Origin of the sequence: Bacillus sp. THAF10, from assembly GCF_009363695.1 — a bacterium.
GTDB lineage: Bacteria > Bacillota > Bacilli > Bacillales > Bacillaceae_I > Sutcliffiella_A.
Genome location: NZ_CP045403.1, coordinates 3,691,544 through 3,806,886, shown reverse-complemented (window position 1 = coordinate 3,806,886; position 115,343 = coordinate 3,691,544). Strand labels below are relative to the sequence as shown.

General features: G+C 40.9%; 120 protein-coding genes, 1 pseudogene and 1 other annotated feature (1 of these 122 cut by a window edge). Of the genes and pseudogenes, 90 read left to right on the top strand and 31 right to left on the bottom strand.

Annotated elements, in window-relative coordinates:
• The 32 genes from upp to pcp all read left to right on the top strand — a co-directional run.
• Window positions 1-447: the 3' portion of a uracil phosphoribosyltransferase gene (gene upp / locus FIU87_RS19450; RefSeq protein ID WP_152446113.1), read on the top strand. Its footprint begins 183 nt before the window's first position; the window shows 447 of its 630 coding nt (coding positions 184-630); its start codon lies off the left edge, out of view; the stop codon is at window positions 445-447.
• 441 nt (window positions 448-888) lie between these two features.
• A complete protein-coding gene (locus FIU87_RS19445; RefSeq protein ID WP_301538642.1) occupies window positions 889-3,174 on the top strand; it encodes a S8 family serine peptidase in 2,286 nt (761 codons plus the stop codon).
• 642 nt (window positions 3,175-3,816) lie between these two features.
• A complete protein-coding gene (locus FIU87_RS19440) occupies window positions 3,817-4,038 on the top strand; it encodes an AtpZ/AtpI family protein (RefSeq protein ID WP_152446111.1) in 222 nt (73 codons plus the stop codon).
• Window positions 4,039-4,040: 2 nt separating this feature from the next.
• Window positions 4,041-4,427, top strand: coding sequence for an ATP synthase subunit I (locus FIU87_RS19435; RefSeq protein ID WP_152446110.1), 387 nt, complete (start codon window positions 4,041-4,043; stop codon window positions 4,425-4,427).
• Window positions 4,428-4,429: 2 nt separating this feature from the next.
• On the top strand, window positions 4,430-5,182 hold the full coding sequence (gene atpB, locus FIU87_RS19430; RefSeq protein WP_152446667.1) for a F0F1 ATP synthase subunit A: 753 nt from the start codon (window positions 4,430-4,432) through the stop codon (window positions 5,180-5,182).
• 57 nt (window positions 5,183-5,239) lie between these two features.
• Window positions 5,240-5,452, top strand: a complete 213-nt coding sequence (atpE, locus tag FIU87_RS19425) for a F0F1 ATP synthase subunit C (protein WP_152446109.1) — start codon at window positions 5,240-5,242, stop codon at window positions 5,450-5,452.
• A gap of 165 nt (window positions 5,453-5,617) precedes the next feature.
• Complete coding sequence (gene atpF / locus FIU87_RS19420; RefSeq protein WP_152446666.1) at window positions 5,618-6,163, top strand: F0F1 ATP synthase subunit B; 546 nt, start codon at window positions 5,618-5,620, stop codon at window positions 6,161-6,163.
• Window positions 6,160-6,702, top strand: coding sequence for a F0F1 ATP synthase subunit delta (locus tag FIU87_RS19415; RefSeq protein ID WP_152446108.1), 543 nt, complete (start codon window positions 6,160-6,162; stop codon window positions 6,700-6,702). The genes atpF and FIU87_RS19415 overlap by 4 nt, the downstream gene beginning before the upstream one ends.
• An 18-nt stretch (window positions 6,703-6,720) precedes the next feature.
• Complete coding sequence (gene atpA / locus FIU87_RS19410; RefSeq protein ID WP_152446107.1) at window positions 6,721-8,232, top strand: F0F1 ATP synthase subunit alpha; 1,512 nt, start codon at window positions 6,721-6,723, stop codon at window positions 8,230-8,232.
• A gap of 113 nt (window positions 8,233-8,345) precedes the next feature.
• Window positions 8,346-9,206, top strand: a complete 861-nt coding sequence (locus FIU87_RS19405; RefSeq protein ID WP_152446106.1) for a F0F1 ATP synthase subunit gamma — start codon at window positions 8,346-8,348, stop codon at window positions 9,204-9,206.
• 48 nt (window positions 9,207-9,254) lie between these two features.
• Window positions 9,255-10,673 (top strand): F0F1 ATP synthase subunit beta, encoded by a 1,419-nt coding sequence (gene atpD, locus FIU87_RS19400; RefSeq protein WP_152446105.1) that lies wholly within the window; start codon window positions 9,255-9,257, stop codon window positions 10,671-10,673.
• A 25-nt stretch (window positions 10,674-10,698) separates the two neighbouring features.
• The gene (locus tag FIU87_RS19395; RefSeq protein ID WP_152446104.1) at window positions 10,699-11,100 is read left to right on the top strand and encodes a F0F1 ATP synthase subunit epsilon; all 402 of its coding nucleotides are present in this window, start codon (window positions 10,699-10,701) and stop codon (window positions 11,098-11,100) included.
• Window positions 11,101-11,734: 634 nt separating this feature from the next.
• The gene (locus FIU87_RS19390; protein WP_152446665.1) at window positions 11,735-12,109 is read left to right on the top strand and encodes an NADH-quinone oxidoreductase subunit A; all 375 of its coding nucleotides are present in this window, start codon (window positions 11,735-11,737) and stop codon (window positions 12,107-12,109) included.
• Entirely contained in the window at window positions 12,100-12,612 is a 513-nt protein-coding gene (locus FIU87_RS19385) for a NuoB/complex I 20 kDa subunit family protein (protein WP_010200368.1), read from the top strand. Before FIU87_RS19390 ends, FIU87_RS19385 begins: the two co-directional genes overlap by 10 nt.
• A 2-nt stretch (window positions 12,613-12,614) precedes the next feature.
• Window positions 12,615-13,853, top strand: a complete 1,239-nt coding sequence (locus FIU87_RS19380; protein ID WP_152446103.1) for an NADH-quinone oxidoreductase subunit C — start codon at window positions 12,615-12,617, stop codon at window positions 13,851-13,853.
• A 3-nt stretch (window positions 13,854-13,856) separates the two neighbouring features.
• A complete protein-coding gene (locus FIU87_RS19375; protein ID WP_152446102.1) occupies window positions 13,857-14,957 on the top strand; it encodes an NADH-quinone oxidoreductase subunit D in 1,101 nt (366 codons plus the stop codon).
• Entirely contained in the window at window positions 14,957-15,967 is a 1,011-nt protein-coding gene (gene nuoH / locus FIU87_RS19370; protein WP_152446101.1) for an NADH-quinone oxidoreductase subunit NuoH, read from the top strand. Before FIU87_RS19375 ends, nuoH begins: the two co-directional genes overlap by 1 nt.
• A 249-nt stretch (window positions 15,968-16,216) precedes the next feature.
• Entirely contained in the window at window positions 16,217-16,636 is a 420-nt protein-coding gene (nuoI, locus tag FIU87_RS19365; protein ID WP_152446100.1) for an NADH-quinone oxidoreductase subunit NuoI, read from the top strand.
• Window positions 16,633-17,166: an NADH-quinone oxidoreductase subunit J gene (locus tag FIU87_RS19360; RefSeq protein WP_152446099.1), complete on the top strand. Its 534-nt coding sequence runs from the start codon at window positions 16,633-16,635 to the stop codon at window positions 17,164-17,166. The genes nuoI and FIU87_RS19360 overlap by 4 nt, the downstream gene beginning before the upstream one ends.
• Entirely contained in the window at window positions 17,163-17,477 is a 315-nt protein-coding gene (nuoK, locus tag FIU87_RS19355; RefSeq protein WP_152446098.1) for an NADH-quinone oxidoreductase subunit NuoK, read from the top strand. The genes FIU87_RS19360 and nuoK overlap by 4 nt, the downstream gene beginning before the upstream one ends.
• Before the next feature lie 284 nt (window positions 17,478-17,761).
• Window positions 17,762-19,630, top strand: a complete 1,869-nt coding sequence (nuoL, locus tag FIU87_RS19350) for an NADH-quinone oxidoreductase subunit L (protein WP_152446097.1) — start codon at window positions 17,762-17,764, stop codon at window positions 19,628-19,630.
• Entirely contained in the window at window positions 19,627-21,165 is a 1,539-nt protein-coding gene (locus tag FIU87_RS19345; protein WP_152446096.1) for an NADH-quinone oxidoreductase subunit M, read from the top strand. Before nuoL ends, FIU87_RS19345 begins: the two co-directional genes overlap by 4 nt.
• A 7-nt stretch (window positions 21,166-21,172) precedes the next feature.
• Window positions 21,173-22,711 carry an NADH-quinone oxidoreductase subunit NuoN gene (gene nuoN, locus FIU87_RS19340; protein ID WP_152446095.1) on the top strand — a complete coding sequence of 513 codons (1,539 nt, stop codon included), beginning with the start codon at window positions 21,173-21,175 and terminating at the stop codon, window positions 22,709-22,711.
• Between the two features lie 163 nt (window positions 22,712-22,874).
• Window positions 22,875-23,114, top strand: coding sequence for a DUF1146 family protein (locus tag FIU87_RS19335; RefSeq protein ID WP_152446094.1), 240 nt, complete (start codon window positions 22,875-22,877; stop codon window positions 23,112-23,114).
• 469 nt (window positions 23,115-23,583) lie between these two features.
• A complete protein-coding gene (locus FIU87_RS19330; protein WP_172971127.1) occupies window positions 23,584-24,372 on the top strand; it encodes a YwmB family TATA-box binding protein in 789 nt (262 codons plus the stop codon).
• 32 nt (window positions 24,373-24,404) lie between these two features.
• Complete coding sequence (gene murA, locus FIU87_RS19325; RefSeq protein WP_152446092.1) at window positions 24,405-25,709, top strand: UDP-N-acetylglucosamine 1-carboxyvinyltransferase; 1,305 nt, start codon at window positions 24,405-24,407, stop codon at window positions 25,707-25,709.
• An 837-nt stretch (window positions 25,710-26,546) separates the two neighbouring features.
• Window positions 26,547-27,572, top strand: a complete 1,026-nt coding sequence (spoIID, locus tag FIU87_RS19320) for a stage II sporulation protein D (RefSeq protein ID WP_152446091.1) — start codon at window positions 26,547-26,549, stop codon at window positions 27,570-27,572.
• A gap of 303 nt (window positions 27,573-27,875) precedes the next feature.
• Window positions 27,876-28,718 carry a stage II sporulation protein SpoIIQ gene (locus tag FIU87_RS19315; protein WP_152446090.1) on the top strand — a complete coding sequence of 281 codons (843 nt, stop codon included), beginning with the start codon at window positions 27,876-27,878 and terminating at the stop codon, window positions 28,716-28,718.
• Window positions 28,719-29,881: 1,163 nt separating this feature from the next.
• Window positions 29,882-31,498 (top strand): gamma-glutamyltransferase family protein, encoded by a 1,617-nt coding sequence (locus FIU87_RS19310; protein ID WP_152446089.1) that lies wholly within the window; start codon window positions 29,882-29,884, stop codon window positions 31,496-31,498.
• Window positions 31,499-31,559: 61 nt separating this feature from the next.
• Window positions 31,560-32,117, top strand: a complete 558-nt coding sequence (locus tag FIU87_RS19305) for a chromate transporter (RefSeq protein ID WP_152446088.1) — start codon at window positions 31,560-31,562, stop codon at window positions 32,115-32,117.
• Window positions 32,114-32,641, top strand: coding sequence for a chromate transporter (locus tag FIU87_RS19300; RefSeq protein WP_152446087.1), 528 nt, complete (start codon window positions 32,114-32,116; stop codon window positions 32,639-32,641). Before FIU87_RS19305 ends, FIU87_RS19300 begins: the two co-directional genes overlap by 4 nt.
• Before the next feature lie 90 nt (window positions 32,642-32,731).
• On the top strand, window positions 32,732-33,340 hold the full coding sequence (gene pcp, locus FIU87_RS19295) for a pyroglutamyl-peptidase I (protein WP_152446086.1): 609 nt from the start codon (window positions 32,732-32,734) through the stop codon (window positions 33,338-33,340).
• Between the two features lie 50 nt (window positions 33,341-33,390).
• On the opposite strand, the gene FIU87_RS19290 is transcribed toward pcp, so the two are convergent.
• Both FIU87_RS19290 and FIU87_RS19285 read right to left on the bottom strand, forming a co-directional pair.
• On the bottom strand, window positions 33,391-33,999 hold the full coding sequence (locus tag FIU87_RS19290; protein WP_152446085.1) for an ATP-binding cassette domain-containing protein: 609 nt from the start codon (window positions 33,997-33,999) through the stop codon (window positions 33,391-33,393).
• Entirely contained in the window at window positions 34,000-35,979 is a 1,980-nt protein-coding gene (locus tag FIU87_RS19285) for a hypothetical protein (RefSeq protein ID WP_152446084.1), read from the bottom strand. It abuts the gene before it with no gap.
• A gap of 209 nt (window positions 35,980-36,188) precedes the next feature.
• On the opposite strand from FIU87_RS19285, the gene FIU87_RS19280 reads away from it, so the two are divergent.
• On the top strand, window positions 36,189-36,689 hold the full coding sequence (locus FIU87_RS19280; RefSeq protein ID WP_152446083.1) for a hypothetical protein: 501 nt from the start codon (window positions 36,189-36,191) through the stop codon (window positions 36,687-36,689).
• Window positions 36,690-36,834: 145 nt separating this feature from the next.
• Here FIU87_RS19280 and FIU87_RS19275 read toward each other — a convergent pair whose 3' ends face one another.
• Complete coding sequence (locus FIU87_RS19275; RefSeq protein WP_152446082.1) at window positions 36,835-37,203, bottom strand: DUF3221 domain-containing protein; 369 nt, start codon at window positions 37,201-37,203, stop codon at window positions 36,835-36,837.
• 533 nt (window positions 37,204-37,736) lie between these two features.
• Between FIU87_RS19275 and FIU87_RS19265 the strand changes: the two genes are divergently transcribed.
• From FIU87_RS19265 to FIU87_RS19245, 5 genes are all read left to right on the top strand, one after another.
• Window positions 37,737-38,039: a DUF4212 domain-containing protein gene (locus FIU87_RS19265; RefSeq protein WP_152446080.1), complete on the top strand. Its 303-nt coding sequence runs from the start codon at window positions 37,737-37,739 to the stop codon at window positions 38,037-38,039.
• 57 nt (window positions 38,040-38,096) lie between these two features.
• Entirely contained in the window at window positions 38,097-39,749 is a 1,653-nt protein-coding gene (locus FIU87_RS19260; protein WP_152446079.1) for a sodium:solute symporter family protein, read from the top strand.
• Window positions 39,750-39,986: 237 nt separating this feature from the next.
• A complete protein-coding gene (locus FIU87_RS19255; protein WP_152446078.1) occupies window positions 39,987-41,861 on the top strand; it encodes a DUF294 nucleotidyltransferase-like domain-containing protein in 1,875 nt (624 codons plus the stop codon).
• Between the two features lie 16 nt (window positions 41,862-41,877).
• On the top strand, window positions 41,878-42,522 hold the full coding sequence (locus tag FIU87_RS19250; protein ID WP_152446077.1) for a 3'-5' exonuclease: 645 nt from the start codon (window positions 41,878-41,880) through the stop codon (window positions 42,520-42,522).
• A gap of 32 nt (window positions 42,523-42,554) precedes the next feature.
• The gene (locus FIU87_RS19245; protein ID WP_253905470.1) at window positions 42,555-43,010 is read left to right on the top strand and encodes an NUDIX hydrolase; all 456 of its coding nucleotides are present in this window, start codon (window positions 42,555-42,557) and stop codon (window positions 43,008-43,010) included.
• Between the two features lie 37 nt (window positions 43,011-43,047).
• Window positions 43,048-43,338: a binding site (T-box leader), on the top strand.
• An 82-nt stretch (window positions 43,339-43,420) separates the two neighbouring features.
• Here the strand turns inward: FIU87_RS19245 and FIU87_RS19240 are convergent.
• The gene (locus FIU87_RS19240) at window positions 43,421-43,813 is read right to left on the bottom strand and encodes a hypothetical protein (protein ID WP_253905469.1); all 393 of its coding nucleotides are present in this window, start codon (window positions 43,811-43,813) and stop codon (window positions 43,421-43,423) included.
• A 149-nt stretch (window positions 43,814-43,962) separates the two neighbouring features.
• On the opposite strand from FIU87_RS19240, the gene tyrS reads away from it, so the two are divergent.
• Window positions 43,963-45,174 (top strand): tyrosine--tRNA ligase, encoded by a 1,212-nt coding sequence (gene tyrS, locus FIU87_RS19235; RefSeq protein WP_152446076.1) that lies wholly within the window; start codon window positions 43,963-43,965, stop codon window positions 45,172-45,174.
• Between the two features lie 45 nt (window positions 45,175-45,219).
• On the opposite strand, the gene FIU87_RS19230 is transcribed toward tyrS, so the two are convergent.
• A complete protein-coding gene (locus FIU87_RS19230) occupies window positions 45,220-45,699 on the bottom strand; it encodes a GNAT family N-acetyltransferase (protein WP_152446075.1) in 480 nt (159 codons plus the stop codon).
• Window positions 45,700-45,770: 71 nt separating this feature from the next.
• Here FIU87_RS19230 and FIU87_RS19225 point away from each other — a divergent pair, with 71 nt between their 5' ends.
• Window positions 45,771-46,304, top strand: coding sequence for a DUF4269 domain-containing protein (locus FIU87_RS19225; protein WP_253905468.1), 534 nt, complete (start codon window positions 45,771-45,773; stop codon window positions 46,302-46,304).
• 330 nt (window positions 46,305-46,634) lie between these two features.
• On the opposite strand, the gene FIU87_RS19220 is transcribed toward FIU87_RS19225, so the two are convergent.
• The 7 genes from FIU87_RS19220 to FIU87_RS19190 all read right to left on the bottom strand — a co-directional run bounded on the left by FIU87_RS19220 (window position 46,635) and on the right by FIU87_RS19190 (window position 53,299).
• Window positions 46,635-47,741, bottom strand: a complete 1,107-nt coding sequence (locus FIU87_RS19220; protein ID WP_152446074.1) for a hypothetical protein — start codon at window positions 47,739-47,741, stop codon at window positions 46,635-46,637.
• Window positions 47,738-48,613: an ABC transporter ATP-binding protein gene (locus FIU87_RS19215; protein WP_152446073.1), complete on the bottom strand. Its 876-nt coding sequence runs from the start codon at window positions 48,611-48,613 to the stop codon at window positions 47,738-47,740. The genes FIU87_RS19220 and FIU87_RS19215 overlap by 4 nt, the downstream gene beginning before the upstream one ends.
• On the bottom strand, window positions 48,597-49,409 hold the full coding sequence (locus FIU87_RS19210) for a hypothetical protein (protein ID WP_152446072.1): 813 nt from the start codon (window positions 49,407-49,409) through the stop codon (window positions 48,597-48,599). Before FIU87_RS19210 ends, FIU87_RS19215 begins: the two co-directional genes overlap by 17 nt.
• Window positions 49,381-49,956: an RNA polymerase sigma factor gene (locus FIU87_RS19205; protein ID WP_152446661.1), complete on the bottom strand. Its 576-nt coding sequence runs from the start codon at window positions 49,954-49,956 to the stop codon at window positions 49,381-49,383. The genes FIU87_RS19210 and FIU87_RS19205 overlap by 29 nt, the downstream gene beginning before the upstream one ends.
• A 740-nt stretch (window positions 49,957-50,696) precedes the next feature.
• The gene (locus tag FIU87_RS19200; RefSeq protein ID WP_152446071.1) at window positions 50,697-51,167 is read right to left on the bottom strand and encodes a hypothetical protein; all 471 of its coding nucleotides are present in this window, start codon (window positions 51,165-51,167) and stop codon (window positions 50,697-50,699) included.
• A gap of 208 nt (window positions 51,168-51,375) precedes the next feature.
• Entirely contained in the window at window positions 51,376-52,782 is a 1,407-nt protein-coding gene (locus FIU87_RS19195; protein WP_152446070.1) for a TolB-like translocation protein, read from the bottom strand.
• Window positions 52,757-53,299, bottom strand: coding sequence for an RNA polymerase sigma factor (locus FIU87_RS19190; protein ID WP_152446069.1), 543 nt, complete (start codon window positions 53,297-53,299; stop codon window positions 52,757-52,759). The genes FIU87_RS19195 and FIU87_RS19190 overlap by 26 nt, the downstream gene beginning before the upstream one ends.
• A 467-nt stretch (window positions 53,300-53,766) precedes the next feature.
• Between FIU87_RS19190 and FIU87_RS19185 the strand changes: the two genes are divergently transcribed.
• Entirely contained in the window at window positions 53,767-54,822 is a 1,056-nt protein-coding gene (locus tag FIU87_RS19185; protein WP_172971126.1) for an acyltransferase family protein, read from the top strand.
• A 173-nt stretch (window positions 54,823-54,995) separates the two neighbouring features.
• Here the strand turns inward: FIU87_RS19185 and FIU87_RS19180 are convergent, their stop codons facing one another.
• Together FIU87_RS19180 and FIU87_RS19175 are read right to left on the bottom strand one after the other, a co-directional pair.
• A complete protein-coding gene (locus tag FIU87_RS19180) occupies window positions 54,996-55,334 on the bottom strand; it encodes a BsuPI-related putative proteinase inhibitor (protein ID WP_152446067.1) in 339 nt (112 codons plus the stop codon).
• Window positions 55,335-55,482: 148 nt separating this feature from the next.
• Window positions 55,483-56,430 (bottom strand): hypothetical protein, encoded by a 948-nt coding sequence (locus FIU87_RS19175; RefSeq protein ID WP_152446066.1) that lies wholly within the window; start codon window positions 56,428-56,430, stop codon window positions 55,483-55,485.
• 442 nt (window positions 56,431-56,872) lie between these two features.
• Here FIU87_RS19175 and FIU87_RS19170 point away from each other — a divergent pair, with 442 nt between their 5' ends.
• The 4 genes from FIU87_RS19170 (at window position 56,873) to FIU87_RS19160 (ending at window position 59,628) form a co-directional block, all read left to right on the top strand.
• The gene (locus tag FIU87_RS19170; protein ID WP_152446065.1) at window positions 56,873-57,388 is read left to right on the top strand and encodes a DUF6241 domain-containing protein; all 516 of its coding nucleotides are present in this window, start codon (window positions 56,873-56,875) and stop codon (window positions 57,386-57,388) included.
• A 191-nt stretch (window positions 57,389-57,579) separates the two neighbouring features.
• Window positions 57,580-57,726 carry a hypothetical protein gene (locus FIU87_RS21155; protein WP_172971125.1) on the top strand — a complete coding sequence of 49 codons (147 nt, stop codon included), beginning with the start codon at window positions 57,580-57,582 and terminating at the stop codon, window positions 57,724-57,726.
• Between the two features lie 391 nt (window positions 57,727-58,117).
• Window positions 58,118-58,381 (top strand): sporulation transcriptional regulator SpoIIID, encoded by a 264-nt coding sequence (gene spoIIID, locus FIU87_RS19165; RefSeq protein WP_010200304.1) that lies wholly within the window; start codon window positions 58,118-58,120, stop codon window positions 58,379-58,381.
• Window positions 58,382-58,626: 245 nt separating this feature from the next.
• Window positions 58,627-59,628: a rod shape-determining protein gene (locus tag FIU87_RS19160; protein WP_152446064.1), complete on the top strand. Its 1,002-nt coding sequence runs from the start codon at window positions 58,627-58,629 to the stop codon at window positions 59,626-59,628.
• Between the two features lie 72 nt (window positions 59,629-59,700).
• Here the strand turns inward: FIU87_RS19160 and FIU87_RS21150 are convergent, their stop codons facing one another.
• Together FIU87_RS21150 and FIU87_RS21620 are read right to left on the bottom strand one after the other, a co-directional pair.
• Window positions 59,701-59,877 (bottom strand): hypothetical protein, encoded by a 177-nt coding sequence (locus FIU87_RS21150; RefSeq protein WP_216647512.1) that lies wholly within the window; start codon window positions 59,875-59,877, stop codon window positions 59,701-59,703.
• Window positions 59,864-59,989 (bottom strand): hypothetical protein, encoded by a 126-nt coding sequence (locus FIU87_RS21620; protein ID WP_301538641.1) that lies wholly within the window; start codon window positions 59,987-59,989, stop codon window positions 59,864-59,866. The genes FIU87_RS21150 and FIU87_RS21620 overlap by 14 nt, the downstream gene beginning before the upstream one ends.
• 58 nt (window positions 59,990-60,047) lie before the next feature.
• Here FIU87_RS21620 and FIU87_RS19155 point away from each other — a divergent pair, with 58 nt between their 5' ends.
• The 8 genes from FIU87_RS19155 (at window position 60,048) to FIU87_RS19125 (ending at window position 66,095) form a co-directional block, all read left to right on the top strand.
• Window positions 60,048-62,051, top strand: a complete 2,004-nt coding sequence (locus tag FIU87_RS19155; RefSeq protein WP_152446063.1) for an acyltransferase family protein — start codon at window positions 60,048-60,050, stop codon at window positions 62,049-62,051.
• A gap of 122 nt (window positions 62,052-62,173) precedes the next feature.
• A complete protein-coding gene (locus FIU87_RS21145) occupies window positions 62,174-62,332 on the top strand; it encodes a hypothetical protein (protein ID WP_172971123.1) in 159 nt (52 codons plus the stop codon).
• Between the two features lie 149 nt (window positions 62,333-62,481).
• Window positions 62,482-63,303 carry a flagellar hook-basal body protein gene (locus tag FIU87_RS19150; protein WP_152446062.1) on the top strand — a complete coding sequence of 274 codons (822 nt, stop codon included), beginning with the start codon at window positions 62,482-62,484 and terminating at the stop codon, window positions 63,301-63,303.
• 61 nt (window positions 63,304-63,364) lie between these two features.
• Entirely contained in the window at window positions 63,365-64,201 is an 837-nt protein-coding gene (locus FIU87_RS19145) for a flagellar hook-basal body protein (RefSeq protein ID WP_152446061.1), read from the top strand.
• A 34-nt stretch (window positions 64,202-64,235) separates the two neighbouring features.
• On the top strand, window positions 64,236-64,538 hold the full coding sequence (locus FIU87_RS19140; protein WP_152446060.1) for a DNA-directed RNA polymerase subunit beta: 303 nt from the start codon (window positions 64,236-64,238) through the stop codon (window positions 64,536-64,538).
• Between the two features lie 133 nt (window positions 64,539-64,671).
• Window positions 64,672-65,190, top strand: coding sequence for a hypothetical protein (locus FIU87_RS19135; protein ID WP_152446059.1), 519 nt, complete (start codon window positions 64,672-64,674; stop codon window positions 65,188-65,190).
• Window positions 65,191-65,294: 104 nt separating this feature from the next.
• Window positions 65,295-65,723: a 3-hydroxyacyl-ACP dehydratase FabZ gene (gene fabZ, locus FIU87_RS19130; RefSeq protein WP_152446058.1), complete on the top strand. Its 429-nt coding sequence runs from the start codon at window positions 65,295-65,297 to the stop codon at window positions 65,721-65,723.
• A 153-nt stretch (window positions 65,724-65,876) separates the two neighbouring features.
• Complete coding sequence (locus FIU87_RS19125; protein WP_152446057.1) at window positions 65,877-66,095, top strand: hypothetical protein; 219 nt, start codon at window positions 65,877-65,879, stop codon at window positions 66,093-66,095.
• A gap of 257 nt (window positions 66,096-66,352) precedes the next feature.
• Here FIU87_RS19125 and FIU87_RS19120 read toward each other — a convergent pair whose 3' ends face one another.
• A complete protein-coding gene (locus FIU87_RS19120) occupies window positions 66,353-66,847 on the bottom strand; it encodes a hypothetical protein (RefSeq protein ID WP_152446056.1) in 495 nt (164 codons plus the stop codon).
• A 300-nt stretch (window positions 66,848-67,147) separates the two neighbouring features.
• On the opposite strand from FIU87_RS19120, the gene FIU87_RS19115 reads away from it, so the two are divergent.
• The 21 genes from FIU87_RS19115 to FIU87_RS19020 all read left to right on the top strand — a co-directional run bounded on the left by FIU87_RS19115 (window position 67,148) and on the right by FIU87_RS19020 (window position 90,051).
• Window positions 67,148-67,897, top strand: coding sequence for a YveK family protein (locus FIU87_RS19115; protein WP_152446055.1), 750 nt, complete (start codon window positions 67,148-67,150; stop codon window positions 67,895-67,897).
• On the top strand, window positions 67,887-68,594 hold the full coding sequence (locus tag FIU87_RS19110; protein WP_152446054.1) for a CpsD/CapB family tyrosine-protein kinase: 708 nt from the start codon (window positions 67,887-67,889) through the stop codon (window positions 68,592-68,594). Before FIU87_RS19115 ends, FIU87_RS19110 begins: the two co-directional genes overlap by 11 nt.
• A gap of 83 nt (window positions 68,595-68,677) precedes the next feature.
• Window positions 68,678-70,513 (top strand): polysaccharide biosynthesis protein, encoded by a 1,836-nt coding sequence (locus FIU87_RS19105; protein WP_152446053.1) that lies wholly within the window; start codon window positions 68,678-68,680, stop codon window positions 70,511-70,513.
• A 15-nt stretch (window positions 70,514-70,528) separates the two neighbouring features.
• Complete coding sequence (gene galU, locus FIU87_RS19100; RefSeq protein WP_152446052.1) at window positions 70,529-71,422, top strand: UTP--glucose-1-phosphate uridylyltransferase GalU; 894 nt, start codon at window positions 70,529-70,531, stop codon at window positions 71,420-71,422.
• A gap of 224 nt (window positions 71,423-71,646) precedes the next feature.
• Entirely contained in the window at window positions 71,647-71,781 is a 135-nt protein-coding gene (locus tag FIU87_RS21615) for a hypothetical protein (RefSeq protein WP_301538640.1), read from the top strand.
• A 470-nt stretch (window positions 71,782-72,251) separates the two neighbouring features.
• Complete coding sequence (locus FIU87_RS19095; protein ID WP_152446660.1) at window positions 72,252-73,364, top strand: DegT/DnrJ/EryC1/StrS family aminotransferase; 1,113 nt, start codon at window positions 72,252-72,254, stop codon at window positions 73,362-73,364.
• A 23-nt stretch (window positions 73,365-73,387) separates the two neighbouring features.
• Entirely contained in the window at window positions 73,388-74,035 is a 648-nt protein-coding gene (locus FIU87_RS19090) for a sugar transferase (RefSeq protein ID WP_152446659.1), read from the top strand.
• Between the two features lie 3 nt (window positions 74,036-74,038).
• Entirely contained in the window at window positions 74,039-74,944 is a 906-nt protein-coding gene (locus FIU87_RS19085) for a methionyl-tRNA formyltransferase (RefSeq protein WP_152446051.1), read from the top strand.
• A 12-nt stretch (window positions 74,945-74,956) separates the two neighbouring features.
• On the top strand, window positions 74,957-75,622 hold the full coding sequence (locus tag FIU87_RS19080) for a PIG-L deacetylase family protein (RefSeq protein ID WP_152446050.1): 666 nt from the start codon (window positions 74,957-74,959) through the stop codon (window positions 75,620-75,622).
• Between the two features lie 17 nt (window positions 75,623-75,639).
• Window positions 75,640-76,257 carry an acetyltransferase gene (locus FIU87_RS19075; RefSeq protein ID WP_152446049.1) on the top strand — a complete coding sequence of 206 codons (618 nt, stop codon included), beginning with the start codon at window positions 75,640-75,642 and terminating at the stop codon, window positions 76,255-76,257.
• 3 nt (window positions 76,258-76,260) lie between these two features.
• Entirely contained in the window at window positions 76,261-77,553 is a 1,293-nt protein-coding gene (locus tag FIU87_RS19070) for a glycosyltransferase family 4 protein (protein ID WP_152446048.1), read from the top strand.
• Window positions 77,528-78,847: a nucleotide sugar dehydrogenase gene (locus FIU87_RS19065; RefSeq protein ID WP_152446047.1), complete on the top strand. Its 1,320-nt coding sequence runs from the start codon at window positions 77,528-77,530 to the stop codon at window positions 78,845-78,847. The genes FIU87_RS19070 and FIU87_RS19065 overlap by 26 nt, the downstream gene beginning before the upstream one ends.
• 61 nt (window positions 78,848-78,908) lie before the next feature.
• A complete protein-coding gene (locus FIU87_RS19060; RefSeq protein ID WP_152446046.1) occupies window positions 78,909-80,015 on the top strand; it encodes a glycosyltransferase in 1,107 nt (368 codons plus the stop codon).
• Window positions 80,016-80,046: 31 nt separating this feature from the next.
• Window positions 80,047-81,216 carry a glycosyltransferase family 4 protein gene (locus FIU87_RS19055; RefSeq protein WP_152446045.1) on the top strand — a complete coding sequence of 390 codons (1,170 nt, stop codon included), beginning with the start codon at window positions 80,047-80,049 and terminating at the stop codon, window positions 81,214-81,216.
• 70 nt (window positions 81,217-81,286) lie between these two features.
• Window positions 81,287-82,693: an O-antigen polymerase gene (locus tag FIU87_RS19050; RefSeq protein WP_152446044.1), complete on the top strand. Its 1,407-nt coding sequence runs from the start codon at window positions 81,287-81,289 to the stop codon at window positions 82,691-82,693.
• 28 nt (window positions 82,694-82,721) lie between these two features.
• Window positions 82,722-83,786: a glycosyltransferase family 2 protein gene (locus tag FIU87_RS19045; protein WP_152446043.1), complete on the top strand. Its 1,065-nt coding sequence runs from the start codon at window positions 82,722-82,724 to the stop codon at window positions 83,784-83,786.
• Window positions 83,787-83,887: 101 nt separating this feature from the next.
• Window positions 83,888-85,027, top strand: coding sequence for a polysaccharide pyruvyl transferase family protein (locus FIU87_RS19040; RefSeq protein ID WP_152446042.1), 1,140 nt, complete (start codon window positions 83,888-83,890; stop codon window positions 85,025-85,027).
• 24 nt (window positions 85,028-85,051) lie between these two features.
• Window positions 85,052-86,416: an oligosaccharide flippase family protein gene (locus FIU87_RS19035; RefSeq protein ID WP_152446041.1), complete on the top strand. Its 1,365-nt coding sequence runs from the start codon at window positions 85,052-85,054 to the stop codon at window positions 86,414-86,416.
• A gap of 285 nt (window positions 86,417-86,701) precedes the next feature.
• Window positions 86,702-87,562 (top strand): FAD-binding protein, encoded by an 861-nt coding sequence (locus FIU87_RS19030; protein WP_152446040.1) that lies wholly within the window; start codon window positions 86,702-86,704, stop codon window positions 87,560-87,562.
• A gap of 112 nt (window positions 87,563-87,674) precedes the next feature.
• The gene (locus tag FIU87_RS19025) at window positions 87,675-89,036 is read left to right on the top strand and encodes a UDP-glucose dehydrogenase family protein (RefSeq protein WP_152446039.1); all 1,362 of its coding nucleotides are present in this window, start codon (window positions 87,675-87,677) and stop codon (window positions 89,034-89,036) included.
• Window positions 89,026-90,051 carry a GDP-mannose 4,6-dehydratase gene (locus FIU87_RS19020; protein WP_152446038.1) on the top strand — a complete coding sequence of 342 codons (1,026 nt, stop codon included), beginning with the start codon at window positions 89,026-89,028 and terminating at the stop codon, window positions 90,049-90,051. The genes FIU87_RS19025 and FIU87_RS19020 overlap by 11 nt, the downstream gene beginning before the upstream one ends.
• 111 nt (window positions 90,052-90,162) lie before the next feature.
• Here FIU87_RS19020 and FIU87_RS19015 read toward each other — a convergent pair whose 3' ends face one another.
• Together FIU87_RS19015 and FIU87_RS19010 are read right to left on the bottom strand one after the other, a co-directional pair.
• The gene (locus tag FIU87_RS19015; protein ID WP_152446037.1) at window positions 90,163-90,375 is read right to left on the bottom strand and encodes a hypothetical protein; all 213 of its coding nucleotides are present in this window, start codon (window positions 90,373-90,375) and stop codon (window positions 90,163-90,165) included.
• Complete coding sequence (locus tag FIU87_RS19010; RefSeq protein WP_152446036.1) at window positions 90,362-90,847, bottom strand: hypothetical protein; 486 nt, start codon at window positions 90,845-90,847, stop codon at window positions 90,362-90,364. Before FIU87_RS19010 ends, FIU87_RS19015 begins: the two co-directional genes overlap by 14 nt.
• Window positions 90,848-91,258: 411 nt before the next feature.
• On the opposite strand from FIU87_RS19010, the pseudogene FIU87_RS19005 reads away from it, so the two are divergent.
• From FIU87_RS19005 to FIU87_RS18995, 3 genes and pseudogenes are all read left to right on the top strand, one after another.
• Window positions 91,259-91,429 (top strand): annotated as a pseudogene (locus FIU87_RS19005) (ATP-binding protein); the annotation flags it as partial.
• Window positions 91,430-92,109: 680 nt separating this feature from the next.
• Window positions 92,110-92,463 carry a DUF7686 domain-containing protein gene (locus FIU87_RS19000; protein ID WP_152446035.1) on the top strand — a complete coding sequence of 118 codons (354 nt, stop codon included), beginning with the start codon at window positions 92,110-92,112 and terminating at the stop codon, window positions 92,461-92,463.
• On the top strand, window positions 92,464-92,679 hold the full coding sequence (locus tag FIU87_RS18995) for a DUF7713 domain-containing protein (protein WP_152446034.1): 216 nt from the start codon (window positions 92,464-92,466) through the stop codon (window positions 92,677-92,679).
• A 182-nt stretch (window positions 92,680-92,861) separates the two neighbouring features.
• On the opposite strand, the gene FIU87_RS18990 is transcribed toward FIU87_RS18995, so the two are convergent.
• Window positions 92,862-93,377 (bottom strand): competence protein ComK, encoded by a 516-nt coding sequence (locus FIU87_RS18990; RefSeq protein ID WP_152446033.1) that lies wholly within the window; start codon window positions 93,375-93,377, stop codon window positions 92,862-92,864.
• Window positions 93,378-93,477: 100 nt separating this feature from the next.
• Window positions 93,478-93,729, bottom strand: coding sequence for a helix-turn-helix domain-containing protein (locus FIU87_RS18985; RefSeq protein WP_152446032.1), 252 nt, complete (start codon window positions 93,727-93,729; stop codon window positions 93,478-93,480).
• Window positions 93,730-94,086: 357 nt separating this feature from the next.
• Between FIU87_RS18985 and FIU87_RS21490 the strand changes: the two genes are divergently transcribed.
• The 3 genes from FIU87_RS21490 to FIU87_RS18970 all read left to right on the top strand — a co-directional run bounded on the left by FIU87_RS21490 (window position 94,087) and on the right by FIU87_RS18970 (window position 96,315).
• Window positions 94,087-94,419, top strand: a complete 333-nt coding sequence (locus FIU87_RS21490; RefSeq protein ID WP_253905467.1) for a DUF7685 domain-containing protein — start codon at window positions 94,087-94,089, stop codon at window positions 94,417-94,419.
• An 80-nt stretch (window positions 94,420-94,499) separates the two neighbouring features.
• Entirely contained in the window at window positions 94,500-95,645 is a 1,146-nt protein-coding gene (locus tag FIU87_RS18975; RefSeq protein WP_152446031.1) for an HNH endonuclease, read from the top strand.
• Window positions 95,646-95,766: 121 nt separating this feature from the next.
• Window positions 95,767-96,315: a hypothetical protein gene (locus tag FIU87_RS18970; RefSeq protein WP_152446030.1), complete on the top strand. Its 549-nt coding sequence runs from the start codon at window positions 95,767-95,769 to the stop codon at window positions 96,313-96,315.
• 73 nt (window positions 96,316-96,388) lie between these two features.
• On the opposite strand, the gene FIU87_RS21310 is transcribed toward FIU87_RS18970, so the two are convergent.
• Window positions 96,389-96,619, bottom strand: coding sequence for a hypothetical protein (locus FIU87_RS21310; protein ID WP_152446029.1), 231 nt, complete (start codon window positions 96,617-96,619; stop codon window positions 96,389-96,391).
• A 10-nt stretch (window positions 96,620-96,629) separates the two neighbouring features.
• Window positions 96,630-97,754, bottom strand: a complete 1,125-nt coding sequence (locus FIU87_RS18960) for a P63C domain-containing protein (RefSeq protein ID WP_152446028.1) — start codon at window positions 97,752-97,754, stop codon at window positions 96,630-96,632.
• A 241-nt stretch (window positions 97,755-97,995) separates the two neighbouring features.
• On the opposite strand from FIU87_RS18960, the gene FIU87_RS18955 reads away from it, so the two are divergent.
• On the top strand, window positions 97,996-98,457 hold the full coding sequence (locus FIU87_RS18955; RefSeq protein ID WP_152446027.1) for a hypothetical protein: 462 nt from the start codon (window positions 97,996-97,998) through the stop codon (window positions 98,455-98,457).
• 661 nt (window positions 98,458-99,118) lie between these two features.
• On the opposite strand, the gene FIU87_RS18950 is transcribed toward FIU87_RS18955, so the two are convergent.
• Entirely contained in the window at window positions 99,119-99,316 is a 198-nt protein-coding gene (locus FIU87_RS18950; RefSeq protein ID WP_152446026.1) for a hypothetical protein, read from the bottom strand.
• A gap of 454 nt (window positions 99,317-99,770) precedes the next feature.
• Window positions 99,771-100,133 carry a DUF948 domain-containing protein gene (locus FIU87_RS18945; protein WP_152446025.1) on the bottom strand — a complete coding sequence of 121 codons (363 nt, stop codon included), beginning with the start codon at window positions 100,131-100,133 and terminating at the stop codon, window positions 99,771-99,773.
• 184 nt (window positions 100,134-100,317) lie between these two features.
• Between FIU87_RS18945 and FIU87_RS18940 the strand changes: the two genes are divergently transcribed.
• From FIU87_RS18940 to FIU87_RS18930, 3 genes are read left to right on the top strand one after another with little or no spacing between them, the layout of a single operon-like run.
• Window positions 100,318-100,641 (top strand): ArsR/SmtB family transcription factor, encoded by a 324-nt coding sequence (locus tag FIU87_RS18940; protein WP_152446024.1) that lies wholly within the window; start codon window positions 100,318-100,320, stop codon window positions 100,639-100,641.
• Complete coding sequence (locus FIU87_RS18935; protein WP_152446023.1) at window positions 100,625-101,071, top strand: SRPBCC family protein; 447 nt, start codon at window positions 100,625-100,627, stop codon at window positions 101,069-101,071. Before FIU87_RS18940 ends, FIU87_RS18935 begins: the two co-directional genes overlap by 17 nt.
• A 19-nt stretch (window positions 101,072-101,090) precedes the next feature.
• Window positions 101,091-101,480, top strand: a complete 390-nt coding sequence (locus FIU87_RS18930) for an SRPBCC family protein (protein WP_152446022.1) — start codon at window positions 101,091-101,093, stop codon at window positions 101,478-101,480.
• 91 nt (window positions 101,481-101,571) lie between these two features.
• On the opposite strand, the gene FIU87_RS18925 is transcribed toward FIU87_RS18930, so the two are convergent.
• The 3 genes from FIU87_RS18925 to FIU87_RS18915 form a co-directional block, all read right to left on the bottom strand.
• Window positions 101,572-102,021, bottom strand: coding sequence for a DUF3888 domain-containing protein (locus tag FIU87_RS18925; protein WP_152446021.1), 450 nt, complete (start codon window positions 102,019-102,021; stop codon window positions 101,572-101,574).
• 1,075 nt (window positions 102,022-103,096) lie between these two features.
• Complete coding sequence (locus FIU87_RS18920) at window positions 103,097-104,170, bottom strand: DUF418 domain-containing protein (RefSeq protein ID WP_152446020.1); 1,074 nt, start codon at window positions 104,168-104,170, stop codon at window positions 103,097-103,099.
• Window positions 104,171-104,180: 10 nt separating this feature from the next.
• Window positions 104,181-104,747 carry a TetR/AcrR family transcriptional regulator gene (locus FIU87_RS18915; RefSeq protein WP_152446019.1) on the bottom strand — a complete coding sequence of 189 codons (567 nt, stop codon included), beginning with the start codon at window positions 104,745-104,747 and terminating at the stop codon, window positions 104,181-104,183.
• A gap of 614 nt (window positions 104,748-105,361) precedes the next feature.
• Between FIU87_RS18915 and FIU87_RS18910 the strand changes: the two genes are divergently transcribed.
• A complete protein-coding gene (locus FIU87_RS18910; RefSeq protein ID WP_152446018.1) occupies window positions 105,362-106,339 on the top strand; it encodes a phosphotransferase enzyme family protein in 978 nt (325 codons plus the stop codon).
• A 151-nt stretch (window positions 106,340-106,490) separates the two neighbouring features.
• On the opposite strand, the gene FIU87_RS18905 is transcribed toward FIU87_RS18910, so the two are convergent.
• Complete coding sequence (locus FIU87_RS18905; RefSeq protein ID WP_152446017.1) at window positions 106,491-106,934, bottom strand: DUF4304 domain-containing protein; 444 nt, start codon at window positions 106,932-106,934, stop codon at window positions 106,491-106,493.
• 769 nt (window positions 106,935-107,703) lie between these two features.
• Between FIU87_RS18905 and FIU87_RS18900 the strand changes: the two genes are divergently transcribed.
• Window positions 107,704-107,979, top strand: coding sequence for a hypothetical protein (locus tag FIU87_RS18900; protein ID WP_152446016.1), 276 nt, complete (start codon window positions 107,704-107,706; stop codon window positions 107,977-107,979).
• Window positions 107,980-108,120: 141 nt separating this feature from the next.
• On the opposite strand, the gene FIU87_RS18895 is transcribed toward FIU87_RS18900, so the two are convergent.
• Together FIU87_RS18895 and FIU87_RS18890 are read right to left on the bottom strand one after the other, a co-directional pair.
• Complete coding sequence (locus tag FIU87_RS18895) at window positions 108,121-109,026, bottom strand: thermonuclease family protein (RefSeq protein ID WP_152446015.1); 906 nt, start codon at window positions 109,024-109,026, stop codon at window positions 108,121-108,123.
• Between the two features lie 833 nt (window positions 109,027-109,859).
• A complete protein-coding gene (locus FIU87_RS18890; protein WP_152446014.1) occupies window positions 109,860-110,282 on the bottom strand; it encodes a competence protein ComK in 423 nt (140 codons plus the stop codon).
• Window positions 110,283-110,605: 323 nt separating this feature from the next.
• On the opposite strand from FIU87_RS18890, the gene FIU87_RS18885 reads away from it, so the two are divergent.
• The 4 genes from FIU87_RS18885 (at window position 110,606) to FIU87_RS18870 (ending at window position 115,322) form a co-directional block, all read left to right on the top strand.
• Entirely contained in the window at window positions 110,606-111,190 is a 585-nt protein-coding gene (locus FIU87_RS18885) for a zinc ribbon domain-containing protein (protein ID WP_172971121.1), read from the top strand.
• 548 nt (window positions 111,191-111,738) lie between these two features.
• A complete protein-coding gene (locus tag FIU87_RS18880) occupies window positions 111,739-112,812 on the top strand; it encodes a serine hydrolase domain-containing protein (protein ID WP_152446012.1) in 1,074 nt (357 codons plus the stop codon).
• Between the two features lie 122 nt (window positions 112,813-112,934).
• Window positions 112,935-114,008, top strand: coding sequence for a serine hydrolase domain-containing protein (locus tag FIU87_RS18875; protein ID WP_152446011.1), 1,074 nt, complete (start codon window positions 112,935-112,937; stop codon window positions 114,006-114,008).
• Between the two features lie 243 nt (window positions 114,009-114,251).
• Window positions 114,252-115,322, top strand: a complete 1,071-nt coding sequence (locus tag FIU87_RS18870; protein WP_172971120.1) for a serine hydrolase domain-containing protein — start codon at window positions 114,252-114,254, stop codon at window positions 115,320-115,322.
• Window positions 115,323-115,343 lie beyond the last annotated feature (21 nt).

The following is a 115,343-nucleotide window of genomic DNA, read 5'->3' as shown; positions in this document are numbered from 1 at the left end:
TCCAAATCAAACGTACTAGCAGGGAAAAAACTTGGAATTGTCCCAATTCTTCGTGCTGGACTTGGCATGGTAGAAGGGATGCTCAAGCTAATCCCAGCTGCAAAGGTTGGACACGTCGGCCTTTACCGTGACCCAGAAACGCTTCAACCGGTTGAATACTACGTAAAATTACCGTCTGATGTGGAAGAAAGAGACTTCATCGTGGTCGACCCAATGCTTGCAACGGGCGGCTCTGCAATCGAAGCCATCAACTCCCTGAAAAAGCGCGGCGCAAAAAACATCAAATTCATGTGCTTAATCGCAGCACCTGAAGGCGTGGAACTGTTAAAAGAAGCACATCAAGATGTGGACATCTACATCGCAGCCCTTGACGAAAAGCTGAACGAAAAAGGCTACATCGTCCCAGGACTAGGCGACGCTGGCGACCGACTTTACGGAACAAAATAATGAGATTAGACACTTTCCTTGCTGAGGGAAGTGTTTTTTTTATGAAATAGGTAATTTGCACTTGCGGTGTGGGCAATTTGATTAGTGCCTCGCGCATACCCCAACAGGTATAAAACAGGGCATTCAGCGGGTAAATTGCCTTTACTGGCGAAAATTTAGATTTATCAGCGAAAATCTTCACTTTTCTGGCGGAAAATAAATTATTCTGGCGAAAATATAAAAATACAAGCGAAAATCAAGATAAATAAGCGATTCACCCAAAATATACCCTCCACCACTGACCGAGCTTCCACCCACCCAGCTCCATCACCACCAACTCTACAAGTGCAATCCACCTCATCCATGACACTGCCCCAAGCTCCTTAAGCTCTCCACAAAACTCCTCCTCATCCATGCATAATCCAACCACCATAGCGAATGCTAAACCAAGAGGTGAAGGACGTGAAAAATAGCAAGAAATTTTTGGTATTCTTATTAGCTTTCGCGCTGCTTTTCAGCACACAGCAGCTAGAAGCACTAGCAACCATCAATAAACCGAGCACAAATGAAACGTTACATAAATCAAGGACAACCTATCCAAATCGGCCGCCAATTCCAGTCAATAGTGACAAGGAAGAGCAGACCGTTATTTTAATTGTGGAAGAAAATATGCAAGAGACCATCAAGCAAAAAATCGCTACTTCCTACCCTAGCCTAAAGATTAAACGGACCTACACCGCGGTTTTTTCTGGCTTTGCCATTCATGGACCACTCAAGGATTTAGAGGCGCTCCAGCAAGAACCAGGAATTTTGGAGGTCTCTCCAGTGACGAATTACTCACCAACCATTGATGAAAGTGTCCCCTTTATTGGCGGTGCGAAAATGCGTGGCTTTTATGACGAGAGTGGCAATCGACTCACTGGAAAAGGGGTGAAGGTTGGAATAATTGATACAGGAATCGACTACACCCATCCCGATCTGAAAAAAAACTACCGTGGTGGCTATGACTTCGTAGATGAGGACGACGACCCGATGGAAACAAAGCGCTCGCAAGGCATGCCGACGCTCCACGGTACCCATGTTGCCGGTATAATCGCAGCGAACGGACATCTTCACGGGGTAGCCCCTGAGGCAGAGCTGATTGCCTATCGCGTTCTTGGACCAGGGGGACATGGGTCAAGTGAGCATGTGATTGCGGCGATTGAGATGGCCATTCATGATAAGGTGGATGTCCTCAATCTTTCACTTGGGAACACCATCAATGGTCCAGACTGGCCAACAAGCTTGGCGCTAAATAAAGCAGTAGAAAAAGGGGTGGTGGCGGTAACCTCGAGCGGTAACTCTGGCCCTAATCTTTGGACAGTTGGCTCACCAGGGACCTCCACAAAAGCCATTTCAGTGGGAGCTTCCACCCCACCTTTGCATATTCCGCATCTTTCCCCCATTTTTTCAAAAAGAGAAATTGAAATGCTGCCACTGCAAGGTTCGACAAAATGGGATTTTTCCAACAAGCCGATAGGAGTGGTGTATGCGGGACTAGGGGAGGATGATGATTGGAAAAACAAAAAGGTCGAAGGGAAAATAGCCCTCATTGAGCGAGGAAAAATACCTTTTTCAGAAAAAGCCCGCAATGCAAAAAAACACGGTGCAGTAGGAGTCATCATTTTTAATAACCTAGAGGGGAATTTCACGGGAACGCTAGAGGCGGAAATGGAACTTCCTGTCGTATCGGTCTCGCGTGAGGACGGTGTCTATCTCCAAAAGCACTTAAAGCGTAGTTTTTCAATGGTGAGAACCACCTTTAAGTGGCATAAGGACGACATTGCTAGCTTTAGCTCGCGCGGTCCTGTCACACACACATGGGAAATCAAACCTGATGTCGTCGCACCCGGTGTCGCCATTGACAGCACGATTCCAAATGGTTATCTCGCTCTCCAAGGCACAAGCATGGCTGCTCCACACGTGGCAGGAGCGAGCGCAATCATCAAACAAGCGCACCCTGATTGGACTCCTGAACAAGTGAAGGCAGCACTTATGAACACGACCAAGTCATTGAAAAAAGACGATGGAGACCGCTACTCCGTACTGGAACAGGGAACAGGAAGAATTCAACTTGAGGAAGCCGTTCAAACCAACAGCCTCATCTACCCAGGAACCTTGAATTTTGGGATGTTTGAGCGGAAAGAAACAAGGCGACAGCTTAAGATTCCCGTAATGGTCGAAAACGTCTCAAACCGTGATGTCACCTACTCTTTTGATCAACCTGCACACGCAAAAGGAATCCAGTGGAAAACACCACTCAGCTTTACGTTAGGACCAAAAGAAAAGCGTGAAGTCAACGTCACGCTAGACATCACACCAAAACAGCAAAAAGCAGGCAATCATGAAGGAGAAGTGATCGTGCATGCTAACAGCCAAAAGATTAGGCTGTCCTTCCTCTATATAATAGAAGAACCTGATTACCCACGAATCATGGGCTTTCAGTTTGGCTACGGCGACCGAGAAGGCGAATACCAGTATGAGGTCTATCTGCCAGAAGGAGCGGAGGAGCTCGGCATCGCACTGTACGAAGCGGAGTCCCTACACTTCATCAAGTACCTGGACTGGGAACGTGACCTTCCGCGCGGACTTTATAAAAAACAAATCTCTGCTGACAAAATTCAAGTGAAGGGACTTGTGAAGGCAGTTGTGTTTGCAAAAAAGCGCGATAAAGAAGACTCTGTGGAAGCGGATTTGTATTTTGATTGAAGATAGAATTTGGAGTGGAGCACCTCTTTGGCAGAAGGGGTGTTTTTTGATTTTCGTGAATCCAGGAGTTGCGTGAAAACCCCGTCCCAAGATCACCCAAGTGTTGTCGACAATCCTGAATCCTTCAACAACACTCCAACGGTCCCCCTATAGTTGTTGCGGTTACTTAACCGCGGAATCTTCCAAACACACCATGCCTCCCACTCTGCCCCCTCACAGCCCATGTCAAGCAACACGCTTTGAAATAAATGAATAGTCACATAATGTTCACAATCGACAAACTTAATGGTCCTGTTATATATGATAAAATAATGTTAGACAACAGCCGAATGAGGAAGAGATGTTCATCATTTGGCTGTTTTTTTCTGGGAAAAATTTGCTGGAAAGACAGTGGGGAATCGCCCTAAAAAGATGCCCGAAAACGATAATAAAAACATTGTCGTAGAGAGAAATCTTACCAGCGAAAACTTTGTCGATTTTTCCTTGTAACACATTGACATTGACAAAGTGCTATTGTATGCTTACAAAGGGTATAAAATGATAGGGTTTTCATAGGTTTTCAGAATCCAGTTTTATACATATTTAACAGCGATTTATCAGTAAGACCTCAATCTTTTACCGCATGAAAATGGGGTGTTTTCTATGGAAGATAAACGCCGCCCATTCCAAGCAATGGCTTTAATGTCCGGAATCCTTTCTTACTTAGTTGGTCCCACCTTAGTTGGATTATTTGCAGGGAGATGGCTGGATGGCAAGGTTGGCACGGAACCATTGTTTCTAATCATTGGACTTCTTTTAGGACTAGCCACTGGGGTAGTTGGTGTATTATACCTGGTCCAAAAATTCTTCTCAGGAGAGTCATAAATATGCCCGAATCAACAGAACAGTTTATGAGGCATATGAAGTATTTCTTATTTTTTCTTGCCTTTTTTGTACTAGGATGGGGGTTTACCTCACATCAAGAATGGTTCGCAGGGTTGATCCTGGGGACGGTGATAAGCGGATACAATCATTGGTTACTGCATAAGAAAGTGAAAAGATTCACGGACGCAGTGGCGGGTGGAGGAAAAGCTGTCACACTAGGCTCACTATCAAGAATGGCCGCAGCAGTACTAGGTGTGGTCATCGCTACGAGATTTCCAGAACATCTAAATCTCTACGGCGTCATCATTGGGATTATGACATCCTATATTGTCATTATCATAGATTCATTTGTAACACTCTTTAAAGCAGTGGGGAAGAGAGGTGAGTAGTGTTGGGTCACAGTGCTCCAATAAAGACGCTTGATTTGTTTGGTTTTGACCTACATTTCAATTTGTCCAATATTTTAATGACTGTTATTACTTGCGTGATTGTGTTTCTAATTGCATTTTTGTGCACAAGAACGTTGGCATTAAGACCTACCGGTGCCCAGAACTTTTTGGAATGGTTGGTCGACTTTGTAAAAGGTATCATCAACAGTACCATGGATTGGCAAACAGGAGGCAGATTCCTTGCATTAGGTCTTACGATCATGATGTATGTGTTTGTTGCCAATATGCTAGGGTTGCCATTTGCAATCATCCTAGGTGACGATCACACATTGTGGTGGAAATCGCCAACAGCAGATCCTGTAATTACGCTTAGTCTTGCGGCAATGGTGGTTGTTTTAACTCACTATTACGGGATTAAGATGAAAGGCTTTAAGGAATATGGGAAGGACTTCTTCAAACCGATGGCGTTCCTTTTCCCGCTTAAGATTATTGAGGAATTTGCTAACACTTTAACGCTTGGTCTACGTTTGTACGGGAACATCTTTGCAGGGGAAATTCTGCTCGGATTACTCGCAGGACTAGCCATTAATGGATATGAAATGGGACTCTTCTCAGGAATTGTCGGTACATTGATTGCCATCATACCAATGTTAGTTTGGCAAGCATTTAGTATTTTCATTGGAAGTATCCAAGCATTTATCTTTACCATGTTAACGATGGTTTATATGGCACACAAAGTGAGTCATGACCATTAATTTATAAATTTTTACTATCCTAAAAAACTTTTTTTAAACATAAGGAGGAAATTATCAATGGGTCTTATAGCAGCAGCAGTTGCAATTGGTTTAGCAGCACTTGGAGCAGGTATTGGTAACGGTCTTATCGTAAGTCGTACAGTAGAAGGGATTGCTCGTCAACCTGAGCTTAAAGCTACTCTTCAAACAACAATGTTCATCGGGGTTGCACTAGTTGAGGCGATTCCTATCATCGCGGTTGTTATCGCGTTCATGGTAATCGGTGGCTAATATCCTTTAGGTTCCATACTGGCGAAGTCCGTCTCACCAAGAGAACCTTCGCCTTTCCTTTATATGAACTTTTTGAAGAAAAATACTTGGGTTACACCAAGTATTTCGCCTTGTAAGTAAACAAAACGTCAGCCCCAGAGAAATGGGTGCTTGAACTTTTCTTATATGTATTCCTCGAAGGGAGTGAAAGCATTGTATAGCTTAGATTTCTTAGTACTAGGTGCAGGAAAATTAACGCTTGGAGACGCAGTTTTCCAGTTAATTTGTTTCGGTATTTTATTATACGCTCTTAGAAAAGTTGCTTGGGATAAGCTTGTTGGCATGATGAAGCAACGTGAAGATCATATCTCAAACGAAATCTCCTCAGCAGAACGCAGCAACGAAGAAGCGAAATCGCTTGTTGAACAGCAAAAATCGCTTTTAAAGGAAGCTCGTACGGAAGCACAAACTCTTGTAGAGAGCGCGAAGAAAGTTGCAGAAGATCAAAAAGCAGACATCATCCGTGCTGCGCAAGAAGAATCTGCACGCCTGAAAGAAGCGGCAAGAAAAGAAATCGTACAAGAGAAGGAGCAAGCTGTTGTTGCATTGCGCGAGCAAGTGGCTTCCTTATCTGTATTGATTGCTTCTAAAGTAATCGAAAAAGAACTAAACGAAAAAGATCAGCAAAAGCTTATCGATGACTATGTGAAACAGGTAGGCGAAGTGCGATGAGCAAAAACGGAGTAGCAAAGCGTTATGCCCTCGCTCTTTTCGAACTAGCTAAAGAGCATAATTTATACGAGCAATTTGATGCAGAGCTAGCGGAAGTGAAAAAGGTATTCTTAAATAACACCGAGCTTGAAGTTATTCTAAGCAACCCGAAAATCCGCAAAGACTCCAAAAAGCAAATCGTTCGTGAAGCATTTGCTTCTGCATCACCATTTATCGTGAACACGTTACAGCTTTTAATCGATCGTCATCGTCAAGGAATCGTAATCGATATGATTGACGAGTATAAAACTCTTTCCAACGACGCATTAAATGTAGCAGATGCGAAAGTGTACTCTGTTCGACCTCTTTCTGCGGAAGAACAAGCAACACTGTCTGCTGTGTTTGCAGCGAAGGTTGGTAAAGCTTCTTTAAACATTAGTAATATTGTCGACTCCTCTTTAATCGGCGGTGTGAAGATTCGCATCGGCAACCGTATTTTTGATGGAAGTGTTAGTGGAAAATTAGAGCGTCTTGGACGTCAACTTACAACGAATAGATAGTAGATAGGGGTGAAATTCATGAGCATCAAAGCTGAAGAAATTAGCGCACTGATAAAAAAGCAAATCGAAAATTATCAGTCTGAAATCGAAGTTAGCGATGTTGGTACTGTTATCCAAGTTGGGGATGGTATCGCTCGTGCTCATGGTCTCGACAACGTCATGGCTGGAGAGCTTGTTGAATTTTCTAACGGTGTTATGGGTCTTGCCCAAAACCTTGAGGAAAACAACGTCGGTATCGTAATCTTAGGACCGTATACTGAAATCCGCGAAGGCGATGCAGTTCGTCGTACAGGCCGTATCATGGAGGTTCCGGTAGGTGAAGCACTTATCGGCCGTGTAGTAAACGCATTAGGACAACCAGTTGATGGTTTAGGTCCAATCGAAACAGCAAAAACTCGTCCAATCGAAGCACAAGCTCCTGGAGTTATGGATCGTAAATCTGTTCATGAGCCACTTCAAACAGGTATCAAAGCTATTGACGCACTTGTACCAATCGGACGTGGTCAGCGTGAGTTAATCATCGGTGACCGTCAAACAGGTAAAACATCTGTTGCAATTGACACGATTCTTAACCAAAAAGACCAAGACATGGTATGTATTTACGTAGCGATTGGTCAAAAAGAATCTACAGTACGTGGAGTAGTAGAAACTCTTCGTAAGCACGGTGCACTTGATTACACAATCGTTGTAACAGCATCTGCATCTGCACCAGCTCCAATGCTATTCTTAGCACCTTACACAGGAGTTACAATGGGTGAGGAATTCATGTATGATGGCAAGCACGTATTGGTTATCTATGATGACCTTACAAAGCAAGCTGCAGCATACCGTGAACTTTCCCTACTATTAAAGCGTCCTCCAGGTCGTGAAGCATACCCTGGTGACGTATTCTACCTACACTCTCGTCTACTTGAGCGTGCAGCAAAACTTAGTGATGCAAAAGGCGCAGGATCCCTAACAGCTTTACCGTTCATCGAAACGCAAGCTGGTGACGTATCTGCCTACATCCCAACAAACGTTATTTCCATCACAGATGGACAAATTTTCTTACAATCAGACCTATTCTTCTCCGGTGTACGTCCTGCGATCAACGCTGGTCTTTCCGTATCCCGTGTAGGTGGATCTGCGCAAATCAAAGCGATGAAGAAGGTATCAGGTACATTACGTCTTGACCTAGCTTCTTACCGTGAGCTTGAAGCATTCGCACAGTTCGGTTCTGACCTAGATAAAGCAACACAAGCGAAACTTAACCGTGGAGCTCGTACAGTTGAAGTACTTAAGCAAGGCTTAAACAAGCCACTTAAAGTAGAAAAGCAAGTAGCAATTCTTTATGCCCTAACAAAAGGCTTCATCGACGACGTTCCTGTCCAAGATGTTACTCGTTTCGAAGACGAAATGCTTACTTGGTTAGAGCACAACCGCAAAGAGCTACTTGAAGAAATCCGTACAACAAAAGGCTTACCAAGCGACGAAGCAATGGCTGAAGCGATCAACGCATTCAAAAAGACTTTCGTAGCTACTGAAAAGTAATAGATCGACAAAGTGAGTTATCCCATGAAATGGAGGAAGCCGAACTACCCTTCGATTCCTCCTTTCCATGTGTATAATCGCTCTGATTAGGCTTAAAAAGGTGGTGAAAACCTTTGGCATCATTACGCGACATTAAAACGAGAATTACCTCGACAAAAAAGACAAGTCAAATCACAAAAGCCATGCAAATGGTTTCCGCATCCAAGCTAAACCGCGCGGAACAAAATGCTAAAGCTTTTAATCCTTATATGGATAAAATCCAAGAGGTTGTGGCAAGTATCGCCCTAGGAAGTAACGATGTATCGCATCCAATGCTAGAGAGCCGTCCGGTTAAACGTACAGGCTACATCGTCATCTCCTCAGACCGTGGTCTTGCAGGTGCCTATAACAGTAACATCTTACGTACGGTTCATCAGACAGTGAAAAAACGTCACAAATCTGATGATGAATACGCAGTAATTGCCATCGGTCGAATCGGCCGCGACTATTTCAGAAAGCGTAATGTTCCTGTTTTTTCTGAAATTACTGGTCTTGGCGATCAAGTATCCTTCCAGGACATCAAGGACATTGCAAACCGTGCAGTCAGCATGTACGCGGACGGAACGTTTGATGAGTTATACGTATATTACAACCACTTCGTAAGTGCAATTTCTCAAGAGGTAACAGAAAAGAAGCTGCTTCCTCTAACAGATATCGCACCAACAACAAATAAAATCACTTCCTATGAGTTCGAGCCTTCCCAGGAAGGAATCTTGGAAGTATTGCTACCACAGTACGCGGAAAGTCTTATCTACGGCGCATTACTAGACGCAAAAGCAAGTGAGCACGCTGCCCGTATGACAGCAATGCAAAGTGCAACAGACAACGCAAAAGAGCTTATCCGTTCACTTACACTTTCTTACAACCGTGCACGTCAAGCAGCAATCACACAAGAAATCACCGAGATTACAGCTGGAGCATCCGCACTTGAATAGATTGGAACGTGAAACACAATTCGCAAAAGTAAGTTAGGAGGGAATACGATGAACGGTCGCGTTACTCAAATCATGGGTCCTGTTGTTGACGTAAAATTCGACAATGGACATCTTCCTGAAATCTATAACGCTCTTCATATTAACCATAAAGCACGTAGCGCTAACGAAGTTGATGTTACACTTACGCTTGAAGTTGCTCTTCACTTAGGTGACAACACAGTTCGTACTATCGCTATGGCGTCTACTGACGGTGTCGTTCGTGGCATGGAAGTAGCAGATGCTGGTAAACCAATCTCTGTACCAGTAGGTGACATCACACTTGGTCGTGTATTCAACGTACTAGGAGAAAACATTGACCTTGATGCACCAATCGAAGCAGGCGCTCGTCGTGATCCAATTCACCGACAAGCTCCAACATTCGAACAGCTTTCAACAGACGTTGAAATTCTTGAAACAGGTATCAAAGTAGTAGACTTACTTGCTCCCTACATCAAGGGTGGTAAGATCGGTCTATTCGGTGGTGCCGGTGTAGGTAAAACGGTACTTATCCAAGAGCTTATCAACAACATCGCACAAGAGCACGGTGGTATCTCCGTATTCGCAGGTGTTGGTGAGCGTACTCGTGAAGGAAATGACCTTTACCACGAGATGACAGACTCTGGCGTTATCAAGAAAACTGCCATGGTATTCGGACAAATGAACGAGCCACCTGGAGCACGTATGCGTGTTGCGCTTACTGGACTTACAATGGCTGAATTCTTCCGTGATGACCAAGGTCAGGACGTTCTGTTCTTCATGGACAACATCTTCCGTTTCACACAAGCAGGTTCTGAGGTATCCGCACTTCTAGGTCGTATGCCATCTGCCGTTGGTTACCAACCAACACTTGCTACTGAGATGGGTCAACTTCAAGAGCGTATCACGTCTACATCTGTAGGTTCTGTAACATCGATCCAAGCGATCTATGTACCTGCCGATGACTACACGGATCCAGCTCCTGCAACAACATTCGCTCACTTGGATGCAACAACAAACCTTGAGCGTAAGCTTTCTGAGATGGGTATCTACCCTGCGGTGGATCCACTAGCTTCCACTTCCCGTGCACTTGCACCTGAAGTAGTTGGTGATGATCACTACGCAGTAGCTCGTGAAGTACAGTCTACTTTACAACGCTACAAAGAACTACAAGATATCATTGCTATCTTAGGTATGGATGAGTTAACGGATGAGGACAAGTTAACAGTTCACCGTGCTCGTCGTATCCAGTTCTTCTTATCTCAAAACTTCCACGTTGCCGAGCAGTTCACTGGACAAAAAGGTTCTTACGTTCCTGTTCAAGAAACTGTTAAAGGATTCCGTGAAATCCTTGACGGCAAATACGACCACCTTCCTGAGGATGCATTCCGTCTAGTTGGACGCATCGAAGAAGTAGTCGAAAAAGCGAAGCAAATGGGTGTAGAAGTTTAATTAAAGGGACCTAGGAGGGAATGAAATGAAGACATTAAAAGTCAGCGTAGTTACTCCTGATGGCCCGGTTTACGAATCAGACGTAGATATGGTAGTTGCCAAAGCTCAAAGCGGTGAGCTTGGGGTCCTACCTGGACATATTCCTATGGTTGCTCCACTTCAAATCGGCGCAGTTCGCATGAAAAAAGGCGACAAAACCGACCGCGTGGCAGTAAACGGAGGCTTCCTCGAAGTGCGTCCTGATAAAGTAACGATCCTTGCCCAAACTGCAGAAGCAGCGGACGACATCGATCTTACTCGTGCAGAAGAAGCAAAAAAACGCGCGGAACAACGTCTTCAGTCCAAACAGGACGACATCGACTACCGCCGTGCCGAGTTTGCCCTTCAACGCGCAATCAACCGCATCAACGTAGCCAAAAGAGGGTAACATTACCCTGAATAGATGAAAAACCCCCACTTTTGTGGGGGTTTTTTTTAGGTTTGCGGGCGACGGAGGTGATGGCGTGAAGGGTGGCGGTGTTTAGCGGACGGAGCAATGGGCTGGCGGACGTCGGCGGGGATGGGTTGGAGGCAACCGGAGGGGCGGCGAAATTTGCCGAACACTGTCGACTGGCTGATAAGACACTCATTTTGGCTGATAAATTCTAAAACTGGCTGATAAACCACACATTTCGGCTGATAAAACGGCAAATCGGCTGATAAATCCACATCTCGACGGATACCACACCCCCGCATCCATCCGAGCCCCCTAAAATCAGCCCACCCCCCCCTCCAAAACAAACAAATTAGCACTTTCCCCGCAACCAATCTTCCAAACCGCCCCCATAATTTCACCCCGCCCGCTTTTTTAAGAGCCAATTACCCCTTTTTAATAAACCCCACCAACTAAAATTGCACACACCAACGTTCCTCGCCATTCCTTTCGCCCCCCTAAAAACATCCACCATAATAAGGATATCTCCTGTCGACACAGATATTGGTATTTGATATAATTGTTATCGGTTACAATTTTAAATATTGAGAGCAATCTGAAAATAAAGAGACTTCAGAGGGGGGCGGACATCATTCTACATAACTTATATCAAAATAACTATCTAATTGTAGTGGTGTTTTTGGCGTTAGGGGTATTGCTGCCTGTTGTCGCTCTTGGAATTGGGCGGTTTTTGCGACCGAACAAACCAACAGCTGCCAAGCAGACAACTTATGAAAGTGGAATTGATCCTTTTCATGATTCGCGAGTTCAGTTTAATGTTCGTTATTACATATTTGCTCTATTATTTGTCATTTTCGATGTGGAAACCGTGTTCCTCTATCCATGGGCAGTGGCATACGAGAAGCTTGGTATTTTCGCATTAATTGAGATGTTGATATTCGTAGTATTATTACTTATCGGTCTAATTTACGCATGGAAGAAGAAGGTGTTGAAATGGATCTAAATTTGGAGAGTATCTCACCAGAAGAAATGGAAGAGTTAAAGCAAACAGTCTTCCTCACCACATTGGAGGAACTAAAGGCTTGGGCACGCAGCAATTCCATGTGGCCAATGACGTTTGGTCTTGCTTGCTGTGCAATCGAAATGATGGGTGTGGGCTCCTCACATTACGACCTGGATCGTTTTGGGTCTTTTTTCCGTACCTCCCCACGCCAATCTGACTGTATGATCGTGTCTGGTACCGTTACAAAGAAAATGGCACCAGTCCTAAAGCGTTTGTATGATCAAATGCCTGAGCCGAAATGGGTCATTGCAATGGGATCCTGTGCAACTGCAGGTGGTCCGTACATCAAATCCTATGCCGTTGTAAAGGGAGTGGACCAGATTGTACCTGTAGATGTTTACATACCAGGGTGCCCACCTAACCCAGCGGCTCTTATTTATGGAATCAACAAGCTTCGTGAAAAAATTCGTTACGAGGCGAAGACAGGGAAGCAGGTGATCTAGCAGTGAGCGATGAGAAAAGCCTGGAAGAACAAAAGAAGGAAGCAGCCGCCAAAGCAAAAGCGGCAGCCCTTGCAAAACTAGAAGCAAAAAAGAAGCTAGAGGCCAAAGCCGAGGCTGACAATAAAGAGCAAAACGCAACAGATGATGACGCAAAAGAGCTAGCAAAAAAGAAAGCCGCCGCAGCAGCGAAAGCAAAGGCCGCCGCACTCGCCAAGCAAAAAGCGAAAGAGCAAGGGGCAGTAGAGCAGGAAGCGACAGACACTGATGACGCAAACGAGCTAGCAAAAAAGAAAGCCGCCGCAGCAGCGAAAGCAAAGGCCGCTGCACTCGCCAAGCAAAAAGCGAAAGAGCAAGGTGTAGCAGAGTCAGAAGCGACAGACACTGATGACGCGAAAGAGCTAGCAAAAAAGAAAGCTGCCGCCGCCGCAAAAGCAAAGGCCGCCGCGCTTGCTAAGCAAAAACGTGAAGCAGGAGAAGCCGTGGACGAAACAGCTGGAGACGATGCCAAAGCAAAAGCCGTCGCAGCTGCAAAAGCGAAAGCTGCAGCTGCCGCCAAAGCAAAAGCTGCCGCACTCGCCAAACAGCAGCGAGAAGGCACAGCAGAGGATGCCCCAGCAGGAGACGAAGCGGACGAGAAAGCCAAAGCAATCGCAGCAGCCAAAGCAAAGGCAAAAGCCGCTGCCGCCGCGAAAGCGAAAGCTGCAGCAGCTGCAAAAAGCGCTGGTGGAACCGACGCAGCAGAAGACACGCCTGCTAAACCGTCACCAAATCAACCGTACCTCGATAAGTACGTGAAGGTCATCAACGACAACTTAGGTGAAGGGGTCTTGGAGGATGCCTACATCAACGCATTATCCAAAGATGTCCCAACCCTTGTCGCGAAGCCCGATACTTATTTTAAAATAGCATCCTTCCTACGCTACAATGAACAGCTAACGTTTGAATTTTTATCCGAAATGCACGGAACGGATTTTGAAACACATATGGAGATTTACAATCATCTGTATTCCTATAAAAACAAGCAAACTGTTGCTTTAAAGGTGAAAATAGACCGGGAGAATCCTGTTATTCCTTCTATCCAGCCAGTATGGGAAGGCGCAAACTGGCCGGAGCGGGAAACCTATGACTTGCTTGGAATCCAGTTTACAGGTCACCCAAATTTAACGCGAATCATGATGCCGGATGATTGGGTAGGATATCCGTTGCGTAAAGATTATGAGCCGTACGATGTGGAGGTGTAGCAGATGATTCGTACAGAAGAAATGCTACTGAACGTCGGACCGCAGCATCCGAGTACCCACGGAGTGTTCCGACTGGTTATCAAAATAGACGGAGAAATTATTAAAGAGGCGACACCTGTTATCGGTTATCTGCACCGCGGTACCGAAAAACTGGCGGAAAACCTGCAGTACACACAGATTATCCCATACACCGACCGGATGGATTACCTATCTGCGATGACGAACAACTATGTGCTTTGTCACGCAGTGGAAACGATGATGGGTCTTGAAATCCCAGACAGAGCCGAATACTTACGCGTGTTGGCGATGGAGCTTGGCCGTGTTGCCAGTCACCTTGTTTGGTATGGTACATATTTACTTGATATTGGAGCGGTCAGTCCGTTTCTATATGCGTTCCGTGAGCGCGAGATGATTATCAATCTACTGAATGAGCTTTCTGGTGCTCGCCTGACCTTCAACTACATGCGTGTGGGCGGCGTCAAATGGGATGCCCCAGAAGGCTGGATTGAAAAAGTAAGAGATTTTGTTCCTTATATGAGAGAACAGCTGAAAGGCTACCATGACCTTGTCACTGGAAACGAAATTTTTATGAGTCGTGTGAAAGGAGTTGGCCGTTACACGAAAGAGGATGCATTTGCTTATTCTCTTAGTGGCGCAAACCTTCGATGTACTGGCGTGAAATGGGACCTCAGAAAAGATGAGCCGTACAGCATTTATGATCGTTTTGATTTTGACGTTCCGACCCGTGATGGGGGAGACGCATGGGCAAGATATCATTGCCGCATGGAAGAAATTGAAGAATCACTGAAAATCATCGAGCAAGCAGTGGAGCAGTTTCCACAGGATGGCGAGATTATGGCAAAAGTGCCAAGAATCATTAAAGCGCCAAAAGGGGAGGCGTATGTACGCATCGAATCCCCGCGTGGAGAAATCGGCTGTTATATTGCTAGTGATGGAAAAAAAGAGCCATATCGACTAAAGTTTCGCCGACCATCCTTCTACAACCTTCAGATTCTACCAAAGCTGCTTGAAGGCGAAAACATGGCGAACCTAATCGCAATTTTAGGTGCAATTGATATTGTCCTAGGGGAGGTGGATGGCTAATGATGGAGAGCTTATTGCAATCCTCACCATCCTGGACGAACTTTTTTATATTCTTCGGTCTGGCAACGGCGCTCTTACTCGCTGTCCTTGGCTTCGTAACCTATGGCATCCTGGCCGAGCGTAAAGTTATGGGCTTTATGCAGGGGCGGATAGGGCCAAACCAAGTCGGGGGTTCCTGGGGCTTACTCCAAACCGTAGCCGACGTTCTAAAACTATTAATTAAAGAGGACACGATTCCAAAGCTAGCGGATCGTCCCCTTTATATCATCGCACCAGTCATTGCCTTTACACCAGCATTTATGGTGCTTGCAACTATCCCGTTCACGGACAAATTCCAATTTGCCGACATCGGAGTGGGGTTGCTGTACTACATCGCCATTTCTGGTATCACCACAGTGGGAGTCGTAGCGGCAGGCTGGGCCTCTAACAACAAGTACTCCTTACTTGGAGGGATGCGTGCAGCCGCACAAATGATTTCCTATGAGGTACCACTTGTGATGAGCGTTATCGGTGTTGTGTTACTAGCAGGAAGCTTGAACCTGAACGAAATCGTTGCTGCACAAGCAGAAACATTTTGGTTTATCATCCTGCAGCCAGTTGGCTTTATCATTTTCCTGATCGCCTCTGTCGCAGAGCTCAACCGTACACCGTTTGACCTGCCAGAAGCAGAATCAGAGCTAGTCGCTGGTTACCATGTCGAATACTCCGGCTTCCGCTGGGCCTTCTTCATGCTTGCCGAATACGTCTACTTATTTGCGATGGCATCCTTAACAACCGTTCTATTCCTAGGTGGTTGGCTGCCACCATTTGAGTTCCTAGGCTTTATCCCGGGAGCAGTCTGGTTTGCACTAAAATTCAGCGTGGTCGTATTTGTCCTTATCTGGATACGCGTAACCTTCCCACGTCTGCGTGCCGACCAACTCATGGAATTCGGCTGGAAAGTCCTACTGCCGATTGCACTTGCCAACATCTTTTTCTCAGCAATCATGAAAGAATTATTTTTCAAATAAAGAAGAGATGGTTTTGGTTTATTAAAAATTTCTATCAGTTTCCAGCTGTTAATTGGAGCAAATGGCGGAGACTCCCGCGGGATATAGCGCGTCTCGTGAGACCCCGCAGGGCAAAGCCCGAGGAGGCTCACGGACCGCCACGCAGGAAGCGGAGCCATTTGCGGAAATTAACAGCGTTGTCCATCGGATTTTTTCAAAACAATCATTCCTTACTAAAGGGGTAACGGAAGAAAACAGGGGTGAAGCGAAATGCGCGGTCTTGCAAAAGGTTTGAAATATACCCTACAAAACTTAACCAAGAAAAAAGTAACCTATGACTACCCGAACGAACCGCTGCCACTACCGGACAGGTTCCGTGGCATCCAAAAATTCTACCCGGAAAAATGCATCGTCTGTAACCAATGTGCCAACATCTGTCCAACAGACTGTATTCAGCTTACCGGGAAGAAGCATCCGGATCCCACCAAAAAAGGGAAAATCATTGATACGTACGACATCAACTTTGAAATCTGTATTTTGTGTGACCTCTGTACGGAGGTTTGCCCAACAGAAGCCATCATCATGAGCAATAATTTTGAGCTTGCCGAATACAGCCGTGATCGACTTTTTAAAGACCTGCAGTGGTTGGATGAAAACGATACGAACCTCAGAAAGGAGAATAAAGCATGACGATTTCTGGTGAATTTATTGCGTTTTTAGGCTTAGCAATCGCAGCGATCGCCGGTGGAGTCCTCATGCTTAATCTGACAAAGGTGGTACACATGGTCGTGTCACTTGTGTTCACCTTCATCAGCTTAGCGGGCATTTATGTGATGCTTTCTGCTGAATTCGTAGCGGCTGTTCAAATTCTTATCTATTCTGGTGCGATTACCATCATTATGCTGTTTGGAATCATGCTCACCCGTCACAACGATCACTCCGAAACATCCGGTCTTGGCAGGAAGCTGCTTGTTGGGGCAGGGGTTATCGGGTTTGCCGCTGTCATGTACATGGGGCTTTATAACCTCGACTTCGGGACAGAGCCAGCAGCAGATCTACACGTCGACAACACCGAGCAAATAGGGGTCGCTATTTACGCAAAATATGTGATTCCGTTTGAGTTAACGTCTGTCGTTTTGCTTGTGGCACTTGTGGGAGCCATTATCCTAGCAAAACGTGATGACGAGGACGCTGTAAAAGAGGAGGCGACGAAGGAATGAGTAGTGTTCCATTATCCGCTTACCTTGTTCTAGCACTGATTCTTTTTTGTATTGGCCTATACGGAGCACTTACGAAACGAAACACAGTCATCGTGCTTATCTGTATCGAACTGATGCTGAATGCCGTGAACATAAACCTTGTGGCATTCAGTAAATACGGCATTAACCCAGGCATTACCGGACAAGTATTTTCCTTGTTCACCATTACCGTTGCCGCAGCAGAAGCCGCAGTCGGACTCGCAATCCTGATTGCGCTATACAGAAACCGCAAAACGGTAAATATTGATGAAATGAATGTTTTGAAAAATTAAGAAGGCTGGATAAAAGCCTTTGAAAAAAGCGCTGTTAATAGTCAGAAGTATTCAGCTGTTGATTGGAGCAAAGGCGGAGACTCCCGCGGGAATGAAGCGATTGACTGGAGACCCGCAGGCGCAAAGCCTGAGGAGGCTCTCAACTCGCCCCGCAGGACGCGGAGCCATTTGCGGAAATCAACAGCGTCATGTTGACAGTGTTTAAAAATTAATCACCCGCAACTAGCTTGCACAAAAGCGCAGAGTCAAACTATGCCCTGCGTAAAAGAAGGGGACTTGATACGATGATGGAGAATGCTTGGATCATCCCGCTTTTTCCGCTGATCTCCTTTATCCTATTATTGCTTTTTGGTAAAAGATTAAGAGAGTCGAGTGCACATGTAGGTATCATTCTGGTCGCAGCATCACTCATCTTTTCCATCCTGGCACTATGGGAGCGGTTTTCAGCACCAACTTTTAAAGCCACATTTGACTGGCTCCAAATAGGGGACGTCGTGTTGACGGCGGGATATGAAGTCAATCAATTAAATGCCTTGATGCTTGTCGTAGTATCACTTGTCAGCTTATTAGTACATATTTACACCAAAGGATATATGCACGGCGATGACCGTTTTCATGTATTCTATGCTTATTTAGGCCTATTCACCTTTGCTATGCTGGCCTTAGTGATGTCACCGAATCTTCTGCAGCTCTATATATTCTGGGAGCTTGTCGGAGTCGGGTCGTTCTTGCTCATCGGGTTCTATTTTTACAAACATGAAGCAAAAGCCGCTGCCAAAAAAGCGTTTATCATGACGCGGATTGGGGATGTTGGCTTATTCATCGGGATCATCCTGCTATTCTGGCAGGTTGGTAGCTTTGAATATGACGTCATTTTTGACGCGGTCAACGCTGGCAGTATTTCTGCCGGCATGCTCACCCTCATTGCCATCCTTATTTTTATTGGAGCAATGGGGAAATCCGGTCAATTTCCGCTTCACTCGTGGCTACCGGACGCGATGGAAGGTCCAACGCCTGTTTCCGCACTTATTCACGCCGCAACGATGGTTGCAGCCGGAGTTTACCTAGTCGCAACGTTGTTTCCACTCTACAACGCCAGTGAAACAGCCTTAATGACCGTGGCGATTGTTGGAGCATTCACAGCAATTTTCGCAGCTTCGATTGGCCTTGTTCAAAAGGATATTAAGCGCGTATTAGCCTATTCCACCGTGAGTCAGCTCGGATTCATGATGCTGGCACTTGGCTCTGCAGGCTACGTGGCAGGAGTATTCCACCTGACCACCCACGCATTCTTTAAAGCCCTGCTGTTTCTTGCAGCCGGAAGTGTCATCCATGCCGTTCATACGCAGAATATTGACGAGATGGGCGGGGTTTGGAAAAAAATGCGCACAACGGGCATTCTGTTTCTAATTGGAACACTTGCCATCACAGGTGTGCCGTTGTTTTCTGGCTTTTTCAGTAAGGAAGAAATTCTGATTGCCGCCTGGGTAAACGGAAATCCATTCTTATTTTTCGTCGCACTGATTGCAGCATTCTTCACGGCCTTCTATATGTTCCGCCTGTTCTTCCTTGTTTTCACGGGAGATGCGCGAGGGGATCAGAAAAAGGTGCATGAATCCCCTGCAGTGATGACGATGCCAATGATCGTCCTTGGAGTGCTGGCGGTGGTTGCTGGTTACATGAACACGCCGTGGTTTGGTCATTTTCTTGGCGACTGGCTGACAGAAGGAACGACCCTTTACGGGGAATCTCATATCTCTGGGCCAAAATGGATTATGGCAGCCGCCATACTAGCAACAGTTGCTGGAATTGGCTTTGCCTACCTGATTTACTTCCGTCGTTCCATTTCACGTGACACCTTCAGTGAAGGCGCACCACACTTGTATGGAATTCTGCGCAACAAGTATTTTGTAGATGAATTTTATGGCATGACCGTTGTGTACGGAACGCGCGTCATCAGCCTGTTTCTAAAATACATCGACGAATTCTTGGTACAAGGAACGATGAAGGGTATTGCCGTTCTTTCTCAACAGCTTGGCAAACTTGGTGCGAAAGTGCAGAACGGCCAAACACAAACCTATGGCGCTGTGGCCTTTGTGGGGCTTGCCATTCTTATTATTATTTTCATCTTCACAGGGGGGTACATCGGATGAATATCTTTTTAACTGCTTTAATCTTTGCCCCTCTTTTAGGAATATTCCTTTTACTCTTTATGGAAAAAACAAGTGAGCAAGCGATCAAAACGGTCGGTGTGCTCGCAACACTGCCATCCTTGCTTCTCGCGCTATTCGCGTTTTGGCAATACAAAGCGGGGGAGGGGTTAAGCCAGTTCGCCGTCAAAATCGACTGGATCCAATTTGGAAACCAAGGCTTAACGAAAGAAGTCTATGGAACCGCTGCGTACCAGCCGATTTCCTATGAACTTGGGCTCGACGGATTCTCTCTTGTTATGATTCTCTTAACTGCGGTGCTATCAACGCTTGCAGCGATCGCATCGATTCATGTAAAAAAAGAATGGAAGGGCTATTTCATCCTTTTCTTCCTTTTACAAATTGGGATGCTCGGTGTCTTTGCAGCAGAGAATCTTCTATTATTCTTCTTTTTCTTTGAACTCACCCTCATTCCGATGTTCTTCTTAATCGGAAAATGGGGCTATTTTGAAAAAGAAAATGCCGCCTACCGTTTTTTAATTTACAACGGACTCGGCTCTGCCATTCTATTAATTGTCTTTGTGGTCCTTTTTACAAAAACAGGGACGATGAACATTGCCGACATTACCGCGATGTTTACCGGCGAGAGTGACGCGATGTTCCTTGGCGAAGTAACAGATGATTTGAGGATGGGCTTACTTCTTGGACTGCTTGTTGCCTTTGGCGTGAAGCTGCCAATCGTGCCCCTTCATAGCTGGATGCTCAAGGTGCACGTTCAGGCGCCACCATCGATTGTCATGCTGCATGCTGGGGTTTTGCTGAAAATAGGGGCATTTGGTCTCATTCGATTTGGTGTCGGTATTTTCCCAGAGCAATTTCAGCAGCTAGCTTTCATTCTCGCAATCTTAGGCGTGGTGAATCTCCTATACGGAGCATTCCTAGCGCTCATTCAAACAGATTTCAAAATGGTGCTGGCCTACTCCAGTATCTCGCATATGGGAATTGTCCTCATTGGACTTGCATCCCTTAATGAAGCAGGTGTTCAGGGCGCAATCTTCCAGGTCGTGTCCCACGGCTTCATCGCAGCACTCCTATTCTTCTTGATAGGTGTAATGTACGAACGTACGGGCACAACCGACATCAACAAGCTCGGTGGCCTTGCCAAGGTGATGCCACTTACCGCTGGGTTCTTTCTTGTCGGAGCGATGGCCTCTCTTGGCTTACCGGGAATGTCCGGATTTGTCAGTGAATTCCTTGCCTTTATGGGACTGTTCCGTGAAATGCCGGTCGTTGCCGCAGTCGGAACACTCGGCATCATTTTAACGGCAGCTTATCTGTTGCGCGCTGTACTTGGCATGACATTCGGGCCAACAACAGAACCCTACAGCAGCGGAAACTTAGTAGACCTTCGTCGGGTCGAGTTCATTCCGGTGCTTGCGATGCTGTTCTTCATCGTCCTGATTGGTGTGTACCCAAGCATTCTCGCACAGCCGCTGCAAGACACCATCAACAACATCATACTAGGGATAGGAGGGTGATGAGGAGATGGATTTAGAAACCTTACTCAGCTTTGAATGGAGTGTCATGGCACCAGAATTCATCATCCTTGGTGTTGCCACCCTTCTCACATTACTGGACTTATTTTTACCGAAAAAAATAGACCGGAGACTGCTCGGTTGGCTTGGATTCGCCGGCATTCTCGTGGCCCTTGGCTTTTTGGTGGGCATGTACGATAAAGACCCTCGTGAAGTGATCACGATCCTTTATGAAACCTACCGCCTCGACAGCTTTGCCCTGGCATTTAAAACGTTAATTCTCTTAGGATCTGCCTTCATTATGCTAATGGCCATCAGCTATGAGCCAAAAGAAGGCTTAACAGAATACCGCGGGGAGTTTTTCTACCTGTTGTTAGCAGGGGTGCTAGGTGCCATGATCATGGCATCAAGCGGCGACTTGATCACCTTGTTTGTCGGTTTGGAGCTTCTGTCCTTGTCCTCTTACGTTCTGGCAGGCTTACGCAAAAAGAACCTCCAGTCCAACGAGGCCGCGATGAAATATGTCATTAACGGTGGAATCGCCACAGCTATCACTCTTTTTGGGATGAGCTATGTGTACGGTCTCACGGGCACCACCAACCTAACGGAAATGTACATGCAGCTAGGTCAAATCAATGCTCGCGACATGCAATTTCTACTGGTCATCGCCTTTATGATGATGTTTGTAGGACTTAGCTTTAAGCTTGCTACCGCACCATTCCATATGTGGGCACCGGACGTCTACCAAGGCGCACCAACTCCAGTGACGGCATTTTTGGCGGTAGTATCAAAAACTGCTGGCTTTATCATTGTTTTACGGTTGTTTGTCACGCTGTTCTTTGCAACCAAAGCGGCAGACGGTGCATCTATGCTCTTCTCAATGAAGGAGTTTATCGCTGTCCTAGCGGTTACATCGATGATTATCGGTAACTTCGTCGCTCTACGTCAGCACAACGTCAAGCGGATGCTCGCATACTCAGGAGTCGCGCATGCTGGCTATCTGTTAGTGCCACTTGCGACACTGAACTTCATCTTCATTTTTGAAGCTATGTGGTTCTACCTACTTGCCTATCTATTCATGAACATTGGTGCACTCGCTATCATTCAAGTCTTGTCCGCGCGCGACGATTCGGAAGAAGTGAGCCGTTTTGCCGGCTTGTATCAGCGCTCACCATTGTTGGCGGTGTTGATGTCCTTGTTCCTGCTCTCACTAGCGGGAATCCCGGGGACAGCAGGCTTTATCGGAAAACTGAACATTTTTATCGGTGCGATCTCAGAACCAAACAACGCCTATGTGCTTGCCTCGATTCTGATTTTGACTACCGTTGTTTCCTACTTTTATTATTTTGGTATTATGACTCAAATGTTCTTCCGCCCAGCAGCCTCACAGGAAAAAATCCATGTTCCGGTTGGAATTGGGATTACGATAGTGGCATGTGCAATCGGAACAATCGTGCTTGGTATTTTGCCTGGTCTTGCGATGGATATGTTCGGAAGCCAGTTTGACATTTTAATTGACTTCTTTGAGGTCGATCGGAATCATCAGTAAGTTTTAAGGGGTATATGTTTTTCTCATAGAAAGGAAGGAGTTGGGGAGCTCCTTCCTTTTATATTGTTCCAATACGTATCAAAAAGTTAAAACAATAAATTTTAAGAATAGAAGTTTGTTGTATTATTATAGAAGGAAAATATCTTTTAGTTTTAAAGGAAGGATGAAACACATGATAGATTTCGGCGTGCAAGCACTCGTTAGTATTCTCTCGCACCTCATGTTCATCACAATTACCTGGTGGGCTCTGCAAGGCGTGCAATACGAACAATGGATGAAAAAAAACAGAGTCGTACAAGTTCGACTCCTGCTAATCCTCGTGACAATTGCGATCGGCTCGGCAGTAAGCAACTTCTTCTTAGACTACCTGTTCTTGTCGCAACGATTGCCGATGATGTGGTAGGGGGCGGGGCAATGGAAGGTTGAGAAATCCATATTTAGGCATTTCGCTCTCAAAATTTGATTTTCGCTCGTAAACTATATTTTTCGCTCGTAAATTCCAATTATCGCTCGTAAATTCAGTTTTTCGCTCGTAAATTCCAATTATCGCTCACAAATTCAGTTTTTCGCTCGCAAATTTAAAAAATCGCTCTTAAACAAATTTTTAGCTCTTCCATCGACCATCGCTATCCACGAGTACCCCGCATATGCAGGGTATTTTTTTTGTTCCACACAATCCCCGTATCTAAAATCTTCTCAAAAACCCACTAATTACCCAACCCCTTCTAAAAAAAGCAACAACCCCCGCCAGCTCACACCACATCCCGAAATTTCGTAAGCAATTCCTAAGAATTTTGACGAACCTTTTTATGTATTTCTACAGTCGCAGCTGTCAACAATGGGTAGTAACAAGAACGGGGAGCGTGGGGGAAATGATGAGCAAGATTAAATGGACGGATAGAACTAATAGATTGCTAGGAATTGGATTTATTTTAATTATATGTTTTACGGGGGTAATTCTTGGGAATGAAAAAAGCAGAGCTCAAGATACAAACGAATTCAGTACTGAGATACTTGATATTGTTGAGGTTTTTCAAAAAGAAAAAATAAGTGTGCAAGAGTGGAAACTTTATGGGCGAATAAACGTCTATAAAATTAGGGATTTAGACGCTTTTCAAAAAGAGGTAAATCATTTAAAACAGAAGATGGGCCATCTGAATTGGACCGTGATGGAGGAAGACAACCAATGGAAGGCAGTCGGAACGTTTTATAATGATCTGCTTAAACAAGAGGAAACTCTTCAGCTTATCACCACCCACACAAAGTCGTCCCCAAGCTCGTACTTATTATATGAGGTCACTGGGTATGACTGGGAAGATGCCTCAGCAACAGGAATGATCAAGGATTTTTATTTGAATCTTACCAAAATTTCTCAAGAGGACTTTGAAATATTTAGTTGTGTGATTGGAGAAGTCAATGATAAAATTGAAGATGGTTTGCAAAATACGACAAATATTTTACTAGACTCTTTTTCGGCAGAGAAAGTGGAAGAGATCAGAGAAGATACCTTTGTTTCCGTTTCAGCATATACTGAATTGTGGAATAATGTTCTTCCGGCACAGCATGGAAAAATGAACTTGCAAATTGGATTAAGAACACAAGGAATGGGCGATAAGACTACCGTGATTGTAGGCACGCCAATTATTACTGTTGAATACTAATATATAGAATAAAAGACGCGGAGGGGAACGTTTTGGAAAAAATCATCGTCCGTGGCGGTCAGAGGTTAAAAGGTACTGTTAAGGTAGAAGGTGCCAAGAATGCAGTACTACCTGTCATCGCTGCAACTTTATTAGCTAGCAAAGGCAAATGCGAAATCTTAGATGTACCTGAGCTCTCCGACGTTTATACGATTAACGAGGTTTTGCGTTACATGAATGCCGATGTTGAATTTGAAAATAATCGTATAATTGTCGACGCTACGAGAGAGCTTCACACAGAAGCGCCGTTTGAATATGTAAGGAAAATGCGTGCATCCGTACTAGTGATGGGTTCATTACTAGCTCGTAACGGAAAAGCACAAATTGCATTGCCAGGTGGCTGTGCAATCGGATCTAGACCAATTGACCAGCATCTAAAAGGCTTTGAAGCGATGGGTGCAAAAGTGAAGGTTGGAAATGGTTATATCGATGCCGAAGTAGAAGGTAGATTACAAGGCGCGAAAATATATCTGGACTTCCCAAGTGTGGGAGCGACAGAAAACATCATGATGGCTGCAACGCTTGCTGAAGGGACAACAATCCTAGAAAACGTCGCAAAAGAGCCAGAAATCGTGGACTTGGCGAACTTCTTAAACTCCATGGGAGCTAAGGTTCGCGGAGCAGGTACTGGAACCATTAAAATCGAAGGTGTATCCGAATTACACGGCTGCACACACAACATCATCCCTGACCGCATTGAAGCAGGCACATTCATGGTTGCCGCAGCAATCACAGGTGGAGACGTTATTGTCGAAGGTGCTGTACCAGAACACTCCAGCTCACTTATTGCCAAAATGGAAGAAATGGGCGTTAAGTTTGAAGAAGTAGAAAACGGACTTCGTGTCATTGGTCCAGAAAAACTAAAGCCAATCGACATCAAAACCATGCCACACCCTGGTTTCCCAACTGACATGCAATCACAAATGATGTCACTGCTTCTAGCAGCAGAAGGAACCAGCATGATCACAGAAACAGTATTTGAAAACCGCTTCATGCACGTGGAAGAATTCCGTCGTATGAATGGCGACATCAAGATCGAGGGACGCTCCGTTGTCATCAATGGACCATCCAAGCTGCAAGGTGCCGAAGTAGCAGCAACCGATCTACGTGCAGCCGCAGCGCTAACACTTGCTGGCCTAGTTGCAGACGGATACACACGCGTGACGGAACTAAAACACTTAGACCGTGGCTATGTGAACTTCCACAACAAACTAGCAGCACTTGGCGCAGACATCGAACGCGTAAGCTCCATGGAACAAGAGCAAACCGTCATCATCGAGCAAATGAAAGAAGCATAAACTTGCTACTGATCTAATTCATATATTCTACAAAAAAAGGCAAACTCCTTTTCGGGGTTTGTTTTTTTGTCTCTTTTCTAAAAATTTGTCGCAATTCGAAAGTGAAAGTCGATAATTAGACTATTCACAGCTTATTAAAATTGGGATCTCGAGCAAAGGAGTGAGGTTGCTCAGCCTATTTTGAGGTCATGCTTGAAATTTAGGTTCGTGCAGAAGGATTGCTCGACGCATCATGGGTTCATGTTTGTAATTTTAGGTCGAGCAGAAGGGTTGCTCGACGCATCATGAGTTCCTGTTTGCAATTTTAGGTCGAGCAGAGGGGTTGCTCGACCTATCTTGGGTTCATGTTTGTAATTTTAGGTCAAGCAGAAGAGTTGCTCGACCTATTTTGGGTTCATGTTTGTAATTTTAGGTCAAGCAGAAGGGTTGCTCGACCTATTTTGAGTTCATGTTTGAAATTTTAGGTCGAGCAGAAGGAATGCTCGACGCATCATGGGTTCATGTTTGTAATTTTAGGTCGAGCAGATGGATTGCTCGACGCATCATGAGTTCATGTTTGCAATTTTAGGTCAAGCAGAAGGGTTGCTCGACGCATCATGAGTTCGTGTTTGTAATTTTAGGTCGAGCAGAAGGAATGCTCGACGCATCATGAGTTCATGTTTGCAATTTTAGGTCAAGCAGAAGGGTTGCTCGACGCACTTTGCGGAAAACACCAGCGTATTTTAAACATAAAAGGTTTTCCTATTTATAGTCATAATACCTTGTCCACTCCCATAAGAATGAAATGTACAGGAAAACAAACAACCTACACTTTATTGTTATCGGAGGCTCGGCGCTATGAGGAACTTGAAACCAATCATCGTACTATCTTCTCTTCTATTTGTCATGGTATTAATGGTACCAACACTGCTCGTTATTCCATTCGCCGAAAAGGAAGGCGGAGAGCTCACAGAGGAACTCCAACCAAAAGAAATCAAAACCAGCACAGAACCAATTGAATCACCCATTGATGTAGCGGTCTACCGCAACAAGCAGGAAATGATTGAGAACATCCCGCTAGAAGACTACATCGTTGGCGTGGTGGCATCTGAAATGCCAGCAGACTTTGAACTCGAAGCCCTAAAGGCACAAGCCCTTGCAGCGAGAACCTACATCTTAAGGCAGCTTATGGCAGAAGAAAAGCTCGGCACCCCATCAGGAGCGGACGTAACAGACTCCGAGCAGCACCAGGTCTATAAGAGCCCAGAAGAACTCAAAGCAATTTGGGAGCCAAAGGACTACGATTGGAAAATGGCAAGAATAAAGCAGGCGGTCGCCGAAACAGCAGGCACTGTTCTTACCTATAATAATGTACCGATTGATGCGAGTTATTTTTCCACCAGCAACGGCTACACGGAAAACTCAGAAGAATACTGGCCAAATGAAATCCCATACTTGCGCAGTGTCGAAAGCCCGTGGGACGTTAACTCGGAAAAATACTTAAGCCAAACAACCCTGACTGTTCAGGAGTTTCAAAATAAATTAGGCGTAACGCTGACAGGTGAAGGTGCTGTAGGCAAAATCATCTCCCGCACCACCGGAAACCGTGTGGATAAGGTCGACATCAACGGCAAGGAGCTCACAGGACGCGAAGTGCGTGACACCCTCAAGCTTCGGTCGAGCGACTTCACCTGGGAGCGAAAAGGCGACAACATCGTCATCACCACCAAAGGCTTTGGCCATGGTGTCGGCATGAGCCAATACGGCGCCAACGGAATGGCCCTAGAAGGCAAAACCTACAACCAGATCCTCTCCCACTATTACAAAGATGTTCAAATTGCAAACGCCGATCAATTTCTAAATACGATAACGGCGAGACAATAATAGAAGAAAAATCCCTGGACATTCGCGTTCAGGGACTTTTTGTCTGCCAAAAATGCAACTTAGCTATTGATTGGAGCAAATGGGCGGATTCTCCCGCTGGAATAAAGCGACAAGGTGTAGTCACCCGCAAGGCGAAAGCTTGAGGAGATTCCCCGCCGCCCCGAAGGACGCGAAGAAATTTTTTTAAACAACATGCATAAAACTAACCCTAATGAAGGAAAATAACAATTTCAAAAAATTTTTTAGTAGATATGTATATTATTCTCCCAATCTGTTCAGAATGATTGCTGAGGTGATGATACAATGAGAGAGGAAGAAAAGAAACGGACTTCTCAACAATCAAATTGGCAGCGCTTAATGAAAAAGCGTTGGGTTTTCCCAGCAATCTATCTAGGTTGTGCAGCAATCATTTTGACAGCGGTTTTAGTATTACAGTCAGGTAACGAAGCAGATTTGAATCCTGGAAATAACACAGAAGGACAAGGTCAAACGACTTCACACGGAAATGAAGAATCTGTGGAAGTGAACAGCCCGGTTGAAAACTTTGTAATGCCGGTAACAGATCCGAATTCTTCTGTAATCGTGAAACACTTCTGGGATGAGAACGCATCTGAAGAAGAGCAGCTTAATGCCTACATCGTTTACAATGGCACATACCAGCCAAACACTGGTCTAGACATTGGAATGAAGAATGGCGAAACATTTGAAGTAGTTGCAGCCCTTAGTGGAACAGTCACTCATGTCGAAAAGGATCCTTTACTTGGAAATGTCGTTGAAATCGAGCACTTTGATGGCGTGAAAACAGTCTACCAATCCTTAGCAGATGTAAAAGTGAAGAAAAACGACTTCTTAGAGCAAGGTGATATCATCGGAAACGCAGGAACGAACGAACTGGACAAAGAAAATGTTCGTGTTCACTTCGAAATCCGCAAAGATTCCGTTGCTGTCAACCCACTTAGCTACTTTGACAAACCAGTAACTTCTCTAATCGAAGAATCTGGACAAGCTTCTGAAGACAATGGCGCGCCAGCCGGTGAAGAAGAAAAAACACCAGCAGAAGGCGAAGACAAACCTGAAGATGGCGAAGACAAAGATGGCGAGGGTTCTGAAGAAGAACAAGAAGACTCCGTCAGCTACCTAACATAACATAGCATTCACGAAAGTCTTGTTCCACATAAACGTCTCTATTGACCAAAACGCAGCAACCTCTGATGAGGAGGCTGCGTTTTTTGTGGTACAGAGGGACGGTACGGAGGGACAGGTCCCTTGTCCCAGGGAGCGGAGGGATGGTTTTCGGGGTTCATTCGCAGGTGAATGAACCCATAAAAAAGAAGAATTCTAATGTGGTTCGGCGCATGAGAGAAGAAGCTTGCCATGGCTTTTCGGAGCTGGGGGGCTGTTTTTTTGTGGTTTTACTAAAAGAAGCAAATTTGGGTTTTTTTGGGGTGTGGTAGGTTGGGTATGGAAGGGAGGGGTTTGGCCAGGAGAACCGTCGATCCCGTTCAATTTGGTTCTGAATTGTGTTGTGTCGCAATAATCTGGAAAAGTGTCACAATAACTCTAAAAAGTGTCACAATAACCTGGAAAAGTGTTACAATAACTTCAAAAAGTGTTGCAATCATTCCTCTGCTGGTCCAAATCCCCTCGAAAATCAGGTGTTTTTTCCAAAAAACGGATACCAGAACAGGTAAATCCCTCTACCTTTTTCATTTTTCACCCCAAGTCTACTAAAAAGGCGCACTCAGAGTCACTTTTTCTATGCATTTATCGGTAATTTGCTTATAAAGCTACATAGAGCTGAAAAAACACAACCAAAAATTTTGATCCTGCCCAAGGAAAACAGGAATACTTCTCTGCACTCCCGGGTATACTATCTATACCGATGCAATAGCAACAACAGCGCACAAAACAAGAGAATGTTTCAACCACCGCCAAGACGCAGGTACCGTCTGGCGGCTTTTTTGTGTTGGAAAAGAGGGGATACTGGGACACAGGTGGAATGTCCCTATTAAAGTTCGGCAGAGATATGGCCAAATACCTTTTTTAACGCGAGTCAAGTTGTCGGCAGAACCCACTATTATCTCTTCGCGGAAGCATCGAAGTGGGACGAGGGACCTGTCCCCCTGTCTCTCAGGGACCTAACGCGAGTCAAGTTACCGGCAGAACCCACCATTATCTCTTCGCGGAAGCAACGAAGTGGGACGAGGGACCTGTCCCCCTGTCCCCCATAAAATTTTGAAAAAATAAAGAAAATTAAGTATAATGGAAATTAATTCGTAAAACGAAATAATAGGGGGATCACACACGAGATGACACAGACTTTTGATTATCAGAACAATCCTTATCCATCCCAGCGCAACACGGTTTTCGCGAAAAATGGCATGGTGGCGACGTCTCAGCCGCTTGCTGCACAGGCTGGGCTCGACATTCTTAAAAAAGGCGGAAATGCCATTGATGCGGCCATCGCAACTGCAGCCTGCCTGACAGTCGTGGAGCCAACATCCAACGGAATCGGCGGAGACGCATTTGCGCTTGTTTGGACAAAGGGGGAGCTTCACGGACTTAACGCTAGTGGGCCAGCACCGCAGTCCATCAGCATCGAAGCGGTAAAGGAGCTTGGCCACGACACCATGCCTAAGCTTGGGCTCATTCCGGTCACCGTTCCAGGCGCTCCAGCAGCGTGGGCAGAGCTTTCCAAGAAGTTTGGCAAACTACCACTCTCCGAAGTTCTAGAGCCAGCTATTGAATACGCGGAAAAAGGCTATCCCGTTTCACCAACACTCGGGAAGTACTGGAAATCAGCGTACAATGCATATAAAAAGCATGGCACAACGGAAGAATTCACGCACTGGTTTGACACCTTTGCACCAAAGGGACGCGCGCCAGAAGTTGGCGAGATGTGGGCATCCCAAGGTCACGCGGATACACTCCGACAAATCGGCGACACAAATGGGGAGGCCTTTTACAGAGGAGAACTTGCTCAAAAGATTGCCGATTTTTCCAAGCAACACAACGGTTTTATTACATATGAGGATCTTGCAGCCTACCAGCCGGAGTGGGTGCAGCCAATAAAAGTGAATTACAAGGGCTATGACGTGTGGGAGATTCCACCGAACGGACAGGGAATTGTCGCGCTGATGGCGTTGAATATGCTCAAGGACGACACGTTCACAGAGCGGGACAATCTCGAAACCTATCATAAGCAAATTGAAGCAATGAAACTGGCATTTGCCGACGCCAAGAAATACGTGTCTGATGCAACAACGATGACGCATACATCCGAAGAGCTGCTTTCTAGTTCTTTTGCAAAAGAGAGAAGAGATTGCATCACGGACATGGCGTTGACTCCTGAACCAGGTACACCGCCAAAGGGAGGAACGGTTTATCTCGCCACTGCGGATGGAGAGGGGAACATGGTGTCCTTTATCCAAAGCAACTACATGGGCTTCGGTTCTGGGGTGGTCGTGCCAGGTACTGGAATTGGGCTACAAAATCGCGGGCATGATTTTTCACTTGATCCAGAGCATGAGAACGCTCTGGCACCAGGAAAGAAAACATACCATACCATTATTCCTGGCTTTCTCACCAAGGGAGGAGAAGCGGTCGGTACTTTCGGCGTGATGGGCGGCTATATGCAGCCACAGGGTCATATGCAGGTTGTCATGAACACCGTTGACTTCCATTTGCACCCTCAAGCTGCCCTTGACGCCCCAAGATGGCAGTGGATGGAAGGCAAAAAAGTGCTCGTCGAACATCACTTCCCGCAGCACTTAGCTCAAGCACTCGCTCGAAAAGGCCATGACATCCAAGTCACCCTTGATGGCGGAAGCTTTGGACGCGGCCAAATTATTTGGCGCAACCCAGAAACCGGTGTCCTCTCGGGTGGCACCGAACCTCGCACAGACGGCAGCATTGCATCATATTGAGGAGGATAGAGGACGGTTCATTCGAATCGTCCTCCCGTCCCAAAGGAGGGAACATAACATCATGAAGCAACGTGACATCTTTCTTGCATTTTTAAGGGTGGGGATGCTTGGGTATGGCGGAGGGCCTGCGAGCATTCCGCTTGTACATAAGGAAGTGGTAGGGAAGTATAAGTGGCTGTCAGATGAGGAGTTTTCGGACATATTGGCCATCGCGAACACGCTACCAGGACCAATTAATACGAAAATGGCCGGCTATATTGGCTACCGAGTGGCTGGTTATGCGGGGATGCTGAACGCCATCCTCGCATCCACTCTGCCAACGATTGTGCTGATGATAGTCTTACTCACCACGCTCGCGAGCTTTAAAGATCAAGCGTGGGTGCAAGGCATGACAAAAGCGGTGTTGCCGGTAGTCGGTGTGATGCTGGCCGTGTTAACGTGGGATTTTTTCACAAAATCAAAAAAAGAACTTGGGTGGATGTGGGCGCTTGTCTTACTAGTGGCAAGCTTTCTCGTCATTCAACTGCTTGGCGTGCATCCAGGTATCGTCATTGGAGTTCTTTTAGCGACTGCTCTATTGAAAAAAAATAACACCGAAAAAGGGGAGGTCAAAGCATGATTTATTGGGAGATTTTCCTCGCCTTTTTCATCCCAGGGATTTTAGGCTACGGTGGAGGACCAGCATCGATTCCCCTTGTCGAAGAGGAAGTGGTACATAACTATGGCTGGCTGACGGTTTCAGAGTTCAGTGAGGTACTCGCGCTCGGAAACGCCCTGCCTGGTCCCATTGCCACAAAAATGGCCGGCTATATTGGCTATGAACAAGCTGGAATTCCTGGGGCAGCCGTTGGTGTATTTGCAACCGTTGCGCCATCGTTAATCCTGATGATTGCCCTGATGAGTGTGCTGTACAAATTCCGTGACTCCCCGAAAGTGAAGCGGATGTCCAACTACGTGCGACCAACCATCGCTCTCCTACTCGGCGTCATGGCGTATCGCTTTTTTGCCGAATCCTACCAAGCGAGCGGCACCATCCAAACCGTAATCTTGATCGTCGCGAGCTACCTACTACTTGAAAAATGGAAAGTGCACCCCGCCTATGTCATCGGCGGCGCACTTGTATATGGAGCGGTATTGCTATGAGGGCATGGGGACGGTTCTCCTGGTTCATTCGAAGCACGAATGAACCGCCAGAACCGTCCCCCCGCCCCAAACTTAAAGGAGGACGCAAGCATGACTAGAAAACTACTATTAACAGGCTTTGAGCCATTTTTAAATTTTACGATCAATCCGACAGAGGAGATTGTAAAGGAGCTAGATCAGCAGGTGATTGGCGAGTATAAGGTGGAGAGCCGTGTGCTACCTGTAGATTTCACGGAATCGGAGAAATTGTTGCTTGCGTATATGGAAGAGGTGCAGCCGGATGCGGTGGTCTGCCTTGGACTTGCTGCGGGACGTGCTCACATCACACCAGAGCGAATCGCCATCAACTGTAAGGATGCTGGGGGCGCGCCAGATAATAATGGAGTCGTTCTACAGGATACACCCATTAACCAAGATGGCCCGGATGGCTATTTTTCCACGCTGCCAATCCGCGCGATGGTCAACCATTTAAACGAAAATCACTATCCTGCCAAAGTGTCTAACACCGCAGGGACCTACCTTTGCAACAACGTCATGTATGCAGCACTAAACCACTATGCAGCAACAAAAGCAGAGGTACCAGCAGGCTTCATCCACATCCCAGCCTCACACCAGCTTGCCACCCAACTCACCAACACCCCGAGCTGGTCTCAGGCTGACTTAACAGCTGCTATGAAGCTAGCAATAGAAGTAATGTAAAGGGCAGGGGAGGGCTCTCCTCAATGAACCGCGAGAACCCTCCCCCTTTCTTATAAATCAATTCTTTTCTCACCTAGTTTTTTGAGGTGTTCGTCATGTGTAACCATGATAATGGTTTTGCCTGATTGGTTTAATTCTTGGATATGATGAATGACCACACTAGCGTTATGGCTGTCTAGGCTTCCGGTTGGTTCGTCAGCCAAAATGATGGTGCATTTTTTCATGAATAGGCGTGCAATCGCGATCCTTTGCTGCTCGCCGCCAGAAAGGGTGTAGACCTTTCTTTTTTCATACCCACTCAACCCGACTTTGTCCAGCACCTCTGCTACCGTGACAGCATTTCGATACTTTTTATCAATCATTAGGATGTTTTCTTCGACAGTTTTATTGTCCACTAAAGCGAAATTCTGAAAAAGAAACCCGATTTTTTCGCGATACAGCCTTAAAATATCCTTATCATTCAATAAATCCAGGTCATCCACCGTAATGTTGCCAGAGTCCCACTGCTCAATGCCGCCAATCATGTTTAGTAGAGTCGTCTTACCGCTTCCACTTTTCCCACTAAAAATCACAAACTCTCCTTGCTCAATCGTACAGCTAAAATCCTCAAAAAGAACCCGATTCTCAAACCGTTTGGTTACATTATCCATTTTTATCATTTACATACCGCCTTTTAAAATCCGTGGGATACTGATTTTTTCATATTTTTTTATGAACAAGGAAAGAATGAAACCTGTATTGAGGAACACTAGGCCGCTCGCGATGACCACGTAAAAGAAAGAGAAGCTTTGGAAAACCCACTTTCCAGCTATGGCGGTACAAACCCCAACAAAAAAGGCGCCAATTAACAATCGAAACAAAGCCTTATACCTCTTCATAAGTGTTTTCCCAAATATCTTATCCACCGCAATCTCCACTGCCCGTGAATCAAAATCCATCTTCAACACAGAAGTTAACGAAATATTAAACAAAATCATCATCATGATACTTAAAATCACATTGATGACGAGTATTAAGACTTTCTCTGCCTTTTTCTTCAGATAGAGCTCCTCAATGTTATTTTGATAAAACACTTCATTCTCGTAACCGATCGACTCAATGAAGCTACGAAAATCACTTTTCTTATCAAATTTCACTAAAGAATTAAAAACAAACCAGTTAAAGTCTATGCTCGGCAAAGTACTGTGAGTATCAACGATTATAATTGGATTTTCTTTGTAATTGTCCGCCAGGTTGTCCATGTTAATATCATGCACGAGGAAGGAATAGGAATCCTGGATGGTAATGACCTCAAGGCTCTCTACATTCTTATGTAACAAAAAGCTTATTTCATCCGTTTCCGTTCCATCATATATCCCCATCTGTGATAATTCTTCCTCAGTGTAGCGAGAAATAAGATAATAAGTATCCTCTTTAAATTCCTCTGGTTGTAGCCCTAACTGTTTGACCTCAGCCTTGGCATACTTATTCAGATAGACAATAGGATCCTGCGCAGTTCCAATAGAGGAGGAAATCCCGCCATTATTGGCAAAGTCGAAGGAAAGATGCATGTTATATGTATCAAGATTTTCGTTATAAAATTTCCCCGCATACTCTTCGTCCGTTTCCATATTCGTCGTTTCTGAATAGTCTTTGAAAAAGAAAACAACATTATCGTAATCAAAGAACTGCTCCCAGCTTTTCTGCTGATTGATCGTTCGAGTCGCATCGTGGATGGTTTTAAAAGTAAACGTCAAAATTAATATAGACGTGATAGAGATGACGGATAAAACGAAAAATGCAAACAACTTATAGCCAAAAGTATAGGAGCTACGTACAAACGTCTTTTTTACATTCAAGTTAAAAAGAAGCAGATAGAAGCTATTTGATAATAGTAAAAGTAAGACCACTGCTGCAAAAGATATGTAGGCAAACTTATAGGATTCCGTGATGGCTGAAGTGAACAGCATTCCGATCATCGCTGCACAAGCGATAGTCCCAGAGTTACTGACTACCAATGGCAACACAACCTGCTTCATATTCGTGCCATTTAAATAGCGTATCAATGCTTCCTTTTTAAAATTACTAACTTCAAAGAAACTATATATCAGGATAATAGAAAAAATAAAAATCCACGCTGCTGACAGGAATAAAGGTGCATCGTTGGAATAGCTATTGTCATATGGCTTACTCATCCCGTATTTGTCATTGGTTGCAGAGCGCAATTTCTCGACATTTTCCTTCGTCCCAAACACTAAATAGTTTGTTTCATGAATGTCCGTGATGTCTTCGAAGTCTTTGAAAATAATGTCTCTTTCCCCACTAATGAAGGAGCGGAAGAAGGCGTTGTCTTCCGTTGAAAGGATCCGGTTTTTAATATAATCCTTGTTCTCATCGCTAGCATACACCGTATAAGTTGCTGAATTTTTAGAGGTGACCTCCGTTGTAGCAACATAAATCCTAAGGTTAAATTCATCACTATACTTCTTTAAATCCTGCACATATTCTTCTTTAAGATTGCGATCCTTGATATCCGTTTCATACCTGTAGTCACTTTCAAACACCTTGCCATCCAAATAGTAAATATACGAATCTCCAACTATCGTAAAAACAATGAAAAAAAGAAACGAAAAAAATGCGAGCTTTTTCTTATTTATCATGGCCATAGCTACTCCCTAAACATCAATGATGAAATATTCAGACACTTACTTAATTTTAATATTTGTTTGCATTTTTGTAAACTTATTCCAATGTGTTGTGCGTTAAAACTACATGAACCGCCAGAGTAGCCCCCATGTCTCAGGTACTAATACAACTCCATGACGGAATACATTTTTAGAGTGTGAAAAAACCAAATGGAGGAATCAACATGAGAAGACTTCTGTGGTTGCTTTTGCCTCTTTGTCTTGTGTTAGTTGCGCTGTCCGCCTGTACTAGTGATCCGATTCAGGAGGATTTATTAACCTATGTGAACGAGGATTTGCAGAGTGTCAGTGAGATGGAGCTAGAGGCGATTGATTCTTACGACAGCGTATCTGGAGATAATTATACGGACGACTGGACCATGTATGAAACCATCGATTCCATCACCATCCCCGCCTATGAAGAATTCATTGCAAAACTCGAAGACATTAAGCCTAAAACCGAAGAACTCCGCGCCATTCATAACCTCTACATCGAAGGCAGCAACGCGCAAATGCAAGGCTTCAAAATGATCCTGGTCGCCATCGATCTCCAAAGCCATGACAAAATCTTCGAAGCTAACGAAAAGCTAGATGAAGGCCGCACCAAAATACGGCAATTCCAGATTGAACTCGAGGACTTGATGGAGGAGCATGAGGTCGAGTTTGAGGAGGAGGCAAAGCAGTAGAGAGTGTGGTTTGGAACGCAACAGAAAGGACCGAGGCAGCCGTTGCGTGTCAAAGTTACCTTTTTCCGCAAACTCCCTCATGTAAATCCGTCGTTTTCCTGTTATAAATAAAAGTAGCTCTGTGCCACTAAAGCACGGAGCTTTTCTATTGTTCATTTGAGATGATTTCTACTTTTTCAGTACTTCGCAGAGGTGGTTCGGAATCCTCTTGATCTCCATCCCAAAAAACTGCAACCTTCATACCAATTTTTAACGTATCAGCGGTTTCAGCATCCACATAATAATATGCACCACCGTTTTTCTTATAAAGCTCCTCCCAAGTGGCATCAACCAAATCCTCTCTAGTTGCGTCTGGAATGACCAGGATTTGTTTCCCATTCATATCAGCAATGACACCCTCAATCCTTTCCTCAGAAGGTGTATTCTTCTCCATTGATGCTGAATTACCAGACTGTTTATCTAGACCGCAAGCACTCAAAAGCAACAGAACAACCAAAATCAAAACAGCTCGCAACTTACTCCCCCTTACCTTATTTAGCCCTTAACATATGAATAGCTTCGACACATACATAGTTAATCCTCTTTTGTAAGGAGAGGGGACGGTTCACCTACCCCTTTTAAATGCCCCTGTAACTTTTGTACTAGTACAGAAATTCTCTTTTCAGATGTAGTTGACTTAAAGGGTAGGCTTGCTTCATAATCTAGTTATTAGAATTATTACAATATTCTGTCTTAGTACAGAGTGGCAAGGAGGATGAGGGTGTCGCATATTTAAAGCGCTTACAAGAAAGGGTGCAGGTAGGATGTTTTTTTTCTTTTTTATAGCAGTTACGGGGGTATGCATTTTTTTGGCGATTAAGAAGCAACGGCCAGTGCTGTTAGGGGTTCCCATTGTCACGTTGGTTACGTATGCAGTCGTTCAAATTGCTTTAGTGCCCGTACCATTTCTCGACACAGTAAAATTTATTTTCAGTCTTCAATAGGGTTTGGGAGCATCCGAACCTTCCGCAACAACCAAATTCGCCAAAGCCAAAGGAGGGCAACTCTTTGAAAAAAATTGATAAGTCGGTCGCTGATGCGTATTTTCGCGAAAAGAACATGTTTATTATGATTTATCTCGTTATCTGGTTAGGTGTATCATTTGGCATCGCTCTTTTTGCAGAATCCCTGCAATTCACTATTTTCGGAGGCTTCCCGTTTCATTATTTTATGGGAGCACAAGGCTCGATCCTCGTTTTCATTATTCTTTTATTCGTAAATGCAAAAGTCAGTGACAGAATTGATAAAAAATACGGCATTGATGAGGAAGCAAACGAAGTACTTAGCGCAGGAAAAACACTCGACCATTAATTTCATTCCATAGAATCCGCATTTGATAAATAGACCTATTTAAAGGGGGATGTACGGTTGGATAATCAGTTCATTGTCTCATTATCAATTATTCTAGTTACTTTCGCACTTTATATCGGAATTGCCATCTACAATAAAGCTAAACAAACCTCTGATTTCTATGTAGCGGGACGCGGCGTTCCACCAGTCTTTAATGGTATGGCGATTGGTGCGGACTGGATGAGTGCGGCTTCATTCATTGGTTTGGCCGGGACCATCATGCTCCTTGGCTATGACGGACTTGCATACATAATGGGGTGGACGGGTGGTTATCTTCTATTAACCTTTCTTTTAGCTCCACAGCTTCGAAAATCTGGACGCTACACGGTCCCTGAATTTATCGGAGACCGTTTCAACAGTCACTCGGCGCGTGTTATTGCGGCGCTATGTACGATCATCATCAGCTTTACCTATTCCATTGGACAACTCTCGGGTTCTGGGGTAGTTATTGGCCGTTTACTAGAAGTAGACGCAAAAATTGGAACCCTTATCGGAGTGGTCCTCATTGCCTTCTACGCAGGGTTTGGTGGAATGAAGGGAATTACCTGGACTCAGGTGGCGCAATACATCATCCTCATCATTGCCTACCTCATTCCGGTTATTTTCATGAGCTTGCAGCTTACAAGTAACCCACTTCCATGGCTTTCTTATGGGAAAATTGTTGAAGAGATGGGGCAGCTCGACAGGGAACTTGGCGTATCGGAGTATTTCGCGCCATTCACAAACGGAACCAAATGGCAGTTCCTTGCGCTCATGTTTACCCTCATGGCTGGAACAGCGGGACTTCCGCACGTAATCGTCCGTTTCTACACCGTATCCACGATGAAAGCTGCGCGTTGGTCAGGTGCTTGGGCACTACTTTTCATCGGATTACTTTACCTCTCTGCTCCAGCATATGCAGCGTTCTCTCGCTTTATTTTAATGACGAAAGTGGCAGGACAACCAATCAGCCAGCTTCCTTCCTGGACAGAATCATGGGTGAACACAGGAAAATTAAAAATTGCAGATACCAACGGCGATGGCATCCTCCAATGGAACGAGCTCATCATCGCAAACGATATTGTCGTTATGGCAACACCTGAAATTGCCAACCTTGGCGTTTTTATCATCGGTCTTGTCGCAGCAGGCGCAATGGCAGCAGCTCTTTCTACAGCAGGCGGATTAATGATTTCCATTTCATCCTCCTTTGCACATGATATTTACTACCGAGTTCTACGACCAAACGCCACAGACAAAAATCGATTGATGGTCGGGCGCCTGACGATTGTCACGGCTACCGTCTTAGCTGGTCTCGTGGCACTCAACCCTCCAGGAGCCATCACGCAAATCGTGGCATGGGCTTTCGCACTCGCATCCGGAACCTTCTTCCCAGCGCTCATCCTTGGAGTCTGGTGGAAACGGGCGAATGCACCAGGAGTTATCTCAGGAATGCTCGTAGGTTTAGCTGTCACACTAGCCTACATCTTTGCAGCAAAATTCGGCGGCTTCACCGTCCTTGGCATCATCGACACAGGCGCCGGCATTTTCGGAGCAACAGCAGCCATCATCACCATCATCGTCGTATCACTAAGAACCAAAGCACCATCCCAAAAAATCCAAGACGAAGTACTCGACCTCCGCTACCCAGAACAAATGACCTACAAAGACGGCGATGTCTGGATGAACAAATAGGGACAGAGGGACGGTTCTCTTGTCCCGGGACGAGGGGACGGTTCTCCTGTCCCAATTACAGCAATAGTGTGGGTGTGCCAGTGGCGAAACTGCTCTGGTGCCCCGCATTCTTTTTGTATATCGCCAGGCGATACGAACATAGGACTAGAGGTAACACAGCCATATCGCTTGTCGCTACGCATGTATCCGTAGCGACAAGCGATATATCACCTTACATCAACAAAGGAGTGTACCACTATGAATCTCACTCTCTCACAAACCCTCATAAACAAACTATGTCAGCTATGCGATACGCACCACTATAAACAGGACGAGATCATCCTTCGTGCCAACGAAAATCGCGAGGGTGTTTTTCTCGTGCTCTCTGGAATGGCGGAAGTAATCGGACCTGGTCACCACGAGGTTATTGAAATAATTAAGCCGCACGAACTTATTGGGCTTTCCACCATCCATCACTTTCTCCTCACTCAACTACATACCGGGCAACAAGAGGACGCGAAAATCCCTATTTATCCTGATCAGCTCAAGGCTCACCACTCCCAGCAACAAACCCAGCTTCAAGTCCGTGCACTGGACGATCTCGAGGCGCTATATCTTCCTTACACGATATTAAAAGAAAACTGGGACGAGCTTCGTGATTATATTTTAGAACAGGTTAGCTCACGCCTGCACGATGTGTATCAAGCTGTGGCAGAACATACGAGTAGCGACACAGGCGAAATGCCCACCCCTTTAAGGCAAGTTCATGAATTGATGCAAGACGCTCTCCATGTAAAAAAGAGCGACTCCATCCAAACTGTTGCAGAAAAACTTTCAGCCGATCGGCAAACAACCGCCGCAATGGTGCTAGATGAAAACAGCTCGATACTAGGAATTGTCACGATGCACGATTTTGTAAACAGGGTAATCACCACTTCACTCGATACGTCAAGCGCTATCGAAACCATCATGACCAAAAATCCCATCACCATCTCGCGTAGCGCATACTACTATGAAGCGTTGACGACCATGCTTTTAAAGGGGGTGAAGCACCTGCCAGTAACCTCTTCCAATGGAGAGCTTGCAGGACTTGTCACCCTCTCCAACCTTCTGCAGGCAAACGCGACAAGCGCGATGGTAAAAAGTAGCGAGAACATCACAAAAGCTAACGCGGAAACTTTACCAACCCTAAAAGAAAAGCTGGAAGCAACACTAGCAACGATGCTTCAACAACAGGTGCCGATTCTTACTACGCTTGATGTGATGAATACCCAGTTTGACCGACTCGTTCAGCGCTGCGTGGAGCTTTCTCTTCAAGAAATGAAGGTAGAACCCCCATCAGCATTTTGCTTTTATCTTATGGGAAGCGGGGCGAGAAAGGAGCAGTTTCTCCTAACTGATCAGGATCATTTTCTCGTTTATGAAAAGGAAAGTGACTATTTTACGGAACTGGCGGAAAAAATTGTGCGCAACCTAGAAAGGGCGGGATTCGAACGCTGTAGGGGCAATATGATGGCGTCCAATCCGAAGTGGAGGGGGTCGCTAGAAGATTGGGAAGCTCGAATTCACGGGTGGACGGTGCATTCCACTAACGACCGACTGCTACTTGCGCAAAACTTTTTCTCACACAGACTAGTATATGGAAATGATAGGTTACATCAGCAATTTCAACAGAGTATCACCAATTCCTTAGATCGCGCAAAAATTTTTCTCTATCGTCTGTCCCAGCTGGAACGGGAAAATCCGATACCCACCTTAGAACAACCGATACGCTCGATGTTCCGCCGTAACCGCAAGCAAATCGATATGAAAAAAGAGGTTCTGTTTCCCTATCACCATAGCCTGCAAATCCTAGCGCTCATGCATGCTATCACATACGGAACACCGTTAGAGAAAATCGATAAGCTGTACGAAAAAAAGATATTGTCCGCCAATTTTCAAAAGGACTTAAAGGCGTCGGTTGCTACGGTGCTTCACTACTATGTTCGAAATCGGCATACACAGTACCAGAACCAACAAGAACTCTCGTCCACTCTAAATCTAACAGCATTAACCACGCGCGAAAAAGAAGAGTTGATGCTCAGCATTCGACTAATAAAAGAACTGCAAAGTCACATGCTGTCATACTACTAGGAGGTGCCTCCAAAATATGTTCCCATTTGCGAAAAAGAATTATTTCCCGAGCAATTTAGCGGAAAATATACCGCTTTCCACACCTGTCGACAAGCTGGAATTTACCGTTTTTGATACCGAAACGACCGGCTTCAACGTGGCAAAGCATGATAGAATAATAGAACTAGCTGCCGTGAAAATTCGCAACCTGGAAGTAGAGGAAGAGAGGGCCATTCAGACATACATCAACCCAGGTCGACATATTCCGCGGGAAATTACAGACTTAACGGGAATAACCGAAGAACATGTTAAAGGAGCACCAACAGCTTTCGAGGCAATTGCTAGCCTCACCACAATGGCCGGTGGCACTTCTGCCTGCTATATTGGGCACTATATCGCTTTCGACATGCAAGCGATAAAATCTGAGCTGAAACGGGAAAATTTCACCTGGAAAAACCCGCAAACCATTGATACCCTAAACCTAATAGGCTATATCGCCCCTAGCTACGACATGCGTGACCTAGAAAAATACGCCCGCAACTTCGGCACAAGAATCTACCAGCGCCACTCTGCCCTAGGCGACGCCCTCACGACCGCCTACCTCTGTGTCGAACTCCTCCACCACTGCGCAGATCGCGGCTGCAAAACATGGGGCGACCTAATCAGAATTGGGGAGGGGTGAGGCCAATTCCAGTTCAAAAAGGAGAAAATATCATGAGTCAACCATCACAGTTACTGCGCCCACGGGCTAATACTTTAGGTGTTTTAGTGCGAGATTCGTACATACTGTTAGAGGAGCAAACAGGAAGACATTCGGGAGGAACAGATAACTTTTACAGGCCTATTGGAGGGACGATTGAGCTTGGCGAGAGATCAGATGAAACACTCATTCGTGAATATCAGGAAGAGATAAATGCGAAGATTGAGATTAAGAGTTACATAGCCTGCCTGGAGAATATCTATACAATAGAGAATGTAACAGGGCACGAAATCACGCAACTTTATGAAGTGAAATTTATGGATCATGCTCTTTATCAAAAAGAAGAGTTCCAAGTCACAGAGCCAGGAAAAACAAGCACGGCAAAATGGATTCCCCTCCAAAAAGTCCTTAACGACGAGATAATCCTATATCCTATTGGCCTAAAAGAAATCTTGCAAAAAAATTATTGACATTCCTTCCCAAACGCATATAATAATCACTAATATAAAAAAAGCGATGAAAAGAACGAGTAGCACAAACAGATGCAAAAAGAGAGTGGCCGGTTGGTGAGAGGCGCGTGCAGAGTTGGTGTGAATACATCTTGGAGCTGTGTACCGAATCTCTTGTTTAGGGAGTAGGCTACACCGGGCTGGCGGCCGTGATCAACGCCAAAGTATCGCCAGGTGAAGGTAGAGATTGCACGGTTTTCTTCCCAATCCAAACGGCCGTACTTACAGAGGAAGGCTATGCGAGTAGCTTTCAAACAAAGGTGGTAACACGTTAACTAACGTCCTTTAGGGTTTTTCCCTGAGGGGCGTTTTTTGTTTTTTGGCTCTGTTATAAGTAAATGTTGATGCGTATGGCAAAATTTAAGATTTAGCTATGGATTTGAAGTTATATTTAAACTAGAACCAGCAATTTCATTCTCTCCTAATGCTTGCACTTGTATATGGTCGTGCAAATGTTTTGGAACTTTCCAAGTCAATGAAAACTTGTTATCTTTGTCATCCTTTATGTCATATCCAATAAGTTTTCTTTCATACCATGTTTGAGTTCCTGTTGGGATTAACCAAAACAACACTGTTTCAGTGTTCAGAGCTTCAACATTGATTGTTATTTCTTTTGTTCCCTCTGGAACTGTCACCCAATTATCCTTTTCGGGAATGCTTGTATAAAACTGCACTATTTTCGGTGACGGAGGAGCATATTCTCCGTTAGCGTAAACAGATACATTAAACATTAGGGTTATTGCTAATATTGTTTTTAATATCATTAATACCACCTCAAAAATAGTGTTCTCTTAGGTGAATTATTTTATGAAGTTCCATGAGGCTAAACAAAGTATAGTAAGCTCCAAAAATTTTATTAAATATTAACAATAAAGTTCAACAGAGCCATTTTATAAAAAAGGAGAGAGGTAACATGTTTAAAAAACCAGAAGAGCAGCTTCTCATCATCATGAAGGGAGTCCACACCGCAGTCGATGAAGAGGAGCTGCTTGCCAAGCTCAAGCGTTCCCATGAAGAGAAGAAGCCGCTCACCATCAAGCTCGGACTTGATCCATCGGCACCTGATATCCATCTTGGTCATGCCGTCGTCCTTCGCAAAATGAAACAAATGCAGGACCTCGGCCACAATGTCATCATTATCATTGGCGATTTTACCGGTCGTATCGGCGATCCAACCGGCAAAAAGAAAAGCCGAGCCGCCTTATCCGATGAGCAGGTCAAAGCGAACGCGCAAACCTACTGCGATCAGATTTTTAAAGTGCTAAACCCAGAAAAAACCACTGTCCGCTTTAACAGCGAGTGGTTATCGAAGCTGAATTTTGAGGATGTGATGAAGCTTGCTGCCACCACCTCTGTTGCGAGAATGCTTGAGCGTGATGACTTTCAAAAACGCTACCAGAATCAGGTGCCGATCGGCATTCATGAGTTTTTCTACCCACTCATGCAGGGGTACGATTCTGTGGAGCTAAAAGCAGATATCGAACTTGGAGGAACGGACCAAACGTTCAACGTACTCATGGGGCGGACATTGCAAAAGCATTGGGGACTGGAAAAGCAGGTGGCACTGTTCATGCCGCTACTCGAAGGGCTTGATGGCGTGGAAAAAATGAGCAAGAGTCTCGGAAACTACATTGGCGTCAATGAAGCACCAGAAGTGATGTTCAAAAAAGTGATGGAGGTACCAGATGAGCTCATCATCAAGTACTTTGAACTGGCAACCGACGAGCACCCAAGTGTGGTAGAGGAGGTAAGGGCCCAGCTCGCAAGCGGCACTAACCCGCGCGACATTAAGCTCAAACTCGCACATATCATCACCGGTTTGTACCACGGGGAAAAGGCAGCAGAAAAAGCACATCAGTTTTTCCAAACCGCCTTTCAAAAAAGACAGATACCATCTGATATCCCGAGTATCACCATTGAAGCTGGAGCAACTATCCTTGAGGAAATCATCCCGGACTTAGTCAAAATGAAACACATCAAAAGTAAAAGTGAATTTTTGCGACTTATCGACCAAAATGGCGTATCACTCAACCAAGAAAAACTAAAATCAGAACAGCTCAAACAAATATTAAGATCAGGGGACACTCTTCAAATCGGTAAAAAACGGTTTGTGAGGTTTGACTGAGACTAGAGGACGGTTCTGCTGGTTCGTGAACCGTCCCGATGTCTATTAAATAGTTTTTTTCAAGTACTCTGCCGGAAGACCATCAAGGGATGTTACCTTTTCTGTATGAAATCCTTGTTTTGTTAGAATTTTTTTTGATGCGATATTGTCCGGGTCGATAATCGCTGTTAAGGTTTTGATATCTAGATTGCTAGCCTTTGCTACTAAAAGGTGTGCAATAGTACTACCATACCCTTTTCCCCAGAACTCAGGTAAAAGCATATAGCCAATTTCCGCTTCCGTTGGTTGATTCGCGTTCAGTGTTAAGTGCGCCAGTCCAATATAGGAGTTGGAATCAAAAACTTTATAAGAACCAAAAACATCAGAGCGAGCGTTTTTCTCCAGAATGTTGGTGTAATTGTTTTTTGCTTCATCTAAAGGAATCGCTCGTTCAGTAATCTGCTTCATCACCATTTCATTGGATACAAGTGCGTAATAAAAAGGAAAATCATTTTCATCATATTTTACTAGGGATAGATTGTTCATACTTTCCTCCACGATATATTGATATAGTTACCATATCAGATTTTTCATAAATTAAGGAGGGTAAAACGCAAATGAATTTCATGAAATTAATGAAAAATGGTAACACCAAACAGCAACGGGCATACGAGGCCATCATCAAACTTAATGTCATGCACGATCTCGGTGCATACCACCCAACGCTTTGCGGCACCATTCCAATCAACATCGACCTATCAGATTCCGACTTGGACATTATCATGGAAACGTACAATCTTGATTTATTCGAGGAAAAGCTCATCAGCCTCTATGAATCTATGGAGGATTTCCGGATGAAAAGAAGCAATATCAGAGGAAGGGAGGTTGTAAAATGCAATTTTTACTACGAGGGGTTTGAGTTTGAGCTTTTCGGGCAAGGGCAGCCGGTTAACGAGCAGTATGCTTATCTGCATATGGTGATTGAGCATGCTCTTTTGGAAAAAACACCAAGCCTGCGCGCACAAGTCATAGATTTGAAGAAACAAGGCTACAAAACGGAGCCAGCTTTTTGTGAAATACTAGGGATTTCTGGGGATCCTTATGAGGGTCTATTAAAATATGGGGTGGAGAAGGGGCTGCTGGATGAATAATAGGGGAGCGGAGGAGTGGTGATTATTACGGAATTCGAAATGTCACAATAACCTTTCGAAATGTCACAATAACTCTAAAAAAAGTCACAATAACCTCTCGAAATATCACAATAACCCCAAAAAGTGTCACAATCACTACCTCCCATAACCCGAAACAGCATCAGAATAGTAAAATTCCTCCCCAAAACTACCCAAAAAACCTTCACACTAAGTGCGAAGGCCTAAGTTTTCCGTAATAACTTCAATTTCTCAAGCAAAATGAACCGGTTCGTGGCCCAATTCTACATCTTTCTCTCAAAAAGTTCGGGAGCCTATGGTATCCCACTCAAATCAAACCGTCAATTCCTTCTTCCGCATTACCCGCATGTTCACCGCAACCGACACAAGAGTCACCACTACCATTATCGCAACCCCGACAAATGGGAAGAGGACGGGCACACCAAACAAATTCACCGCTTTAAAGAAGTCGAATAGTCGCTCCACATTCATCGTGAAGATGTGGCTGAAAATGAAGGTGTTTTCTATCCATTGTGGCAAATTCATCATTTCTACCACCAAGAACGGAGCTCCAAACAACGCGCCACAGACAAAAAACGAAATCAACGAATGCTTGCTCACGCTTGAAACGAGCACAATCAACACCGCAAAGCTTACTGCTCCCAGCAAGTGAAACGCCATTTGCACGAGATGAAACTCGAACATCGTAAAATCATACGGCGAAAAATAGTACTTGAAATAATGCTGTAACGACGTGCCCCAGCCTTCACTTCCATACTGAATCGTGTTCCACGCAAGGTTGAATAGTTCCCAGGCGAACACTACCACCACCGTGTAGACAGACGCTGCCCCAAGCTTTGCCCACAACAGCTGCTTACGGCCTTTTTTCGCACTCAACATATAATTTTCTACACCAGAGCTGTACTCTTGTGTGTAGATAGAAGATAATCCGATCAAAAGCATCGCGCCAGTAATTACAATTGAAAACACACTCGCGAAATCGATCACTTTTCCAGGACCTTCATTTAAGGCAAAGTAAGATGTGTCTAACTGCTCAAGCATTTCCTTTTCCAACGCAGCTTCAGAGGTGTTTATGCCATCTAGTTCCTCTATTTTTGCCGCTGTTTTCTTCTCTATCCCACCAACAAAAGCGACCGTTTCGTACAAACCCATCTCAAAACTCTCTTTTTCTGAGAATTGGACGGGTGCATCGTCAGGCGTAGACTCAATTTTCTCCATCAAAGACGCATATTTATCTTGCGCCAGCTGCAACTTTTCCTCCGTAATCGGACCTTCCCATTCCTTATACAAATCCTTCTCCCACTGCTCAGTCATATGAAAGGTAAAACCGGTGGAAAAGAGGATTACAAGAATAAAGGTGATCCAAACCGTCCGTTGCTTAAAAATCTTATACAGCTCAAACTTAAACAGCTCCATCATGAGGCCACCTCTTCATCGAAATAATAAAGATACAAATCTTCTAAATTTGGAATCTCGATTTGTGCATCTGGATGTGGCTTGCTCTCACTCAAGATGCGCAGCTGAAAGCTCCCATCGCCAGCTCGTCCGATATTTCCAACCTTAAACCTCGCTTGAAAAGCAGGAATTTCCGACTCCCCGACAACCACACTCCACACCTTATCGGCAATACCGTCCAATAGCATCTGGGGCGATTCTTTTCGCAGTAGCTTTCCTTCTTTTAAAATAACGACCTCACGCGCAATGAACTCAATATCAGACACAATATGCGTCGACAACAGCACAATTCGGTTAATCGCAATTTTTGCTAGCAGATTACGAAAGCGGATGCGTTCTTTCGGATCAAGTCCCGCTGTCGGCTCGTCCACAATTAGGATTTTCGGGTCATTCAACAGTGCTTGCGCAATCCCAACGCGCTGCTTCATCCCGCCAGAAAACTTGCCGACCTTGTTTTTGCGCTCAGCGGAAAGTCCGACAAGCTCCAGCACCTCCGCAACCTTCGTCTTAGCGGCAGCCTTTGGTAAACCCTTTAACGCTGCGATATATAATAGAAATTTTTCCGCGGTAAAGTTTTTATAAAACCCGACATGCTGCGGCAAATAGCCAATCACATCACGATAGCGGCCATCCATCACGCCAATATCCTCCTGATTAAAATACACCGTGCCAGCGCTCGGCTTCATCACACTAGCCAAAATCCGCATCAACGTCGTTTTCCCGGATCCATTCGCCCCAAGAATGCCATACACCCCAGATGAAAACTCAATGCTCACATCATCCAGCACCTTTTTCTCCCCAAAACTCTTGCTCAAATTTTTAATGGTTAAATTCATACGAAATCCCCCTTTTATAAATGCGCGTCATGTTAAAAATAATGAAGACAGAGGCGACCGCAATCACCGCTACATACACCACCGGCGGAATTTCCACCATCAATTGATGCAGTTCCGTTTCCTGTATCACTGTGCTCAGTCCAATCCAACAAACCAGCGTTGCCGTCACCACATGCAGCTTCCTAAAACGCGAAACAATCACGAGCGAAACAGCCATTAAAACGGTAAACGGCGTTAACCAAAATAGTAGCAGCTTGCCAAGCCAAACTTGTGGCATCATCAGCGAGATTCCAAGCATGAACACCAAGTTGATCCCAACATTGAATCCACCAACTACCAGCATTCGTGCCAGTATCAGCTCTTGCCAGCTATACTTCAAGGACAGCTCGAGCTCCATCATTCCACTACTCTTGCTCTTCATCATCTCTAGCACCCCAACAATTGTCGGAATCGGAGCGAGTAACATTATTGTAAAATACGGATCTAGCCTCTCAGCCATAAAAAAGAAAAGCAAGCTTACAACCATAAATGCACCGTTTGCACCCCAGAACAACGGGCTAATTCGAAAAATCTCCTGCGTGGAATGCTTCACCAAGTTTACAATCGGCTCGAAAAAATGCTTCTTTTTCGGAACATGTGGTCGAATCGCGTCAATGGTCCGCATCATTTCTTCCTCACTCGGAAACTCCACATCGTATTCCTGTAAGCGGAAAAACACCTCTTGCTCCAGCTCAAACAGCTCTTCATCCTGATCTAAATCAATTTGCTTATTTTCTAGCTCGTTTTTTCTCTTCATACGCTTCACCCTCCTTCATTATGGTGGCAAGCTTCGTTAACCCTTGCTTTAGCCTTGATTTCACCGTCGACACATTCGCCTTTGTCATCTCCGAAATTTCCTGTATTTTTAAATGATGAAAGTATTTTAAAATAACAGCTTCTCGCTGAATATCCGGCAACGCTTGCAACGCTCGCTTCACCTGCTCGCGCGTTTCCTTCCGCTCAAATATGTAAGGGACCTCGTTAGTTGCATCACTTTTCAGCATGTCATTCATTTCGACCTGCTTGCTTTCTTTTTGATAGGAGGCACTTTTCCAATAATCGCGACAATGATTGACCGCAATCTGATACAGCCAAGATTTAAAAGCAGCCTTATTCGTCAAACTGCCAACACGCTGCACCATCTTAATAAAAATCTCCTGCGTCAGGTCATACGCCGTCTCCCGGTTTCCAACCTTCCGATACACAAACCCGAAAATCTCTTTATAATAACGCCGAGTCAACACCTCCATTGCGGCCTGACTCCCACGCGCAATCTCCTCAACCAACTCATAATCTTCCGGCATTTTATTCACCTCACCTACTAAGACGACGGAAATTTAAAAAAGATTTAAAAATATTTAGGGGGAACGTTCTTGGGAATACAAAAGGGGGATCTAGCTCGTTAAATTCTTAGAAAAAGTGTGTTTGAGTGTGCAAAATTAGTAGATTAGTGGTTTGAAATGGAATGGAGCTACTAAAAATAAGTCAGGTCACCTAAAAAACCCTCGATTTGAGGGGGAGGAGGAGGCTGTTGAGGTAGGATTGCGACACTTTTTCAAGTTATTGCAACACTTTTCAGGGTTATTGTGACACTTTTCAGGGTTATTGTGACACTTTTCCAGGTTATTGTGACACTTTTCCAGGTTATTGTGACACTTTTTCAAGTTATTGTGACACTTTTTCAAGTTATTGCAACACTTTTCAAGATTATTGCGACACAACAAAAAACACACCACATTTCATCGTCTAACCGAGGTGCGCTTAAAAAAGGGTGTCCACTGTGAAGTGGAATCTGCAGGAAGCGAGCAGCAAACTTTTGGTCTGAGTAACACGAACTTCATATAAGGCTAAGTATCATTGGATGAGTTTGCATAACAAAGGTGATACAGAGTAAATGAAGCAAATAGATGGAAGGGAAGATTGCACTCACCAGCACATTTTGTAACATGTTTAGAAGTAGAAAGTTGAACAGTCAGAAGTCACCAAACTTTATAGTACATACTAATCTAAAAAAGAATGAGTAATAATTAAGGTTTTTTGCTTATTATAAATTTTCTTTAATAAGGTAATAAAGCTTTCTCTTTTCATCAAATTCAGGATTAATCTCCTCGCCATCTTCATTTTTAATAACTTCTCCTTTATCTTTAAAAGTACCAAGATTAACGATAAAATCCTTACCTGATATTGATTGAATTTCTCCTTCTACAGAAAGTGTTTCTAAAGGTTTTGAATTTCTGATTACCAAGCTAATTTTAGAACTTACGGGTTTCCAAATGTAATTACCATTATTTTGAAAAATATTAGCAATTCTTATTGCATCACCCTCGGGATTCGGCACAACATAAATTATAAATTCTTCATTTTTTAATTTAATTTCATCAATAATTTCATCTTCTGTGATTCCTTCTTCGTCTAAACCAAACTCTAAAGCTTGTTCGTATGTTGAAAATGTTTGACTTGCCTGACAACCTATCAACAAAACAAAAACAAAAAATATTAAATATTTCTTTTGCATACGTATCACTCCTTTTTATTACTATTCTAGCAAAAAATTGAACGTGTACATCATTCCGTAGAACTATTTTCCCACAACCCCACAAAAAAGCCCGGCTCTGACAAGCCAAGCAAACTGCTATTCTCACACATTAAGAAGAGTAGGGGGGAGGAACCCCGACCGGTCCCGCTGCTTCCAAGCCGACATACCCATCCCCCTGGTCCACCCATCAAGGAAGATAATTCCGATAAACAAACTGTTCTTCCATATAAAGATTCATCACTCTATCGTTTGCGAAATGTTTTGCCCAAAGCCCTTCGCCCCGTTTGAAGTAAAAGGTGTCTTTGCCGACCTGGACAGGGTAGAGCCACATTGCTTCGCCGTTGACATTGACAAGTTCCTCTGCGACCGAGGCATCGTAGGCAAAGAACAGCTCATCTTTCTCCACACCTGTTTCCAAAAGCTGAGTGGCAACCTCGTCTACCCAGTTTTCTTTTTCTAACAAGGACATAAATGCCTCTGGTTCAGGACCACTCATGCGAATCAACCGCACCTCATCTTTCGCATCATTCACTTCATACAAACGGAAGACGGTCGCTGCAGCGGCAACCGTTCCCATGCCCACCACATAATTGGTCGACTCCACTGCGAAAAACTCCATATCCTCCTCCCAATTATGAACAGGTCCAATATCAAATGGTGCGAAAACATGGTACGTATTAAGCGGCGCCCCAACATCCTCGCCAGAACTCTCTCCATACAAAAAGCTAACATCCATAGCTTTCTCAACACGCTCAGAGGTTTCAAAACTAATGTCAAAGTAATTTAGTTCTTCCTCCCAAACGCTTGGAATATAGTAATTCTCCTCGTCAGCTGGGATCAGAGAGATGACTCCTCCAGACTTCACATGGTAAACCGAAAGCCCGACACCATCAATTTCTGTCGCAACCACCGGCGTTACCTCGGAATCCATCTGACCAAACGCGATGAACTCTGAATCTGGTGACCACACAGGTCCCATCACAAACGTTAGCGCCCCGATGTTCTCCACACTCGCCGCATCCACCACAACACCACTGCTGACAATGGAGGTTCCACTCCGCACGAGCACCTTGCTGTCATCTGGTGACCAGATAAAAGACGTACCAATATTCTCCGCTAGCCCCGGCACAACCTTTGCACTCTTTTCACCTACATGCCAAATCATTACTGGACCTGAATTCTCTACTTCGTCGACAAAAGCGACACTCTCTTCTCCATGGGCCCACTCAAAACGCGCTACCTCACGCTCCAAGAGCATCGCCTCGATATTTTCCTTTGTCGGATCCTCTAATAAGAAAGCGTCATTCTCCTGAACTTTCTCCTCCTCATGGTCTTCCTCCACAACCACCTTTGGATTTTCCGCCTGTTTGTTAAAATAACCCTGAAACGTCGTAAGCGCGACGATTGCTAAACCAATCATCGCCACCGCACTCAAGGCAAAGGTCAAGAAGGGGGTGGAAGAGCGCTTTTTATCCTCCGCAATTTTTCGCGAAATCTCCTGCCAGGACTCCTGCTGCTCTTGATCACGAAGATGGATGCTATTAAATTTCTGGAGGCTAGTATCAAATTTAGTTAGATTGTTTGAATTTTTCATGTGCCATCTCCTCCTCCGTCATCCGCTTTCGCAGCTCATCCATCGCGCGAAATAGCGTCGTTTTAACCTTGCTTTCCTTCCATCCCAACACAGTGGCTGTTTCCTTTGTCGAAAACTCTTTTATCTTTCGCAAAATAATAACCTCGCGATAATCCTTTTTCATCTCAAACAACGCAGCATACAGCTGAGCCGTCTCCTCACCAAGCATCACTATCTCCTCCGGTGTAGGCTGGCCCGACTTCACCGGCGCCACATGCTCAAGCAAATAGGTGATCGGCCGCTTCTTCCGCTTATAGCTGATCGCCTCATTGCGGGCAATCCGGTACAGCCACGTCTTCGCGGATGCATCCCCACGAAAATCATCAAACGAACGAAACGCCTTCAAAAAAGTCTCTTGCATCAAATCCCTAGCCAACTGCCGATCCCCAACCATCACAAAAAGAAACCCAAACATCTGATCAGCATACTCCTCATACCAAACCCGAACCTGCTCCTCTGCGCGACCACTAGACCCCAAACAAACTCCCCCCTAAAAATCACCTACACTACAGACGCAATAAATTCAAAACGGTTTCAAAATAGACCCGCTGCTTTAAATAAAAGTGAAAAAGTCACAATAACCCCAAAAAAACTCACAATAACCCCTCAAAAACTCACAATAACCTCAAGAAAACTCACAATAACTCCCAGAAAACTCACAATAACCTTCATTCATACCTCAACGCCCCTGTTCAAGCAGCAATCCCATAAAGAAAAACCCTCAAAATTACCCAAAACCCCTTCTAAAAAAACCAAACCCTCATTTTGACGACTGATATTTCACATTTTACCATATTAAGGAACAACAAAATCATCCACAGGCCTTCAAAGCTGGATAGATCCTCTCTACTCAAAAAAATATATCCATCACCCAAAAAACATGCTAAAATGTTCTTTATAAAGAACGCCAAAGCGTCAACCAACATACCCAAAAGGAGCACTCAAATGAAAAAACACCTAAACCTAATTCAAGTCCTGCGCGCTGCTGCCATCCTTTTCGTCCTCATCGGCCATCTCACCGGCTTGTTCTACAAACGGTACGAGGTCAACTTGCTCGGCATGGGGGAGTGGGGGAGAACAGGGGGCGTGGACATGTTCTTTGTTATCAGCGGCTTCATGATTGCCTACCTTTACAAAAATAAGCTCGGCAACCCAAGCCATGCAGCGGGCTTCCTGCAAAAACGCTTCTTGCGCATCTTTCCATATTACTGGCTTGTCACACTCGGCGCCATCACCATGCTATTCCTTTTCCCAGACTTCGGCGACCCGTTCACTCTGACGCACATCACCACATCCATGCTGCTCATCAGCGAAGACCCAATTCTCACCGTCGCCTGGTCGCTCACACATATCGTCTTTTTCTATATCCTGTTCAGTCTGCTCATCGCACGGCCGCTCATCGGCGCAGCCATCGTCGGCACGTATCTCACCAGCATCGTCACCTTTTACTTCATAGATTTCTACCCAACGAACACCCTAGCCGCCACACTACTCAACGTCAGTAACCTGACCATCTGGCTTGGTGCGTTCGTCGCTTTTGCCATTACAAAATACACACCAAAACCCGCCATTGGCGCACTGGCAACAGCTATAGGCATGACCGCATTCCTGTTTCTTTGGATCAACAACACCTACGAACTAGTCGGCATCGAGCGCTGGACCATCCGGCCATTCCTTTACGGGCTAAGCTCCTGTTTCCTCGTCGCAGGCCTTGCAACCATAGACCTAACCCTAAACATAAAAATAACCAAGCCACTGCGCGAACTCGGCAACGCGTCCTTTTCCATCTTTCTGACACACGGACTCTTTCTTATGTACTTCATGCACGTGCTAATCGGAAAATGGACGCTGCAACAAACCCTAGGCTGGCACCTCACCATGCTTCTCACCGCCACCCTAACCCTATTAGCAGGAATAGCATCCTACTACCTAATCGAAAAACCGCTTAACAGCCTACTAAAAAAGAGAAGGGATACCACACGGGATTCTCTTGCAGCATAAGAAACAGGGGGACGGTTCTCCTGGCTCATTTGAAATCCGAATGAACCGCAGGAACCGTCCCCCTGGGGCGTTTTTACACCGATATATTACCAACAAACCGCGGAGCGTAGAAGATGCGCGTTCTTCCACCAACATTAATCAACAAACCACCGCGCGTCACCAAACCTCTAACCTCAAATCTCAAACTCCAACGTCTCCCTAGCCCCAGGCCAAGCGCTATCCGCCAACCACACTTTCACCTTATACTCCCCAGGCTCCAAATCCTTCAACGGAATATCAAAGCTCAACTCCTGGCCAGGACTAACCGCAATTTCCTCATATATCATAATGAACATCTTACCCTCAGAAAACTGCTCCACCTTCACACCATCACGATACAAGATATAATCATATCGCTGGCCACTCCGAAACGTCACCATCTCAGACTTTCCACCAGTATTCTCAACCACAAAATGCAACATCACCGAATCCGGCCCGCTCTCCGAATAACTCAAACTAGCCTCCAACGCCATTTCCACACACTCCCATCCACAATCATCTCTACCTATATCTATTCGACCTCCAACCGCCTATACCTTCAAAAAAAACAAGGGGACGGTTCTCCTGGTTCATTCGACATACGCATGAACCGCCAGAACCGTCCCCCACCAAATCCAAAACTTAGAGCTCCGCCATCATTACATGTTGAAGCATTTTGCTCTTAGAATCTAGCTTTAGAAACACCTTATATTTATCTTCAATGTTGTAATACATAAAGTAGGACCCATCAATATCACTAATACCCTCTGACTCAGGCTCCCCCATGATCGCCTTTACTTCCTCTATAGAAAGCGAATCTACCATCCAAGATTCCAACGCATAAACTGGACCACTCTCTGTTTGATAATCCACTCCATAAAAAATTGGAGAATGATACTTCAAAATTGCGCCGCCAGAGCTTTGCGTCACAGCTGTCTCACCAAGCTCCGCCACAATCGTCTCGTAATCTGTGCCCATCGGATAACTATCCGCACTCAATTTCCCTTCCTTCAAAAGCTCAGGAAAATTGCTATCCATCACCAGCATTCCATCTTTAGAAAACGTCGACTCCAAACTAATACCGGCTCCATGATAATACATGCAACCATTACTTTTCTGCTCCGTACGAATAGTACTTCCTTCTCTATGTAAAACCAACTCACAGCCTTGCTCATCATCCACAAGCGTTGCAGTTTCGCCATCCTTCACCGCATATCCTTTTGGAAACTCTGCAACATGATCCGATAAGATACGAAGGCTAAAGCTAAATCCCTCATCCGTTTCATCAAAAATAACTAATTCTCCAAAAGCATCCGGATACGCCTCATGCATCCAGCGACCTGCCCAATTCTCCGCAGCTTCCACATCAACTGCGTCATCTTCCTCTGAAGCTTCACTCTCCTCAACCTCTTCAGAAGCCTCTTCCTCAGGAGATTCCTCCTCCGCAGCCTCCGCTTCTTCCTCAACAACCTCATTCTCTGCAACCTCAGTCTCCTCAGGCTCCACAGCCACCTTCTCCGTTTTATCCCCACTACATGCTCCAAGCAAAAGCACAAGCCCTAAGAGCAAAACCGACATCCATTTCCTCATTTCATAAACCCCCTAAAAATATTCAACAGAGGAAATTATATCATATAAAAGTGAGGCAGGTGCCTATCCTCATGCCACATTCGCCAGCATGGACGACGGAAAAACTCCAGCCCCACCCAAGAATAGGTTGAGCACCCCCGCTGGACGACGCAAAAACTCCAGCCCCACCCAAAAATAGGTCGAGCACCCCCGCTGGACGACGCAAAAACTCCAGCCCCACCCAAAAATAGGTCGAGCACCCCCGCTGGACGACGCAAAAACACCAGCCCCACCCAAAAATAGGTCGAGCACCCCCCCTGGACGTCGAGCACCCCCCGCAACCCCCAAAATCCCCCCAACAAACCCTCACCCCCCAACAGAAAACCCTTGCTAACCCCTCACATATTTGCCACAATTTAACTAAGACCACAATGTAACCCCCACCATAAAAAGGAGGTACCAAATGAACAAAACACTCATCTGGTCAGGTGTGGCCCTAATCGGTATCCTTGTCTTCACAATAGCCTACATCACCAAACAAACAGACATCTTCCAACAGTCATCACAGACCTCACAACAAACACCCCAAGAAAAACAACAAGAAATCGCCGAACAAACCGCAAACATCGGCGGCATCGCAGATTATGACCTAGAAATTGACGCTACCACCAGTGAAGAAACCATCATTCATACCATGCACCTCATGACCCACCAAAAAGTAAAAGCCAAAGAAAAGTGGGGAGCCATCCCGATGACAGAAGAAACCATCAACCAAGTGTATGAGGTCGTCTCCAACAGCAATTTCCCCAACAAAAAAGAATTGCTAAAAATCGTAGAAAAATGGAAAAACGGAGACTTCTCCCAAATCGACAACGACCACAACTTTTTCTGGAATCTCCAAGACGGCAACATCGGCAAAGCCTACGGAATCCTTTCACCCGAAGAAGAAGCAACCTTCATCAAAAACAACTTTGAATAAGAACCAGAGGGACGGTTCTCCTGCCTCATTCGCCCAATAAAATCGACTACCAGAACCGTCCCGTCACCCCACAATCATCACCAACTCAAGCCCATCTTTACCTTAAATTCACAAAAAGTAATCTGAAATTTACGTTAAATTAATATTCGCTTGCTATCATAAACCTAACTTAAGAAAAGGGAGGAATAGACATGATTTCATACCTTAAAAAAGAATGGCATAAGTTTTGGTACATCAACTACAACCACCTGTTAGCAAGCGAGGAGAACACACATCAACAGAGCCGCTACCTATCCAAGTCTAAATACCACAGCGAAAAACTTATGCAGCTCCTGTAGCTGTATTTTTTTTGTCTTCATTTTCCTTCGTGTACCGAAATACTCTACCAACCCACCAGCACCTCCACGAAAATCCACCCATTCCCCAAAAAAGCACCACCAGAAACGTCCCCCAGCCTCAAACCACCCCTAAAATTTCAAAAAAATCAAATAAAACCCTTGTCCCCATTGACATTGTTAGCATAAAGCGCCAACCAAGCTAATAAACTGTTACAAACCAAACATACAAAGAGAGTGTTTGAGGTGAGGGATCGTAGATTGTCTCGAAGAACTCCAACAGCCATCCTACTTGAATTTCACATACAGCTCTAAACTTTTGCACTTCGTTACATCGGAATAAGCGGGTCTCATTTCACACTTCTCAACATCCAATTTAGGGAGGGCGAGTGGTGTGCACGATTACATCAAAGAGAGAACTATCAAGATTGGAAAGTATATCGTGGAGACAAAGAAAACAGTTCGCGTGATTGCGAAGGAGTTTGGCGTTTCCAAAAGTACTGTCCATAAAGACCTGACAGAAAGACTGCCAGAAATAAACCCAGATCTAGCGAATGAAGTCAAGACCATCCTGGATTACCATAAATCCATCAGGCATCTAAGAGGCGGAGAGGCCACCAAAATGAAATACAAAAAAGAAGAAGAAGCAGTAAAATAAATTCCTGAGCAGAAGAGATCCGAACCGGATTTCCTCTGCTATTTTTATGCTACTAAAAGACCCCGCGACCACCCCAATTTACACAACAAAAACCTTTCGACAAAAACAAATAAAAATTGACATGAAATTAATGTAATTATCCCCTTTATTATGTAAAATGTGATAGAATATACAATTAGGACTATAAATAGTGCTCGCACACAAACGAGCATTCGGATAAAAGGGTCAAGGAGGAAAAAAAGAAGATGTTTGCAAGAGATATTGGAATCGACCTAGGAACGGCGAACGTACTGATTCACGTGAAAGGGAAGGGCATCGTACTAAATGAGCCATCCGTTGTTGCACTAGACACAAACACAGGTAAAGTTTTAGCAGTAGGGGAAGAAGCGCGCAGAATGGTAGGGCGTACACCTGGTAACATCATCGCGATGCGTCCACTAAAAGACGGCGTTATCGCAGACTTCGAAGTAACAGAAGCCATGCTAAAACACTTCATTAAAAAACTAAACGTAAAAGGCTTCCTCTCCAAGCCACGCATCCTCATCTGCTGCCCAACCAACATCACTTCCGTTGAGCAAAAAGCAATCAGAGAAGCGGCCGAAAAGAGCGGCGGCAAAAAAGTATACCTAGAAGAAGAGCCAAAAGTAGCGGCAATTGGCGCTGGCATGGATATCTTCCAACCAAGCGGCAACATGGTAGTTGACATCGGTGGCGGTACCACTGACGTTGCAGTCCTCTCCATGGGTGACATCGTGACAGCTAGCTCCATCAAAATGGCCGGCGACAAGTTCGATGCCGAAATCCTGCAATACATCAAGAAAAAATACAAACTCCTTATCGGCGAAAGAACAGCGGAAAACATCAAAATTGAAATCGCAACTGTCTTCCCTGGATCTCGCAACGAGTCCATTGAAATTCGCGGACGCGACATGGTAAGCGGCCTTCCACAAACCATCAAGGTCACTTCCCAAGAAATCGAAGAAGCATTACGTGAATCGGTACAAGTTATTGTGCAAGCAGCGAAAAGCGTCCTAGAACGCACACCGCCAGAGCTTTCCGCTGACATCATCGACCGCGGAGTTATCCTAACAGGAGGCGGCGCACTCCTTCACGGCATGGACCAACTTCTAGCCGAAGAACTAAAAGTACCAGTCCTTGTAGCTGAACAACCAATGGACTGCGTTGCGATCGGAACAGGCATCATGCTCGACCACATCGACCGCCTGCCACGACAAAGCCTAGCATAAGAAACAGGGGGACGGTTCTCCTGGTTCATTCCTCATTCGAATGAACCGCCAGAACCGTCCCTTTACTGTCTATTAAATGTCTCCGTAATATTGCAAGTGATCCCATATTTCTTCAAGGTAAGAAACGCCAAAAGCAACCTGCCATGCAATAACAGCAAGACTAATGGCGATCACAACAAAACTGCCAACCTTGATATATTCCAGCCATTCCTTCTTCATCCCAATACCCCCATGCTTATACTCTAACAATGACTAATTCATGAACACCAAATAGAATTCCTTCACCCTTCAAAAATTTTACATACTCAAACTGGTTTACACACCACGCAATCTCAGCTATGATAATCCCTGTTGTTACCATCCGTTCGTATGGCCAAAAACCGGCCACTTTCCTATATATAAAAGGAGGGACGCCACTCATGTCTACATCTAATCAACCGAAAATCCCAACAAACAAGCGATTTCGCACCGAAATAGAAGGCCTTCGCGCAGTGGCGGCCCTGCTTGTTGCAATTTATCATATATGGCTTGGAAACGTCTCCGGTGGGGTAGACGTGTTCTTCGTCGTATCTGGATTCCTCATTACCACCTCACTACTCGGCAGAATCCAACGCGAGGGTACGATCGACTTCATCGACTATATACTAGGCCTAACCAAACGACTATTCCCGGCGGCCTTTTTTGTCCTGCTCATCGTCACTATCGCCAGTATGCTATGGCTACCACAAGTACAATGGGCCCAAACCGTCCAGGAAATCATGGCGTCTGCTCTGTACTACCAAAACTGGCAGCTCGCCTTTAATGCCGTCGACTACTTAGCGCAAAATAACGAAGCAAGTCCCGTCCAGCATTTCTGGGCGATGTCGATCCAAGGGCAGTTCTACCTCCTCTGGCCAACGGTCGTCTTTGGACTAGCACTCTTGCTCCACAAAGTCCTAAAATTAACATTTAAAGCAACCTTAATCAGCGTGCTGGTGACCGTTTTCACCACCTCGCTAACCTATTCCATCTACCTAACAGCGACCAACCAAGCCTTTGCCTACTTCCACACCTTCACACGTGTTTGGGAGTTCGCACTTGGCGGAATCGTCGCCATCGTAGGTGCACAAGCTGTTCTAAAAAAATCGATTAGCTTCCTCATCGGCTGGGTCGGCCTCTTTGCCATCATACTTTGTGGAATCCTCCTGCAGGTTTCCACCGTGTTCCCTGGCTACGCAGCACTCTGGCCAACGCTCGCGGCAATTTTCATCATTCTTGCCGGCAACAACGGGGGCTCATTCGGTGTGCACCGTTTTCTCAGCTTAAAGCCACTTGCCAAACTAGGTAACCTGTCTTACGCACTCTACCTATGGCACTGGCCAATCTTAATCTTTTATTTCCATCTGTCAGACAACGAGACCGTCTCCATCACGCATGGACTCTTGATTCTGGCAGCAAGCATCATCCTAGCTTCCATCACCACCAACATCATTGAAAAGCCAATTCGTACCATGAAAAAGACAAGCCCAAAATGGAAGAGAGGCTCTGTGGTTATCGCCTGCATGGTGCCGACCATCATCCTAGCAACCACCTGGTCACACCAAATTGGCCAAGCAAACGCCGAGCTCGCAAGCCTAGTCACGGACTCTGACTACCCTGGTGCGCTAGCAAGCTTTCATATGCAAGAAACAAAAGAAGGCGTGGAGATCCTACCATCCGCCCTGCAAGCAAAAGATGACCTGCCAAAGGTGTACATGGACAAGTGTCACCAAACGCTCGAATCCGCAGAGGTCATCAGCTGTGAGTATGGCGTCACGGACAATCCGGACAAAACCATCGTCATTGTTGGCGGCTCACACTCTGCCCAGTGGCTACCAGCCTTCGAAGAGTTTGCCGAAGAAGAAAACATGAAAATCATCAACTATACAAAAAGCTCGTGTCGCTTTTCTGACGAAGAGGAGGGACCAAGCGCAAGTGCCTCCTGTGTCAAATGGAACGAAGAGCTCATCGACATCCTGCTTAATACAAAACCGGATCTCGTCTTTACCACTGCTGATGTAGGTCGAAAAGCAGAGGTTCCAGAAGGCTTCGTCAACCAATGGCACACCCTAAATAAAGCAGGCATCAAAGTGTTCGCGATTCGCGACAACGCTTGGTTTGAATTCGACGTGCCATCCTGTGTCGAGGAAAAAGGGGCGAACTCTCCTGAATGCGCGCTGCCAAGAGAAGAAGCCCTACCATCAGACGGCCCATTCACCAAGCTCGAAAACGTACCAGACAACGTTCACTATGCCGACTTCACAGACTACCTGTGCGAAGAGGACACCTGCAAACCAGTTAAAGGCAACGTCCTCATCTACCGTGACAAGCACCACATCACCGCCACCTACGTCCGAACCATGGCACCACTACTACGAAAAGAAGTAAAAGAAGTACTAAAATAAAGAAGGGGGCCGTTTCATTCACCACACGAATGAAACGGCCCCTTAATCTGTCTACCCTCAAAAGTTATAAAATCCGCACGAAGGGTATATACATAAGAAACAACCATTGGAGGTGTCTCGCAATGATTCAAAAGCTTATCATGACATGGCACACAATCAGAGCGCGCTACCACGAGGTGCTCATCCAAGACTGTTTAGACGATAATATCAAACAATCCCTAACCAAAAAGCTCGACTACCATAAACAAAAAATCGAACAGCACCAAGAATTAAGCGCCTAACCCCCTAGGCGTTTTTTGTTTGCTTAAAATCCGACAAAATCCCACCTCCTTCCAAAAACATATATCGACAAACCAAAATTTGTACTATAATAGAAGATAGACAAATTCTGCACGAATCTCAGCACAACATTACACGAGGTGAAAAACCAATGTTACGAGGCTTCTACACAGCTACAGCCGGCATGATCTCGCAGCAGCGCCGCATGGAAATGCTCTCCAACAACATGGCAAACGCAAACACGGCTGGCTACAAAGCCGACCAAGGCAGCCTGCGCGCATTTCCCGAAATGCTTCTGCAGCGCATGGAACAGCAAAACCAAACCAACCAATTGCACCCGTTATCACCGCCAAATGACCCAATTCGACTAAGCACAGGCGTGTATCTACAAGAAACACAGCCTAGCCATACACAAGGCGACCTGCGTCCAACAGGAATCGACACAGACCTCGCCATCCTAAATCAAAACATGCCAGAAGGAAGCTCCGTGTACTTCACGGTCGAGCAGCAAGACGGCACACCAAGATACACACGAAACGGGAACTTCACACTCGACCAACAAGGCTACTTGACCACAGGCAATGGCCACTATGTGCTTGATGAGAACAACAACCGAATTCAAATTGCATCACGGTCGTTTGAGGTTCAACCAGACGGCACGATTTTAGAGGGGAACATCACAACTGCCCGTCTCAACATCGCCTTTGCCGAAAACCCGAATGATCTTATCCGTGAGGGCAACGGCTTATACCGACCAGCGGACAATGCGGCAGCTCTAACGCCAGCAGCCGCCAATCCAAACATCAGCTACCGAATTTCTCAAGGTCACATCGAGCGCTCGAACGTGGACACCGCCAAGACGATGAGCGAAATGACCTCGGCATTCCGAGCATTTGAAGCAAACCAGAAAATCATCCAAGCCTATGACACCAGCATGCAAAAAGCCGCCAACGAAATCGGCCGCATTAACTAACGTCGCTAAAGCCTTTTGAAAAATAGATCTAGAAACGCACATAGAAAGGGGGCCAACCACCATGTCCAGAATCATGCTGAACGCAACCAACACGATGAATCAGCTTCAAAAACAGCTCGACATCATCAGTCATAACGTTGCAAATGTGGACACCGTTGGCTATAAACACCGTAACGCAACATTCCAAGAGCTGCTGGCCCAGCAAAGCAACAACCAAGCGCTTGACCAATACGACAATGTTCGGAACACACCGCTTGGCATTCGCCACGGAACAGGCGCAGGTCTCAGTCAAACGCGTCTAAACCTGAACCAAGGTGCCATCCGTAACACCGACAGGATGCTTGATTTCGCACTCACCAAAGAAGATCAGTTATTCATGGTACAAGTGACAGAAAATGGGCAAACTAGTACTCAATTTACGCGAAATGGGGTATTCTACCTGTCGCCAATCAACAACAACGAAGTGATGCTCGTGACAGCAGAAGGTCATCCCGTTCTAAATAGCGCGGAAAACCCAATCATTCTTCCTGATAACGTCCAGGATATCCAAGTGCAACCAGGTGGTGTGATTACAGCTGAGCTCACTAATGGACAAGTCATCGCGAATGAACTTGGACTTGTCCAAATCACTAGACCGCAAATGCTTGAATCACGACCAGGCTCTTTATTCGCACTGCCACCAGCGAATGTCGCAAACCCTGATGACATTCTTACCATCATGGCAGGAGCGGGACGCGATGAAATAGGCATTGCCCAAGGTGCACTTGAGCAGTCCAATGTCGACTTAGCATCTGAGCTCACCGAAATGACGCTCATGCAGCGGTCCTACCAATTTAACGCCCGTACCGTCCAATTTGCCGATCAAATGATGGGACTTGTGAACGGTCTAAAAGCATAATAAACTCACACGGTAAAAAGGAGGTTGCGCAATCATGGAACAAGAAGAACCAAAATCAAGCGTAACACGAGCAGAATTGCGCAAAGCTCAAAAGCAAAAAGAACGAAAAGAAACGAGAGCCTCAGAACAAGAACAAGAAAAAGCGCCGAAAAAACTAAAATGGCGCATAAGACTCATCCCAATCTGGCTACGTCTCGTTATCATCCTTGCGATCATGGCAGTTGCCGTTGTCGCAGGAGCCATGTTTGGCTACGCCATTCTTGGCGGCGGCGAACCAATGGACGTACTGAAGAAAGAAACCTGGCAGCATATTCTCGATTTAGTGAACAAAGACTAAGGAAGCTACTTCCCTCCATAGGGAAAGCTTCCTTTTTTGATGTAAAAAATTTCAAAATTAATATTGTGACTATTTGGAAAATTTTATATAATAGACTAATATTAGTAAAATTCTGATCGAATGGGGTAAAAAGATGAAAAAAGTCATAATCTCATGTTTGTTGGTTGGATTCATTGGTATTGGTTCTTATTTTGTTAACATGGACACTAAAAATGACATTGCAGAAGCACAGCTTAACACAGACTATGTAGTGGACAAGATTGAAAGCTTTGCCCTGAAAGAAGAAGATCAAGTAAAAGTTAGCAGTTTAGAAAAGGAAGTATCGTTTGGGAAGGACAAAAAGATCTTCCTTTTTACACAAGACTCCAATAAACTTGGCTATGCCATCTTTGATGGAAGTAAACTGGTGCTTGTTGCGAGTGGAGATGGCAAACAAGAATATGACCAATACGGTAATTTCTTCATTGTCTATGGAGAAAAGCCAGATATGGATGCTCGTGAATTACATATTCTAATCAATAGAGGCCCTAACCATGAGGACATCACGGAAACATTCGAACTCGACGAAGAAAAGTACTATTTAGTCATCAAGGAGCTTCCGAAAGGTATAAAACAAACAAAGGTGTTTTCGGATAACTACAACTTTAAATAAAAAAATCGAAAGACACAGCTATTGTGTCTTTCTTTACGTTCATTGGTTTTTATGAAGCCTTATTATATAATGAAGGAAATATTTAATTTGAGGAGATACTATCTATGATGCTTAATATTGAACAGATTAAAGAAATTATTCCACATCGTTATCCTTTTTTACTGGTTGATTCAATTGAGGAGTTAGAGCCTGGTAAGCGTGCAGTTGGGAAGAAGAATATCACAGGAAATGAGGAAGTGTTTAATGGGCATTTCCCTAATTATGCGGTATTCCCAGGAGTGTTAACCTTAGAGGCTTGTGCACAAACTGGTGCCGTCGCACTACTGTCCATGCCAGAATATGCAGGAAAAATTGCCTTCTTTGCTGGTGTGGAAAAATGCAGATGGAAACGCCAAGTAAGACCAGGAGATACGCTGATGATGGAAGTGGAGCTGTTATCCATCCGTAGAGGGATCGGAAAAGGAAAAGCGACTGCGAAAGTTGGCGACGAGATCGCAATGGAAGCAGAAATCATGTTTGCGGTCCAAAGCTAATTTTACATAAATAGTAATTAGGACCAAAGAAGTAATTTGAAAAAATTTGCAGAATCCATGCAAACTTTCTCGAAAGATGGGGAATATAAAAAGGGACCACGCAACATAAGCAAAAAAGGGTCTTGAATTCCATTTTGAAAGGAGAAGGTTTACATGAACAACAAATGGTTATTAAAACTATTAGGTACAGCTTTTGCAGCAATGTTAATCACTGGATGTGCAGCTAACAATCAAGACGTTCCTCCTCCAGAAGAAGAACCACCAATGGAAGAGCCAGCTGAAGATCAAGAGCAGCAAGACATGGAAGACATGGAAGAAGATGAAGGACAAATGGAAGAAGATATGGAGCAAGAAGAGGAAGACCAACAGTAGTCCCTCTTTCACTCCGAGGGACAGTTTCTGTGCTGTCCCTGTTTTTATGTAAAAATACATGGAGTACCGCTGGTGATTTCCGCAAATTGGCTCCGTGTCCTGCGGGGCGACCTTGAGCCTCCTCGGCTACGCTTGTGGGGTCTCAAGATTGTCGCTATATTCCCGCGGGAGTCTCCGCCATTTGCTCCAATCACCAGCTAGGTTACTTCTAGAGTAACTATCTACACTTACTTCCGCTACCAATCGCAAGTAACAACCTACTCCTTATAATCCCACAATATCCTCCACTCATCGTTCTCCTGTCCAACATACACATACTGAACAAACAAGAAATGACCGTATTTGCCGTGGTACTCTTGCTCGACCACAAACTGATAAACCGTTCCAAGTGGTTCGCCATCCTTGACCAGCTTCCAGTTTCGCAACTCCTCTGCACCACCAACCACCTCAAACGCGAATGTCTCAGCACCAAAATGCCCATTGAACACATGCGCACGGTCCTGCACATACGATGCTCGATCAAAACGCGCCTGCATTTCACTATGTAATAGCTCCCACGACTGGCCGTAGTTACCGCCCTGCTCATAGGCATAGAATCGCTCGACCACCTGCAAAGCCTTCCGTTCTGCACCACCAAAAAGTGAGAAGAGGAGATAGATAGTTAAAAAGATAAATGTGATGGCAAGCAGAACTAATCCAAGTCTCAAACTCTCAACAGAACGTCGTCTTCCAATTCCTCTCCTTCGAAACATCCTCTTCACCCCCTCATCCTCGTCCCATTTCTTTCTTACAAATATATGCACAGAATCTTCAAACATTTCCATTCGACAATAGTCCCGTCTTATTCGACAAAAAGCGATATAACTGTCAAAAATTACACAGGACTATTCGACGATTTCTATTAAATTCCTCTTTTTTTACAAACAAATTACAATTATTATATAGATAAATGTTAGAAATTGACCTATAATTATTCAGTATGGAAATTGAAGAAAAAAATGAAATTAGAAATAGACATTACCAATAATGGATAAATATACTTGGAGGTCACCATGGAAGAAACAATCAGTCTGAAAGAACTTTTTCAAACAATACGGAAACGTCTCTGGCTCATCGTCCTAATCACAGTAATCTTCACCACCACAAGCGGACTAGTGAGCTACTTTTTATTAACGCCAATCTATGAATCTCAAGCTCAAATTCTCGTAAACCAAGAAAAATCAGCAGAACAAGCGGCCTATAGCACTGGAGATATTCAAGCGAACGTCCAGCTGATTAATACATACAACATCATTATTAAGAGTCCGGCTGTACTAGATCAAGTAAGCCAGGAATTAGATGGGAAAGTAGCAACCTCAGAGCTAAACAACATGATTTCAGTTGCTAGCGCGCAAAACTCTCAAGTATTAAACATTACGGTTCAAAATCAAGATCCTGTGCTTGCGGCAGCTATCGCGAACAAAACAGCAGAGGTGTTCCAAGAGCAAGTGGTAGAACTGATGAGTGTAGACAATGTGAAAATCCTTTGGCCAGCTCAAGTCGGCGAAAATCCTTCCCCCGTAAAACCTCAGCCAGTGTTGAACATGGCAATCGCGATGGTCGTTGGTCTAATGGCAAGTGTGGGGCTTGCATTCTTGTTAGAGTTCCTCGACAACACCGTGAAAACAGAACAAGATATCGAAAAATTATTAAACCTACCAGTCCTAGGTACAGTAGCATTTATGGAAGATAAAGATATTCAAGATGCACAACGAATGGCACGAAAAGTAGCAAGAACGAGAGGTGAGACGATTGGCTCTTAAGAAATTTAAAAATCAAAAGTCCATTGCAACCACTAGCCGTCACTTGATTGCGGACAAATTGCCTAAGTCTCCAATCTCCGAGCAATACCGTACCATCCGTACAAACATTCAATTTTCTGCAGTTGACCAAAAGTTGCGCTCCATCATGGTAACAAGCTCTGGACCTTCTGAAGGAAAGTCCACCACAGCTTCTAACATGGCGGTAGTCTTTGCACAGCAAGGCAAAAAGGTTTTATTTATTGATGCTGATATGCGGAAACCGACAGCTCACTATACGTTTCAGCAAAACAATGTAAAGGGCTTAACAACGTTTTTAACAAGACAAACAACCTTTACGGAATCTATCAATCCGACAAGAATTGACAATTTAGATATTATGACAAGTGGACCAATCCCTCCAAATCCTGCTGAACTTCTAAGCTCAAAAGCGATGGAGGACATGCTTGCGGCAGCTTACGTGCAGTACGACATGTTAATTTTTGATACACCACCAGTACTGGCCGTTACGGATGCGCAAATCCTAGCCAATCAATGCGAAGGCACGCTCTTAGTAGTAGCGAGTGGTTCGACCGATAAGGAAAGTGCCATAAAGGCTAAGGAATTGCTCGATTCTGCCAAAGCCAAGCTTCTTGGTGTGGTATTGAACGGCAGAAAGAAGCAAGACGGTGCACTGTACTATTATTATGGAGGGAAATAGCCTGCGTACGGCTATTCCTCTTCTTTTTGCATATGCACAGGACTAATTCACTATTAAATTCCCAAAAAAAGGAGGTCTGCCCCATGACATACAAAAAGCGGTTATCCCTGTTGATTATTGTAGATTCCCTTATTGTAATCTCCTCGATCTATGTTGGCTTCTGGATGCTGATGCCTGAAGCAGATATTTTAAATTCTGGCACGCTATTATTAAGTTCATTTTCTCTTATTATTTGGCATCATTTATTTGCTTATTCATACAAGCTCTATCACAAGGCATGGGAGTATGCGAGTGTTGGTGAGCTCATGGGAATCCTCAAGGCGGTCACGTATTCTGTCGCAGTAACTGGTTTCGTTCAGATACTGGCAAGTGGTTCCATGTTTATAAGAGTCCTCATCGTTACTTGGATGCTACACATGATCCTTATCGGTGGATCGCGCTTTTCCTGGAGAGTGTATCGTGACCTTTATATGAAAACTTCTTCAAACAAAAAGCGCACACTAATTGTTGGAGCAGGAGCAGCAGGAAGCATGGTCGCTCGTCAGCTTTTGCAAAATAAAGAGGCAGAGCTGTTGCCGGTTGCATTTTTGGATGATGACGAGAAAAAGCATAAACTTCAGGTGCTCGGCATTCCTGTCATGGGAAGTGTGGCAGATATGGAAGAAACCGTGGAAAAGATGGAAATCGACAATATCATTATCGCGATTCCTTCTCTAGGTAAAAAAGAAATAAACACCATTTATCAAGAATGTGTCAAAACAGATGCGAAAACAAAAATCATTCCAATGCTAGAGGACCTTATGTCTGGAAAGGTCTCTGTGAATGAAGTAAGAGATGTAGAAGTAGAGGATCTTCTTGGTAGGGAGCCAGTAAAGCTCGATATAAAAGGCATTTCTGAATCAATCACAGGAAAAACAGTCCTCGTCACCGGCGCAGGAGGGTCCATCGGGTCGGAAATTTGTCGTCAGATATCTAACTTTACACCTGAAAAGCTGATACTACTAGGTCATGGAGAAAACAGTATTTATACGATTGAGTTAGAACTAAGAGCGAAGTATAACGACATTATTGAGATACATACAGAAATTGCCGATATTCAGGATCGGGACAAAATTTTCTTCATTATGGATAAATACAGACCAGATGTGGTTTACCATGCGGCAGCTCATAAGCATGTGCCGTTGATGGAGCGAAATCCGGAAGAGGCTGTAAAGAATAATATCTTTGGTACCAAGAATTTGGCTGATGCAGCGGATACGTTTGGAATTGGTACGTTCGTACTTGTTTCTTCTGATAAAGCGGTTAATCCAACGAACGTGATGGGTGCGACGAAACGGTTTGCTGAGATGGTTGTGCAGGAATTGGCTCAAGCCAGTAAAACCAAATTTGTTGCTGTTCGGTTTGGGAATGTTTTAGGGAGTCGGGGGAGTGTAATTCCACTTTTCAAAAAGCAAATCCAAGCGGGTGGACCAGTTACGGTTACCCACCCAGATATGACGAGATACTTTATGACGATTCCTGAGGCGTCACGCTTAGTTATTCAAGCTGGAACCTTGGCTCGTGGTGGAGAGGTATTTGTGTTGGATATGGGAGATCCTGTGAAGATTGTGGATTTGGCTAAGAATCTTATTACACTTTCAGGTTATTCTATAGATGAAATAGGGATTAAGTACTCAGGTATTCGACCTGGCGAGAAAATGTATGAAGAACTGCTAAATGAGGATGAGATTCATAAGGAGGATGTGTTTCCGAAGATTCATATTGGGAAGGCGCCAATGAAAGATAAAGAGATTCTTGAGTACTTCTTGGTGAATTTCAGTCATATGCAGGAAGAAAGTTTACGACGTTATTTATTATGTGTAGCGAATAATAACGAGGTTGAAATTCAAGATTTGTTTGCGAAGCAGTTATCTGTTTAAATGGAGGTTAATTTAATGAAGAAAGTAAGAAAAGCGATTATTCCAGCAGCAGGATTAGGAACTCGTTTCCTTCCGGCAACAAAAGCGCAGCCTAAAGAGATGCTACCGATTGTTGATAAGCCGACTATCCAGTTCATAATTGAAGAGGCCGTAGCATCAGGAATTGAGGATATTATTATAGTTACTGGTCGTGGTAAGCGAGCGATTGAGGATCATTTTGATAAGTCTTATGAGTTGGAAGAGACTTTGGCGAAAAAAGGGAAGTTTGAGCAGTTGGAGGAGATTCAAGAAATCTCTAGGCTAGCAAATATACACTATATTCGTCAAAAAGAACCTCTTGGACTTGGTCATGCGATAGGTTGTGCGAAGCGTTTTATTGGGGACGAGCCTTTTGCGGTACTACTTGGAGATGATATTGTGTACTCTCCTGAAAAACCGTGTTTGCAGCAGTTGATTGATGTGTACGATCGTTATAATTCTTCTGTTCTTGGGGTTCAGCAGGTGCCGAAAGAGGATGTTTCTAAGTATGGTGTTATTTCAATGCGAAGTGGAGAAATTGAAAAGAGTTGCTTCCATATTGATAACCTTGTGGAGAAGCCAAAAACAGAAGAAGCGCCTTCTAATTTTGCAATTATGGGGAGATACGTCCTTCGACCGGAAATCTTCGATATTTTAGAAACGCAAGAACCAGGAGCTGGTGGAGAGATTCAGCTTACAGATGCGATAAAAGAACTTAATGAAAAGCAAATGGTTGTGGGTTATGAGTTTAGTGGCGATCGTCATGATGTTGGGGATAAGTTTGGGTTTATCAAGGCACAGTTAGATTTTGCTTTGGAGAGAGAGGATTTGCGGGAGCAGATTTTGGGGTACATGGGTGAATTACTTAAGAGAGAGAGGGTAGGGGTTTGAATTGGTCCTTCGGCCCTTTATGAATTATGCCCATGGAATAAGTCTTTTTTAGCCTTCTAGCCAATAAGTGGTAATTAAACTTTTGAAACAAGAGGTGATGTCTCCTTACCTTTATCAATGGAGGCACTCGGTTGCACTGTGGGTAGGGAGATATTTCTACCTTAGATACGAGGAGTTATCATGGGTGTATTGTGAGGTGGGGTTTGATGCCCCTTTATTTTTTTGTGGAAAAATTACCTCAGAAAATTGGTGCGGTTATTAGTAAAATTTCTCAAGAAAGTGAAGGGTTTACTTCGGTTGAAATAGTTGCTGTGGTTGTGATGTTGTGGATATTGACAGTGAAAGCGGTACCTTTATAATTGGGTCATATTAAAAAACTGATGCAAAGGTTTGTAATGCAATCTGCTAGATGTTTGGAAGGAAACCCCACGTAAAGTTAGGGATAGGGTAAAAATCATATTGATTTAGATTTTATATCGTTTCTACTGAAACATGGTAATTATGTTTTTTCAGTATTTAGGACATTTCAATGAGAATATCTTAAAAACATATTGGATATTCAAATGAAACTGACTATCGTAATTGGATAAGATGCTAGAAGGCTTGCTAGATAAGGATTTGAGGCGTTTTGAGAAATTTATACAAGAATATCAATTTTGTATTTGTGAGGAAGATTGAAAAGTTTTTACGAGGTGGCTATTATAATTAGATAACAATTTTAGTAGTTTAGTAGTTGGTTTGGAAATACTTAAAAACTCGAATTAAGTCCTAATCTACTAAAATATTTACTTAACTAGGGAAGGAAGTCTGGAAGATGCAACCGAAAAAAGTGAAAGAAAGAATATTCCTATCTTCACCACATATGAGTGATGAAGGTTATGAAATGCAGTATGTACAAGAAGCTTTTGATACTAACTGGATTGCTCCTCTTGGAGACAACGTAAATGAATTTGAAAAAGAACTAGCTGCTAAAGTTGGTTCTAAGGCTGCTGCTGCTCTATCTTCAGGTACTGGGGCGATTCATTTAGCATTAAGAGCAGCTGGAGTTGGAGAGGGAGATATCGTTTTCTGTCCTTCACTTACTTTTTCTGCAACAGCAAACCCGATAATTTATCAAAGTGCTACTCCGGTTTTTATAGATAGTTGCTATGAAACTTGGAATATATGTCCTAAAGCATTGGAATCAGCTTTTGAGAAATACCCAGAAGTAAAGGCGGTTATTGTTGTTCACCTTTATGGTCTTTCTGCAGATATGGATAAGATTATGGAGGTTTGTAAGAAACATGATGTAGTTGTTATTGAAGATGCGGCAGAATCACTAGGAGGTTATTATAAAGGACAACATACAGGAACATTTGGTGATTATGGTATCTTTTCTTTCAATGGAAATAAGATAATTACTACTTCCGGTGGTGGAATGCTTGTTTCAAATCATGAAAAAAAGGTTGCAAAAGTGAGATTTTGGGCAACTCAATCAAGAGATCAAGCAAGACATTATCAGCATAGTGAATTAGGGTTTAACTACCGTATGAGTAATGTGGTTGCTGGTATTGGTCGTGGACAACTTAAAGTATTAGATCAAAGAGTAGAGAAGAAGAAATTTATTTTTGAATTTTATAAGAGAGAACTTGGAGAACTTGAGGGTATTAAGTTTATGCCGATTAATGGGTGGGATAAACCTAATTATTGGTTAAGTTCAATGACTTTAAGTAGTCAGGTAAGACCAATAGATATTATGGAAGCACTTGAGAAGGAAAATATTGAATCAAGACCAGTTTGGAAGCCAATGCACTTACAGCCATTCTTTGAGAAGTATGATTTTATTGGTTTGGATGTTTCTGAGAAGTTATTTGAGAATGGCGTGTGTTTACCGTCTGATACTAAGATGACAGATGAAGATCTTTCTAGAGTGGTAAAAATCATTAAAGGATTGTGGAAGTAATGCAGTCTCATTTAAATACAAACATGAAGCCAACGTTGCAACACCCTAATAAAAAAGGTCTTTATAATAAATATTTTAAAAGAATACTAGATTTTATACTTTCATTATCGGCTCTTCTAATTTTGTCACCTCTTCTATTTGCTGTAGGTATCCTAATAATATTGGATTCCAAAGGACCGATTTTCTTTACTCAAGAAAGGCCTGGAAAAAATGTAAAAATATTTAAGGTCTATAAATTTCGAACTATGGTGCAAGATGCGGTTAAGCAACAAAAAGTAGGAGTCGAAGTAAAAGGGAATGATATTAGAATCACACCTCTAGGGAGATTTCTTAGACGATTTAAAATTGATGAATTAGCCCAACTGTTGAATATATTAAAAGGTGATATGTCCATTGTAGGACCTAGACCAACACTTCCTGAATATATAAATCAATATGAAAAATGGGAATTGAAGAGGTTTGATGCAAAACCAGGGTTAACTGGGTTTGCGCAGATTAATGGAAATATTTATTTGGAACGCAAAGAAAAAAGTGCCTACGATGTAGAATATATAGAGAAAATTAGCTTTGTCACAGATATAAGAATAATTTTTAAGACAATTGCTATTGTGGTTTTCGGAGAGGATAAATTTATAAACAAATTCCGAAATCAAAACAAGAGGGGGGAGTAAAGAATGAATAAAACTGTGTTTATTGGGTCCGTTTTCTCAAGTAAGATTGCTCTAGAAACTCTAATAGAAAGTGACGTGAATGTAGATTTAGTTTGCTCTCTTGATGAGGAAGTATCAAAAAATGTTTCGGACTACTACCCTATTCATGAAATAGCTTCCGAGTATGATATTCCATTTTTAAAGTTTAAAAAAATTAATAGTCAAGAAGTACTTGATGAGATTAGAGAAGTTGACCCTGATTTTATATTTGTAATTGGACTTTCGCAAATATTATCCAATGAACTTCTTGATATGGCTAATAAATATTCTATTGGATTCCACCCGACGGCTCTACCGAAGCATAGGGGACGAGCTGCTATACCATGGCAGATATTATTAGGAGAGCGTGAATCAAAAGTATCTTTATTTAAACTTGACCAGGGGATGGATTCCGGAGACATCATAAATCAGTACCCTTACACAATTGAAAAAACTGATTATGCAATGGATGTTTACCATAAAATATGTACCGCAATGAGCCAAGCTATCAAGGAAAGTGTTGAAAATATTTATTCTGATTCAGTAACCTTTACAAAGCAAGATCATGAAAAGGCCACATTCTTATTAATAAGGAGGCCAGAAGATGGGGAAATTAATTGGAATTTACCAAGTAAAGAAATTGAGACACTTATTCGAGCTACAAGCAAACCTTATCCTGGTGCTTTTTCACATTATAAAGGAAATAGTGTGGTTTTTTGGAAAGCTTATTTGGATACTAATGAGAAATACATCGGTATACCAGGCCAGATTGCTTGGATAAAAGATAATGGTGATATAGGAATTATAGCAAAAGATGCGTTGTTAGTTTTAACGGATTATGAAGTATCGAGTGATTCAAAACCTTTTATTGTAGGACATAAATTTGTTTAAGGTGGTAAAGTTATGAACGTTTTAGTGGTAGCACCACATGCAGATGATGAAATTTTAGGAGTCGGCGGAACAATAGCAAAATATGTAGAGGAAGGTCATAATGTATACGTATGCGTTGTTACTAGTGGGCATCCATCTATGTTCCCAAAAGATGTGTTAGAAAAATTACGTGCTGAGGCAATTGAATCCCATAAATTTTTAGGGATAATAGATACAATTTTCTTAGAATTCCCAGCTGTTATGCTAAGTGAAATCCCTAAACATGAGATTAATGCAAAGATTAATAGTGTTATAGATGAGATTAAACCAGAGGTTGTTTTTATTCCTCACTATGGAGATATGCACCTAGACCATTATATAGTGTCTCAATCTACAATGGTTGGAGTAAGGCCGATAAAAGAACATAAAATATTAGAAGTTTATTCCTATGAAACTTTGTCAGAGACAGAATGGAACGTTCCTCATGTGAGTAATGTATTCATTCCGAATACATATGTTGATATCGCTACCTATTTAGATAAGAAAATTGAAGCTATGAGTTACTTTACAACTCAGTTAACAGATTTTCCTCACCCTCGATCGCTTGAAGCTATTGAGTCTTTGGCAAAATTAAGAGGATCAACTATAGGGGTTAGAGCAGCAGAAGCATTTTGTTTGGTAAGAAGAATTGTTATTTGAAATAAGGAGAAGGTGTAATGAAAAAAAAACTTCTCATAGTTGGTGCTAGTGGACACGGTAAAGTAATCGCCGATATTGCATTAAAAATGACTAAATGGACTGACATTGCATTCCTAGATGATGATAATGACATTAAATCTTCGATGGGATTTGAGATCATAGGTAAATCAGTTAGTGCTTATAAGTATTTAAATGAATATGAAATTGTTGTAGGTATTGGTAATAATACAATTCGTGAAGAGATTCAGATGGAGCTTGAGTCTGCAGGGGCAAGTATTGCTACTTTAATACATCCAACTGCTGTTATTGGGGAGCAAGTTGAATTGAGTAAAGGGACTGTAATAATGGCGGGATCAGTGATTAATTGCTGTACTAAAATCGGTAAAGGATGCATTGTAAATACTGGCTCCACAATAGATCATGATAATATTATTGAGGATTATGTTCATATATCACCAGGTACAAAAATAGCTGGTTCGGTTAAAATCGGGAAAGGGACATGGTTAGGTATCGGTAGTGTAATTAGTAATAACATAAATATCATTAGTGGCTGTAAAGTGGGTGCAGGGGCTGTTGTTGTTAATGATATTATGGAGTCTGGGACATATATAGGTATTCCAGCTAGGAGAGTATAACGAATGAAAAAAAATATATGGATATTGAATCATTATGCGACAAACATGTTTACCGACCAAGCTGGTAGGCATTATTGGTTTGCAGAAAATTTACTTAAACAAGGATATACTCCGACAATTTTTTGTGCATCAACAAATCACTTTTCAAATGAGAATGTAGATACTGAGGGGAGTAAGTTTATAAAGAAGACAGTAAATGACATTCCCTTCATATTTATTAATACTCCTGAATACAAAGGGAATGGCCAACAGAGAATAATGAATATGTTCTCCTTCTATAAAGGGCTTTTTTCTGTTGCTCAAGAATATGCAAAACGATATGGTAAACCTGACGTGATAGTGGCTTCTAGCGTACATCCACTTACTATGGTGGCGGGGATAAAAATAGCAAAAAAATTTGGAATACCTTGTATTTGTGAAGTGAGAGATCTTTGGCCTGAAAGTATTGTAGCTTATGGTTCATTAAAAAGAAGTAGTGTAATTGCAAAAATATTATATCAAGGTGAGAAATGGATTTATAAAAATGCCGACTCAATAATTATGACTTGGGAAGGCGGCAAAGAATATATCAGAAATCAAAAATGGGATAATCAGGTTAATCTAAAAAAAATACATCATATTAGTAATGGAATAGTAATTGATACATTTGATAAAAACAGTGAAGAATTCAAGATCATAGACTCAGATTTGGATAATAAAGGTTATAAAAATATTGTATATGCTGGTTCAATTAGGAAAGTAAATAACCTTGGAATGTTACTAGATGCTGCAAAAATAATCCGAAAACAGGGTGAGAAAGAGATTAGATTCTTAATTTATGGTTCTGGTGACGAGATTGAGTTACTAAAGAAACGCTGTGAAGAAGAGAGTATTAATAATGTCATATTTAAGGGGCGAGTTGAGAAAAAGTATGTACCTTCTATACTTAAAGAGTCCTATATCAATATTCTTCACAATTCAAGTACTTCACTTGATAAGTATGGTCAAAGCCAGAATAAGTTTTTTGAATATTTAGCAGCAGGAAAATGTATCATACAAACTTATACAACTGGTTATAGTATTTGTGAAAAATTTAATTGTGGAGTAAGTGTACCTGAACAAAATTCCGAAGAGATTGCTAAAGCAATAATTACAGCAAGTAGTAATGAAAGAATAAATGAATTGATGGGAAAAAATGCTCGTGAAGCTGCTTATCATTTTGATTTTACAAGGTTAACAGAGAAACTGATTAATATTATTGAAAGTGTAGATGAAAGAGAGGAAGCATCAGATGAGCTTATACGAAAAACTAGTTGATAAACAGGAAAAGATTTCAGTTGTTGGATTAGGATATGTAGGTATGCCTTTAGCCGTGGCATTTGCAAAGAAAGTTGATGTCATTGGATTTGATTTAAATGAAAAGAAGATTGAGTTATATAGATCAGGTATAGATCCTACAAATGAAGTAGGAAATGAAGTGATTAAGCAGACATCAGTTAACTTTACTTCAGATGAAACTAAACTCAAAAAAGCAAAATTTCATGTTGTGGCTGTACCAACTCCAATCAATTCTGATAAAACTCCTAACCTTGCCCCAGTTGAGGGAGCAAGTACTATTATCGGGAGAAACCTAACTAGAGGTTCAATAGTAGTCTATGAATCAACTGTGTATCCTGGGGTAACAGAAGATGTATGTATTCCAATCCTTGAAAAGGAGTCTGGACTAAAATGTGGTGTTGATTTTAAAGTAGGATACTCTCCTGAGCGTATTAATCCTGGTGATAAAGTTCATCGATTGGAAAATATTATAAAAATAGTTTCGGGTATGGATTATGAATCATTAGAAGAGATAGCTAAAGTTTATGAATTGGTAGTTGAGGCTGGTGTTCATCGTGCTGGTTCTATTAAAGTAGCTGAAGCTGCAAAGGTAGTTGAAAACAGCCAACGTGATATAAACATTGCTTTTATGAATGAACTTGCTATTGTTTTTGAACGCATGGGTATTGATACACAAGAAGTAATAGAAGCTATGAATACTAAATGGAATGCGCTTAAGTTTTATCCTGGATTGGTTGGGGGCCATTGTATTGGAGTGGACCCATACTACTTTATATATGAAGCAGAGAAACTTGGTTATCATTCACAAATCATCTTATCGGGTAGAAAAATAAATGATGGAATGGGCGCATTTGTAGCGGATGCGGTTATTAAGAAATTGATTCATGCGAACAAGGTTGTTAAAAAAGCTAAAGTTGTTATTTTAGGTTTAACTTTTAAAGAGAATTGCCCTGATATACGCAATTCAAAAGTAGAGGATATAATTAAACGACTTAAAGAATATGAAATAGAACCAATCGTAGCTGATCCATATGCCGATGCTATTGAATCAAAAAATGAATATGGTGTTGATTTGGTCCCATTTGATATGGTAGAAGATGCGGATTGTCTAATATTTGCAGTCGGTCATGATATGTTCAGAGATATGACAATAGATCAGACGAATGCTATGTTTGGCAATTTTCCAAATGAAGAAAAGATAATAGTAGATGTTAAAAGTATTTTGGATAAAGATGAAATTGAGAAACATGGTTATAGTTATTGGAGACTATAAAGTATATGTTAAATCAGGATTAGGATAACCTACAACTTTATAAGAAAGAAGGTGATACACAATGAAAATAGTTTTACTAGCAGCTGGAAACGATATTCATAGTGTTAGATGGGCAAATAAGTTAAGTGAAAATGGTAATGAAGTACATTTATGTTATGTATCAAATCAAAAGCCTTCTTCAGATAAATTTAATTCTAAAGTATCACTGTATGAGCTTAAAATACCAGCGCCATTTGGTTATTATCTTAATGTATTTCAATTAAGAAAAATATTAAATTCTATAAAACCTGATATTCTAAATGCACATTATTCAAGTGGATATGGGACACTTGGTAGGCTAGTTGGATTTTCTCCCTATTTAATTTCTGTTTATGGAAGTGATGTTTACGATTTTCCTTATAAGCGAAAGATAAATATGAACATTGTTACCAAAAATCTTAACGCAGCAGATTCGTTGGCTTCTACAAGCTATGCAATGGCTCTTCAAACTTCAAAACTAATAAACTATCCAATTACAAATATTCATATTACTCCGTTTGGAGTCAATGTAGAAAAGTTTTCTAAGCGTGATGTTAATAAAAACGAAGATGAAATAATAATTGGAAGTATAAAGAAATTAGCACCTAAATATGGAATAAAATATGGTATTTTAGCTGTGAATTATTTAATAAATACCCTTTTGACTGACAAAGAAAGAAATTTAAAGATAAAATACTATATTTATGGAGAAGGTGAAGAAAGAGTTGATCTTGAAAAACTTGTAGATCAATGTAACTTACAAGATGTAGTGGAGTTTAAAGGTAGAATACCAAATGAAACGGTTCCGATGGCATTAAATGAACTTGACATTTTTCTTGGTACTAGTGTTCTAGATAGTGAGAGTTTTGGTGTTGCAATAGTAGAAGCGATGGCTTGTGAAGTTCCAGTTATTGTGACTGATGTTGATGGCTTTAAGGAAGTTGTAGACAGTGGTAATGCTGGAGTGATGGTCCCAAGAAAAGATTATAAGGCAATGGGGATAGAACTCTTTAATTTAATTCAAAAGCCAGAATTGCGTAATGAAATTGGTGAAAAACAAAGAAGACGTGTGGTTAAAGAGTATAATTGGATAAACAATGTTGAAAAAATGGAAAAAATTTATGCGAATTTGAAAAATAAAGTAAAGTAATTGGTGTGAATAAATTGAAGGTGAATAGGAAATGAGCAAAGTTTTAATGTACTCTACTAGTCAGTTATTTGGTAAAAGGGTTACTGGTGGTTTAAAAAGATTTTTAGAATTATATCATGGATTGAAAGATAAAGGAATTGAAGTTGATATGTTTTGTGGGGATTCTCCAGAGATATTAGAAGAAAATGATGTATCAGCACAGTCCTTATTTACTGAGAAAGTGAGCAAAAATATATTTATCCCAACAGAACTTAAATATTTTTTAAGAAACTTAAAAACCCTTAATAAAATAAAAAAACGCAAATATGATTTGATTATAGTATTTGACGTACCCACGGCAGTAGGGTTATGCCTTGTAGGCCTCAAAAATATTAATCTTTTTATTCGGCAAGATTTAGTTGGTTATAAGAAAATTGTAATTAGTGAAAGAACTAATAGTAAATTCTTAATAAATGGTTATCTTACTTTAATGAAATTGTGTGAAACACTATGCCTTTTAAAAGCGAAAAGAATTTTTGTGCAATGTCAGTACGATCTAGATGCTTTAATAGATAGACACAAATTCATCAAAAATTTTATAAAAAGAAAAGCTATTATTCAGATTAATAATGTTAATCCATCTTGGATTACTAATAACTCAATTGAGAGGAAAATTGATTCAAGAAATTTATTTTATAAAGATGATTCTTCCAATGAGTTTATAATCGGTTTTATTGGTGATTTTAGTAATGAAAGAAAAGGACATAGAATTTTAGTCGATGCATTAAAAAGTTTGATAGACCAAGGAATTAATATTAAAGCTATTCTTGTTGGAGATGGTAAACAACTACCAACATATATAACTGAATGTAGAAACTATCCTTCTATTAAATTCACCGGTAGACTTGAAAACCCTATTGAAGTGATAAGAGAGTGCGATTTAATGGTTGTACCCTCTCTAGCTGACTCATGTCCAAACACAGTTATGGAAGCACTCTATAACGATATACCAGTTATAGGAACGTATTCAGGAGGTATTCCTGAGATTCTTGTACATGAGAGTACGTTATTTAGTCCCAATCCACCTTCTCTGGAGAATAAGATCAGGTATTGTTTAAATAAAACAAATTTAAATAATATAAAACTAGAACAACAAAGCAGAAAAAAAGACTTGAATTTTAATTGGCCAGATGTAATGTTACAACATATGCATTTACTTTAAACTCTAAAGTGGCCATTGTGTTTAAAAGGTCCCTTTAAATAAAAGTGAGCTAAATCAGGAGAGGTAACTAATGGCGTTTTTTTATTTTGTTATTATGCTTTTGATTATCAGCTTTGAGATAATTAGAAGAAAAAAATTTAAATTTGACCCCTTAAGCTTTTTTAATGGATATTTCATAATATATTATATCCTTCCAGCTATCATAAATAATACTCCATTTTTAAACCATAAGAATAGATACTATTCTTTCGTAGGAAATGTAGAGGCCTCAATTTATGGATTATTAGTTGTTACTACTTCATATTTAATGGTGGTATCGGGTTTTTATTTTACACTTAAGTTAAAAAGTAAATGGAAAAATATAAGAGTTACTTTAAAAAATGAAGAAAAATTTGTAAAGTTAATAGCGTCACTTTTTTTGATATTATCGTTAGGTTCTCTATTAGCATATACCAGTATTTTTGGAGGCTTATTTGAAGTGATTAGTAATGCTAATAGCATACGTGATCAAAGTTATGAAGGATTAAATGAAGAAAATTCAAGTAACGCGTTTGTAAAAAGATTTATTATTGCTGCTAATTACTCTACTTTCTTACTTGCTGGTTATGTGGTTGGTATTAAAAGAACAAATAAAACAATTAAGATAATCTTTATTATAAGTTTAGTATCAAGTATTTTTTGGTTCCTAATACATGCAGGACGCGGAGCATTAATTTTATTTATTATAACACTAATTTTTGGGAGTCTTAGAGCAAAAGTTAATACTGACTATAGGATTAACTTAAAGCAAAGTGAGTTAACAAAAAAAGTGATTTTTACTGTAATTATTGGATTTATAATAATAAATTATGCAAGACCTTTCTTTATGAGTTTATCCATGCTTAAATACGGATTAAGCGCTGTATATAATGCTTTTATTGATTATTCCAGTAGTGGTAGATATTCAATAACTGGAATGGAAGATGTAATTCGAGTATTTTCCAATAATACTGAATATAAATATATTTCTACAGAAGTAGCGATTAATGTAGTGAATTCAGGCATTCACCAAATGAGTTTTTTCGGTGACTTTGCAGGAGCATTTATCTCAGTAATACCTTCTTCTTTTTTATGGTTTAGTAAGCCATCTTCCATTGAATATTTTAATACTATTTATATAATGGGCGGACATTACACACAAATTCCCCCTGGTGGTATTGCGTATGGGTATTATAGTCTTTCAATATTGGGAGTAATAATTTTTTCTTTTATTACTGGAATGTTAGGTGGAAAAATAGAGAAGTTTTTTAATTACACTTTATCTGAAGTAAAGTTTATGAGTTATATTTACGTATCAACTATATTTGTTTGGTTAGATTTATTTTTTTCTGGAGAACCTAGACATTTTATACAAAGAGAATTTGTATACTTGTTTTTTTTCATGATGATATATTATGGTTTGAAAAAAGTAGGAGAACCCAATACTGTGAAATCATAAATTTGGAAGTTTTTTGAGGAGAGTCTATATGAAGCACCTAGTAAGTGTAATAATCCCAATTTATAACGTTGAACCTTACTTAAAAGATATGCTCGAAAGTGTAATCAATCAAAAATATAACAATTTAGAAATCTTGTTGATAAACGATGGGTCTACTGATGAATCAGGAGAAATTTGTAACTATTATAAATCTATTGATGATAGAATTTGCGTTTTCCATAAGATAAATGAAGGTCCTTCGGAGGCAAGAAACTTCGGGTTAAAAAAAAGTAAAGGTGATTTTATCATATTTTTGGATAGCGATGATATTGCCTATCCAGAAATGATAAGTAGTATGCTAAACGCAATAATTCAAACTAATGCAGAAATGTGCATTTGTAATGTAAAGAGAATATATGGGGATAAGGTTAAGACCCAATGTAAAGAGAATTTGCCTAGTGAAATTGACTTTACAACAGAAGACAAGAATAATTATGTCTATCAAAACATTATTAGAGAGGATAGGCATAAATTCTCGATTTGGAATAGGTTATTTAAAGCGGAAACAATTAGAAAATATAATATAGAATTTGTAAGTTATAAAGATGTAGCTTCAGAAGATATGCTATTCAACTTATCTGTGCTACCATTTGTTTCAAAAATTGTATGGATACAGACCCCCTTATATGATCATTTCATTAGACAAGGGACCTTAACGACTTCTCCAAAACCAAATATAACATCAAGAGTAATTAACCAATCAAATTTATATCATGAATTCTTATTACAGTGGGGGAAAAAGACTGAATTTGATAAAGTATTTCCCTATGTCTTATTAAAGACGTATATAATGGCTGTTGACTATGAGATTGTTCATAATAAAAGTAGCTTTAAAACTTTTATTGAAAAACACAGTGATTTTTTATCGTCTAATTTATATAGAGATTCTTTTAAAGAGATTTTATTAAATAGAAATTTTAATATTGCTAAAAGAGATTTAATAGCTATTAAGTTATTTGATAAAAAGCATTTCTCAATATCCTCAATCTTATTTTTTGTTATAAAAAAATCTATATATACTTTAGGGAAACTTAAATACAAATTGCTAAACTAAAAAAACCATTTAAATTTTTGTGTCAATTTAATTAGGTGACTTGGTAAAACCAAGTTTTTTTACATTTTAATAAAAAGCAAAAATGACTGGAGGAATGTTTAATGAGTGAGTCAAAACAGAAAGTAGGAATTATCACTTTCCATAGAGCAGAAAATTTTGGAGCAGTATTACAAGCATTTGCTTTACAAAATTATATAAAAAACCAAGGTTATAATGCTGAGATAATAGATTATGACTTTAAAAATGTATCACAGAAATATAATCTACTTCTCAATTCGAAATTTCATAACTCAAAAAATCCATTAAAAAGGATTAGAATATTATTATCTAACATTTATAACCTTAATAAAAAGATAACTAGAAAAAATAATTATAAAGAATTTAGAAGGGGAAGTTTATTGCTTTCAGCTAAAAAATATGATGATTACGAAGACTTAATAGACAATCCTCCTCTTTATGATTTTTATATAACAGGAAGTGATCAGGTCTGGAATAAAGACTTTTTAGATAAAGGTGAGTATTCCTTTTATTTGGATTTTGTAAAAAGCGGAATTAAATTATCATATGCAGCAAGTACAGGAGGTAATGCTATCAAAGAGGAAAATCTAAAGCATATTTCTAGGTTGGATTTTATTTCAATTAGAGAAAAGTCAACAGCTATGAGTTTACAAGATAAAATTGAGAATACTGTCTATAATGTCTGTGACCCTGTATTTTTGCTGAAACATAATGAGTGGAATAACTTTTATCAGAAAAAAAGGTCAGTAAGAAAAGATAATACAAAATATATACTTCTATATAATATTTGGACAGATGATAACTTAATTGAACTTGTAAACGAAATTTCATCAAAGTTGAACATGAAAGTAGTCTGCTACAATAAGAAAGATAAATTTAATGATGCACAGATTGATTTTGAAAATGAAGTTCCTGAGCAGTTTTTGAGATTAATTGCTGAAGCTGAATATGTAATTACTTCTTCTTTCCATGGGACAGCTTTTTCTATTATTTTTAATAAAAAATTCATTACATCTTCTCACCCTTCAACCGGTGCAAGAATGATTGATGTACTTGATAACTTCGGTCTTTCTAAACGATTAATTGACACTAAAAACTCTGCAGAAAAGAATATAGAAATATTAAAAACTGATATAGATTATATTATGGTTAATGAGTTACTAGAAAAAGAAAGAGAAAAAGCTAAGGAATATTTGAGTACTGCATTTAATTCTATAAATTAATTTGAAAATTAGAGAGCGGTAGGTATGTTAAGTAAAATAAAAAAAAGTTTAACCACAAATAAAAAGAATATAGCTAAGATTTCTTCAGGTACATTGCTAGGACAAGTAATATCAATTATTTTACTACCAATTCTTACACGCATATATGGTCCAACTGTGATAGGGTTTTGGACACTGTTAATAGCTATATCTACAATTATTAGGTCATTTTCTGATATTGGACTAACAAAGTCAATAATGATTGAGGAAGACGAAAATATTGAAAGAACGTATAAAGTAATAACTACGACTGTATTATTCATAAGTATTCTATCATCTATGTTAATTACGATGTATTTTAGTATAGTACCAACCAATATTTCTATTAGTCTAACATTTTTATTCGCTTTTAGTATGGTTCTATTTTTCACAACACAGCAAATACAAGTATGCTATACATGGCTTAACCGCAAAGGTGAGTATAATGTTTTGATGAAAAATCCCTTAATCAACAACCTAGTATATGGTTCTGTGGCAGTTTCACTAGGTTTATTAGGTATGGACCTTTATGGTTACTTTATAGGTCATATCGTTGGTCAAGTAGTAACGTTAATACACATGAAACGTCATTTACCCAATAAGTTTTTTACTTTTAAATTTGAGGATTACAAATTATGTATTAGTAATAACAAAAGGTTTGTAAAATATCAGATGCCTACAGGGGTGTTAACGAATTTTAAAAATCAGTTACCGATTTTACTAATTGAAGGTCTTTGGGGAACGAAGCTATTAGGTTATTATTCTATAACTGTAAGGTTGTTAGGTATACCCATTACTATATTAGCAAGTGCTATAGGGCGTGTTTTTTTTCAAACTATTTCTAATAAACAAAAGAAAGGAAACGATATTGGGTACTTTGTATTTAGAAATATGACAAACGGTATGAAAGTTGCGATTATACCTATTGCTTTGCTCATGGCATTTGGTGATATTATTACTATTATATTTTTAGGATCAGACTGGAAAATTGCAGGAGATTTTGTGAGAATTCTAGCCATTCAATATTTTTTCATGTTTTTAATGAATACAGTACAAGGGTTAGAAGTAACAATAAATAAACAAAAGTATGCAATGATATCATGTATAGTACAGATTTTTTTCAGTATATTGGGTGCACTGATAGGTAAGTTTGTATTTGATGATATATATTTTGGATTATTCCTTATGACTATATTCTTTATAATAATAAATATCACATATTTTAGTATATTATTTAAAGTTATGAACATTTCTAGTAAAAAATACATCAAAAATGCTATTCTATGTGTTTTGTTGATTTTGTTATTATCTGCAGTATTTAGATCAGTTTTTAATTTTTTTGGAATAATTGATATTATGTATCGATTTTAGATTAATTAGGGACTTGTGACCTCACTTAATAGTCAGAGACCTATCTTTTAAAAGGAATGGTGTAAATAATATTTGTCATAAATTTTCTGGAAATATCACCATAGTGGGTCCATGCAGATATCCTAATATAAAACGAACCGAAGTTGGTACGAGAATACACCTATTAATATTAGTGTCTTTAAAAGAAATGAACGGTCTACTCGATGCAACTACAAAGTAAAAGGCTTGTTTTTTATTGATTATTCATGAGATTGCTGTCTAAATCTATTGAAAAAGGGGATATAAATGAATAATAAATGCAATATCAAGAAACTTGAAACAAATACTTTATCAGGTTATAAAACGTTTCATCACTTTGAGAATTATGGAGAAATTGAATCGATAGAGGATTACAAAGAATATGTTTATTGGGCCAAGGAACATGATATAGATCTTTATTTTTTAGGTAATGGTTCTAATACCCTTTTTGTTAATAAAAATATAAAAACTTTAATTTTGAAAAATAAGATGCCTAAAGATATTAGATTAATATCAGAAGATAAAAATTTATATGAAGTCTCTTCAACGGTAATGATGTATGAAATTTTAAATTTTTGTTATAAGAAATCTTTAGATTCCTTTTACTTTTTAGCTTCAGTCCCTGCTACTATTGGTGGCGCGTTAGCTATGAATGCAGGTGAAGGTAAGCGTGCTAATAAATCAATTTATGACTTTGTAGAGAGTGTTACTTATATTGATACTGATAACTTAGTTAAGAAGATTGATCGAAGAGATATGAATATAGAGTTTAGAAAAACTATGTTTACAGGTTGCCAAGATAAACTCATTATTAGTGCTACTTTTAAATTCCCATCAAGGGACTTCGCTGGCATAAATCCATTAAAAGAAAGAATTATGTGGTCCAAGACAAACCAAGATAATATCGCTCCTAATTGCGGCTCAGTGTTTAGTAAACAATTTGGGCCAATTATGAAATTATTAAAAGGATTAAAAATAGGAAAAGCACAGTTTTCATCAAAAACAAATAATTGGCTAAATAATAAATCTGAAGACCACCGTCCGGTCCTAACTCTAATATTAATAGCTAAAATATTGCATATTCTATTAGGGAGAAAGTGTGAAATAGAAGTGATTCGTGTAAAATAGAAAAGGAAAATTTTAAGAATGTTTTTTAATACTATTTTTTAAAACTCAAATAAGTAACATATTGTGATGAACTAAATTTAATTTATAGATTGAGATTAAGGTAGGTGAAATTGTGTATAAAATAGCGGTAGCAGGAACAGGTTACGTAGGCTTAGTCGCTGGCGTTTGTTTTGCTGAAGTAGGACATCGTGTAACCTGTGTTGATATAGATGAAGCAAAAATAAATCTTATGAAATCTGGTATTTCTCCAATCTATGAAACAGATCTAGAAGAATTGATGCAAAAAAATTACTCTTCTGGAAAAATAGACTATACTACTAATTTTCAACAAGCTTATAAAGAAGCGGATGCAATTTTCATCGGTGTAGGTACTCCAGAACAACTCGACGGATCTGCCAATTTATCATACATTGCTACAGTTGCTAGACAAATTGCTGAATCGGTAGAAAAAGAATGTCTAGTAGTAGTTAAATCGACAGTTCCAGTTGGTACAAATGATAAAGTAGAACAATTTATTCAGGATTTTCTAGTAAATGATGTAAGAGTAGAAGTAGCTTCTAATCCCGAATTCCTTGCACAAGGATCTGCAGTACACGACACACTACACGCAGAGAGAATTGTTATTGGCACAGAGAGTAAATGGGCAGAGGAATTGCTTATGAATATTTATGAGCCTTTTAATCTGCCAATTGTATCAGTTAATAGAAGGTCTGCGGAGATGATTAAGTATGCTTCTAATGATTTTCTTGCTCTGAAGATTTCTTATATGAATGACATTGCCAATCTGTGTGAGCTTGTTGGGGCGGATGTACAAGATGTTGCCAAAGGGATGAGCTATGATTCTCGTATTGGGAATAAGTTCTTAAATGCGGGAATTGGTTATGGTGGTTCTTGCTTCCCTAAGGATACGAAGGCATTGGAATACATCGCTAAGCAGAATGGATATGAGTTAAAAACTGTTACTGCTGCCATTGATGTGAACAATGAGCAAAAGACATTGCTTTATAAGAAAGCTAGCAAGCGGTTAATTACGTTTAATGGCTTGAAAGTGGCTGTGTTAGGATTGACTTTTAAACCAGGGACAGATGACTTACGAGAAGCAGCATCGCTTGTAAATGTGCCTTTATTGCTTCAACAGGGTGCAGATATCTATGCTTTTGATCCAGTAGGTGCAGATAACTTTGCCAAGGTTCATCCAGCAGGAAAGAATAGCAAAGGTTCTATTACTTATGTTGAGAATGTGGAAGTTGCGCTGGAAAATGCTAATGTCTGTTTTATCTTCACAGAGTGGGGCGAAGTGAAAGCTATCACTCCAGAAAACTACAAGAGCTTGATGAGAACTCCTTTAGTGTACGATGGCAGAAACATCTACAGTATCGCAGAGATGAAGGAAGCTGGAGTAGAGTATCATTCTGTAGGTAGACAAGCTGTAGAGAGAAGCGCAGTAAAGGAGTACAAAAAGAGTGAGTTATAAACCGTTAGACCTTAGCAAAACATACCTAATCACAGGTGCAGCTGGCTTTGTTGGCTTTTACTTATCAAAAAAGCTCCTTGAAAAGGGCTGCCGTGTGTTAGGTATTGATAATTTGAATGATTATTACGATGTGAACCTTAAGCATGCTCGTTTAGAACAGCTCAAGCCATTTGAGAAGTTTACGTTTCTTGAGGGAGATATTTCTGACAAGCAGACGATTGATGCGATTTTTAAAGAATTCCAGCCAAATGTCGTGGTGAATTTAGCTGCGCAAGCCGGTGTTCGTTATTCTATTGAAAATCCAGATGTTTATATACAAAGTAACATTATTGGGTTCTATAACATCTTAGAAGCATGTAGGCACAACCCGGTGGACCACCTTGTATATGCGTCTTCTAGCTCCGTCTATGGCGCCAACACGAAGGTACCATTTGAAGAAACAGATTTCGTGGATACACCGGTGTCCCTATATGCATCCACCAAGAAGTCAAACGAACTAATGGCTCATACTTACAGCCATCTATACAAAATCCCAGCAACCGGCCTACGCTTCTTTACTGTCTACGGCCCAATGGGAAGACCAGACATGGCCTACTTCGGCTTTACCGATAAATACTTTGCTGGCGAAGCAATTAACATCTTCAACAATGGCGATTTTGGCAATGATCTATACCGAGATTTCACCTATATTGATGATATTGTAGAGGGAATTGAGAGGCTGATTGGGCAACCTTCGGTTGAGAGTGTTCCTCACAAAGTGTTTAATATTGGGAATAATAATCCAGAGAAGTTAATGACTTTTATCGGGGCATTGGAGAAGGCGTTGAGCAACTCTTTGGGACGAGAAGTGCAGTTTGAGAAGAAATTTGAACCAATCAAACCTGGCGATGTTCCTGCTACTTATGCATCTACTGATTTATTGGAAGAAGCTGTAGGGTTTAAGCCTAAGACCTCTATTGAAGATGGGTTGCAGTGGTTTGCGGATTGGTATGTGGAGTATTATCAGAAGAAGTGATATTGAAGCCCCTCCGAACTTTGTTTGGCGGGGGCTGTTTGTGGTGTTCTTTTTTAAGTCTCTAATTGTTTATTTGTCAAAGAATAGAAAAAAGAGCCCCGTATTGGGCCTCTAGACTGTTTGAAGTTGTTTTTCTTCTTTTTTAGATTGCTCTTTTTTATACCTCTTAATTGCACTTTCCATGAGGTTGTCAAGAACGCTTTCATAAATTTTCAAATCTTCATCTGAAGTAGCTGTTTGAATTTTATCTCTCGTTATAGATAACAATCTCCGTTCGGATTCATCAAGGTAGGCAATGGGAGTGAATTTTTTATTCGTCATCATAACCATCTCCTTTTGTTTTAGTATATTGCTTTTTGTATTTCTTGACAAGAGTGGACTCATCTTCTTCTCCATCTGGAGGTTCTATTTCCTCATTGAACAAGTCGGTATACTTGGTCAAATGTAGCTTAAATGCCCCTTCATCTTCTTTTCCATCGTTTAAAGCTTGTCCTTTTAAAAAACTCATAGGGCTTAATCCTGCCAAAATAGCAAGGGGAGCCTTTGCAGAGAAATTTCCATCCGGGTTTAGTAGATTTACAGCAACAAATCCCGAAACTCCTCCTATAGATATATACTTTAAACGAACTGACCAAGGTAATTTACTCTTATTCTTTATCTCAGTCCAAAATACTGTCACACTACTACCTATAATTCCACCAACTAGAGGTAATAAAACCTTCATACCAATTACACCACCAAAAAGGAAGAATTTCGTCATAATAAAAATTAAGATACAAGCACTTCCATCTCCCATGCATTTACCCCTTTTTCTTCCATTATACCAAAAAAAAGAAGAATTCTACTAATTCTTCTCCATTCTATATCTCTTTATTGCTCTTGCTAATAAGGTATCCAACTTACTCTCAAGCATCTTGAGCTCTTTTTTGCTTTTGCAATACTTAATATCCTGTTTAATAGTCTTGATTATGAATTTCTCTTCATTTGATAAATAATTTGCAGGTACCATTCTCCCCACCTCTTTTAACATTTATAGACTATATGCGAAAGCTCTACTAAATAGGACCAGAAAGTGACTTTCCCATTAGCATCTTGGACAAGTTTGAAAAGAAAGATACACAGTAGCAAGAAAAAACCAATATACCATGTATTCTTCATTTTCACGCTGAATATTAGTGAAAATTGCATAATTTAAGAGGTACGGGTTTCGCAGGATACGGAATCGATGGTGATTGTTGGGCTGCCTGATGCTGCGGTCAAGAAAGCAAGGGAGTGGTTGTTGGCTTCAATTATGCACTTTGCGTTAGATGTTACCAATCCGAGGAAGAATGGTGATTTATTAGACTTGGCCATTGCGATTGGGGTGTTAAAGGAGTGATCTGTGCACAGGGACGCCCAGAAGTTTGTCGAAGGAAAAATACATGTTTTTTATATGATTGGACTCTCCGAATTACTGTTTAGTAGAGTCCTATTTTTCAAGTCAATACACATTAGTGAGTTAGTTTATCATATTTCTGAGGGTGATTTTTATACCTATATAAGTTGCTAATCCGATTCATTTCTTCCCAGCTGGCCGCTTCCTCCCATCCACCATAAAACTAAAACTAATCCGTTGCTCTATTGCATAAAGGTCTTCATTTTCCAAAGAGGTAGCTCCTTTTTTACCTCATTATCGAATTGTTAATTTTGGTACACCATAGGCAGGAAGCCAAGTTATGGAGTTATTTGGAAGATGCAGTTGTTTTTTTGTGGGGGAATATTTAGCGGTTTTCTTAATAAGAGTGCGGACCCACGCCATTGTAGGGTTTTTAGGATGTAAGAGGAGACAAGCAAAAAAAAGAAGATACTTTTCTTGAATAGTAGTTTTTAAACAAACGATTGATCAAGGTGAATTTTTTTGCTGTGGATAAAGGGGTAAATTACATTCGACTTCGCTCAACTATTTTCGCGGGGTATTGTGGGATAGTTTTGATGAAGTCGAAGTTTTCAACAAGCTTCTATATAAATTATGTCATAATTAAGTAAGAATAAAGAATATCTTAAATGTGTGGGATTCAAATGAAGAAGTGTGATTGTTGTCAGGATCGAGAAGCTACCATCAGGGTAACAGGAGACTGGGAGGAGTGGTTATGCCTTCGTTGCTATAATGAAGAGGTTTCTAATGAGTTGGATGTTACGTTAGCGACTATGCCTGAAGAGCTAGCAGTTAAGGATTATGCGGGAGTTAGAAGGAGCATTCATGTTCACCAGAGGCTTCATTCCAATGGCATATTCTTAGAGGCTGTTGAGGATATTGCATTTGGTTACGAGTTTGCCGTTCATGGTGAGTTGGATTGTCAACAAGCGGAATTGTTTCAGAAGCTTGTAGAAAAAGTGAAGAGCGGTGTGTCTAAACGCTACACAAAGGTTTAATTGTTCCCGAATGGGCAAAAGTATCATTCCATTGCCGAAGATGAGCTAGTTGGACGGATAGATTATGATGATAGCAATCCATCTGTGCCGATGGTTGTGATAGATGGGCATCCATATACATGGGAGCAGCTAGGCAGGATGGCAATGAGCTATGAAGGAAGTTTTTTGATAATACGGATGTTGTGGAGTAGGTTCTGCTTTCCGTTTTGTATGTAAGATTTATTCAAAGGTCTGGTCACAGTGACTCGCCGAGATTTGTCGAAGAAAACAGATGTTATTGATTATAGGACTCTCTGGATTACATTTAGGAGAGTCCTATATTTTACGGTTTATGTACTTTAGCGCGTTAATTTGTTATTGATTAGTTCTGCCTATTACAAATATCCAATCTCTTAGTTTCATTTTTTCATAACTGCCCCCTTCCTTCCATCTACCACAAAGCTATACTTAATCCGCTGCTCAGTACAGAAAATCGAATAAATGACGGCTGCTTTTTGGGTTTGTTGGCGCATGGTTTGAGAGGAAATCGGGATTTGGAGCTCGGTGTAGTTGTGGAAGCGGAGGTAGCAGTGGGTGTTGGTGTTGGTTTGGATGACTTCTTTGATTTGGTGGTACATGATCCAGGTGCAGTCGGGGTGGTCTGGGGAATGGGTCGGCAGGGCGATGATGCCGATGACTTCTGAGATGAGGACTGGTGTTTTCTGGACGAAGTTGGTGAGTTTGATGGTGGCTTCGCGGCGGCCGTCGTAGGAGGCACCGAAGTGGATGCAGCTCCTAGCGAGAATCTCGATGGGCCTCTCACTTGTGTAGAAGGTTCCCTCGAGGTCGGTGATTTTCGTTTGGTACTGGGGGTGGATGTGAGGTTCGATTGCGATGGTGTTTTCGGTGATGGTGTAGTCGTTGGTAATTTGCATGTTTTGGCTCCTTTTTATAAGGGGGAATGATCCCTCTTGTTATTATTGATGAAGTGAAAAGGGGATTCTAGTACTGAAGATTGGTATTTAATTGAAGAGTCTAGTCTTTAGATTGAAGCTTATTGTTTTCTTCAAGAATCAGATTAATAAAAGTTTCAGCATTTATTGGTTGCTTACTATTTTTGCATATTTTTATAAAGGTTGTTAATAAAGGTTCTCTTTCACCCCTTTCAATCTTTCCGAGCATCGTCTCTGATAGATTAGCGTACTCTTCCAGTTCTTCTTGCTTCCATCCATGCTCTAATCTAAGTTTTCGTAAAGCATTTCCTATTGCTCTTGAGTCTATTTTCATGAGGGTAACTCCTTTTCCCTCATTATCATTTTGCCTAAAATTCACGTACACAGACAGGTAGTCTTTTTATGGGATTTAATGGGTATTATATAGATTTTTTTATCGTGATTGAGGGACAGGCTTCGCAGCACGCTTTATAAGTAGGCATTGTTCATTTTGTTCCTATAGTTCTTTTCAAACAATCATTCGAACAATCGGAATTTTTTCGTTGTGAGGGAGGGGGAAAATGTAACTCGACTTTTCTCCACTATTTTTGCAGAGTATAGTGGAATAGTTATAAGGAATTTTCCAACATGAATCCATATAGGTTATGTCATAATATAAACATAAAGAACACCTTAACTGTGGGGGATTCAAATGAAGAAGTGTGATCGTTGTCAGGATCGAGAAGCTACCATCAGGGTAACAGGTGATTGGTCGGAGTGGCTATGCCTTCGTTGCTATAATGAAGAAGTTGCTGATGAGTCGAAGGTTACGTTAGAGACAATGCCTGAAGAGCTAGCAGTTAGGGATTTTACGGGAGTTAGAAGGAGCTTTCTTGTTCTCCAGAGGCTTCATCCAAATGGAATATTCATAGAGGCTGTAGAGAATACCGATCAGAAGATTGTGGTGAATCTTTCTCCTTCTGATCAGAAGAAAAATGGTGCTTTGTTGGATTTGGCCATTGCGATTGCGGTGTTAAAGATTTAATTTTATATTTAGCAGTATACATATTTTGTTAAAATAGGATTTGTAGATTGAGAAATTATAAAAAATTTGTGAGGGATACTATGAATGAAAAACTGTTAAATAGAATAAAAGAAGTTCTAGTATCATCGGCAGTTAAAAATCAGGTTATTGAATATAGCAGATTAAGTAGAGAAATTGGCGGGATAATCTCACCAATTAAATTAAATGAACCTTTAGGTGAAATTTCATTAAGGTGCATAAAGAAAGGTTTTCCACCGCTTTCTGCAATTGTTGTTAATCAACAAACACAACTTCCAGGAGAAGGCTTTTTTACTTGGGTAGCTTCAAAGATGGGTTACATAGACTTACCTCATTCGGAATGGGAAGATTTTTTTAATAAACAAAAAGAGGCCGTTTTCAGTTGTGATTGGGACGAATACTTAGATAATAAACCAACAAATAAAGGGAGTAACAATGTAAGCATATTTTCAAAAGAAGATCTGAATGAACGATTATCAGATACATCATATGTAATAGGTGATGAGACAAGGTATTACATTTTAACACTAAAAATGTTCCTTGAAACAGCAACTGTTGGTCCCTATCAGTATCAGGTTGTGGTATTGGAAAACCATCAGGAAGTAAGTAAGCATACTTTAGAAAACAAGGATTCAAAACAGCTGCTTACACCTAGTAAGAAAAAGGGATTTGAGCTTTTATTTGAGCACAACCCAATGGTTAATATTAATGATATTAGTATGGTGCATTACAAGCAGGATCGCTTAAAAGATACACCTTGGGATAAAGAGCCAAGAGTCGATCTTGAGGCCCTATATAATAAAATGGATACCAAAAGGCTCCGAAATATAGTAAAGCATGATGTAGAAATGGAGAAGCAGCAATATGCATCAAGCTATAAAGACGGAGAAGTAAAACAATACTATGGGAATCGTTATGAGCGTAAATCGAAAAACCGTCTGAATGCTATCGAGATCCACGGAACTCAATGTGCCGTATGTGACTTTAAGTTTGAAGAGGTTTATGGTGAACTTGGAAAAGATTTTATTGAGATTCATCATGTAAAGCCCTTAAGTACGTTAGACGGAGCAATTGAAATTGATGCTGAAAATGATTTAGTACCAGTTTGCCCTAATTGTCATCGAATGCTGCACCGAAAAAGAGAAAAGGTTCTGTCAGTGGGTGAATTAAAGGAAATCATACAAAGTCAGATTTCAATAAAGTCTTAATAAACCCATGCGCTAGTTCGGGTGTATTGAAGGTTTGGAGAAGGAATTGGAATAAACTGTTATACCTACAATGAATCCGCCATATAAATTAATACAAGTTAATTTTGAAAGGCGGAATCATATGTTTAAATTTTTAAGGAAAGATAAAAGAACAAAAGTAGTTGAGAACACAATACCTAAAGCTCCTGAGAAACCTCAAGAAAAATTAATGGTTCATAAAATTATTGAATTATTTAATAAAGGGGCAGGACGATTAGATTTAGAATTTGATAGTTCTGGAATCTGGCAGGAAACAACTTTGAAATTTGATAACTTTAAGATATTAGAAAGAGATAAAATTATTGATCGGAAGTATGAATCTGTATGGATTCATATAACTGTTTTTGATAAGGAAAAAGAATTTGAAGTATATGAGTCACCGGAGATGGATTATGGAATAACAAATCATGACGAAATACTTATTACCCGAAAAAACGATAACCTAGCTAATGCATTAGAAGTTAAATGGAAGCATAAAGGACCATGGTGTGAACATATTACTAAAGAGGTCAATAACCTTATACAAAAGGTTGAAACAATTATTGATGAAGAAAAGAAAAGGAAGAAGAATAGCGAGCTACAAAAGATAAAGGAGAACAAAGATCATTTTAATGATGTATTCTCAAAATAAGCTAGCACCCAATTGGGTGCTTTTGTGTGTTGTAAAGTATTTGCTACTTTCGTGCATGTCATTAAATTAGAGTCTAACGGACAGATTTTTGATGGTCATAGCAATAAATTTTACCTTTAAACTTATTGTTTGATAAGCAATAAGTCTTTACTTTATCAGAAACAGGTATATTGCAAACGGTACAAGTTGAACTAGAGCCAGTTTTTTCATCTGATGCATTTGTTTTTAATGCACGTTTATGTTCTTCTCTAACCTTTGGATCAGTAATATTAGCCTTTGTGGTGGGTTGTTTTAAAAAGAGCATAGCTAAAAAGTTAATCCTCTTTATTTTTAGAAAATGATAGTTGGTACTCTTGTTCTTCTTTCATCCGATTTATAGATTTAATTTTGTCAGCAAATACAGCGTTGAAGTTTGCTCTAAAATCATCTATGTCTTTTGATAGTTTCATAACTGGTATTAAGGATTGTAAATGCTCTCTTAAAAAGCGAAGCCCTTTATCTTCAGTTAAGTATTGGTGAATACGATACTTACGATAATAACGGCTTGTTCCATCAATTCTTATAACCGGGTTCATTTCGTCAAGTTTTTCCCAAACAGTTGGTGGTAATAATTCGTAAACGTATTTTATATTAAATTGTGCAAAATACCTAGGTCTTTTGTTTGTTGTCGGATCATAGGGTAAACCATATAGTCTAAATAATTGCTCGAAATATTCATGCGGGAATTCAGCAGAATATGGGCGTAATTCGTTAGATATGAACTTTTCTAGTAACAATTGTAGTTCATCTTTCCCACGTACTTCTTGGTAATTAGTTGCCTCATCAATAAGTGCAGTTATTCCGACTTTAGCCAAAGATCTTAGCAAGATTTTTGCTTTTTTAAGCACATGTTCTTGGCTGGGAGTAATCAATTTCTCTTTTTCTGCTTCCATGTATAGGTCACAAATAATAGGGAGCACGTTTGCATCATACCACTTTCCCGTTCTTCCATTAAATTGTGCAACGTCAAATGGACTGATAATATCGACCTGGTTTGGGTATAGTTTGTTAAATAATTCGGCTAAAGCCTTTGAACCTATTATTGCAGGGAAACCATCAATTCTTTTTTCCCCTTTTCTGCTACGGTCTAGTGCTGGAAAGAGACTAGTATCTTTAATAACCCTTCTCCCGTCATTTAAGACGCTACATACTAACTTTGTCTCTCCAATCCGGAATTCTGAATCGTTAACAACCGCTCTAGGTAATTCGACAAAACTATCCTTATTTATCTCTGTAATATACTTTTCAACTAGTTCCTTTTGCTGCGTATCAAAATAAACTTTTTCGTTCTCTCCTAACGCACAGTAAATGACTTCCTTATTGATTTTGAAGTAACCTACCATATTTGCATGTGGCATTTTTAAGCATCGATTAACTAAGTGGTAGTTTTGCACATCCATTGTGAAATGGCCCCCTTCTTGATGGTCCAACTTTTTATTATTAAGTTGAAAAAGCTGGACCATGTCTGTATTTCCATCTTATGGGGTGAAGTTGAACAATATAACTAAAAATAGAAGAAATAGAGGGTGAAGGGGAGATCGTAAAACAAAATGAATAGATACAATGAAGTCGACCGATTTTATTCTTTAGACGAATACCGATTTGTCAAACAACATAAGTAATTATGAAGGAGGGAGATATATGGTTTTTAAAGATATTGAAAAGTTCAATAAGAATAAAAAAAGAAAGGAGGAAGTAAAAAGGGAACACTTGAAAAACCAGTTCATTGAATGTTTCTTTAAAGTTAATCCACCTGAAACGATTAAAAGAAAAGTTAAAGCATCATTAAATGAAAGTTACTTACCATCTTTTAGATGTAACTACAAATTACGCTCTTCCTTAGAAGAAGTAGACCATGAAAAATATATCGAAGTAATTAACGACAAAGAAGAAAACTATCTGCTTGTTGATTTTGATTTTCATAATATAAAAAGGGAACTCAATGATACTAGTTTCTTGGAGACTTCTCGTCTTTACAAAAAGTTTAAAAAAGAACTAGGTTCGGATTTCCAATTTGAAGTAGAGGGAAGAACTGAAGATGGTACAATTAGTATCCAATTTTGCAAAGTTTATAAACCATTACTGTCTAGGTTTTTTAACTAAACGTAGGGTCGTTTTTTAATACAAAAGCTACTGGATACGGTAACTATCATAAGGCAGGGCATTAATGTTTTAAGTTTAATATAGAAGGAACTCGTCATTAGTGGCCTACTACCTTAATTGGTGGGGGCTTTTTTAATTGTTCAAAGTAAGAATAGGGCAAGATATTATCTATTTATATATTAAAATTTTTATCCATACGTCCTCACGGCGGTTTTGGAGACGGTGCGTATGTTAAAAGCACTGAAGCCTCCGGTCGAGGTGGTGTTTCAAAAAGAGAATATACGAACTTTAGATGCAAAAGTCTAGTCACAGTGCCCCCCCGAAGTTTGTCGAAGGAAATAGGACTTGGGTTTAATAATAGGACTCTCCGAATCACTGTTTAGCTCAAATTTGTTTATAGAAGTGCTGAATCAATATGATTTTAATTATATTAAAGCAAATATGCTGATATCATCTTCAAATAAGCAAATTAACCAAATGATAAGAAATCGTTTTCGATTTGAATTAGATTGAAGAAAAAAGTATAAAATGGCATTAGCTTAGGCTAATGCTTTTTTATTGGTGTAACGGTGTTGGTATACTAAATAAAACAGCCCATCATTTTTAATTAATATTAAAATGATGGGCGATTATGTTTGATAAGAAATGTCGTTTAACAATCTTATTTCTTAAATTTCATTATGGTAGAAAATAAATATGTAACTGCAATAAGAGCTAAAATAATGTTAGTGATAAAAAGTGTATCTGTCAAATGACTAATATGTCCTTGCAGCTGAACTAATTGGCTTTGTGTTTTATCCCCAATACCTCCAACTTTATTGATTAAATTATTCCAACTTTCTTCAGTAATCTGATTCATTAATAACTCCCCCTGTTTCAGAATTAATGTCATTCTATCATACTTACATATGGATTTTAATTCCTTTTTTGGTATTATTTTAGGAATGAATTCTGGTCACAGTGACTCCCCGAAGTTTGTCGAAGGCAAGGTGAATGGTGGGGTGTGTTTGGGGCACGTGTTGTTGTGCCTCTTTTATTTGTTTGTTGTTTGCAGGAATGTGGGGGCTTTTGTCGAAAGTTTTGTGAAGAGAAGAAGGGGAGGTAGAAAGGGACAGGCATTTAGATCGGTTTTAGAAAGACCGTTATATAGGCCAATTCTATCTTACTTTACTTCCCACAAACTCAAAAACAAGCAGTAAGGTTACGTGGAACATCAACCATTCGAATAATAGTGTAAACGTTAGACCAATTTACAAAAAGAGGAGTAAAGAAAGCAGAGAACCATGCATCTGCTACCTTTACTCCTCTTTCTCTTACTTCAATCTAATCTGGACTGGCTTGCTTTCCTGTGTATGAATGGTTTTTGGTGGTTTCTTTTGTATAGCCGTTCTCTTTATCTCGCTTGTTACATGGTGCATCATATCGCCTACATCATGAGCGGACTCGATTAAAGGTTCAACGGCTTTCATTTTTCCTTTTACATCGTCAGAAATTTGGTTGGCGTTATGAAGTAAATCCTCGGCTTCCTCTGTTATTCCGTTTACGGCTGTCCGTGCATCAGACAGCGCCTTTTCCGTTTCGGCAAGTGTTGTCATTACTTTTCTTAATGTCATGATCAAATAGATGACAAGAATGGTAAACGCGACGGCTGCAATAATAGCACTCCATTCCAGCATTGAGACCAGCTCCCTTCTTTTACTCTAAGTCTATGAGAATGGGGGCTTGGACATTACTTTTATTGAAGACAGGTTTGTTCGCGGTTTAACAGGGAGGATTTTAATGGGTAAAAAGGAAACAATAGAAATGAAACCCTCCTAATATTAAGTTGACACTTAATTAAGCGTGTGCTAAATTATAGACATGATTCAATCTACCATTCATTCATTGTCTGTACCTACCCGCCGTCAAATTTTAGCTTTGTTACGGGATAAGGAGCTTACGTCAACGGAGATCGCATCCAATTTTGATATCTCTCCTCCTGCCATATCCCAACATCTCAAGGTCCTGGAGCAATCCGGTCTTGTCACACTCCGAAAGGAAGGAACGAAACGATACTATCGAGTGAGGAGAGAAGGATTCACGGATATCAAAAACTACATCGACCAATTCTGGGACAACAGCTTGCAACTATTAAAAGAAGCTGCAGAAGCGGAAGAAAGGAAGAAGCATGAGCCAAACGACTGATACTCTCAGAAAGGAAATCTTTATCGAATGTAGCCCTAGTACTCTATTTTCTTTTTTTATCGACCCGGAAAAAATGAATCGCTGGATGGGCAGACATGTCCTGCTTGAACCAAGGGTTGGAGGTAAGTATCGAATTGACATCAACGGGGAAAATATCGCAGTTGGCGAATACAAAGAAATCGTTGTAAATGAAAAAATAGTGATGAGCTGGGGCTGGATGGGGTCTGAAATCATGCCTCCAGGTTCCAGCACCGTAGAGTTCATCCTGACCCCGAGGGAAAATGGAACACTATTGACTCTAATCCATCATGATATCCCTGTTGAAAAGCTCACATCCAACAATAATGGCTGGACCCACTATATGGAACGCATCAAGCAGTTGGGTGAAGGCATTGACCTCGGCCCAGATCCTTGGAGCATATCAAAATAACTACATTGGAGGAATGATTATGACAATCACCATTACTGATAAAATCACATTTAATGCAAAACCAGAACAACTTTTTGAAGCTTTAACGGGCAGTGAGAAGTTTGGATTGGTTACAGGTGCACCTACTGAAATCGATGCCACTGCAGGAGGCGCATTTTCCCTTTTCGGCGGCATGATCCAAGGCAGAATGATTGAAGTGGTACCGAACGAGCGCATCGTCCAAGCATGGCGTGCTGGCAACTGGGATGCAGGTGTTTATTCACTTGTGAAATTTGAGCTACACCAAGATGGGGAAGACACACTGTTAGTATTTGAACATGTTGGTTTTCCAGAAGGGCAAGCAGAACATTTAAAAACAGGGTGGCAGGAAAATTACTGGACGCCACTTAGAAAATATTTGGAGCAGTAAGAACATTGATAATTTAGTAGGAAATCACAACAATAGTATTCGCATCAAAAAACGCTGTTGATTAAAACAATCACAGCGTTTTTGTTCCTTTTTAGTTTAATGGTTCACCGTGAGTATAGTTCAATAATTCTACTTTAGCGGCAGCTAAATCTTTTTCATCAAATTCTTTGTTAAATTGAACAGGGGATACTCCAAATGTTACGGTATCAGTTCCTAATTGCCCTTTTTTGTTTCCGTCGTATGTTTGAACGGTAAATTTGATTACATAAGGATGGCTTAGCTGATTCTCTTTTTCTGATTGGTCTAATTCAACAACATCGTAATTTTTGTCCCACCAGTTATATTGAACTCTGATTGTATCCTTTTTATAATAGTCTGTTACTGCTTGATTTAATTCATCAGTAAACTGGTCCAATATAAAATGGTCGATAGCTTGTTCCATTCCTTTTGAATCGTGTTTATGCTGCTTTTCAGCATTGACGGGCAAGTTATATGCGCACAATGAAATCAGAAGTATTGAGAATATCAACAATTTTTTCATCTAATCAACTCCTTTTTGAATAGTATTTCAAAGAGGAGTTGAAAATATCCAAATAGCAATCGATGGTACGGAGGGACAAGTTCAGTTTTACAGTGGTCTCGGACAGGTTCCGTGTCCCTTGTTGGAAGTATGTTTTGTTCATTATGTTTCTATAGTAATTTTTAAACGAACGTTGGTTAAAATTTGTTTTTGAGGTTATGGTGTGGGGTCTTAATTGCATTCGACTGCGCTCAACTATTTTCGCAGGGTATATTGGGAAAGTTTTTGTGGTGGAGGTCTAATAGGGTTCTTGATGGGAGTGGGAACCCGCGCTGTGGCGGGGATTTGGAGCTTTAAGTGAGTTCACGCGCCAAAAAAAGAAACTTTCGTTAGATAGCACTTTTTAAACAAACGATTGATCAAATTAAATTTTTTTGTTGTGTGTAAAGGCGTGAATTGCATTCGACTACGCTCAACTATTTTCGCGTGGTATAGTTATATAATTTTTGTGAATGGAAGGAGAAGGGTGTCATTTGTAGGCTGGTGAATTAATGTTTGGTAAAGCCTTAATAAGTAGTTCCTTCGTTATTCTTGTAACTGGATTATGTACCTTCTTCTTAACTGAATATTTGTTTTAAAAAAAGAAAGAAACAATTGATGCTTCTTTCCTTTTTGTAATGTTACTGAGATTTACAATAGTATTAATGTGTAGCTCCAAAAGAAACCCTAGAAATTATTACCCCTTTACCTTTTCTGTTACAAGCATTAAGCACCGCGGCTTCGAAATAGGATAAAGGAATCTATCTTTATATATTTGCGTAGTAGTAGGTAACTATAAGATATTGGATTGAAGGTAAAGTAACAAACAGTAAACTACTTTTTCATTATGTTACCCACTTATGGAGTATGACTTTAGGTAGTTGTTAAAATGATCTTAAGTCTTGAGAAAGTTACAACATCTCAGCCTTATAGATGAAAAAGTAATTGATTTAGCTATAATTTTCCTTGATTCATTTTGATGGCATTCTTTCAAACGAATAAAAATAATTAGATCGAAGAGTTTGATACACAGTTCAACGTATAATTCAGTCCTATTTTATCCACTTATTTTTCTCATCAATGCCTCAATAGGTCCCCTCTTAAAGGCTTTACGCCACCAAGTAGACAAGAATGTAGAGAGTATAAAGAAAATTACCGCTATGGTTACCGCAAATGTTAAGGTGTTCTCTGCTAGCCCTCCAAACATAAAGAAAACGGCTAGAACAAGAAAATGACCTACATAGAGGGTAAGAGCAAGCTGTCCTGTGTACACCAATGCTTGTGTGACAGTTGAACTTCTCCATTTTTCAGAAATCATAACACAAAGGAGGATTAAAATAATCGCAGAACTTGTGCTGGATATCATATAAAGGAGGGAGGGGGGCATAGGTTTCGTGTCAAATAAATATAATGCTACTTCAATTCCCACAGCTGATTCAGATAGTTTAATAAAAACATAGGAAGTAGCTTCTGTTAAAAACAGCGTGATGAGTGATACAGTCATAAATTTCTGTTGAATCCTAGGGTTTTGAAGATCGACTCTTCCTAACCACATGCCAAATAGTAGAAAGGCTACCCATGGGAAAATGGGATGGTATCCGTTAAAGAACAGGTTGCTGATAAATCCTTTCCAAGTCCAAAACATTTCGTATTTTTCGAACGTCGTATTCCATCCGTATTCATAGTTAAATAGAAGTTGGAAGGTCTGGGAGGTAAGTACGATTATTACAACAGTTAGGATTAATTTTCTAGAGGAGGCTACAATGAAAAAAGAGGCAATAAACATATAAAAAGCATAATAATGAAGGATGTCTGCGCTCCATTGCATGAGCATAAGAAGTATTCCCAGAACAAATAAAAATAATGAACGTCTCCATATCATTTTGCGATATTCTTTAGAGGAAGTACTCTTCAGCCGTGCTTTCTTAGTCGATAAGGAAATGCCAATTCCTGCAAGTATTACGAAAATCGCTGAAGCTCTGCCTTCAAGTATTCCAGTCAGAGTTACGAGCCAGTCGGGTCCATTTCCTTCTGCATCCATTGAAATTTTGTAATTTACTATGACCATCCCGAGGATAGCTAAGGCACGAGCAATATCGAACCCAAGAATGCGATTCGCTGATTTCCCCATACAATTCACCTCATTTAAATAAACTTTTAACGGAAAATGACCAAATCGAAACTGGATTAAAAGTATAATTCGCGTTTGAATATTTGTCTAACCCATCTACAATAATGGTCAAAAATTCTGCTTGTGTTCGTAAATCATCATCTAAGAGCAATTCATACTCATGTGCAAGTTGTAAAAGATTGAAGAATCCATTCAGAAATTCATCTAATACGTTCTTTAGTGCTTCCGCGTAATGAGAGTCTCGAGTGCTTAAAACGTAATACTCATTCATAATCTTGTTATAGTAATCATCTCTAAGCTGCTTGTTCATCATGTTAACACCATCTTCAATGAGTTTAGATATGAAATTTTCTTTGGTATATTCCTGAGAATTAAAATATTTTGTGAATTTTATTTCTTCAATGATGTGACTAAATAAAGTTTGAATAAGATCCTCTTTTGAATTGAAATAATAATATATAGCTGGCTTTGTAATTCCTATTTCTTTCGCAATAAGAGACATACTTGTTTGTTCAAACCCTTTTTCAGCAAATAGGCGATAGGAGGTAGTTAGAATATTTGTGTATTTTTCATTCATAAAGGACGTCCTTCCTTAAATTACTTACCGGTAGGTAAATACTAACTATAGTTAATATAATTGTCAATATATTCTTGTTGAAACGATATGTTGTGAAATTTTTAATATTGTCAATAACCGATAAAAAGAAGGGTTTTATAGCTGTATGTTGAATGGAAATATTAACTTTTTTGATTTGAAAAACGATGAAAGTTTTTTCGGATCGAATCAAATTCTCAATGGGTAACCAACCTATAATCAAGCTAAGTGAACGCCCAAACACCACACCACTGAAAATAAGAGTTCCGACAACAAATGAACTTTAGCTGAAGTCCATTCTTATTACCCCAATGAAAGCAATTATTGCCCCCAAAAAATGACTTCACCAAACCCTTTGATTTCGATTAATAAGTTGAAATTGTATTGTTTCTTGAGTTCATTTTACAAGTTCAGTTATATTCAAGCCTTAAAGAAAAGGCTGCAATTGTGGAATAACAAAGGTAGAAAAAATTTGAACTTTTTTATGAAATGATGAAGAATTAAATTAAAAGAAGAGTCTTGTGAAATTTAACTATCTACGATAAAGTAATGAACGAATTATTAGTAAATTATTGGAAGTGAGAGGGGGCTTTGAGATGAACAACATTGAAAAGTTTGATGCTGTAGCTAAACAGGCTGTAGATCGCTATGATATACAAATTAATGAAATAAGCTTTTTAGCAGAAGAAACAAATATTTTATACAAATTGAGTGATGTCAAAGGGAATAAATTTTTATTGAAAATTTTTCAAGAAAACTCAAGCACTTTAGAAGATAATTTATTGGAAGTATTCATGATGAATCTTGTAAGCCACAAAGGTGGAATCTCTATTCCGTCAATCCTGTCATCTAAAGGCGGAAGTAAAATACAAGAAATAAAGTTAGATGATGGTAGTTCCCCTATGCAAGTTGCTCTCTACAGTTGGTTAGAGGGGAAAGATTTAGATGGAAATGAAACGGGAGAGAGATTTATTCAATTAGGAGAACTAACTGCCCAACTGCACGGTGCAACTTACGGTGAAGAGATTCCAAAGACTTTTTCACCCAAGAGATGGGATAGTGTATTCTATTATCAAGAAGACCCAGTGGTATATAAAGATAGTAAATATCAGCGTTACTTATCAAGAGAATACCATGAAATCATGGATAGGATAATCCCATATTTAAATAATCAATTATCGCGATATTATCAAAAAAATGAAGAACATCTTCAACTTATTCATAGTGATTTAAACCCTTGGAACGTCTTGGTTAGAGGAAATGACATGCATATTATTGATTTTGAAGATGTATTGCTTGGATTGCCCCTACATGACATTGCTATCTTATTATACTATTACAGATATGAGGAAGAATATAACTTCGATGACGTAAAACGCCTTTTCTCCAGTGGGTATGAAAAAGTAAGACCATTCCCAGTGTTTGAAGAATTTGACTTAGATTTGTTAATGACCGCTAGGAGGGTAAACTTCCTAAACTATATTTTAATTGTAAGCGAAGATCCACGTACCTTTATTGAAAAAAGCCTACCAAGAGTCAAGGAGTTTATTCAGAAATATAAATTAGAAATTTAGTAAACTATTATTACAGTAACTGAGAGATTTATTAATAAATTCAGGTGAACAACAGATTCAATTACTGTGCAAGACGAGGATATAATGTAGCAAGAATATGGCGCCATTCTGGCCCAAGAATTGGCGCTCTGTTTAAATTAGATGTTGTAAATTATTTTATCTGATAATATTTTTTAACACATAAAGGTACATCATTTAAATTCTCGCGATTCTTTAAATTTGATAATAAGTCATTTTCATTATTAATAGCACTAAAAAATGTGAATATTTCATTTTGGATCAAATTTTCCAGTTCTTCTTTTCTGTCTTTATCAGTAATAGAAGTATCTAAATTTAATAAATTCATCATTCGTGTAAAATCGCTACCATTTAAAGAACCTAAAGAATGATATATATGCATCACTAGCCCATCAAGCTCAATATTCTTAATAGTAATCCCATAGTCTAAATAGTAATAGTTTCCGAATCTTGATCTTGATAATATGATGATCTTTATAAGTTCATCATTGGTCATAGTCCACTTCCTGCCTTTTTTTATAAAAGAATTCGTTTTAAATAAGCCATCCAAAAATTTTACCAATTCTTCCTTAGTCATATTTCCTCTCCTCTTAAAAAGCCGTATTCCATTTTCTATCAAAACGTTTTAAGAATATTTTATATTAAGCATTGTGAAATATTATGATTTATACGATAATATGAAAATAATGGTAAATAAAATGGAATTATTTGTATTGGGTGAAGTGTTCATAATGTAGCTTGGGAGTCACTGCATTTTTTTGTTTTTAGATTACTAATGTTGGAATTATACAAATGGAGATGGATAAATACGTGAAGATTACTTTAGAAAATAATAATCAGAAATTCCCTTTTGTTGAAACAGTTATTATTTATTTAACTGGACTTTATTTATTTCTTACTGGTTTAATTTCGGGTACCTTCTTTGTAAAATCTCTATTTTTAATGATTATTATAATGCTTACACTTTTGTTTATTAGACGGAAAAGCAAAGCATTCTCAATCATATTGACGATTTAAGTTTGAAAAGATATCATTTTTTGAAAACATCGGATTTCCCTTGTACATTAATTATTCTTTTAAGAATATATATTGAATTAAGATAGATAAAATACTAGTATTGAGATGCGGCCGTAATAAATTTCCAATTTTGCAAAATTGTGCTTTGCTACCCTTGAAGTATTTTAACTGAAAAGCAGAGAAACAATTGGACTTTTGTTAATCTCCAAAACTTTAACTTATATTACTTAAACAATAGTTAAATAGCTAACACCTCATTCATTATATTTTTTTACTAACCTAAGAGGTTTTTAAGACCACATTTTTTTATAAAGAATGGAGGGATATATATGATTTCCAATATCTTCACTACAACTATTTTAGTAATAGTATCCTTGATTGCTATACTATTTTGGTTTACTATTGGTCAAGCTTTAATTAAAAATAGTAAGCTAAAAGGTGTTGCTTTAGTATTAGTAATTCTAAGCGCTATGTTAAAGTTAATTGAAGATTTTATATTAAGAGTAAACAACGGTGTTTTAACATATTTAAGTCTAATTGCATTAATTTTATCTTTATTTCTCTTTCTCTTTTCATTTAAAAAATTTCAAGGAAAGGAAAATTGAAGAATGGCTCAAAAATTTGCACTAGTGGCTCATTCTTTCTGCAATATTCAACCTTAATGGGTTAAATTGATGAATGATGAATTGGACTTAAAAAAGGTCTTATAAAAAGCCCCGTATCTTTAATACGAGGCTCCCTTCATGTCACCTTTCACATGCCCAATCATCTTTATCACGGTCATGCTTACTAGCATATGCAGGATGATCGGATGCTACTCCATCTGGATATACCTTTCTTAACTCGGTACAATTTTTATAATATTCCTTCCCACTACCACCTGTCGTGGAAGTGGATGAATCGTTATTAGAAGTTTCCTTTGATGAGCTTGTGGTGTTACTACTGTTACCCGTATCTAAGTCTCCTTTAGTTGTCCCCTCTGGCCCATATGCCCATAGTCCAGTACTGTTTTCACGGGCTTCTCTTGCAAACTGCACAAAGTGCTCGCTATATTTGACGTCAGGAGGGTAGGTGGAAGGCTCGGCGTATCCATTGATTACTAGATCTGCGTTAAACATCTTATCTCTTATCTCTGTTTCGTCCATATCGTTCGTCGGTATCGCTAACCAGACAAGACGTAGAATTCTGTCATAACGGTCTGCTTCTGAAACATCCTTTTGAATCCAAACTTGCTTGCCTTCTAATTTCGATTGGGTGTAATTACTTGCTTCTTTTCCGTAGTCTTCGGTTCGATTTGTCGATTCAGGTGTGTTAACTCCTATTAATCTAACTTTTCTTCCATCTGAGAGTTCGATGGTATCTCCGTCAATCACTCTCGCTACCGTAACAGCTTCTAGACCTAGAGCCTGCAAGTGTTCCTTTTCTTTCTTAGCAGCTTCCTCTTTTGCCTTTTGCTCTTCTATGGCTTTTTCCTCAGCAGCCTTTTCTTCGGCTTCCGCTTTTGCTTCCTCTTCGGCCTCTTCGTTATTATTTTCTTGGGCTTCCTCATTTGTCTCCACAGAATCGTTACTTTCTGTTGTCTGTTCTGCACTAGTGCAGGCAGTAGAGAACGAAATGAACAATAAAGCAATTAGTAAGTAGAAATATTTCATCGTAATTCCCCCAGGTGCTGTCTATTTTTACCTTCTAATTATAATTCGTTTGTAGCGATAATCCTATAGTCCTTTGGTACGGAGGGACGGGTTCCGTGTCCCAGTTTGACCCCTCGTTCCGATTTGTTCATTTTATTCCTATAGTATTTTTCAATCAAACGTTTGTTCAAATCTGTTTTTTGTGTTGTTGTGTAGGGGGTGAAATGCATTCGACTGCGCTCAACTATTTTCGCGTGGTATATTGGGAAAGTTTTGTGTAATTGGTTTGTTGATGAGAGTGGGAACCCGCGCCGCTGTGAGGTTTTGGGACTTTAGATGGGACACGAACAAAGAGAAGATATTTTGCTTAGATAGCTATTTTCAAACGAACGTTTGATCAAGCGGATTTCTTTAGTTGAGGATAAAGGGGTGAATGATGTTCGACTGCGCTCAACTATTTTCGCAGGGTATACTTGCATAATTTTATTGTCAGGGGCAGGATCTTAAATAGCACAGTACATAAAACCAAAAGTGCATCTCAACTTTTTTTATATTTAGATACATGTTCAAGAAACCTTCTCTAGAATGATTCGTACAATTAATAATCTGAAAACAAATCGTTGGTGGTGAACTCATATGAAAAACAAGGGGAGAAGTTACGTCGCAATAAGCCTTTTACTATTGCTAATTACCGCAGTGATTGCCAACACAATCATAAACTGGTCTAACCCAAGAGCGTGGGTGTCCATCTTTATTATTCTTATGCCCTACAGTTTAATCGTACTATTTGTTTTCCTAAAAGATACCTTTAAATAGAGGGCGGCGAGGTACAATGCCCCAGAGATTCTCCTAAATTACTTATTCCCCACTTTTCGCTTTCTCCCATCCACCACAAAACTATAACTAATCCGTTGCTCGGTACAAAAAATCGAATAGATCACCGCTGCTTTTTGGGTTTGTTGGCGCATGGTTTGGGTGGAGATTGGGATTTCGAGTTTGGTGTAGTTGTGGAAGCGGAGGGTGCAGTGGGTGTTTGTGTTGGTTTGGATGACTTCCTTGATTTGGTGGTACATAATCCAGGTGCAGTCGGGGTGCTCAGGGGTGTGGGTAGGTAGGGCGATGATGCCGAGAACTTCTGAGATCAAGACGGGTGTTTTCTGGACGTAGTTGGTGAGCTTGATGGTAGCTTCGCGGCGGCCGTCATAGGAGGCGCCAAATTGGATGCAGCTCCTGGCGAGGATGTCGATGGGGCGATCGGTTGTGTAGAAGTGGGACATGGGGTCAGGTCCCTCGTCCCTATGTTCCTATAGTACTTTTTAAACGAACGTTGGTTAAAATCTGATTTTGAGGTTGTTGTGTAGGGGCTAAAGTGCATTCGACTGCGCTCAACTATTTTCGCAGAGTATATTAGTATAGTTATTTAAAGGAAGACAGGATTTCAAAAGGAATGGTTTTTTCAACTAGTCATTTGAAAAACCTGTCCATTTGACGGGCCATAATTTTAATATCAAATTTTTACAAATACATAGTTCTTTCGACACGGAACTGTTATTCTAGTAATAGTAGAAAGTTAGCTTAACAGATGAGGAGTAAATACACGATGTCGGGAAGTTATTGTACAAATTGTGGGCAGCAGTATTCGGAAGGACAAAAATTTTGTGGGAGTTGTGGCGTTGAATTAAATGGGAAGCAGGCGGATGATTCCAGTAAGACAATAGACTATTATGTGAGTCCAAAGCCTTCCATCATACCAACACTTCAAAACCTCCTTAAAAATCGTAAACTCTTAGCAGTTATCGGGGGTGTGATTGGTGCTATCATCATTGCGCTAACAATCATTCCTGGAAATAACTCACCTTCCAATGTAGCAGAAGAGTTTATTGTACATACCCAAAATGGAGATTATGAAAGTGCAGAAGCGTTATGGTCACAGGATGGAATTGATTATATGCTGTCTCAATTAATGGGCGATGAAAGATGGATTGAACAAAACATGCGAAACTTTACCCATCGCACGGATGGTGACCTAGACGAATTTGAAATTACGGAAGAAGAAAAAGTAGATAACGATATGACTATCGTATATGCTGACTTTACCTTTGATAATGGAAAAAGAGAGACAGCAGAACTTGCCATGGTGAAGGAAGAAGGAAAATGGAAGGTCTTTGCTTTTAATAGTTATTAAGTAAAAAGAGGAGTAAAGACTGCAGACCCGCAGCTTTCTTTACCCCTCTTTCTCTTATTTCAATCGAATTTGGACAAGTGATCGGGAGAAAGGGATTCGCTTTACAAAGTGAAGCTATTTTTCTTGTATAGCTTTTTCTAAACAAACGTTCGATCAAGCGGGAATTTGTGCTTGTGAATAGTTGGGCAAATAACATTCGACTGAGCTCAACTATTTTCGCTAGGTATAGTTGTATAATTTTTTTGTGAAGGATAAAGGCGATAGACTCTATTGTCCTTAAACGAGAGGGTAGCGCCTATCCCTTTATTTTATATTTGAGAAAAAATAAATTTATTGGATAGATTAGTAGCAAAAAAATACAGAATTTTCTCAATACAAATAGGTTGGAATCTTTCATATAATTAACTTAAGAAAGTAGAGGTGGTGGCGCTTGTCCATATCCACCTGAACCAACACGATAAGTAATCAGAAAAAAGGAGAATTAATTTATTCTTCTTCTTTTTTTCATTTATAGAATTTCGCACTGAAAATAATTTAATGGGAGTTAAATGATGAAAAAAACGCTGCTATTCATCCTATTGCTCAGTCTAATCCTATTGGTAAGTTACTATTTTTTCGTAAAAAAAGCATCCAGCACGGTAGAAATCGCATATCCAGAAGAAAATTGGGAGGTTGCTAGTGAGGATGAAGTAATTTTTCCAGAGGACAGGAAACAAGGCCTATTACATGCACTGGAAAAACGACCAGAGATTCATACCATGCTTGTCATCAAGGAAGGAAAGGTAGTAGTAGATTACGGGCATGGGTTAAATTCCAATGACTCCATATACTCCGTTAATTCTGTAACAAAAAGTGTTGTTTCTATCCTCATCGGCATGGCTATACATAACGGGCATATTGAAGAAGCAAATCAGCCCATTGAAGATTTTATACCTGAAATGAAGGATATGGAAAATTACGAAACGCTTAAAACCCTTACCATAAAAGACTTATTGACAATGAGATCAGGTCTCAGGTGGAATCAAGACCTTGAAACTGCTTATAGAGGGGAAAGAGATATGATTAACTATGTTTTGAATAGACCTTTCGTCCAAGAGCCTGACACACAATTCACTTATAACTCTGGAACATCCAATATTTTAGCCATCATTTTAGAACGAGCGACTGGTCAAAGCCTACTGGACTTTGCAGAGGAAAATCTATTTAGCCAATTAAAAATAGATAAATACGAGTGGGAAAAGCAAGGAGAGCACTATAGAGGCGCGAGGGGCCTATTTATTCTTCCATACGATTTGGCTAAAATAGGCTACCTTATGCTACACGATGGCGTTTGGAAAGAAGAAAGGTTGTTGCCCGAAGGCTGGGTGGAGGAAAGCACCAACATCTATTCTGATGGCAGCTATAACCAAACAGATGGATATGGATACCAATGGTGGATAGGTAAATATGGTCAAGGAAAGGAATATTTCTTTGGATCTGGTGGTTTGGGGCAAAACATCTTTATCGTACCAGAAGAAGATTTGATTGTCGTGTTCACAGCAAGAATCCTAAACCATGACAATAGTATCTACTATGCATTACTGAGAAACTACTTAATTGATTATATAGAAATCAAGCGGTGAAGAGGTAGATACTAATGATTATCGAGCAAAGGAAACATTTTAATACTGAAGGCGTTTTCTGAGCTGGCAAATTATTGTTCTTCTGCTTTTGTTACGCACTGAAAATTATTTATAGGAGTTAAATGATGAAAAAAATCCTGATATTCACCCTATTGCTCAGTCTAATTATATATAGTAGTTACTATTTTTTCGTAAAAAAAGCATCCAGCACGATAGAAACTCCATATCCAGAAGAAGGTTGGGAGGTTGCTAGTGAGGATGAAGTAATTTTTCCAGAGGACAGGAAACAAGGCCTATTACATGCACTGGAAAAACGACCAGAGATTCATACCATGCTCGTTATAAAGGAAGGAAAGGTAGTAGTAGATTACGGGCATGGGTTAAATTCCAATGACTCCATTTATTCTGTTAATTCGGTCACAAAGAGTGTTCTTTCTATCCTCATCGGCATGGCTATACATAACGGACATATGGAAGGTGCAAATCAGCCCATTGAAGATTTTATCCCTGAAATAAAGGACATGGAAAATTACGAAACGCTTAAAACCCTTACCATAAAAGACTTATTGACGATGAGGTCTGGTCTTAGATGGAATAAAAACCTTGAAACTGCTTATAAAGGGCAAAGAGATATGATTGACTATGTTTTGAATAGACCATTCGTGCAAGAGCCGGACACACAATTCACTTATAACTCTGGAACATCCAATTTATTAGCCATCATTTTAGAACGAGCGACTGGTCAAAGCCTACTAGACTTTGCAGAAGAAAATCTATTTAGCCAATTAAAAATAGATAAATACGAGTGGGAAAAGCAAGGAGAGCACTATAGAGGCGGAAGGGGACTGTTTATTCTTCCATATGATTTGGCTAAACTAGGCTACCTGATGCTTCACGATGGCGTTTGGGAAGAAGAAAGGTTGTTACCAGAAGGTTGGGTGGAAGAAAGCACCAACATCTATTCTGATGGCAGGTATATAAACACTGACGGGTATGGCTACCAATGGTGGGTAGGTAAGTATGCCGGAGGAAAGGAATATTTCTTTGGCTATGGTGATAAAGGGCAAAACATATTTGTCATACCTGAAGAAGATTTAGTCGTTGTTTTCACAGCCCGTATCTTAGACAATGACCTAAGCATCTACTATGCATTACTGAGAAACTACTTAATTGATTACATCGAAATAAAGCGGTGAAGTGAAAGCATGGGAATAGTTACAAGTAATTTAGTGGTAACCCCACAAGGAACTCCAATACACATTTGGTCCAGGAACTGGAGGAGGTTCAAGTGACCCAGGCAGTGGTAGTGGCGGTGGAGGGTACCCACCAGAACCTACACCATAATTTAGTAGAAAAAAGGAGAATAATTTATGTTCTTCTTTTTTCTTTTATCAAATTTTCCAACTATGTACCTCATTAATTTAACAAGGAGTTTAATTATGAAAAAAACTCTTGGAGTCATAGTGTTGATCTGGTTCATTTTTTTTGTAAGTTATTATTCTTTTATCGATAATACATCCAGTACAATGGAAGTCCCTTTTCCAAAAGAAGATTGGGAGTTTGCTATTGAGAATGAAGTAACCTTTCCGGCAGAAAGAAAAGCTGGGATAAATCATGCACTGGAAAAACGACCAGAGATTCACACTATGCTTGTTGTCAAGGAAGGCAAGGTAGTAATAGATTACGGGCAAGGAATAAATTCTAACGACTCAATTTATCGAGTTAACTCGGTAACCAAGAGTGTTGTATCTATCCTCATTGGAATGGCTATACATAAAGGGCATATTGAACATGTTGAGCAGCCCATTGAAGATTTTATACCTGAAATTAAGGAAATGGAAAATTACGAAACACTTAAAACACTAACTATAAAACATTTATTGACGATGAGGTCTGGACTCAAATGGAGTAAAGATTTAGAAACTGCTAGGATCGGACAAAGAGATGTGATTGATTATGTTTTAACTAAACCATTCGTTCAAGATCCTGATAAACTATTCACTTATAGCTCAGGGACAACAGATATTTTAGCAATTATTTTAGAACGGGCAACTGGTAAAACTCTGGTGGAGTTTGCAGAGGAAAATCTATTTAGTCAATTAAAAATTGATAAATATGAGTGGGAAAAACGTGGAGACCAATATAAAGGCGGAAGTGGACTGTATATCCTCCCATATGATTTGGCTAAATTAGGCTACCTTATGCTACACGATGGCGTTTGGAAAGAAGAAAGATTATTGCCAGAAGGTTGGGTGGAGGATAGCACCAATATTTATTCTGATGGGAGCTATTTAAACACTGACGGGTATGGCTACCAATGGTGGATAGGAAAATATGGGAGAGGAAAAGAGTATTTCTTTGCATCTGGTGATATGGGGCAAGGTTTATTTGTCATACCTGAAGAGGATTTAATCGTCGTGTTCACAGCTCGCATCCTAGACAATGACATAAATATTTACTATGCATTACTGAGAAACTACTTAATTGATCATATAGAAATTAAGCGGTGAAGTGCTCATGAGACTTTTCAG

What these genes read in the sequence shown, in the direction of transcription:
- FIU87_RS19070 (WP_152446048.1), top strand. Translation starts at nt 76,261, where the DNA reads ATGAAAAAAAATATATGGATATTGAATCATTATGCGACAAACATGTTT.
- FIU87_RS18975 (WP_152446031.1), top strand. Translation starts at nt 94,500, where the DNA reads ATGAATGAAAAACTGTTAAATAGAATAAAAGAAGTTCTAGTATCATCG.
- FIU87_RS19045 (WP_152446043.1), top strand. Translation starts at nt 82,722, where the DNA reads ATGAAGCACCTAGTAAGTGTAATAATCCCAATTTATAACGTTGAACCT.
- FIU87_RS18935 (WP_152446023.1), top strand. Translation starts at nt 100,625, where the DNA reads ATGAGCCAAACGACTGATACTCTCAGAAAGGAAATCTTTATCGAATGT.
- FIU87_RS19000 (WP_152446035.1), top strand. Translation starts at nt 92,110, where the DNA reads ATGAAGAAGTGTGATTGTTGTCAGGATCGAGAAGCTACCATCAGGGTA.
- atpF (WP_152446666.1), top strand. Translation starts at nt 5,618, where the DNA reads ATGTATTCCTCGAAGGGAGTGAAAGCATTGTATAGCTTAGATTTCTTA.
- FIU87_RS19255 (WP_152446078.1), top strand. Translation starts at nt 39,987, where the DNA reads ATGAATCTCACTCTCTCACAAACCCTCATAAACAAACTATGTCAGCTA.
- spoIID (WP_152446091.1), top strand. Translation starts at nt 26,547, where the DNA reads ATGAGGAACTTGAAACCAATCATCGTACTATCTTCTCTTCTATTTGTC.
- FIU87_RS19310 (WP_152446089.1), top strand. Translation starts at nt 29,882, where the DNA reads ATGACACAGACTTTTGATTATCAGAACAATCCTTATCCATCCCAGCGC.
- FIU87_RS19395 (WP_152446104.1), top strand. Translation starts at nt 10,699, where the DNA reads ATGAAGACATTAAAAGTCAGCGTAGTTACTCCTGATGGCCCGGTTTAC.
- FIU87_RS18920 (WP_152446020.1), bottom strand. Translation starts at nt 104,170, where the DNA reads ATGGGGAAATCAGCGAATCGCATTCTTGGGTTCGATATTGCTCGTGCC.
- FIU87_RS18905 (WP_152446017.1), bottom strand. Translation starts at nt 106,934, where the DNA reads ATGACTAAGGAAGAATTGGTAAAATTTTTGGATGGCTTATTTAAAACG.
- FIU87_RS21155 (WP_172971125.1), top strand. Translation starts at nt 57,580, where the DNA reads ATGATTTCATACCTTAAAAAAGAATGGCATAAGTTTTGGTACATCAAC.
- FIU87_RS18960 (WP_152446028.1), bottom strand. Translation starts at nt 97,754, where the DNA reads ATGGATGTGCAAAACTACCACTTAGTTAATCGATGCTTAAAAATGCCA.
- FIU87_RS21620 (WP_301538641.1), bottom strand. Translation starts at nt 59,989, where the DNA reads ATGGTAACAACAGGGATTATCATAGCTGAGATTGCGTGGTGTGTAAAC.
- FIU87_RS19010 (WP_152446036.1), bottom strand. Translation starts at nt 90,847, where the DNA reads ATGGGAGATGGAAGTGCTTGTATCTTAATTTTTATTATGACGAAATTC.
- FIU87_RS19055 (WP_152446045.1), top strand. Translation starts at nt 80,047, where the DNA reads ATGAGCAAAGTTTTAATGTACTCTACTAGTCAGTTATTTGGTAAAAGG.
- nuoK (WP_152446098.1), top strand. Translation starts at nt 17,163, where the DNA reads ATGAGTAGTGTTCCATTATCCGCTTACCTTGTTCTAGCACTGATTCTT.
- FIU87_RS19415 (WP_152446108.1), top strand. Translation starts at nt 6,160, where the DNA reads ATGAGCAAAAACGGAGTAGCAAAGCGTTATGCCCTCGCTCTTTTCGAA.
- atpA (WP_152446107.1), top strand. Translation starts at nt 6,721, where the DNA reads ATGAGCATCAAAGCTGAAGAAATTAGCGCACTGATAAAAAAGCAAATC.
- FIU87_RS19300 (WP_152446087.1), top strand. Translation starts at nt 32,114, where the DNA reads ATGATTTATTGGGAGATTTTCCTCGCCTTTTTCATCCCAGGGATTTTA.
- FIU87_RS18910 (WP_152446018.1), top strand. Translation starts at nt 105,362, where the DNA reads ATGAACAACATTGAAAAGTTTGATGCTGTAGCTAAACAGGCTGTAGAT.
- FIU87_RS19170 (WP_152446065.1), top strand. Translation starts at nt 56,873, where the DNA reads ATGAACAAAACACTCATCTGGTCAGGTGTGGCCCTAATCGGTATCCTT.
- FIU87_RS18925 (WP_152446021.1), bottom strand. Translation starts at nt 102,021, where the DNA reads ATGAAAAAATTGTTGATATTCTCAATACTTCTGATTTCATTGTGCGCA.
- FIU87_RS19085 (WP_152446051.1), top strand. Translation starts at nt 74,039, where the DNA reads ATGAATAAAACTGTGTTTATTGGGTCCGTTTTCTCAAGTAAGATTGCT.
- FIU87_RS18955 (WP_152446027.1), top strand. Translation starts at nt 97,996, where the DNA reads ATGGTTTTTAAAGATATTGAAAAGTTCAATAAGAATAAAAAAAGAAAG.
- FIU87_RS19145 (WP_152446061.1), top strand. Translation starts at nt 63,365, where the DNA reads ATGTCCAGAATCATGCTGAACGCAACCAACACGATGAATCAGCTTCAA.
- FIU87_RS19205 (WP_152446661.1), bottom strand. Translation starts at nt 49,956, where the DNA reads ATGCCGGAAGATTATGAGTTGGTTGAGGAGATTGCGCGTGGGAGTCAG.
- FIU87_RS19180 (WP_152446067.1), bottom strand. Translation starts at nt 55,334, where the DNA reads ATGGCGTTGGAGGCTAGTTTGAGTTATTCGGAGAGCGGGCCGGATTCG.
- FIU87_RS19210 (WP_152446072.1), bottom strand. Translation starts at nt 49,409, where the DNA reads ATGAAGAGAAAAAACGAGCTAGAAAATAAGCAAATTGATTTAGATCAG.
- FIU87_RS19015 (WP_152446037.1), bottom strand. Translation starts at nt 90,375, where the DNA reads ATGATGACGAATAAAAAATTCACTCCCATTGCCTACCTTGATGAATCC.
- FIU87_RS19135 (WP_152446059.1), top strand. Translation starts at nt 64,672, where the DNA reads ATGAAAAAAGTCATAATCTCATGTTTGTTGGTTGGATTCATTGGTATT.
- FIU87_RS19185 (WP_172971126.1), top strand. Translation starts at nt 53,767, where the DNA reads ATGAAAAAACACCTAAACCTAATTCAAGTCCTGCGCGCTGCTGCCATC.
- nuoH (WP_152446101.1), top strand. Translation starts at nt 14,957, where the DNA reads ATGATGGAGAGCTTATTGCAATCCTCACCATCCTGGACGAACTTTTTT.
- FIU87_RS18940 (WP_152446024.1), top strand. Translation starts at nt 100,318, where the DNA reads ATGATTCAATCTACCATTCATTCATTGTCTGTACCTACCCGCCGTCAA.
- FIU87_RS19230 (WP_152446075.1), bottom strand. Translation starts at nt 45,699, where the DNA reads ATGAACAATCTATCCCTAGTAAAATATGATGAAAATGATTTTCCTTTT.
- FIU87_RS18895 (WP_152446015.1), bottom strand. Translation starts at nt 109,026, where the DNA reads ATGAAATATTTCTACTTACTAATTGCTTTATTGTTCATTTCGTTCTCT.
- FIU87_RS21145 (WP_172971123.1), top strand. Translation starts at nt 62,174, where the DNA reads ATGATTCAAAAGCTTATCATGACATGGCACACAATCAGAGCGCGCTAC.
- FIU87_RS19200 (WP_152446071.1), bottom strand. Translation starts at nt 51,167, where the DNA reads ATGCAAAAGAAATATTTAATATTTTTTGTTTTTGTTTTGTTGATAGGT.
- FIU87_RS19115 (WP_152446055.1), top strand. Translation starts at nt 67,148, where the DNA reads ATGGAAGAAACAATCAGTCTGAAAGAACTTTTTCAAACAATACGGAAA.
- FIU87_RS19285 (WP_152446084.1), bottom strand. Translation starts at nt 35,979, where the DNA reads ATGATAAATAAGAAAAAGCTCGCATTTTTTTCGTTTCTTTTTTTCATT.
- FIU87_RS18915 (WP_152446019.1), bottom strand. Translation starts at nt 104,747, where the DNA reads ATGAATGAAAAATACACAAATATTCTAACTACCTCCTATCGCCTATTT.
- FIU87_RS21490 (WP_253905467.1), top strand. Translation starts at nt 94,087, where the DNA reads ATGAAGAAGTGTGATCGTTGTCAGGATCGAGAAGCTACCATCAGGGTA.
- FIU87_RS19335 (WP_152446094.1), top strand. Translation starts at nt 22,875, where the DNA reads ATGAAACACATGATAGATTTCGGCGTGCAAGCACTCGTTAGTATTCTC.
- FIU87_RS19035 (WP_152446041.1), top strand. Translation starts at nt 85,052, where the DNA reads ATGTTAAGTAAAATAAAAAAAAGTTTAACCACAAATAAAAAGAATATA.
- FIU87_RS19290 (WP_152446085.1), bottom strand. Translation starts at nt 33,999, where the DNA reads ATGATAAAAATGGATAATGTAACCAAACGGTTTGAGAATCGGGTTCTT.
- FIU87_RS19250 (WP_152446077.1), top strand. Translation starts at nt 41,878, where the DNA reads ATGTTCCCATTTGCGAAAAAGAATTATTTCCCGAGCAATTTAGCGGAA.
- FIU87_RS19220 (WP_152446074.1), bottom strand. Translation starts at nt 47,741, where the DNA reads ATGATGGAGCTGTTTAAGTTTGAGCTGTATAAGATTTTTAAGCAACGG.
- FIU87_RS19065 (WP_152446047.1), top strand. Translation starts at nt 77,528, where the DNA reads ATGAGCTTATACGAAAAACTAGTTGATAAACAGGAAAAGATTTCAGTT.
- nuoI (WP_152446100.1), top strand. Translation starts at nt 16,217, where the DNA reads ATGCGCGGTCTTGCAAAAGGTTTGAAATATACCCTACAAAACTTAACC.
- FIU87_RS19315 (WP_152446090.1), top strand. Translation starts at nt 27,876, where the DNA reads ATGAGAGAGGAAGAAAAGAAACGGACTTCTCAACAATCAAATTGGCAG.
- FIU87_RS19120 (WP_152446056.1), bottom strand. Translation starts at nt 66,847, where the DNA reads ATGTTTCGAAGGAGAGGAATTGGAAGACGACGTTCTGTTGAGAGTTTG.
- FIU87_RS19155 (WP_152446063.1), top strand. Translation starts at nt 60,048, where the DNA reads ATGTCTACATCTAATCAACCGAAAATCCCAACAAACAAGCGATTTCGC.
- FIU87_RS19375 (WP_152446102.1), top strand. Translation starts at nt 13,857, where the DNA reads ATGATTCGTACAGAAGAAATGCTACTGAACGTCGGACCGCAGCATCCG.
- FIU87_RS19225 (WP_253905468.1), top strand. Translation starts at nt 45,771, where the DNA reads ATGAATTTCATGAAATTAATGAAAAATGGTAACACCAAACAGCAACGG.
- tyrS (WP_152446076.1), top strand. Translation starts at nt 43,963, where the DNA reads ATGTTTAAAAAACCAGAAGAGCAGCTTCTCATCATCATGAAGGGAGTC.
- pcp (WP_152446086.1), top strand. Translation starts at nt 32,732, where the DNA reads ATGACTAGAAAACTACTATTAACAGGCTTTGAGCCATTTTTAAATTTT.
- FIU87_RS19105 (WP_152446053.1), top strand. Translation starts at nt 68,678, where the DNA reads ATGACATACAAAAAGCGGTTATCCCTGTTGATTATTGTAGATTCCCTT.
- nuoL (WP_152446097.1), top strand. Translation starts at nt 17,762, where the DNA reads ATGATGGAGAATGCTTGGATCATCCCGCTTTTTCCGCTGATCTCCTTT.
- FIU87_RS18950 (WP_152446026.1), bottom strand. Translation starts at nt 99,316, where the DNA reads ATGAATCAGATTACTGAAGAAAGTTGGAATAATTTAATCAATAAAGTT.
- FIU87_RS19195 (WP_152446070.1), bottom strand. Translation starts at nt 52,782, where the DNA reads ATGAAAAATTCAAACAATCTAACTAAATTTGATACTAGCCTCCAGAAA.
- FIU87_RS19175 (WP_152446066.1), bottom strand. Translation starts at nt 56,430, where the DNA reads ATGAGGAAATGGATGTCGGTTTTGCTCTTAGGGCTTGTGCTTTTGCTT.
- FIU87_RS19030 (WP_152446040.1), top strand. Translation starts at nt 86,702, where the DNA reads ATGAATAATAAATGCAATATCAAGAAACTTGAAACAAATACTTTATCA.
- FIU87_RS18875 (WP_152446011.1), top strand. Translation starts at nt 112,935, where the DNA reads ATGATGAAAAAAATCCTGATATTCACCCTATTGCTCAGTCTAATTATA.
- FIU87_RS19280 (WP_152446083.1), top strand. Translation starts at nt 36,189, where the DNA reads ATGAGAAGACTTCTGTGGTTGCTTTTGCCTCTTTGTCTTGTGTTAGTT.
- FIU87_RS19150 (WP_152446062.1), top strand. Translation starts at nt 62,482, where the DNA reads ATGTTACGAGGCTTCTACACAGCTACAGCCGGCATGATCTCGCAGCAG.
- FIU87_RS18900 (WP_152446016.1), top strand. Translation starts at nt 107,704, where the DNA reads ATGATTTCCAATATCTTCACTACAACTATTTTAGTAATAGTATCCTTG.
- fabZ (WP_152446058.1), top strand. Translation starts at nt 65,295, where the DNA reads ATGATGCTTAATATTGAACAGATTAAAGAAATTATTCCACATCGTTAT.
- FIU87_RS19090 (WP_152446659.1), top strand. Translation starts at nt 73,388, where the DNA reads ATGAAGCCAACGTTGCAACACCCTAATAAAAAAGGTCTTTATAATAAA.
- FIU87_RS18945 (WP_152446025.1), bottom strand. Translation starts at nt 100,133, where the DNA reads ATGCTGGAATGGAGTGCTATTATTGCAGCCGTCGCGTTTACCATTCTT.
- FIU87_RS18870 (WP_172971120.1), top strand. Translation starts at nt 114,252, where the DNA reads ATGAAAAAAACTCTTGGAGTCATAGTGTTGATCTGGTTCATTTTTTTT.
- FIU87_RS18985 (WP_152446032.1), bottom strand. Translation starts at nt 93,729, where the DNA reads ATGAAAATAGACTCAAGAGCAATAGGAAATGCTTTACGAAAACTTAGA.
- FIU87_RS19440 (WP_152446111.1), top strand. Translation starts at nt 3,817, where the DNA reads ATGGAAGATAAACGCCGCCCATTCCAAGCAATGGCTTTAATGTCCGGA.
- atpE (WP_152446109.1), top strand. Translation starts at nt 5,240, where the DNA reads ATGGGTCTTATAGCAGCAGCAGTTGCAATTGGTTTAGCAGCACTTGGA.
- FIU87_RS18880 (WP_152446012.1), top strand. Translation starts at nt 111,739, where the DNA reads ATGATGAAAAAAACGCTGCTATTCATCCTATTGCTCAGTCTAATCCTA.
- FIU87_RS19075 (WP_152446049.1), top strand. Translation starts at nt 75,640, where the DNA reads ATGAAAAAAAAACTTCTCATAGTTGGTGCTAGTGGACACGGTAAAGTA.
- FIU87_RS19080 (WP_152446050.1), top strand. Translation starts at nt 74,957, where the DNA reads ATGAACGTTTTAGTGGTAGCACCACATGCAGATGATGAAATTTTAGGA.
- FIU87_RS19305 (WP_152446088.1), top strand. Translation starts at nt 31,560, where the DNA reads ATGAAGCAACGTGACATCTTTCTTGCATTTTTAAGGGTGGGGATGCTT.
- galU (WP_152446052.1), top strand. Translation starts at nt 70,529, where the DNA reads ATGAAGAAAGTAAGAAAAGCGATTATTCCAGCAGCAGGATTAGGAACT.
- FIU87_RS18930 (WP_152446022.1), top strand. Translation starts at nt 101,091, where the DNA reads ATGACAATCACCATTACTGATAAAATCACATTTAATGCAAAACCAGAA.
- FIU87_RS19040 (WP_152446042.1), top strand. Translation starts at nt 83,888, where the DNA reads ATGAGTGAGTCAAAACAGAAAGTAGGAATTATCACTTTCCATAGAGCA.
- FIU87_RS19140 (WP_152446060.1), top strand. Translation starts at nt 64,236, where the DNA reads ATGGAACAAGAAGAACCAAAATCAAGCGTAACACGAGCAGAATTGCGC.
- nuoN (WP_152446095.1), top strand. Translation starts at nt 21,173, where the DNA reads ATGGATTTAGAAACCTTACTCAGCTTTGAATGGAGTGTCATGGCACCA.
- FIU87_RS19360 (WP_152446099.1), top strand. Translation starts at nt 16,633, where the DNA reads ATGACGATTTCTGGTGAATTTATTGCGTTTTTAGGCTTAGCAATCGCA.
- FIU87_RS19060 (WP_152446046.1), top strand. Translation starts at nt 78,909, where the DNA reads ATGAAAATAGTTTTACTAGCAGCTGGAAACGATATTCATAGTGTTAGA.
- FIU87_RS19125 (WP_152446057.1), top strand. Translation starts at nt 65,877, where the DNA reads ATGAACAACAAATGGTTATTAAAACTATTAGGTACAGCTTTTGCAGCA.
- FIU87_RS19330 (WP_172971127.1), top strand. Translation starts at nt 23,584, where the DNA reads ATGATGAGCAAGATTAAATGGACGGATAGAACTAATAGATTGCTAGGA.
- FIU87_RS19050 (WP_152446044.1), top strand. Translation starts at nt 81,287, where the DNA reads ATGGCGTTTTTTTATTTTGTTATTATGCTTTTGATTATCAGCTTTGAG.
- FIU87_RS19240 (WP_253905469.1), bottom strand. Translation starts at nt 43,813, where the DNA reads ATGATATTAAAAACAATATTAGCAATAACCCTAATGTTTAATGTATCT.
- atpD (WP_152446105.1), top strand. Translation starts at nt 9,255, where the DNA reads ATGAACGGTCGCGTTACTCAAATCATGGGTCCTGTTGTTGACGTAAAA.
- FIU87_RS18970 (WP_152446030.1), top strand. Translation starts at nt 95,767, where the DNA reads ATGTTTAAATTTTTAAGGAAAGATAAAAGAACAAAAGTAGTTGAGAAC.
- FIU87_RS19385 (WP_010200368.1), top strand. Translation starts at nt 12,100, where the DNA reads ATGGATCTAAATTTGGAGAGTATCTCACCAGAAGAAATGGAAGAGTTA.
- FIU87_RS19245 (WP_253905470.1), top strand. Translation starts at nt 42,555, where the DNA reads ATGAGTCAACCATCACAGTTACTGCGCCCACGGGCTAATACTTTAGGT.
- FIU87_RS18990 (WP_152446033.1), bottom strand. Translation starts at nt 93,377, where the DNA reads ATGCAAATTACCAACGACTACACCATCACCGAAAACACCATCGCAATC.
- FIU87_RS21310 (WP_152446029.1), bottom strand. Translation starts at nt 96,619, where the DNA reads ATGCTCTTTTTAAAACAACCCACCACAAAGGCTAATATTACTGATCCA.
- FIU87_RS19215 (WP_152446073.1), bottom strand. Translation starts at nt 48,613, where the DNA reads ATGAATTTAACCATTAAAAATTTGAGCAAGAGTTTTGGGGAGAAAAAG.
- FIU87_RS19345 (WP_152446096.1), top strand. Translation starts at nt 19,627, where the DNA reads ATGAATATCTTTTTAACTGCTTTAATCTTTGCCCCTCTTTTAGGAATA.
- FIU87_RS19435 (WP_152446110.1), top strand. Translation starts at nt 4,041, where the DNA reads ATGCCCGAATCAACAGAACAGTTTATGAGGCATATGAAGTATTTCTTA.
- FIU87_RS18890 (WP_152446014.1), bottom strand. Translation starts at nt 110,282, where the DNA reads ATGTCCCACTTCTACACAACCGATCGCCCCATCGACATCCTCGCCAGG.
- FIU87_RS18885 (WP_172971121.1), top strand. Translation starts at nt 110,606, where the DNA reads ATGTCGGGAAGTTATTGTACAAATTGTGGGCAGCAGTATTCGGAAGGA.
- FIU87_RS19160 (WP_152446064.1), top strand. Translation starts at nt 58,627, where the DNA reads ATGTTTGCAAGAGATATTGGAATCGACCTAGGAACGGCGAACGTACTG.